Annotated in this window: 106 protein-coding genes, 1 tRNA gene and 9 pseudogenes (2 of these 116 only partly in view); 73 read left to right on the top strand and 43 right to left on the bottom strand. The window is 50.9% G+C overall.

The window, feature by feature from the left end:
* The 22 genes and pseudogenes from EL29_RS09585 to EL29_RS09485 all read left to right on the top strand — a co-directional run.
* Nucleotides 1-186, top strand: a pseudogene (locus EL29_RS09585) (glycohydrolase toxin TNT-related protein) (it extends 4,270 nt beyond the left edge of the window).
* Entirely contained in the window at nt 183-563 is a 381-nt protein-coding gene (locus tag EL29_RS09580; RefSeq protein WP_019106578.1) for a hypothetical protein, read from the top strand. The pseudogene EL29_RS09585 and the gene EL29_RS09580 overlap by 4 nt, the downstream one beginning before the upstream one ends.
* Before the next feature lie 869 nt (nt 564-1,432).
* Nucleotides 1,433-2,469: pseudogene (locus tag EL29_RS23300) on the top strand (RHS repeat domain-containing protein); the annotation flags it as partial.
* Between the two features lie 15 nt (nt 2,470-2,484).
* Nucleotides 2,485-2,691: a hypothetical protein gene (locus EL29_RS09570; protein ID WP_013026226.1), complete on the top strand. Its 207-nt coding sequence runs from the start codon at nt 2,485-2,487 to the stop codon at nt 2,689-2,691.
* A 547-nt stretch (nt 2,692-3,238) separates the two neighbouring features.
* A pseudogene (locus tag EL29_RS09565) lies at nt 3,239-3,523 on the top strand (RHS repeat-associated core domain-containing protein); the annotation flags it as partial.
* Nucleotides 3,524-3,856: 333 nt separating this feature from the next.
* Nucleotides 3,857-4,105, top strand: coding sequence for a hypothetical protein (locus EL29_RS09560; protein ID WP_015700035.1), 249 nt, complete (start codon nt 3,857-3,859; stop codon nt 4,103-4,105).
* 74 nt (nt 4,106-4,179) lie between these two features.
* Nucleotides 4,180-4,272 (top strand): annotated as a pseudogene (locus tag EL29_RS23430) (RHS domain-containing protein); the annotation flags it as partial.
* 86 nt (nt 4,273-4,358) lie between these two features.
* Nucleotides 4,359-4,451, top strand: a pseudogene (locus EL29_RS23425) (RHS repeat-associated core domain-containing protein); the annotation flags it as partial.
* Between the two features lie 198 nt (nt 4,452-4,649).
* Nucleotides 4,650-4,913, top strand: coding sequence for a hypothetical protein (locus tag EL29_RS09550; RefSeq protein WP_019106581.1), 264 nt, complete (start codon nt 4,650-4,652; stop codon nt 4,911-4,913).
* A gap of 43 nt (nt 4,914-4,956) precedes the next feature.
* Entirely contained in the window at nt 4,957-5,277 is a 321-nt protein-coding gene (locus EL29_RS09545; protein ID WP_019106582.1) for a hypothetical protein, read from the top strand.
* 635 nt (nt 5,278-5,912) lie between these two features.
* Entirely contained in the window at nt 5,913-6,374 is a 462-nt protein-coding gene (locus tag EL29_RS09540) for a PTS sugar transporter subunit IIA (RefSeq protein WP_013026224.1), read from the top strand.
* Nucleotides 6,371-6,694, top strand: a complete 324-nt coding sequence (locus tag EL29_RS09535) for a PTS fructose transporter subunit IIB (RefSeq protein ID WP_014593971.1) — start codon at nt 6,371-6,373, stop codon at nt 6,692-6,694. Before EL29_RS09540 ends, EL29_RS09535 begins: the two co-directional genes overlap by 4 nt.
* Before the next feature lie 13 nt (nt 6,695-6,707).
* Nucleotides 6,708-7,811 carry a PTS fructose transporter subunit IIC gene (locus EL29_RS09530; RefSeq protein ID WP_015700036.1) on the top strand — a complete coding sequence of 368 codons (1,104 nt, stop codon included), beginning with the start codon at nt 6,708-6,710 and terminating at the stop codon, nt 7,809-7,811.
* A gap of 25 nt (nt 7,812-7,836) precedes the next feature.
* Entirely contained in the window at nt 7,837-10,470 is a 2,634-nt protein-coding gene (mngB, locus tag EL29_RS09525) for a mannosylglycerate hydrolase (RefSeq protein ID WP_015700037.1), read from the top strand.
* 2 nt (nt 10,471-10,472) lie between these two features.
* On the top strand, nt 10,473-12,380 hold the full coding sequence (locus EL29_RS09520; RefSeq protein WP_019106584.1) for a BglG family transcription antiterminator: 1,908 nt from the start codon (nt 10,473-10,475) through the stop codon (nt 12,378-12,380).
* Nucleotides 12,381-12,422: 42 nt separating this feature from the next.
* Nucleotides 12,423-13,595: a carbohydrate porin gene (locus tag EL29_RS09515; protein WP_014593967.1), complete on the top strand. Its 1,173-nt coding sequence runs from the start codon at nt 12,423-12,425 to the stop codon at nt 13,593-13,595.
* A gap of 228 nt (nt 13,596-13,823) precedes the next feature.
* Complete coding sequence (locus tag EL29_RS09510; RefSeq protein ID WP_015700039.1) at nt 13,824-14,312, top strand: Hsp20 family protein; 489 nt, start codon at nt 13,824-13,826, stop codon at nt 14,310-14,312.
* Between the two features lie 79 nt (nt 14,313-14,391).
* Entirely contained in the window at nt 14,392-14,688 is a 297-nt protein-coding gene (locus tag EL29_RS09505; RefSeq protein WP_013026217.1) for a hypothetical protein, read from the top strand.
* A 252-nt stretch (nt 14,689-14,940) separates the two neighbouring features.
* Nucleotides 14,941-15,744, top strand: a complete 804-nt coding sequence (locus tag EL29_RS09500; protein WP_019106586.1) for an ABC transporter ATP-binding protein — start codon at nt 14,941-14,943, stop codon at nt 15,742-15,744.
* 31 nt (nt 15,745-15,775) lie between these two features.
* Complete coding sequence (locus EL29_RS09495; protein ID WP_181135625.1) at nt 15,776-16,708, top strand: ABC transporter substrate-binding protein; 933 nt, start codon at nt 15,776-15,778, stop codon at nt 16,706-16,708.
* Nucleotides 16,705-17,716 (top strand): annotated as a pseudogene (locus tag EL29_RS09490) (FecCD family ABC transporter permease). Before EL29_RS09495 ends, EL29_RS09490 begins: the two are co-directional and overlap by 4 nt.
* Before the next feature lie 162 nt (nt 17,717-17,878).
* On the top strand, nt 17,879-18,304 hold the full coding sequence (locus EL29_RS09485) for a pentapeptide repeat-containing protein (RefSeq protein ID WP_071988953.1): 426 nt from the start codon (nt 17,879-17,881) through the stop codon (nt 18,302-18,304).
* 296 nt (nt 18,305-18,600) lie between these two features.
* Here the strand turns inward: EL29_RS09485 and EL29_RS09480 are convergent, their stop codons facing one another.
* The gene (locus tag EL29_RS09480) at nt 18,601-19,839 is read right to left on the bottom strand and encodes an MFS transporter (protein WP_019106590.1); all 1,239 of its coding nucleotides are present in this window, start codon (nt 19,837-19,839) and stop codon (nt 18,601-18,603) included.
* A gap of 747 nt (nt 19,840-20,586) precedes the next feature.
* On the opposite strand from EL29_RS09480, the gene hemH reads away from it, so the two are divergent.
* The 5 genes and pseudogenes from hemH to EL29_RS09460 all read left to right on the top strand — a co-directional run bounded on the left by hemH (nt 20,587) and on the right by EL29_RS09460 (nt 23,193).
* The gene (gene hemH / locus EL29_RS09475) at nt 20,587-21,549 is read left to right on the top strand and encodes a ferrochelatase (RefSeq protein ID WP_019106591.1); all 963 of its coding nucleotides are present in this window, start codon (nt 20,587-20,589) and stop codon (nt 21,547-21,549) included.
* A gap of 252 nt (nt 21,550-21,801) precedes the next feature.
* Nucleotides 21,802-22,053 (top strand): annotated as a pseudogene (locus tag EL29_RS23075) (hypothetical protein); the annotation flags it as partial.
* A pseudogene (locus tag EL29_RS09470) lies at nt 22,050-22,255 on the top strand (helix-turn-helix domain-containing protein). The pseudogenes EL29_RS23075 and EL29_RS09470, both read left to right, overlap by 4 nt.
* A gap of 347 nt (nt 22,256-22,602) precedes the next feature.
* Nucleotides 22,603-22,860, top strand: a complete 258-nt coding sequence (locus tag EL29_RS09465; RefSeq protein ID WP_019106593.1) for an AbrB/MazE/SpoVT family DNA-binding domain-containing protein — start codon at nt 22,603-22,605, stop codon at nt 22,858-22,860.
* Nucleotides 22,861-23,193, top strand: coding sequence for a type II toxin-antitoxin system PemK/MazF family toxin (locus EL29_RS09460; protein ID WP_019106594.1), 333 nt, complete (start codon nt 22,861-22,863; stop codon nt 23,191-23,193).
* Nucleotides 23,194-23,265: 72 nt separating this feature from the next.
* Here EL29_RS09460 and EL29_RS09455 read toward each other — a convergent pair.
* From EL29_RS09455 to EL29_RS09445, 3 genes are all read right to left on the bottom strand, one after another.
* Nucleotides 23,266-23,341: transfer RNA gene (locus EL29_RS09455), tRNA-Asn, on the bottom strand.
* 112 nt (nt 23,342-23,453) lie between these two features.
* On the bottom strand, nt 23,454-24,221 hold the full coding sequence (gene mtfA / locus EL29_RS09450; RefSeq protein WP_227022858.1) for a DgsA anti-repressor MtfA: 768 nt from the start codon (nt 24,219-24,221) through the stop codon (nt 23,454-23,456).
* A gap of 171 nt (nt 24,222-24,392) precedes the next feature.
* Nucleotides 24,393-25,070, bottom strand: coding sequence for an ASCH domain-containing protein (locus EL29_RS09445; RefSeq protein WP_013026204.1), 678 nt, complete (start codon nt 25,068-25,070; stop codon nt 24,393-24,395).
* 611 nt (nt 25,071-25,681) lie between these two features.
* Between EL29_RS09445 and EL29_RS09440 the strand changes: the two genes are divergently transcribed.
* Both EL29_RS09440 and EL29_RS09435 read left to right on the top strand, forming a co-directional pair.
* Nucleotides 25,682-26,386, top strand: a complete 705-nt coding sequence (locus EL29_RS09440; RefSeq protein WP_019106595.1) for a phosphohydrolase — start codon at nt 25,682-25,684, stop codon at nt 26,384-26,386.
* A gap of 73 nt (nt 26,387-26,459) precedes the next feature.
* Nucleotides 26,460-26,714: an Arc family DNA-binding protein gene (locus EL29_RS09435; protein WP_013026202.1), complete on the top strand. Its 255-nt coding sequence runs from the start codon at nt 26,460-26,462 to the stop codon at nt 26,712-26,714.
* 78 nt (nt 26,715-26,792) lie between these two features.
* Here EL29_RS09435 and EL29_RS09430 read toward each other — a convergent pair whose 3' ends face one another.
* On the bottom strand, nt 26,793-28,409 hold the full coding sequence (locus tag EL29_RS09430; protein ID WP_013026201.1) for a methyl-accepting chemotaxis protein: 1,617 nt from the start codon (nt 28,407-28,409) through the stop codon (nt 26,793-26,795).
* A gap of 111 nt (nt 28,410-28,520) precedes the next feature.
* A complete protein-coding gene (gene dcm, locus EL29_RS09425) occupies nt 28,521-29,900 on the bottom strand; it encodes a DNA (cytosine-5-)-methyltransferase (protein WP_019106596.1) in 1,380 nt (459 codons plus the stop codon).
* Between the two features lie 237 nt (nt 29,901-30,137).
* Between dcm and EL29_RS09420 the strand changes: the two genes are divergently transcribed.
* The 5 genes from EL29_RS09420 to EL29_RS09405 all read left to right on the top strand — a co-directional run bounded on the left by EL29_RS09420 (nt 30,138) and on the right by EL29_RS09405 (nt 32,488).
* Nucleotides 30,138-30,617, top strand: coding sequence for a very short patch repair endonuclease (locus EL29_RS09420; RefSeq protein ID WP_013026198.1), 480 nt, complete (start codon nt 30,138-30,140; stop codon nt 30,615-30,617).
* 65 nt (nt 30,618-30,682) lie between these two features.
* Nucleotides 30,683-30,958: a hypothetical protein gene (locus tag EL29_RS09415; RefSeq protein ID WP_028715252.1), complete on the top strand. Its 276-nt coding sequence runs from the start codon at nt 30,683-30,685 to the stop codon at nt 30,956-30,958.
* Nucleotides 30,959-31,055: 97 nt separating this feature from the next.
* Nucleotides 31,056-31,958 (top strand): DUF808 domain-containing protein, encoded by a 903-nt coding sequence (locus EL29_RS09410; protein ID WP_013026196.1) that lies wholly within the window; start codon nt 31,056-31,058, stop codon nt 31,956-31,958.
* A gap of 44 nt (nt 31,959-32,002) precedes the next feature.
* Nucleotides 32,003-32,134 (top strand): hypothetical protein, encoded by a 132-nt coding sequence (locus EL29_RS23295; protein WP_014605559.1) that lies wholly within the window; start codon nt 32,003-32,005, stop codon nt 32,132-32,134.
* 171 nt (nt 32,135-32,305) lie between these two features.
* Nucleotides 32,306-32,488, top strand: a complete 183-nt coding sequence (locus tag EL29_RS09405; RefSeq protein ID WP_019106597.1) for a YodC family protein — start codon at nt 32,306-32,308, stop codon at nt 32,486-32,488.
* A gap of 83 nt (nt 32,489-32,571) precedes the next feature.
* Here the strand turns inward: EL29_RS09405 and EL29_RS09400 are convergent, their stop codons facing one another.
* The 3 genes from EL29_RS09400 to EL29_RS09390 all read right to left on the bottom strand — a co-directional run bounded on the left by EL29_RS09400 (nt 32,572) and on the right by EL29_RS09390 (nt 35,199).
* A complete protein-coding gene (locus EL29_RS09400) occupies nt 32,572-33,792 on the bottom strand; it encodes a glycosyltransferase family protein (protein WP_014593955.1) in 1,221 nt (406 codons plus the stop codon).
* 40 nt (nt 33,793-33,832) lie between these two features.
* Nucleotides 33,833-34,621, bottom strand: coding sequence for a mannosyl-3-phosphoglycerate phosphatase-related protein (locus tag EL29_RS09395; protein WP_014593954.1), 789 nt, complete (start codon nt 34,619-34,621; stop codon nt 33,833-33,835).
* Nucleotides 34,622-34,974: 353 nt separating this feature from the next.
* Nucleotides 34,975-35,199, bottom strand: a complete 225-nt coding sequence (locus EL29_RS09390) for a DUF2525 domain-containing protein (protein ID WP_013026191.1) — start codon at nt 35,197-35,199, stop codon at nt 34,975-34,977.
* A 309-nt stretch (nt 35,200-35,508) separates the two neighbouring features.
* Here EL29_RS09390 and EL29_RS09385 point away from each other — a divergent pair, with 309 nt between their 5' ends.
* A complete protein-coding gene (locus EL29_RS09385; RefSeq protein WP_014605562.1) occupies nt 35,509-35,667 on the top strand; it encodes a YqaE/Pmp3 family membrane protein in 159 nt (52 codons plus the stop codon).
* A 62-nt stretch (nt 35,668-35,729) separates the two neighbouring features.
* Nucleotides 35,730-35,924: a protein DsrB gene (gene dsrB, locus EL29_RS09380; protein ID WP_014593953.1), complete on the top strand. Its 195-nt coding sequence runs from the start codon at nt 35,730-35,732 to the stop codon at nt 35,922-35,924.
* 130 nt (nt 35,925-36,054) lie between these two features.
* Here the strand turns inward: dsrB and EL29_RS09375 are convergent, their stop codons facing one another.
* From EL29_RS09375 to fliF, 15 genes are all read right to left on the bottom strand, one after another.
* Entirely contained in the window at nt 36,055-37,761 is a 1,707-nt protein-coding gene (locus tag EL29_RS09375; protein ID WP_019106599.1) for a methyl-accepting chemotaxis protein, read from the bottom strand.
* Between the two features lie 139 nt (nt 37,762-37,900).
* Nucleotides 37,901-38,536, bottom strand: a complete 636-nt coding sequence (gene rcsA, locus EL29_RS09370) for a transcriptional regulator RcsA (protein WP_014593952.1) — start codon at nt 38,534-38,536, stop codon at nt 37,901-37,903.
* A gap of 628 nt (nt 38,537-39,164) precedes the next feature.
* Nucleotides 39,165-39,950 (bottom strand): flagellar biosynthetic protein FliR, encoded by a 786-nt coding sequence (gene fliR / locus EL29_RS09365; protein ID WP_014593951.1) that lies wholly within the window; start codon nt 39,948-39,950, stop codon nt 39,165-39,167.
* The gene (fliQ, locus tag EL29_RS09360) at nt 39,950-40,219 is read right to left on the bottom strand and encodes a flagellar biosynthesis protein FliQ (protein WP_014605563.1); all 270 of its coding nucleotides are present in this window, start codon (nt 40,217-40,219) and stop codon (nt 39,950-39,952) included. The genes fliR and fliQ overlap by 1 nt, the downstream gene beginning before the upstream one ends.
* Nucleotides 40,220-40,244: 25 nt before the next feature.
* Nucleotides 40,245-40,976: a flagellar type III secretion system pore protein FliP gene (gene fliP, locus EL29_RS09355; RefSeq protein ID WP_033765984.1), complete on the bottom strand. Its 732-nt coding sequence runs from the start codon at nt 40,974-40,976 to the stop codon at nt 40,245-40,247.
* Entirely contained in the window at nt 40,976-41,374 is a 399-nt protein-coding gene (gene fliO / locus EL29_RS09350; protein WP_014593949.1) for a flagellar biosynthetic protein FliO, read from the bottom strand. Before fliO ends, fliP begins: the two co-directional genes overlap by 1 nt.
* 1 nt (nt 41,375) lies before the next feature.
* Nucleotides 41,376-41,789 carry a flagellar motor switch protein FliN gene (gene fliN / locus EL29_RS09345; protein ID WP_013026182.1) on the bottom strand — a complete coding sequence of 138 codons (414 nt, stop codon included), beginning with the start codon at nt 41,787-41,789 and terminating at the stop codon, nt 41,376-41,378.
* Nucleotides 41,782-42,789, bottom strand: a complete 1,008-nt coding sequence (gene fliM, locus EL29_RS09340) for a flagellar motor switch protein FliM (RefSeq protein ID WP_013026181.1) — start codon at nt 42,787-42,789, stop codon at nt 41,782-41,784. The genes fliN and fliM overlap by 8 nt, the downstream gene beginning before the upstream one ends.
* A gap of 4 nt (nt 42,790-42,793) precedes the next feature.
* A complete protein-coding gene (gene fliL, locus EL29_RS09335; RefSeq protein ID WP_013026180.1) occupies nt 42,794-43,279 on the bottom strand; it encodes a flagellar basal body-associated protein FliL in 486 nt (161 codons plus the stop codon).
* A gap of 129 nt (nt 43,280-43,408) precedes the next feature.
* Nucleotides 43,409-44,677 (bottom strand): flagellar hook-length control protein FliK, encoded by a 1,269-nt coding sequence (locus EL29_RS09330; RefSeq protein ID WP_014605564.1) that lies wholly within the window; start codon nt 44,675-44,677, stop codon nt 43,409-43,411.
* Nucleotides 44,674-45,117: a flagellar export protein FliJ gene (gene fliJ / locus EL29_RS09325; protein ID WP_013026178.1), complete on the bottom strand. Its 444-nt coding sequence runs from the start codon at nt 45,115-45,117 to the stop codon at nt 44,674-44,676. Before fliJ ends, EL29_RS09330 begins: the two co-directional genes overlap by 4 nt.
* A gap of 28 nt (nt 45,118-45,145) precedes the next feature.
* Nucleotides 45,146-46,507 carry a flagellar protein export ATPase FliI gene (gene fliI / locus EL29_RS09320; protein ID WP_014593947.1) on the bottom strand — a complete coding sequence of 454 codons (1,362 nt, stop codon included), beginning with the start codon at nt 46,505-46,507 and terminating at the stop codon, nt 45,146-45,148.
* Nucleotides 46,507-47,205, bottom strand: a complete 699-nt coding sequence (gene fliH, locus EL29_RS09315; RefSeq protein ID WP_014593946.1) for a flagellar assembly protein FliH — start codon at nt 47,203-47,205, stop codon at nt 46,507-46,509. The genes fliI and fliH overlap by 1 nt, the downstream gene beginning before the upstream one ends.
* On the bottom strand, nt 47,198-48,190 hold the full coding sequence (gene fliG, locus EL29_RS09310) for a flagellar motor switch protein FliG (RefSeq protein ID WP_013026175.1): 993 nt from the start codon (nt 48,188-48,190) through the stop codon (nt 47,198-47,200). Before fliG ends, fliH begins: the two co-directional genes overlap by 8 nt.
* On the bottom strand, nt 48,187-49,905 hold the full coding sequence (gene fliF / locus EL29_RS09305) for a flagellar basal-body MS-ring/collar protein FliF (protein ID WP_014593944.1): 1,719 nt from the start codon (nt 49,903-49,905) through the stop codon (nt 48,187-48,189). Before fliF ends, fliG begins: the two co-directional genes overlap by 4 nt.
* 234 nt (nt 49,906-50,139) lie before the next feature.
* On the opposite strand from fliF, the gene fliE reads away from it, so the two are divergent.
* Nucleotides 50,140-50,451, top strand: a complete 312-nt coding sequence (gene fliE / locus EL29_RS09300; protein WP_013026173.1) for a flagellar hook-basal body complex protein FliE — start codon at nt 50,140-50,142, stop codon at nt 50,449-50,451.
* A gap of 964 nt (nt 50,452-51,415) precedes the next feature.
* On the top strand, nt 51,416-51,583 hold the full coding sequence (locus EL29_RS09295; protein ID WP_019106601.1) for a hypothetical protein: 168 nt from the start codon (nt 51,416-51,418) through the stop codon (nt 51,581-51,583).
* 291 nt (nt 51,584-51,874) lie between these two features.
* On the opposite strand, the gene EL29_RS09290 is transcribed toward EL29_RS09295, so the two are convergent.
* Nucleotides 51,875-52,075, bottom strand: a complete 201-nt coding sequence (locus tag EL29_RS09290; protein ID WP_013026171.1) for a hypothetical protein — start codon at nt 52,073-52,075, stop codon at nt 51,875-51,877.
* Between the two features lie 285 nt (nt 52,076-52,360).
* On the opposite strand from EL29_RS09290, the gene EL29_RS09285 reads away from it, so the two are divergent.
* Nucleotides 52,361-52,627, top strand: a complete 267-nt coding sequence (locus EL29_RS09285; protein WP_013026170.1) for a hypothetical protein — start codon at nt 52,361-52,363, stop codon at nt 52,625-52,627.
* A gap of 38 nt (nt 52,628-52,665) precedes the next feature.
* Here EL29_RS09285 and EL29_RS09280 read toward each other — a convergent pair whose 3' ends face one another.
* Nucleotides 52,666-52,905 carry a DinI-like family protein gene (locus EL29_RS09280; RefSeq protein WP_013026169.1) on the bottom strand — a complete coding sequence of 80 codons (240 nt, stop codon included), beginning with the start codon at nt 52,903-52,905 and terminating at the stop codon, nt 52,666-52,668.
* Nucleotides 52,906-53,080: 175 nt separating this feature from the next.
* On the opposite strand from EL29_RS09280, the gene iraP reads away from it, so the two are divergent.
* Nucleotides 53,081-53,377, top strand: coding sequence for an anti-adapter protein IraP (gene iraP / locus EL29_RS09275; RefSeq protein ID WP_014605567.1), 297 nt, complete (start codon nt 53,081-53,083; stop codon nt 53,375-53,377).
* A gap of 136 nt (nt 53,378-53,513) precedes the next feature.
* Here the strand turns inward: iraP and EL29_RS09270 are convergent, their stop codons facing one another.
* A complete protein-coding gene (locus tag EL29_RS09270) occupies nt 53,514-53,837 on the bottom strand; it encodes a DUF6388 family protein (protein WP_014605568.1) in 324 nt (107 codons plus the stop codon).
* 243 nt (nt 53,838-54,080) lie between these two features.
* Here EL29_RS09270 and yedD point away from each other — a divergent pair, with 243 nt between their 5' ends.
* Entirely contained in the window at nt 54,081-54,539 is a 459-nt protein-coding gene (gene yedD / locus EL29_RS09265) for a lipoprotein YedD (RefSeq protein WP_013026165.1), read from the top strand.
* An 82-nt stretch (nt 54,540-54,621) separates the two neighbouring features.
* Here yedD and amyA read toward each other — a convergent pair whose 3' ends face one another.
* From amyA to fliD, 4 genes are all read right to left on the bottom strand, one after another.
* Entirely contained in the window at nt 54,622-56,103 is a 1,482-nt protein-coding gene (gene amyA, locus EL29_RS09260) for an alpha-amylase (RefSeq protein WP_014593942.1), read from the bottom strand.
* A 104-nt stretch (nt 56,104-56,207) separates the two neighbouring features.
* Entirely contained in the window at nt 56,208-56,567 is a 360-nt protein-coding gene (gene fliT, locus EL29_RS09255; RefSeq protein WP_013026163.1) for a flagellar protein FliT, read from the bottom strand.
* On the bottom strand, nt 56,567-56,977 hold the full coding sequence (gene fliS, locus EL29_RS09250; protein WP_014605569.1) for a flagellar export chaperone FliS: 411 nt from the start codon (nt 56,975-56,977) through the stop codon (nt 56,567-56,569). Before fliS ends, fliT begins: the two co-directional genes overlap by 1 nt.
* 14 nt (nt 56,978-56,991) lie before the next feature.
* Nucleotides 56,992-58,389 (bottom strand): flagellar filament capping protein FliD, encoded by a 1,398-nt coding sequence (gene fliD, locus EL29_RS09245; protein ID WP_014593941.1) that lies wholly within the window; start codon nt 58,387-58,389, stop codon nt 56,992-56,994.
* Nucleotides 58,390-58,642: 253 nt separating this feature from the next.
* Between fliD and EL29_RS09240 the strand changes: the two genes are divergently transcribed.
* From EL29_RS09240 to EL29_RS09160, 17 genes are all read left to right on the top strand, one after another.
* Nucleotides 58,643-59,572 (top strand): flagellin N-terminal helical domain-containing protein, encoded by a 930-nt coding sequence (locus tag EL29_RS09240; protein ID WP_014593940.1) that lies wholly within the window; start codon nt 58,643-58,645, stop codon nt 59,570-59,572.
* A gap of 307 nt (nt 59,573-59,879) precedes the next feature.
* A complete protein-coding gene (locus tag EL29_RS09235) occupies nt 59,880-60,812 on the top strand; it encodes a flagellin N-terminal helical domain-containing protein (RefSeq protein ID WP_014593939.1) in 933 nt (310 codons plus the stop codon).
* A gap of 353 nt (nt 60,813-61,165) precedes the next feature.
* Nucleotides 61,166-62,098, top strand: coding sequence for a flagellin N-terminal helical domain-containing protein (locus tag EL29_RS09230; protein WP_014593939.1), 933 nt, complete (start codon nt 61,166-61,168; stop codon nt 62,096-62,098).
* Between the two features lie 864 nt (nt 62,099-62,962).
* Complete coding sequence (locus EL29_RS09225; protein WP_014593938.1) at nt 62,963-63,868, top strand: flagellin N-terminal helical domain-containing protein; 906 nt, start codon at nt 62,963-62,965, stop codon at nt 63,866-63,868.
* Nucleotides 63,869-64,057: 189 nt separating this feature from the next.
* Nucleotides 64,058-67,750: a glycosyltransferase gene (locus tag EL29_RS09220; protein WP_028715248.1), complete on the top strand. Its 3,693-nt coding sequence runs from the start codon at nt 64,058-64,060 to the stop codon at nt 67,748-67,750.
* Nucleotides 67,751-67,875: 125 nt separating this feature from the next.
* A complete protein-coding gene (locus EL29_RS09215) occupies nt 67,876-71,331 on the top strand; it encodes a glycosyltransferase family 2 protein (protein WP_235193308.1) in 3,456 nt (1,151 codons plus the stop codon).
* An 85-nt stretch (nt 71,332-71,416) separates the two neighbouring features.
* Nucleotides 71,417-72,562 carry a DegT/DnrJ/EryC1/StrS family aminotransferase gene (locus EL29_RS09210; protein ID WP_013026154.1) on the top strand — a complete coding sequence of 382 codons (1,146 nt, stop codon included), beginning with the start codon at nt 71,417-71,419 and terminating at the stop codon, nt 72,560-72,562.
* Between the two features lie 404 nt (nt 72,563-72,966).
* On the top strand, nt 72,967-73,617 hold the full coding sequence (locus EL29_RS09205) for an acetyltransferase (protein ID WP_019105013.1): 651 nt from the start codon (nt 72,967-72,969) through the stop codon (nt 73,615-73,617).
* A 26-nt stretch (nt 73,618-73,643) separates the two neighbouring features.
* Nucleotides 73,644-74,747 carry an FkbM family methyltransferase gene (locus EL29_RS09200; protein WP_014593935.1) on the top strand — a complete coding sequence of 368 codons (1,104 nt, stop codon included), beginning with the start codon at nt 73,644-73,646 and terminating at the stop codon, nt 74,745-74,747.
* A 34-nt stretch (nt 74,748-74,781) separates the two neighbouring features.
* Complete coding sequence (locus EL29_RS09195; RefSeq protein ID WP_013026151.1) at nt 74,782-75,018, top strand: acyl carrier protein; 237 nt, start codon at nt 74,782-74,784, stop codon at nt 75,016-75,018.
* An 8-nt stretch (nt 75,019-75,026) separates the two neighbouring features.
* Nucleotides 75,027-75,770, top strand: a complete 744-nt coding sequence (locus tag EL29_RS09190) for an SDR family NAD(P)-dependent oxidoreductase (protein WP_019105012.1) — start codon at nt 75,027-75,029, stop codon at nt 75,768-75,770.
* A gap of 10 nt (nt 75,771-75,780) precedes the next feature.
* Nucleotides 75,781-76,524: an SDR family NAD(P)-dependent oxidoreductase gene (locus tag EL29_RS09185; RefSeq protein ID WP_014593933.1), complete on the top strand. Its 744-nt coding sequence runs from the start codon at nt 75,781-75,783 to the stop codon at nt 76,522-76,524.
* Nucleotides 76,521-77,348 carry a transketolase gene (locus EL29_RS09180; protein WP_014593932.1) on the top strand — a complete coding sequence of 276 codons (828 nt, stop codon included), beginning with the start codon at nt 76,521-76,523 and terminating at the stop codon, nt 77,346-77,348. Before EL29_RS09185 ends, EL29_RS09180 begins: the two co-directional genes overlap by 4 nt.
* On the top strand, nt 77,342-78,307 hold the full coding sequence (locus EL29_RS09175; RefSeq protein WP_014593931.1) for a transketolase family protein: 966 nt from the start codon (nt 77,342-77,344) through the stop codon (nt 78,305-78,307). Before EL29_RS09180 ends, EL29_RS09175 begins: the two co-directional genes overlap by 7 nt.
* 4 nt (nt 78,308-78,311) lie before the next feature.
* Nucleotides 78,312-79,721 (top strand): AMP-binding protein, encoded by a 1,410-nt coding sequence (locus EL29_RS09170; RefSeq protein WP_013026148.1) that lies wholly within the window; start codon nt 78,312-78,314, stop codon nt 79,719-79,721.
* Nucleotides 79,705-80,784, top strand: coding sequence for a LuxE/PaaK family acyltransferase (locus EL29_RS09165; protein ID WP_013026147.1), 1,080 nt, complete (start codon nt 79,705-79,707; stop codon nt 80,782-80,784). The genes EL29_RS09170 and EL29_RS09165 overlap by 17 nt, the downstream gene beginning before the upstream one ends.
* Nucleotides 80,774-81,976: an acyl-CoA reductase gene (locus tag EL29_RS09160; RefSeq protein WP_019105011.1), complete on the top strand. Its 1,203-nt coding sequence runs from the start codon at nt 80,774-80,776 to the stop codon at nt 81,974-81,976. Before EL29_RS09165 ends, EL29_RS09160 begins: the two co-directional genes overlap by 11 nt.
* Nucleotides 81,977-82,235: 259 nt before the next feature.
* Here EL29_RS09160 and EL29_RS09155 read toward each other — a convergent pair whose 3' ends face one another.
* Genes EL29_RS09155 through rfbA form a run of 4 tightly spaced genes read right to left on the bottom strand, consistent with a single transcriptional unit; the run spans nt 82,236 to nt 85,358 of the window.
* Complete coding sequence (locus tag EL29_RS09155) at nt 82,236-83,078, bottom strand: WcbI family polysaccharide biosynthesis putative acetyltransferase (protein WP_014593929.1); 843 nt, start codon at nt 83,076-83,078, stop codon at nt 82,236-82,238.
* Between the two features lie 12 nt (nt 83,079-83,090).
* Nucleotides 83,091-83,957: a dTDP-4-dehydrorhamnose reductase gene (gene rfbD, locus EL29_RS09150; protein ID WP_019105010.1), complete on the bottom strand. Its 867-nt coding sequence runs from the start codon at nt 83,955-83,957 to the stop codon at nt 83,091-83,093.
* Nucleotides 83,957-84,490, bottom strand: a complete 534-nt coding sequence (gene rfbC / locus EL29_RS09145; protein ID WP_014593928.1) for a dTDP-4-dehydrorhamnose 3,5-epimerase — start codon at nt 84,488-84,490, stop codon at nt 83,957-83,959. The genes rfbD and rfbC overlap by 1 nt, the downstream gene beginning before the upstream one ends.
* Before the next feature lies 1 nt (nt 84,491).
* On the bottom strand, nt 84,492-85,358 hold the full coding sequence (gene rfbA, locus EL29_RS09140) for a glucose-1-phosphate thymidylyltransferase RfbA (protein WP_022623282.1): 867 nt from the start codon (nt 85,356-85,358) through the stop codon (nt 84,492-84,494).
* A 334-nt stretch (nt 85,359-85,692) separates the two neighbouring features.
* Between rfbA and EL29_RS09135 the strand changes: the two genes are divergently transcribed.
* The 8 genes from EL29_RS09135 (at nt 85,693) to EL29_RS09100 (ending at nt 92,939) form a co-directional block, all read left to right on the top strand.
* Nucleotides 85,693-86,661 carry an HNH endonuclease signature motif containing protein gene (locus EL29_RS09135; RefSeq protein WP_014593927.1) on the top strand — a complete coding sequence of 323 codons (969 nt, stop codon included), beginning with the start codon at nt 85,693-85,695 and terminating at the stop codon, nt 86,659-86,661.
* Nucleotides 86,662-86,804: 143 nt separating this feature from the next.
* Nucleotides 86,805-87,527, top strand: a complete 723-nt coding sequence (locus EL29_RS09130) for an RNA polymerase sigma factor FliA (protein WP_006118887.1) — start codon at nt 86,805-86,807, stop codon at nt 87,525-87,527.
* Between the two features lie 51 nt (nt 87,528-87,578).
* Entirely contained in the window at nt 87,579-88,082 is a 504-nt protein-coding gene (fliZ, locus tag EL29_RS09125; protein ID WP_013026139.1) for a flagella biosynthesis regulatory protein FliZ, read from the top strand.
* Nucleotides 88,083-88,285: 203 nt separating this feature from the next.
* Complete coding sequence (locus tag EL29_RS09120) at nt 88,286-89,272, top strand: D-cysteine desulfhydrase (RefSeq protein WP_028715246.1); 987 nt, start codon at nt 88,286-88,288, stop codon at nt 89,270-89,272.
* A gap of 133 nt (nt 89,273-89,405) precedes the next feature.
* Complete coding sequence (tcyJ, locus tag EL29_RS09115) at nt 89,406-90,206, top strand: cystine ABC transporter substrate-binding protein (RefSeq protein ID WP_014605583.1); 801 nt, start codon at nt 89,406-89,408, stop codon at nt 90,204-90,206.
* Nucleotides 90,206-90,874, top strand: coding sequence for a cystine ABC transporter permease (gene tcyL / locus EL29_RS09110; RefSeq protein WP_013026136.1), 669 nt, complete (start codon nt 90,206-90,208; stop codon nt 90,872-90,874). The genes tcyJ and tcyL overlap by 1 nt, the downstream gene beginning before the upstream one ends.
* A complete protein-coding gene (gene tcyN, locus EL29_RS09105; protein WP_013026135.1) occupies nt 90,871-91,623 on the top strand; it encodes an L-cystine ABC transporter ATP-binding protein TcyN in 753 nt (250 codons plus the stop codon). The genes tcyL and tcyN overlap by 4 nt, the downstream gene beginning before the upstream one ends.
* A 236-nt stretch (nt 91,624-91,859) precedes the next feature.
* On the top strand, nt 91,860-92,939 hold the full coding sequence (locus tag EL29_RS09100) for an acyltransferase family protein (protein WP_024471525.1): 1,080 nt from the start codon (nt 91,860-91,862) through the stop codon (nt 92,937-92,939).
* A gap of 184 nt (nt 92,940-93,123) precedes the next feature.
* Here the strand turns inward: EL29_RS09100 and EL29_RS09095 are convergent, their stop codons facing one another.
* On the bottom strand, nt 93,124-93,732 hold the full coding sequence (locus tag EL29_RS09095; RefSeq protein WP_013026133.1) for an NUDIX domain-containing protein: 609 nt from the start codon (nt 93,730-93,732) through the stop codon (nt 93,124-93,126).
* Nucleotides 93,733-94,656: 924 nt separating this feature from the next.
* On the opposite strand from EL29_RS09095, the gene EL29_RS09090 reads away from it, so the two are divergent.
* A complete protein-coding gene (locus EL29_RS09090) occupies nt 94,657-95,739 on the top strand; it encodes an acyltransferase family protein (protein WP_028715245.1) in 1,083 nt (360 codons plus the stop codon).
* Nucleotides 95,740-95,836: 97 nt separating this feature from the next.
* Here EL29_RS09090 and EL29_RS22970 read toward each other — a convergent pair.
* A pseudogene (locus EL29_RS22970) lies at nt 95,837-96,070 on the bottom strand (respiratory nitrate reductase subunit gamma); the annotation flags it as partial.
* Between the two features lie 74 nt (nt 96,071-96,144).
* Nucleotides 96,145-100,089: a trifunctional transcriptional regulator/proline dehydrogenase/L-glutamate gamma-semialdehyde dehydrogenase gene (gene putA / locus EL29_RS09080; protein ID WP_028715244.1), complete on the bottom strand. Its 3,945-nt coding sequence runs from the start codon at nt 100,087-100,089 to the stop codon at nt 96,145-96,147.
* A gap of 443 nt (nt 100,090-100,532) precedes the next feature.
* Here putA and putP point away from each other — a divergent pair, with 443 nt between their 5' ends.
* From putP to phoH, 5 genes are all read left to right on the top strand, one after another.
* Nucleotides 100,533-102,017: a sodium/proline symporter PutP gene (putP, locus tag EL29_RS09075; RefSeq protein ID WP_014593920.1), complete on the top strand. Its 1,485-nt coding sequence runs from the start codon at nt 100,533-100,535 to the stop codon at nt 102,015-102,017.
* A gap of 190 nt (nt 102,018-102,207) precedes the next feature.
* The gene (gene efeU / locus EL29_RS09070; protein WP_013026128.1) at nt 102,208-103,035 is read left to right on the top strand and encodes an iron uptake transporter permease EfeU; all 828 of its coding nucleotides are present in this window, start codon (nt 102,208-102,210) and stop codon (nt 103,033-103,035) included.
* Between the two features lie 49 nt (nt 103,036-103,084).
* The gene (gene efeO, locus EL29_RS09065) at nt 103,085-104,206 is read left to right on the top strand and encodes an iron uptake system protein EfeO (RefSeq protein WP_013026127.1); all 1,122 of its coding nucleotides are present in this window, start codon (nt 103,085-103,087) and stop codon (nt 104,204-104,206) included.
* Nucleotides 104,206-105,495, top strand: coding sequence for an iron uptake transporter deferrochelatase/peroxidase subunit (efeB, locus tag EL29_RS09060; RefSeq protein WP_028715243.1), 1,290 nt, complete (start codon nt 104,206-104,208; stop codon nt 105,493-105,495). The genes efeO and efeB overlap by 1 nt, the downstream gene beginning before the upstream one ends.
* A 577-nt stretch (nt 105,496-106,072) precedes the next feature.
* The gene (gene phoH, locus EL29_RS09055) at nt 106,073-106,861 is read left to right on the top strand and encodes a phosphate starvation-inducible protein PhoH (protein WP_013026125.1); all 789 of its coding nucleotides are present in this window, start codon (nt 106,073-106,075) and stop codon (nt 106,859-106,861) included.
* A gap of 68 nt (nt 106,862-106,929) precedes the next feature.
* On the opposite strand, the gene EL29_RS09050 is transcribed toward phoH, so the two are convergent.
* From EL29_RS09050 to ssuD, 5 genes are all read right to left on the bottom strand, one after another.
* Complete coding sequence (locus EL29_RS09050) at nt 106,930-108,132, bottom strand: acyl-CoA dehydrogenase family protein (protein ID WP_015700089.1); 1,203 nt, start codon at nt 108,130-108,132, stop codon at nt 106,930-106,932.
* On the bottom strand, nt 108,125-109,585 hold the full coding sequence (locus tag EL29_RS09045; protein ID WP_028715242.1) for an MFS transporter: 1,461 nt from the start codon (nt 109,583-109,585) through the stop codon (nt 108,125-108,127). Before EL29_RS09045 ends, EL29_RS09050 begins: the two co-directional genes overlap by 8 nt.
* Before the next feature lie 233 nt (nt 109,586-109,818).
* Nucleotides 109,819-111,228, bottom strand: coding sequence for an LLM class flavin-dependent oxidoreductase (locus EL29_RS09040; protein WP_013026122.1), 1,410 nt, complete (start codon nt 111,226-111,228; stop codon nt 109,819-109,821).
* 68 nt (nt 111,229-111,296) lie between these two features.
* Complete coding sequence (locus EL29_RS09035; protein WP_013026121.1) at nt 111,297-112,709, bottom strand: FAD/NAD(P)-binding protein; 1,413 nt, start codon at nt 112,707-112,709, stop codon at nt 111,297-111,299.
* A 15-nt stretch (nt 112,710-112,724) separates the two neighbouring features.
* The gene (gene ssuD, locus EL29_RS09030) at nt 112,725-113,897 is read right to left on the bottom strand and encodes an FMNH2-dependent alkanesulfonate monooxygenase (RefSeq protein WP_013026120.1); all 1,173 of its coding nucleotides are present in this window, start codon (nt 113,895-113,897) and stop codon (nt 112,725-112,727) included.
* A 278-nt stretch (nt 113,898-114,175) separates the two neighbouring features.
* On the opposite strand from ssuD, the gene EL29_RS09025 reads away from it, so the two are divergent.
* Nucleotides 114,176-115,343, top strand: partial view of an aliphatic sulfonate ABC transporter substrate-binding protein gene (locus EL29_RS09025; protein ID WP_028715241.1) — the 5' portion only. Its footprint extends 719 nt past the window's final position; only the first 1,168 of its 1,887 coding nucleotides appear in the window; it begins with the start codon at nt 114,176-114,178; the stop codon falls past the right edge of the window.

The following is a 115,343-nucleotide window of genomic DNA, read 5'->3' as shown; positions in this document are numbered from 1 at the left end:
GAGGGCAGGGCTTTACAATCGAGTACACTGGATAAACCTTATTCAATTTATGAGGTATTGAAGCCATTGCCGGTTGATACTGGACCAGCTATACCATGGTTTGGACAGCCAGGCTACGGAACGCAACATGAAACCTTTTTGAAAATTGATAAACTAATCGAGAAAGGCTATTTGAGGAAAGTATGAAAATAATTAATCATCAGAAAAAAAAGGTATTAATTCACGACGGGTTAGAAGATGCATTCCTTAAGAATGACAAGCTAATTTCTTGCCCTCGCTGTGATGGTATGGCTTATTATGGCTTGTACAATTCTACAGATTTAGATATGTATGATGAAAAGAAAATAAAAGCTATAGTTGGCAGTATTAAGGGGTTGGAGTTTGTTGGAGGCGAAATTCAAGAATATAGATATAAAAATAGCTCATTGAGAGTTTCAGAAACAAAATGTTCTAATGGGCATGATATTTTGGTTGTGTTTACTTACAAGGAGTTACAGCCTGCTCGTTATGGATCCTATCTTGTAGGGGTATTTGACAATAATACTTTCAATGAAGAGTGCTGATAATTATAGACATTGTCATTTTTAATGGGAATTTTTTTCTTTATGACGTTTTTAATGGAAGGCCTGGTGGATAAATCCAATTAGACACCCTGCTGATCCTAATAGTATTAGTAGGTGGTTTAAAATTATCAATAATTATCAATAATTATCAATAAAATCAATGCACTTGAATGGGTTGATAAGTTAAGTTTGAATGCGTGTTAAAAAAAGAAAAATAAAGTAAGTGCTGCGACCCAGAATAAGCACGTGCATACCTTGCTTATGAGTTACCTGGTAACTTTCGCAATTGTTAAGGAACGGCATAGATGAATAGAGATGGAGTGGCATATATCAATGAATTGAAAAATGATAATTCAGCTTATACATATCAAGATAATGAGCCTGGACATATACGAATTAAAATTATCTGCAGAGGCGAACGAATGTATCTTCAAGTGGAAGATAGAGCCACAATATGTGTAATCTCTGCTAGAGATTACACATTAAGTAAGAAAAGTTAAGTGAAATGGGACTCCGGCGATAAAATAAGTATTGATGAAGTCGATTTACTTTGTGAAAAAATAAAAAATATTATGCTAAATCATATTCATAAGAGTTGATTGTGGTTTAGTAACCCTATGTTTATACTTGATTTTTTCGTATTTTCGATATCTGTACTTTGTATATTGCGAATTGCAGTAGCGTTTTACTTTGTTACGATATCAGAAAAAATGCTCAGCAGCAGAGTATGGAAAAGTCTATAACGTTCAGTAAGCTTGTTTTAACTGCCTACCCAATCTATTTCTCTCATAATACCAAACCATATTTTATTAAATCATAATACTCATACAAAGCAAAATGCAGACGCGAGTTGCTACGCACGCGAAAGCTACGACCCGCTGGACAGACGCACCACCAAAATAAGTTGAACAGATGTTACAGGGTAAAGCCGTCGGGTAACGCCGTCACAACGCGCTTTGTCTGGGAAGGCTATCGTCTGCTGCAGGAGATACACGACGATACTCCACTTACCTATGTCTACAGCGACAGCCAGAGCTATGAGCCGCTGGCCCGTATTGATGGCGTGGAAAGCACGGAGATATTCTGGTTCCACTGCGCGGCAAACGGCGCGCCGGAACTGCTGACTGACGTCGAAGGGCAGAAAACCTGGGAAGGTGTGAACAGCCCATGGGGCAAATTGCTGTGCGAGTCTAACCAGCGAATTCCGGTGGTGGAGCAGAACCTGCGTATGCAGGGCCAGTATCTGGATCGTGAAACCGGGCTGCACTATAATTTGTTCCGTTATTATGATCCGGACAGCGGCCGGTTTACGCAGCATGACCCGATAGGTCTGGCTGGCGGGATAAACCTTTACCAGTATGCCCCGAATGCGCTGGGCTTGGGGTTGAGCTGTAAGAACAAATGGAATGATTTTGAACGGAAGACGAAAGGTGCATTCTCTACAAGGAAACAGGCTGGTCGAGCATACAATGCTACAAAAGGGATTGTTAAACCAGAAAAATTCCCTGATCCAGTCACTTACTTAGATTCTAATAAAATTAAAGCTCATCTAAGTCAGTTTGAAGGTGGAGTGTCAAAAATTGCGTGGGGTGTTAATCCAGAATATTCCGAAATTGGGCCGCCAGGTAGACATTTTGTTATGCCTAAGTCAGTCGCTGATGATGTGATCGGTAGATCAGGCGGTGATGTTCGCACAATTGAGAAATTGTTAGGATTGTCGAAAGGAGATCTAGGTGACGCACCTGTAAGAATTGAGATACCCAATCCAACTGGATTGCGGATGCCATCTGATAATGAGGCTGGAGCAAATAAATTTTGGCTTCCCGGAGGATATACATCGGGAAGGATTCCGGAAGCAGCTATAGATCCGACTCCCTTAAATCAAGCTATTATCAATAAAATTTAAAGTAAGGAGAATATAATGGGAAAGGCTATATTTAGTGGCTATGGCATGTTCATTACTCAAGAAGATGGCAAATACTATATCAATTATGACGCTGGTGGGATTACTAATAGAGATGTTAAATCTGAGATAAGCGAAGAAGAGTTTAATAAAGCAAAGTTAAGCGAACAAGATGCATATGAGGTAATAATAAGCACTCAAGTTAGAGATAAAATAAATTGTTGATATTGGGTTTATTAATCTGCACTTGCATTTCGTAGTCTTACACTCTGCCAAAGCATCTACTTTGGCGTTTTATCAAAATGACAATTTTAGTGCTAGTTTGGTATATTATTTTACTATGATGATAGCTCGGGGAGTTTTGCTTAAATCAGGGTTATTACCTTGAAAATAAAGTAGCAAGGTTTTTTATTTCTAGAGTTGTGACTCTTGAGGGCGCTAATTTAAAAGCTGGTTCCAGTCAAATTAAATGCCAAGAAGGTTTGGAGTCAAGGGCTGTTTGAAATTTAGGATTGGTAAATATTAGATATATCTAAACATAAGTATTCACAAGATAGTCTTTTTTATGATTATTGTTTCCAACTCTGGTTTATGCTTTATGGATATTTAAGGGGTATGCTTTCATCCTGTTTTCCCAATATTGCCGTACACAATGCTTCGCTAACATCGCCCGGCAGCGTCGCATGAAATAAACTATGCAGCTCTTCATTACTGTTTTCGCAGAACACCCATTCCGCGACTCTCGTCATACCATCCACTTTTCTCTCAAACCTTCCGCCCGCTGCAGAAAATACATGACGATACTCCGCTTACCTATGTCTACAGCGACAGCCAGAGCTATGAGCCTTTGGTCCGTATTGATGGCGTGGAAAGCCCGGAAATATTCTGGTTCCACTGCGCGGCTAACGGCACGCCAGAACTGCTGACCGACGCTGAAGGTCAAAAGACCAGGGAAGGTGTGAACAGCCCATGGGGCAAATTGCTGTGCGAGTCTAACCAGCGAATTCCGGTGGTGGAGCAGAACCTGCGTATGCAGGGCAAGTATCTGGACAGGGATTAATTTGCTTAAGCAAATTTGAATATCGCTTCAGTGATGGCCCCAAGGGATGAGGCACCGCAGGTGCCGATTTCAAGGAGTTTACATTTTATTTTTTGATATTAATCTACAAATCATAGAGTTATATCAGATTTAGGGGGGTGATACGTTGCAATTTTTTGGAAACGGCGTGCCACAAGTGCGTCATCCTCGAATGTTTGGTGATAGAGAGGGAGCCCCTCTTGACCATTCATCTAAGCCTCCCCCCAGAATATGGTGCTGGAGAAATCAAAAAATGCATGCTAATTCAAGTGTAATAGAGTTCGATAAAGTTGATATTTTATAGGGGAGAGAATGATAGATTTATTTTCCTATAATGAAGTTTTAGATTTTCTTGAGGTCTTTTTCCAAATAATGATTAAAGATGAAGAATATCGCGATAAGATGAAATTTATCATTGATGGGAGCCGCAAGAATAAAACAGTTTCAATTCGGGCCATTGACGTTTGTTTCATGAGTTATCGCAAGTTTACTGGCGATTATAGTCTTGCTACAGATGAAGAGATGGAAATCTGGAAACAGTTATTTAATATTTGGCAGTGAAACTTGAATTAATTAAATTTAATTTTAATTATGCATTGATTTTACGGTAGATATTATGACGAACTTAATAAAGGCAAAAAGTATGGGAAGGTGTTAAGAGCCCGTGGGGCAAATTGCTGTGCGAGTCTAACCAGCGAATTCCGGTGGTAGAGCAGAACCTGGGCATGTAGGGCAATTACCTAATTTTCTTAAGCAAATTTGAACATCGCTTTAGCGATAGCTCAAGGGGTGAGGCACCACAGGTGCCGAATTAACCGGGCTGTACTACAATCTGTTTGGCTGCTATGACCCGGACAGCGGCCGGTTTACCCAGCATGACCCGATAGGGCTGGCGGGTGGGATAAACCGTTCAAAAAAATTCGACATTAATAATAGCAGCGAGCTCAAATTTCTGGTTTATATGAGCATTAAGGTCTGTGGTTATTTGGCGGTTTATTATCAATAACAATGGAATGTTAAATTCTAAATGGCGATTAAGAAAGTCAGTAGAGAGTAGCGAATAAACTTCACAGTTGATGAGTATTAAAGAGGCACCAAAAACGCCATGAGTATAGATAAAACTAGTTTGAAAATATACGAAGCATTGATGTTTGCTTCTTATGTAGATGAAGCGAATGAAATAAAAAGTCTAATGGGTAAGGTATTGACATTAAGTAAAAGCGACTCTGAGAGGTTGAGCGCTATCGAAAGTTTACATTCACGTTGTCATCCAAAATGGTTGGGTGATTGTTATGTTAAAAATAATTCATATAACGAATGGATGGAGTTGATAGCAAAGTTTAAAAAGGAGTTATCTAAGCTTAAGTAAATATTGGTGAAAATAAGCTGGTTGAGATTATTTAAGGAGTGAAATGTTAAAGGCTATTGTTGTGACTATATTGGAAGATAAAATAGTTGTGATTAAATCAGTAGGTTGCGGTCATGACATTTCTATTTTATCGATGCGTAGTTATCTTGAGGCGGGGTGTTCTTACTGTGTTAATTTTAAAGATGGAAATGATAAGGTTACTGTATTGAAAAAACTTATTGAGATGGGCGCGTTGTTTTCATACGGACAGGGGTGGGCTCCATCTCAGGTTATGGATTACCTTAAGGAAAGAGGTGAAATTAATATGCCTTATAAGGAGATAGCCTGGAATGGCCCGGGAGATTTCGTAGTAAGGGAAAGGTAAGAATTCAGTTGCCAACTTTTTATAGCGCTACTTTAATTGAATTTTTTGAAGGGGTTTTTGAAATATCGTTTTTCCTAGAGGTTATTAGCGCACTTTCAAGTGGTGTGCGAAGAGGTTAATTGCAGGTGCTGTGGTTTTAATAGCTAAATAATTATGGATTTTCCGGTTGTATCAGGAAGTTAGAGTGTATGCTCTCTAATGATAATTTCAAGAAAGAATCTATAAAGTTGGTATTTAAGACTTCTTTATCTATAAAGGGTTTCAATCAATCTTGATTGTAAGTGCTACTTCAATTTTGTATTACCTTTCAGGGGGGCTACATAAGATTATTTAACATATAAAAAAATACCATTCCCTCTTGACATAATCACTCAGCTGACTTCTTTTATTCCCTCCAATCCCCTTTTCAAACATCCCTATTCTTTACCACCTTACAAACACCTCTAAAACCTGTCCTTATTCCTCCACGTGATCCATATCTCAAAGAAAGTTATTATTTAGACCTGCCTCCCATTTCTGGCCCGCTCTGCCGCAGACATCTTCCGCACCATGCCGGAAACCGCTTGTGTTTACATACCTTAGGTTTCCGTTAGGATTTTCATCAAGGTACGGAATAATCCGGCAAGAGGGAAAACATGCTTATTGATCGCGAAAGCATATTCTTAAATAAAGCATTTACCAGCAAAGACGAGGTCTTTGATTTTATTGCTTCGCACGCGGTTGCACAGGGATGGGCGCTGAGTGCAGATGACATTAAAACGGATCTCTGGCAGCGCGAGCATGAATATTCCACGGGTTTTGAAAGTCAAATCGCCATGCCTCATGCCAAAACGGACAACGTAATAAAAGCCGGCGTGATTTTTATTCGGCTGAATGACGCAATTGAATGGCAAAGTCTGGATGGCGAACCCATCAAAATAATCTTCGCACTTTTGGTACCAAAATCTGGCGCCAGTCTTCTGCATTTAAAAATCATTAACGCGCTGGCAAGCCAGATTGTTGATGATGATTTCAGGCGAGCCTTATTTACGCTCGAAAACAGGGATGCCCTGTTCCAGTTTATGGTGCAACGAATCCAGTTTAAGGAGGAAGCATGAATATCGTAGGCGTCACGTCCTGTATTGCGGGCTTAGCCCATACGCCAATGGCAGCCAAATCGCTTGAGAAAGAGGGAAGAAAGCTGGGCCATCAGGTGCATATCGAACAGCAAGGGGCGATGGGGATGATCGATAAATTAACCCCGCAACATATTGCTGAAGCGGACTTTGTGCTGATTGCCGCCGATCGCTCGATTGAAGAAGAAGAGCGCTTTGCCGGTAAGACAGTCATTAGGGTGAAAATCAGTCAGTGCGTCGGACATGCAGCCGAGGTCATTGCAAAATGCGTGGCGGCTGTCGAGGCGCGCCGTAACCCGTGATATTGGTGACACTATGAAAAAAACTATGGTCAATATCAAAAACCATTTAATGACAGGGATCTCTTTTGCGCTGCCCGTCATTATTGCCGGCTCGTTAGTCGTCGCCGTGGCCAAGATTATCGGCATCATCCTGGGTGAACCCAATCTGGACAGCTTTGCCCACAGTAGCGGGCTGGAAAAATGGCTGTATCTTGCCCAGGATATCGGCTTCAAAATCATTGGATTAATGAATTACGTATTAGGTGCTTACGTTGCCTATTCAATAGCCGAGAAAAAAGGGCTGGCGCCAGGTTTTGCGGCGGGGCTGATTGCCTCTGTTACCGGATCCGGTTTTCTGGGAGCGGTACTGGGCGGCTTACTGGCGGGTTATTCTGCGGAATGGGTATCACGAAAAATCCGCATCACCGGTTCTGCCGCTTCGTCCGTGCCCCTAATTATCCTGCCGTTTATTACCGTTGGGCTGCAGGTTGTCGTGATGCTGTTGCTGCTGGGCGATGTCCTGCACTGGCTCAACAGTTCGCTGATGGCCTGGGTGCAGCGCATGACCGAAGACGGCACCAATACCGTTGTGCTGGCGGCGGTACTGGGTGGGATGATCTGTTTTGACCTTGGCGGGCCGGTTAATAAAGCAGCATGGGGCACGGGAAATGTGTTGTTTATGAGTGGCGTTTATTTACCGGCTATTTTGGTCAATGTCGCGATTATTATTCCGCCATTAGGCTATGCCGCTGCCCGCTTTATCCGGCCACGTAACTTCAGTGAAACCCTAAAAGAAGCCGGTAATGGCTCGGTGATTATGGGCATTCTGGGAATATCCGAAGGGGCAATACCGTTTACGTTAAAAAATCCCGCGCGATTAATTCCGTTAAACATACTGGCGGGCGCTATGGGCTCAATGACGGTGGCGCTGTTTAAAGCCTATCCCATTATGCCGCCGTTGGGGGGCTTGTACGGTGGTTTTACCGTCGGGAATCCGTGGGCCTATTTTCTTGGCGCGCTGGTGGGCACCTTGGTGATCGCAATAGGCGCTAACGTTTTAGTGAATTTTAATGAGACGGATGCGAACAGCGAGAGCATCAATACTTCCCCAGACGATATTGAAATTAAATTCGACTAAAGCGGTTTTTAGTAAGGTTAATAATATGAAAAAGCGGACAGTTCATCTCTATACGCACACGCACTGGGATCAGGAGTGGTATTTTACGTCTTCACGCTCGCGGATTTACCTGTACAACCATATTAAAAATCTTATTCAGGTACTGGAAACCCATCCTGAGTTTCCCTGCTATTTATTAGACGCACAAAGCTCACTTATCGAAAGCTATCTTCAGTGGGCTCCTGAGGATCGAGCCAGACTCACGAAACTGATCGCCGATGAACGTTTGCTGACGGGGCCGTGGTTTACCCAAACGGATCAGTTGGTGATTCATCAGGAGTCTGTTGTCAGGAATTTGTTTTACGGTATGGAAGTGGCTCAACGCCATGGCAACGTAATGAAGCTAGGCTATGTTCCGGACTGTTTTGGCCAGGGCGGCAATATGCCGCAACTCTATCGCCAGTTCGGTATCCATCATGCCTTATTCTGGCGCGGCATTGCCGATAATACGCTGCACGAAACAGAATTTTTCTGGCAGGGTGATAACGGTGACCGGGTTTTTGCCCTGCAGATGCCGTGGGGTTATCACTACGGCGGCTTGCTGGATGAAACGCCTGAAACCATGAAAGCCTTTCTTGATGAGAAGATGGCTGCAATAGAAGCGCGCAGTCATCGCCAGCACCTGCTGTTTCCTCATGGCTTCGACCAGGCTCCCGTGCGCCGCAATTTGCCAGAATTAGTCGAGCAGTTTAATGCCCGTGATGATAGTCGCGAGTACCTCATCAGCAATCCGCTGACTGTCGTTAAGATGCTGGAACAGGAAGCCGGTACAGAGGCTCGAACGCTAAAGGGTGAACTGACCGAAGCTAAGCATTCGCGCGTGCACAAAACGATCTTCTCCTGTCGTGCCGACCTGAAACTGTTAAACAATGAAGTTGAATCGCTGCTGGTGAATACGCTTGAGCCTGTGCTGGCGATAAGTCAGAGCTTGGGCAATGCCTATCCCAAACATATTGTCGCAACGATATGGAAACTGATGTTTTACAACGCCGCCCATGACAGCATCGGCGGATGTAACAGCGATGATACCAATCAGGATGTCTTCTTCCGCTATAAAGAAGCCAAAGGGCTGGCGCAGAATTTACTGGAGTTACATACCCGACTGATCACACAGCGCATTCCGCGCCAGCATGATTTTACCTTCACCGTATTCAATCCACTGCCGTGGAGTGTTGCTCCAGACATAACCTTTGAGGCCTGGCTGCCGGGGCTGCCGTTTACCTTGCGTGACGGCAACGACAAAGCAATCCCCTGTGTTATCGAGTCTGAAGAAGATCTGACGCAATACGTACTTAATCAGACGATTCGCCTCGATCCGGGTAAAGCCTGGCATAAACCTGAACAAGTCTGCCGTACGCGTCTGACCGTTAAAAGCCCGGTATTACCGGCACTGGGCTATGACCGCTGGTACATTGATTTCAGCGAGGATAACGCCGCGAGGCCAGCGCTGAGCCAGGAGACAACGGCTGAAAATGACGTTTACCATATTCAGGCGGAAGCCGATGGCCTGTTAACCATTACCGATAAACGGAGCGGTAAACGCTATCCGCGGCAAATGCTGTTTGTGGAAAACGGTGATGATGGGGATTCATACAATTATTCGCCGCCTCGGGCCGACTGGATGATTACGTCTGAGGGCGCCATGACGACCGTTCAGAAACAAAAGAGTACCGTCAGTAAGGGCCTGATACTTCGCTACGCGCTCAAGGTCCCGGCTGATTTAGCCGAAAGGGCGGCAGGCACTGCCACGACAACCCTGAACCTCAAGGTAAAAGTTGTTCTGCAGAATGACGATCTTATTCGCTTTAATGTGGAAGTGGATAACAACGTTCTGAGTCATCGTCTTTGTGTGCACTTTGCCACTGATATTGCGGCCCGGGTTTCCTGTGCCGATCAGCTGTTTGGCGCGGTAACCCGACAGGTGCAACTTGGCAAGGCGCTGCAGTGCTGGGAAGAAGAGCGCTGGCAGGAAAAACCGATCTCGATTGAACCGATGCAAAGCTACGTCAATCTCCACGATGAGCAGCACGGCTTTACGCTGCACACCAATGGTGTGCGTGAATACGAAATCGTCGGGGATGATTTCAATACGCTCTCGCTGACGCTGTTCCGCACATTTGGCTTTATGGGTAAAGAAAATCTGCTTTATCGGCCGGGCCGCGCGTCCGGTGAAAGTATCGTAGAAACGCCTGATGCCCAGCTGTTGAAAACTATGACCTTCTCATTTGGCTGGCGAACTTACCGCGGCACATTCGATGAGGCCCAACATGCGCGCGTGTCGAAAACCTGGCTGACCGAGTTTCCCGTTTATCAGGACAGCGACTTCCTGAACGGACGACTGCGTTTTTGTCTGAATGACGAGGTGCGGGATTATCCCGAAACTTACAGCGCGCTAAACCTGCCAGCAACACACCGCGATGCCCTGGTCAGTGCGGTGAAATGTGCGGAAGACCACAGCGGAATCATCGTCAGATTTTATAATCCCCATCTGGAAACCGATGTCGTGATTCCGCCTCTGCAGGACGCGCGCTGCGTAATGCTCGATGAGATGACGCCCATGCAGGCACGGCAGACGCTCAAGCCTAACGACGTGCAGACGGTGCTGATTAAACGGATATAACCATGAGACTGTTCACCAGCAAACGGGTCAGGGACATCTTCATGACACTCGCGCAGGGCGATATCACCCAGGCCGCCCTGGCAAAAGAGATGAAGGTGTCAACAAGAACCATCCGTACTGACCTCAAAGAAGTGGGTGACATCGTCAGCCAGTCTGGTAACCGTCTTATCTATTCGCGAAAAAACGGCTTCTCATTACAGATTAGCGAGCCTGAGGCTCTGCAGGTTTTACTCAATCAGTGCCAGCGGCCATGGAATGAAACACGTTCGGGGGCACAACGTCGCGCTGCCATGCTGGAGGCACTGCTATTTGATGAGCAGGGCGTGAGGCTTGCTGAGCGGGAAGCCGAGTGGTTTATCAGTATCTACAGCTTAAGAAATGATATTACGTTGCTGAAGCGTCACGTCTCTCTCTATCAATTGCGTATTGTGTCGGAGGGTGAGGACATCGTTACGCTTAAAGGCAGCGAAATTGCCTTTCGGCGTTGCATCTACGACCACCGACTGCGCCTGACTCAGGCCACTGACGATGACAGTTATGTCGGCCCGGTTACGGCATACCCGGACTGCAAAAACGCATTGAGCCACTGCCTTGCAGAGAAAAGGATCGCGATAAGTGACGCGAATCTTCGCTTTTTAAGCCTGATCACAGGGATTGCGCAAGAGAGGATGGCGCGAGGCAAATGGCTACGGGATTTTGAATTTTGCGATGCGGAACCTGGCTGGAAAACGCTGGCTGAAGCCGTACTCCAGTCTTTATGCGCTAACCCGGCGATGCCGTTTTCGCAAAGTGAAATTGACTTCATGGCCATGAATCTTGTCGCCTTTTGTACCACAACCTCCAGCCACAATCTGGTCTCTGAACAATACTCTGTTGAACGCACGATAATGAATCACTTCCTGAGCTACGTGAGTACATCGTGGTTTATTCATGTGAATTATGACGCGCTGTCCCAGGCGACGCTGCTAAGCCATATCAGAGCCATGCGCATTCGCGTCAACAACGCGATTACCATTGTTAATCCTTTACTGGAACAAATAAAACGCCACTATCCGTTAATGTATGAATTAACGCTTAGTGCATTCAGCGAACTGGATCAGTTCTTCAAGGCGACCGTCAGTGCCGATGAAATCGGTTATCTGGTCATGCATATTGGCGCCATTCTGGAAGACAGTATCAGCCATCAGAGTGGTCAGGGGATGCGGGCGCTGGTGGTTAGCGATCAGGGGATGGCCTCGACGCGAGTCGTCTGTCAAAAAATCCTTAGCATGTACCCGGGGTTAGATATCGTCAGGCAGATCTCCGTTGAGCAATATAGTCTGCTGCCTGAGGTTGACGAAGATATTGTCATCAGCCTGGTCAATATCGTTGAGAAGAATAAACGTATTATTTTATTGCCCCCGTTTCCAGAGAGAGGGCAGCTCGAAAATATAAAATATTATTTGGTGTCTGAAACACAGCCTGTCAACGCGATGCTAACGTATTTTTCTGCTGATAATTTTTTTGTATTAAATGCGGGAGATTATACCCGTTCATCATTAATTACGTTTCTTTGCGACAGGTTAACCGCGCAAGGGCGGGTTAACGATCATTTCTTATCGTCGGTATTAGATCGTGAAGCGCGGGCGTCAACGCTGCTGGATGATAAAATCGCCATCCCGCATCCGTTAGGGCCTGTTGCGGTACGCACCGCAGTCTCTGTCGCCATCTTTCCCGAGGGCATTGAGTGGGATAGCGGTAAACAGGTAAAACTTGTTTTTATGTTGGCCATCAGTGAGGACCAGTTCATTGACAGTATGCTGATATATGACTTCCTCACCAATATTCTGGATGACGATATTATAGAAAAAATAAGTCAGTGTAAAAATTATAACGAATTTATTACAGCCTCAAAAAAGTACTTCCTTTAAGAAATTTATTCACTCAGGGTTATTTAGCATAAGGAGTTGGTTATGAAATACCGGCATTATGTCTGGGGACTGGTTTTTATCTCTTCCGCTTCATTTTCCTCGATAACGTTTGATACAGAACAAGGCGCGCTGAAACTCTATGGTGATGTTGAGTTCAATCTCGATGGTGCAAGCAGAACGGGCCAAATTACCTCATTAAAAACCCGTGCTGATAAAAACTGGAAGGCAGGAGAAGCGGAACGCTGGGACGTCAATGGCCGAATTTTAATCGGGCTGGACGGTTACCGAAGCATGGCGGATCAATCCTTTGCAGGCTTTACCGTGCAACCGCTTGCCGATCTCTCTGGCGGACTTGAATTAGACGACGCGGCTTTCTTCTTTGGTCAGGAAAAAGACTGGAAAGTGCAAGTAGGCCGCTATGAAGCCTTCGATATGTTTCCGCTCAATCAGGACACGCTTATCGAATATTCCGGCAACACGGCCAACGATCTCTACGAAGATGGCTATGGCTATATCTACATGATGAAAGAGGCGCGCGGACGGGGATCGGCGGGGGCTATTCAGCTAAGTAAAACATGGCAACGTTTTTATTTTGAATTAAATGCCATGGCGAATGACGGCACGAGGTTGTTCCAGAATGGGGAATACCATGGGAATACACTGGAGCATAAAAAGAATGTTATTTATTTGCGCCCGGTTATCGCCTGGCGCCATAGCGACGTCACGGCGGCTGTCGGCATGGAAAGCAACGTGGTGAACAATGCCTATGGTTATACCGATAACCGGGGGCAGTTTAAGGATCAGTCTAAGCGCAATGGATATGGCGCCACGCTGAGCTGGGACGGGCAACGTGCGAATCCAGATTCAGGGGCGGTCATCAATCTCAGCACGGCCTATATGGATGCGACGGAAGAACAAAACTTCAGTGCTGGGCTGAATGGACTATGGCGCGACTTTCAGCTTGGCTATATCTACGCGCGTAACGATGTGAAAGCCTTTACGATGCAGTATATCAGCGGGGCCAGCCTGAGTGACTTCATCTTAGGCAAGTATGATATCCATACCATCCACTCCTCTTACCGTTTTCGCAATGTCATGAAGATGCAAAATTTCGATATTTACCTTGGCGCTTACTGGTCGCAGATTAATGCCGAACGGCACAGTGGCGATAACGAACGTTACGGGGCACGCGTCCGGTTTAAATACCATTTCTGATAGGCAATAAGCCGCTCCCGGTTGAGATGACATGGCATGTTTACAGGGCGCGGCGCGTCACTCAACATCGTCAAAAAGGCACCAGGTTCTGGCCTGCCAGCTGCCAAAAAAATTTCATTTTCATCCCTTGAAATCATCCAAAAAGATCCTATAAATTTTGTGAGCAACGGGGAGGGTCCCCACTCAGATGAGCTTTTGAATGAACGATTAATTCAGGAGGTTATCACCATGGCATTACGTAATTTTCCACTGTTTCCTTCTGTTGCAGATTCTGTATTCTCAGACCGGTTCAACCGTATCGATCGGCTTTTCAGCCAGTTGACCGGTGATGCGCCCGTGTCGGTTTCACCCTCTTATGACCTCAGACAAACGGATAATGAGCACTATGAGCTCACCGTCAGTGTCCCCGGCTGGCAAGAACACGAGCTGGAGATCGAGGTGGCGGGCGGTCGCCTGACGGTTACCGGCCAAAAAGAGGTGGTTACAGATAAAGAGGCGGACAAAGAAGGCCAGAACAGCGGCTGGCTGCATCGGGGCATCAGTCGTTCAGACTTCCGTCTGAGCTACAGCGTGCCTGAACATATGAAAGTCACCACCGCACGGCTTCAGGATGGACTGCTGCGTGTCGGTTTGCATCATGAGGTGCCAGAAAGCGAGAAACCTCGCCGCATTCCGATTGAACACCGCACCTCAGAGGCGATTGAACATCAGGCTTAATGGCAGTTTGACCCGACAGCGGGGAGCGTGAACAGCGCTCTCCGCACTATGTTATCAAGCGGAGAATCAGGAGGCTGTTATGAGAGTCATCAGCGTGCCCGAAGATCGTAGCCTGTATCCTAAACTGGTCGGCGAGACCGTCATGGCTGCCAAACTGCAGCTGGGCAGGACCCGCTTGTCGGTGAATTACAATAAAGTGCCAGGCGGAATTCTGCCTGTGCTGGTGGTGGATTTTTACAACGAGAAGGGCAAGCTCTACACCCTGCGCTACAACCTGCCACCGGATACCCCAGAGCGTACCGATCGCCGGGTATCGTTGCTGATGCGCTTGATTGAGAAAGAGGCCAACGAGGAAAAGTTGGCTGAGGCAGTGTAACCGCTCAGGACAGCGGTAAACGTGAGGAAGTCGTTATGTTGAATACATTGATGCTGCATAGCGCTCTGGGGGCAGGCATGTTAGCGATGACGGCCAGCCTGTTGCATAACCGATTTAAATAGCCTGTTCCGTCATTCGTTATCCCTGTCGTTAAGTGCCGCGTCGTCGGCACTTTTTTTCATGTTACCTGGGCGCTTGTTATTTCACTCTGCCATTGTTATGTTATAACGTAACATAAATGAATAGGGTGATATGATGCAGCCAGAGACATTATATGCCAGTGAATCGATATTGCGGGTGAACATTGGGGCGCTGCACAAACCCGATGGCGGCTGCCTGCTCAATGACATCACATTCGGCATCGGGACAGGGGAGCGCCTGGCGATTATTGGGCCGAACGGCAGCGGCAAAACCTCATTGCTGCGGGCGATGAGCCGTGAGCTGGCGGTACAGAAGGATGAGATAACGCTAAACGGTCGCTGCATCAAAACTTACACACGGCAGGAGTTAGCCACATGTATCGCCGTCATGGCGCAAAACGACGTGCCTGACCTGAGGCTGGCGGTTGAGGATTACGTTGCACTGGGTCGTCTTCCTCATGTGCGCGCCTGTCCACATTCTGTCAATCAGCGCGTTGTCAGTGAGGCGCTAGAGGAAACAGGGCTGGCGGCGTTACGGCGACGTTCACTAGATGCGTTATCAGGCGGTGAACGGCAAAGAGCGGCCCTGGCGCGCGTTCTGGCCCAAAAGCCACAGCTGATTCTGCTGGATGAACCGACCAATCATCTTGATCCCCTTGGACGACATGCGCTGCTGACGTTAATCAAAAACAAAGGCATCACGGCCGTGGCGGTCTTGCACGATTTATCACTGATAGATACGTTTGCCGACCGCGTGCTGATTCTGTCACAGGGGGAGCAGGTAGTATGTGATGCGCCTGCTCGCGCCCTGTCATCCCGCTATCTCCGGCCGGTATTCGGTTTAAACAGTTTTACCGTAGCGCATCCCGCGAACGGGAGTCATTTACGCATTTTCGAGGTGCCAGACTGTGCCTGATTCGTTGTTAAGGCTCTGCTGCGCGGCATGGCTGGCGAGCATTCCTGTTGGACAAACCCTCGCGGCCGATTTCCCGGTCACCATTGAGAGCTGCGGTCAGCCGGTTACCTTTAATGCACCGCCTGAGCGGGCGGTCATTAACGACCTCAATATGTCAGAAATGGCCTTTGCGCTTCATTTGCAGGATCGCATCGTCGGGCTGACGGGCATCAGTGGCTGGTACAAGATGACACCGGAATTTAAGCAGGAGATGGGGGCCATTCCTGAGCTGGCGCCTAAGTATCCCTCTCTGGAAACGCTGGTGGCGGTGAATCCTGACTTCTTTTTTGCCGGCTGGAATTATGGCATGAAGGTGGGCGGCGACGTGACGCCAGCCTCGTTAAGTCAGTACGGCATTAAGACGCTGGTGCTGAGTGAAAGCTGCGTTTTTACCCAAAAAGAAAAGCATAAAGCCAGCATGGATCTGCTTTATCACGATGAGCTGACGTTAGGTAAAATCTTTGGCAAACAGGCTGAGGCGCAGGCTTTAGTTAATCACTGGAAGGAGCGCCTGAGAATGATTCCTCAACGGCCCAGCGCGGTCCGGCCGTTAAAGGTCTTTGTCTACGACTCCGGGGAAGATAAGCCGTTTACTAGCGGAAAATATGCCATGCCAACCGCCATCATTGAAGCCGCCGGCGGAACCAATGCGCTGGAGGGGCTGGATATCAGTTGGGGCACCACGTCATGGGAAAGTGTGGCGGCAACCGAACCTGATTTCATTATCTTACTGGATTATCAAACCGGCGGCGGGGCGGATGCCCTTCGGCATTTCCTGGAAAGTCATCCGCTGATGAAACTCACGCCAGCCGTCAAACATCATCGTTATCTGAAGCTGCAGTATGCTGAGCTGACGCCAGGCCCGGCTAATATTGCCGCGGTGGAGAAACTGGCGCGCGCCCTGTATTCAGGAACCGCGCCGTGAATGCTACACCTTACCGTTTTTATTGCATCTTGTGCTTTTGCGTCCTTCTGCTGGCAGTGCTGATGTTAATCAGCGTTGCCAAAGGCACGGTCGCGTTATCCCTGACGCAGGTGTTGGGCGCACTGGAACTGATCGCCATGCCTCAGTCTGAAATGATCAGCCGGATTGTGATCGATCTCCGCCTGCCGCGCACGTTGCTTGCAGCCTTGACCGGTGCCGGGCTGGCGATGGTGGGAGCGCTGCTGCAAACCACCACCCGCAACGATCTGGCCGATCCTTTTCTTTTTGGTCTCTCTTCCGGTGCTTCGGCAGGTGCGGTGCTGGTCATCACCCGTTTTGGTAACGGGTTAGGTGAGCTGACCTTGCCGGTTGCCGCCTTTGCGGGCGGGCTCTGTTCTGCCGCTGCGGTCATGTTGCTTTTCTACTTCAAAAAACTGCGCAGCCCAGCACACCTGATCATCTGTGGGCTGGCTGTGTCTTTTCTGTTTGGCGCGCTCACCAGCTATTTTATTTTCTCGGGCGATCAGCGAGCGGCCAGTTCGGTGATGTTCTGGTCGCTGGGTGGCCTGGGGCTGGCCAGCTGGCAGAATCTGCCTGTTGCGCTTGCCGGTGTTGTTCTGCTGAGTGGCTTTGCTCTGATGCGTCATCCGCTCGCTGGACGGTCTGCTGGCGGGCGAACAAACGGCGCTGTCGCTGGGGATTAACGTCAGTCGTTTGCGGATTGAAGTCTTTCTTTGTTGCGCGCTGACGACCTCAATGCTGGTCGCCCTAACCGGGGTGATTGGTTTTGTCGGCCTGATGGTACCGCACCTGTGTCGACCGGTCACAGGGGTAAAGCACCGTCTGCTGTTACCGCTGTGTGGCCTGGGCGGCGCGGTTTTGCTTTGTGGCGGGGATATCATCAGCCGCACGCTGCTGGCACCGCAGGAGCTGCCGATCGGGATTATTACGGCAGGCATCGGGGGGATTTTTGTGATTCTGCTGCTGACCCGTGCATCGAATACCTGAAGCAAAACGAGGCCAGTTCAGCCCGGAACATACGGATGCTCACCGCCTGTCACTAAGTAGCAAAATTTCACTCTTCTCTCAGGTGTGACAATTGGTCCCTTTACGGTATTAAATGAATTAAAGGCTGTGAACCTCTTCGAATCAAAGATAACGAATACTGATATGTCTTATTCGAAAGTATCAGGAAGTATTAATAATAGTATTCTGACAAATGTAGACTTTGAAAACGCGTGTTTAGATAGCGCTCTTTTATGCAAAGCAGAAATAAAAAGATGCAATTTTTCAAAAAGTAAACCAGTAATCAATGTGGATGATGCAGTGTGTGAAGCGAGTCATTTTGTCAAAGCAAAGTTTGTGGCTGGATCCTCCGGAATTGAGTACGGTGGTCGTCGCGTAAGATTTGTAGACTGTGACTTTACCGGCACTGTTTTTGATCGAGTTGAGTTTAGAGCAACGAAATATATTAATTGCACCTTTACTGATGCGAAATTAAAAAAATGTGACTTTCGTGGAGTTAAGTTTGAGGGTGGTATTTTACCAATAATAACCCAGTTTGATAATATGGATATACCTTCTCAGTTTATTTGATTTCGCAAATAAAGCCGAGAAAGAGAACTCAGCCTTACTCGGTTTTATTATTCAGTGTGGTTGGATCCTTTGAATATACCTGCACTTAATCTACTTAATCTACTTAATCATCTGCTTAGTAAAATTAAAATACTCGCGCACTTCGTTGTTATCTGTCACTACGCAGTGTATCTGCTAATATTTTAGCCGTACTTGCGGTTGGGCTATAGCGATAAAGCCTGCAGCATTCAATGTTGCAGCCAGGCTTTGCCAGTCAATAAGCGCATCTCTCAGTGCTGCAGCCTTCAACATCGCAATTACTCCACCGTTTCATTCTCAAGCTTCTGCCTTTTGCGCAGATTCGGAAACAGCGTCATCCAGAGCCCGACCACCACCAGCGTCCCGATGCCGCCAATCACCGCGGCAGGCACCGCGCCCATCCATGCCGCGAGCAGCCCAGATTCAAACTCACCCAACTGGTTTGAGGTATTGATAAAGATGGCGTTAACCGCATTGACGCGGCCGCGCATCGTATCCGGTGTATCCAGTTGAACCAGCGCGCCGCGAATTACCATGCTCACCATATCGAAACCGCCCAGCGCCGCCAGCGCCAGCAGTGAAAGCCACAGTTTGGTGGAAAGGGCAAACAGCAGCGTCGCCAGGCCAAAACCCGCAACGGAGCCAAACATAATCATGCCGACGTGCTTTTCCAGCTTGTTGCGGCTCAGCCAGACGCCGACCAACAGCGCCCCTACCGACGGCGCACCCCGCAACAGGCCAAGGCCCCATGGCCCGGTGTGCAGAATATCCTGGGCGAAGATAGGGAGCAGTGCGGTAGCACCGCCCAGTAGCACGGCAAACAGGTCGAGCGATATCACGCCGAGCACGTCTTTGCGTTCGCGAATAAAGCGCACGCCCATAAACATGTTCGACAGGGTCATCGGCATACGTTCCTGAGGAGGACGTTCGTAACGTAGGCGACTGACTAAGATTAGCGACAGCAAATAAAAGAGCGCTGAAACCCCGTAAACAACCTCGGGACCGGCCACGTAAAGCAGTCCGCCTAACGTCGGCCCGACAATCACCGCGGCCTGACCGCCGACGGAACTGGCCGCCATGGCGCGCGCCAGAATCGATGGCGGGACCAGCGCAGGTAGCATTGAGGTAATAGCAGGCCACTCAAGTGCTTTAGCCAGGGCAATCAGGAAGACCAAACCCCAAATTTCAATCTTATCTGCCCAGTGCATTAGCGTCAGCGCCACCAGGGCGAGCAGCGCGGCCCATTCAATGAGTTGCCCAATCACCACGATACGACGACGGTCGAATTGATCTGCCAGATGCCCTGCGGGCAAGGCTAACAGCACCGAAGGCAGAAACTGCATCAGGCCAATCATGCCCAGTGCCATGGCGCTGTGGGTAATCGCATAGATTTGCCAGCTGACGGCCACGGAAAACATCTGAAAGCCAAACGAAGAACAGGTACGGGCCAGCCAGAAGGCCACAAATGACCTGTGTTGCAGCAACGCATCTTCGCCTGTAGAAACCCCTTTATGCATAATGATTCCTGTCCAGGACCGCCTGTTGGCGAAAGTGGTTGCATCAGTCTGATTCATGACCGTATTCGGTCTTATTTTGTCCTGGCTGAAGCACAGTGAGTGTGCTGCATGATCCGACTCGCTCGCCAGACCTTTCTGAACTTAAGCGGAATCGGGCAGCACGAGCATAGACGTCTAAATATTAGCATGCTCAATATTCACTTTGATAAACCGAAATATCGACAAGATGTGATAGTTCCCCCTGAATAGTCAGGGGATTATCCGATCGTCTTGTCATCAGTTATGGCGATAAAAAGCACGAACCGGCCTGGAGGGCGACAGGACTTATCAGAGCTATTGGTCGTTTGCCAGCAGGGCGATGGTAAGATACGACCCACTGTTTTTGACTCCTCAGATAACGCAGAGTTAAAAACTAAAAGGGGCGGTGTTGCTGCGCGTGGTGGTATTCACTGCCTGAAAATGTATTGAAGCGCGGCGAGCCAGATTTACTTTTTTGCAAACTGTCAGGTGCGCTTGCGTGTTTTCATTGATGGTCTGTACCGACAGCCCGGGGCATATGGCCGTGTCGGAGACAGCAAAGGGCGTTGAACGTTGACTCAGCGGTCGGTGCCGATCCGAAGGGTGAGTTAACCCGGTTTTCGTTTCGCCTCCGCACACGCCAGCGGCAAGGGCGGAGGTGATGATGTCCTTGAGTGTGCTACAGTGTTCAGGCACTTTTTTTCCATGGGTTTTCAGAGGTCCCAGCTAATGACGAATAAACAGGGTGTTTTAATTGTTAACCTTGGAACACCAAAAGAACCCACAACTGCTGCGGTTAAAACGTTTTTATCTAAATTTTTGCACGACTACAGAGTGGTCGATTTACCCAGGATCCTGTGGTGTCCAATCCTGCATGGCGTGATTATTCCGCTGCGCGCCAAACGCGTGGCCAAACTGTACTCCTCTATCTGGATGGACGAAGGTTCACCGCTGATGGTTTACAGCGTTCGCCAGGCTCGCGCACTTGAAGCGCTGACGGGCATGCCTGTCGAGTTAGGAATGAGCTATGGCGAGCCCAGCATTGGCGGCGCCATTGACAGACTGCTGGCGAAAGGTGTCGATAAAATTATTGTCATCCCGTTGTATCCACAGTTTTCCTCGTCCACCGTCTCTTCCGTCTGGGACAGCGTCAGCCGTCACCTGCAGACGATGAAAAACCGTTACACGCCGGCGATCAACTTCATAAACGATTATGCCGATCATCCTGCCTACATCGAGGCGTTAAAAGCCTCTGTGCTGGAATCATTCGAGGCCAATGGCGTGCCGGATACGCTACTGGTCTCCTACCATGGCATACCGGTCAGGTTTTCTAACGAAGGGGATAAGTACCAGGATCGCTGTGCGTTGACCACCAAATTGCTCACCGAAGCCCTTAACATGCCATCGTTGAAGATTGTGATGACCTTCCAGTCACGATTTGGCAGAGAGCCCTGGTTAACGCCGTACACCGATGAAACCATCAAAAATCTTCCTGCGGAAGGCGTAAAAAGCCTGCAGGTGATTAGCCCGGGTTTTGCGGCAGACTGCCTGGAAACGCTGGAAGAACTGGATGAGCAGAACAGAGAAATCTTCATGCATGCAGGGGGAACGTCCTTTACCTATATCCCTGCGCTCAACGATAAGCCTGTTCATATTGAGATGCTGCAACAGCTGGCAGAGGGCGCGAAATAGCCTCCGGCGCGTGCTGACATAAGCCCTCCGGCTCATAACGCCAGCCGTGACGGGGCCAGAATGTGTGCATTCTGGCCCCGTTTTTTAGACGCGCAATGCTGACCGGATGCAGGCCGCCGGTTCGCACCGGAAATGCAGTGCTGGACGGTTCGTAACAAACCAGAACTTGAGTTTAGTGCGTAACGTTTCTACCGGTATTTTTTGTATAAGTGTTTTATAACGCGTGGCAAAACCTTCGATGGTTTTTTGTAACTGGTTGAAAGCCTGACCGTTGACACTCTCCCTGCGACCACTCCCCGTTTCGAGCCTTAATGTACGGAGCTTTGTCGTTACTGCCTTGCTATCACGCAAACTCTGTCGGGGCTGGGATTTGCCTCTGAAACGGAGAAGCACCTTAGCTGCCTGCTGTATGAACTGATCAACTATTTCGCTGCCGAAATGGAAGCCCCGCGCTGGCTCCGCACAGCCGACGGCGTGAAGTTTATCGGCGAGGTGACGGCATGACACAACAGGACTGGCATCCCGCCGACATTATTGCGGCCCTGAAAAACGGGAAACGTCGCTGGCGGCGGTTTCCCGTCAGGCAGGGCTAGCGTCCTCCACACTGGCTAATGCGCTTACCCGCCGCTGGCCCAAAGGCGAAAGATTGATTGCTGAAACGTTAGACGTCGAGCCTGAAAAAATCTGGCCTTCGCGCTATCGCTGATGTTCCTCCGGCGCAGCCCGGATACGGAAGCTGCGCCGCATTTCGTTTATCTGATCCGTCATAATCCTTTGAACCGCAAAAACAGTTTTCTATTATCGGCCTTCTTACCACGAACTAAGTTCCTGACTGCACGAAGTGCTTCATGATCTGAAAGAAGCACCTGATGTATCAGGATGGTCGCCGTTTTACCGGCAATGCCGCCTTTGAAAACTGCCGGATCTGTCCTCTGATGGATTAAGGTTTTCTTCACGCTTTATTACGTTAAGGAAATCACAATGAATTTGATGAATAATTGTGCATCGCCTGCCGCAAATGTTATATTAAAATATAATATTCGGAGGTGCTCTATGTATACCACTCGTCTGAAAAAGGTTGGCGGATCTGTCATGCTGGCGGTCCCTCCCGCCGTGCTGAAAACGCTGGGGCTGTCGACGGACAGCGAAGTGGGCATGACCATTGATAGTGGCTGCCTCATAATTGAACCTCAAAAACGTCCCCGCTATTCACTCGAAGAACTACTGGCGCAGTGCGATCCGCACGCTGAAATAAGCGAAGAGGGTCGGGAATGGATTGATGCGCCTACGGTGGGCAAGGAGCTCCTGTAGATGGACAGAGGGGAAATCTGGCTCGTTTCACTAGATCCGAATGCCGGGCATGAACAAAGCGGAAGGCGTCCAGTACTGATTGTTTCTCCGGCGTCCTTTAATCAGTTTACGCGGCTACCTGTGGTTGTTCCCGTGACCAACGGCGGAAACTTTGCCCGCGCAGCGGGGTTTACTGTTTCACTGGATGGCGCAGGAACGAAAACAACGGGGGTAATTCGTTGTGACCAGCCCAGAACCATTGATATGGAAGCCCGGAACGGCAAATATCTTGAACGAATACCTGAAGTTATTGTGAATGAAGTGGTGGCCAGACTGGAGGCCATTCTGAGCTGAGATTTTAGATGTAAAAGGTAAACGCAGAAAAGCAAAAAACCTGCTCAGTTTCCTAAGCAGGCTTCTTAAATCTGGCTCCTCTGACTGGACTCGAACCAGTGACATACGGATTAACAGTCCGCCGTTCTACCGACTGAACTACAGAGGAATCGTGTGAACGAGGCGAATAGTAACGAGGTCGCCTCAAGGTGTCAACTGTAAAAAAGCGTTTAGCATTCAACTGGCTAGCTTTAATGCAAAGCGTTCGCGAAGTAAACAAATCACCGATCAGTCATCTGGATTCTGCTTAACGGATCCTGCTGGTAAAATTGCTGGAGATGCCCATACATCGCGGGAAAGCGTTCAGCTAACAGAACCGGCGCGGTAAAAAAATACTCGGATAACACCGCGAAGCATTCCGCAGGATCGCTGGCGGCATAAGGATCGATACTGGCGGCCTGTTCCCCGACCAGCTCAACCTCATTTTCAACCTCAGCCATGGCCTCACGCAGGTCTTTTTCCCACTGGGCGACGCCACGCAGAGGAATCAGTGGAACGCCGCTGGTGTAGCCGCTACCGCGGGCATCCAGCTTGTGTGCCACTTCATGAATGACCAGGTTATACCCTGACAGATCGAAGGAATCCTGAATATCCAGCCAGTTAAGGATCACCGGGCCCTGCGTCCAGCTCTGGCCCGCATGAACGGCAGGCGCGTGATGCACAAGGCCGTTTTCATCCTGCCACTCATCCGCCACATTAAAGGGCTCAGGATAGATGAGCACTTCATGAAAGCCATCCAGCCAGTCGAGACCCAGTTTCAACACGGGTAAGCAGAACAGCAGGGCAATACGCACGCTACGCAGCGCATCAAGTTGGCAGCCTTCAAGCGGAACCAGCTTTTTTTGCTGCAGAAAGCGCTGGGCCAGTTCTGTCAGCGACTGCTGTTCATCCTGTGTGAGAAGGGTAAAGATGGGCTGTGCCAGACCGGCCTGCCAGGGCAATTCGGTGACGGCGGTATCGCTATGCGTTTTCCATGGCCATTTTAACATCGTAAGTTCCGCACTGAATGCTGCTGTCGCAGAATCCTGAGAGACCAGACAGGAAAATGCCAGCATCGAAACGTCATGCTGGCATTGTCGGGCTTCAGGGATGAAGACGGTATATTCAACCCGTTAGCGAGGAGATTGTCTGTGATTTAGCCCGCAAAGCGCAGGCTAAATTTACTCACGCCCGGCGCGCTCAAACTCAATGACCCACACCCACGGGTTTACCTGCCAGCTGGTTGCACCGTACTGTTTCTGCCATGCCTTGCGATAGGCTTCTTTTGGCATTTCTGAATTCACATTCATGGTGAAAAAGTTATTCAGAAAGTGCGAGTCGGTTTGGACCCCTTCAGCCATGATGTCATCTTCACTGATATCCTGAATCTGCTCCACACGCACATCGGTAATGAGCAGATTGATACGGCTGGCCCAGCGCGGCATATGAATGGCCGTCTGCCAGCCAAACTGCTCGTCATCCGGGCCGCTCAGCGTATGCTGACCCAGTTCATTGCTGTCAGCACGGTACTGGCAAAATTCCGGCGTGCGGAACGGTACGGGATCGCGCTCGTAATCCGCCAGGGCATCCTGCGGCACAATCGGCCCACGCCAGGTTTCGCGCACCCAAAGCACGTCGCCCGGCATACCGTACGGGCAGTGATAGCGAATGTCATTCATCGACATCATTTTATCGCCATGCAGGTGGTTAGCCTGAACGTCAAAAGCATGAACCCCTTCGTGGTGATCCTGCCCCGGGCCAAAAGCCTGCGTTTTCATTATGCGCCGGGTTTGCGTTTGTTGGCCAACTAACAGGGCACGAACCCGCTGTTCGGAAAAAAGAATCGGCCGCTCTTTCATGGATTACCTCTTTTTATTAGTAGAACCCGGTTACTGCTAAAACAACAAGGGCATCTAAATGGTGGCAATATCATAAAAACTATAAATCATTACCCTTAACAATTTGCCGTCTCATAGTCATCTGAGCATTGGTGATTTTTGTCCCGAAAAACGGGGGCGGATAAAAAATCAACAATGCTGTTGTCAATGCGCGTTCCGGGACATCTGATAGTGAGAATACAGTACGTTATATCGGCAAAAATAGGAACCTTTTCAGATTTATCTGTGTGTAACTTTTGCCGATTTTAATGATAAGTGCGAACAGGTTATGTCATGTTTTTTGTTACTCCCCGAGAAAATGCCTATCATTAATCATTACATTTATTAAACTAATTAACCTGCCCGCAATTAAATCAGTCAAGGCTGAAAAAGCAGCAAACTGACGTTTTAATTACGGCAAAATGCTATAAAAATGATCAGCGTCGCATTTTTTTTCGAAATTATCCTGGGGCAAGGGCGATATTCCTCTGCTGTGTAAAGAAAATGTCATTAGCCATTCGCTATGATGGTCGGGCCTGAGCGCGTAATTCATCGTCAGTCAGGACGGACGTCAACCCAACAGGAAAGAGAATATGTCACTTACGCTTTGGCAGGCTCGCTATGAGACCTGGTTTGAAAACAACTGGATTCATGATGATGGCGCGCACGATATCGCACATTTACGCCGCGTATGGATGAGCGCTCAACGCATTATGGCCGGCACCCAGGCCGATCCGCTGGTGGTCCTGACCGCGTGTTATTTTCACGATGTGGTGAATTTACCGAAAAACCACCCTGAGCGTCACAAGGCATCCACCTATGCCGCCAGTGAAACGCAGCGCATTTTACAACAGGATTTCATCGATTTTCCTGAGGAATTGATGGAGCAGGTCATGCATGCGGTACAGGCGCACAGCTTCAGTGCCGCCATTACGCCAAAAACGCTGGAGGCAAAAATTGTGCAGGATGCCGACAGGCTGGAATCGCTCGGTGCTATCGGTCTGGCGCGGGTGTTTTATACGGCAGGTTCCATGAATCGCCCCTTGTTTAACAGCGAGGATCCGCTCGGTAAAGATCGGGAACTCAATGATGTTAAGTGGACGCTGGATCACTTTCAGACCAAGCTACTGCGGTTGCCAGAAACCATGCAAACCGAAGCAGGGCGCAGGCTGGCAGAACACAATGCGGACTTTCTGGTGCACTATATGGCCAAGCTGTGTGCGGAACTGCAAGGCAACTTAGTCAGTCTGGATGAGTCAGTACTCCACGGCTTTAGCCCTATACACGCTGAATATTAAATTTTTATGACAGTATAGGAATCGATACAGTCATCCGGTAGCGTGGCAGTAATAACAATAAAGGAGTGATGAAATGACCGAAACTGTTAATTTAACGATTAAAATTGATCCTGCACTGAAAGAACACATCAAACAGTTGGCGCTTGAAAATCAGGTGTCAATGAGTCAGGAAATCGTGCAACGGCTTCAGTCCAGCCTCAATGCGCCTGCTCAGCCTGTCATTGACAGCCAGAATACAGAGGAAGACACATCGGATGCATTAAGCTCCAGCGAAATCAAGCAGCTGCGCACGCTGCTAAAGAAGCAGAGCAAGAAAAAGAAATCGTAAAATTCGGTGTTTGTCCCCGCAAAACGATCAAAAGCCGCCTTTAACACTGGCGGCTTTTTTACATCCAAAGCTTAACGGCTACAGGGTGATACGGAACTGCTGCACGCTTTCGGCCAGGCGCGCGGCCTGCTGCTGTAGCGTATCGACCGTGCGGCCCTGGCGGGCGGTGAGGCTTTCGTTCGTCTGAAGCTGTTTATCCAGCGCCACCACTTCTGCAGCAATGCCCGTCACGCGGCGGCTTTGTGCGGTGGCGTTTTCCTGCAGCTCTTGCAACTGTGTCACAACGGCGCTGACCGACTGGCTTATCTGGTTAAACAGCGCCTCAAGCGATTTCACCTTATTGAAGCCCTCTGAAATGTGCAGTTGCGTATGATTAACGAGACCGTTGATCTGCTGCGCCGATTCGCCACTCTTGTTTGACAGGTTGCCCATCTCTTTCGCGACCACGCCAAAACTTCGTCCATACACGCCCGCATGAGCGGATTCGATGGCGGCATTGAGCGCCAGCAAACGCGTTTGCAGTGACAGGCCGTCCAGCATCTCAACGATACCCGCGATTTCGCCGGAGGAGGCGACGATATGGCGCATCTGAACCTCCATCTCATCCACCTGAAGCGTACATTGCTGCATCAGATCGTCGGCGAAATGCGCCTGTTCAGAGGCCTGCTGAGAAAACAGGGTGCTGTTTTCGACTTCTTCAGACACGCGATGCAGGCGCTGGGAAATATGGCTAAAGCTGCTGTTTTGCGCTTGATACTGTTCGCTGACCTGCTCATTAGTATGCTGCATTTCACGCGTACCTTCGGCCACGCTTGCCGCAATCGTGTTAATTTCAGCCACGATGGTGCGCAGCCCCTGGCGCATCTCCGCCACTGCGTTGAAGAGTCTGGACGTTTCCAGCGATTGCAAACGCGGTGGAACCGGGCAGTTGATTAAATCACCGGTTGCGATGTCCTGTAACTGTCGACTGGCCAGACGTAAGGGGACGATCACACCACGCAGCAGCAATATGCCGCCGGTCAGCAGCAGGACAAACAGCAGTCCTGTCACCATTAGCGCCAGGTTGCGGCTTTCCATGAGTGTCTGAAGGGTCAGGCTGTTAACCGCAGTGAGCTGTTTATTGGTCTGCGTAATCTCGTTAAACCAGGCGCTATTGAACTGCTGCTGGTAAGCCTGCATCGGTACCATAAAGAAGGCGTCAATGTTATTCCCCTCCAGACCTTTTAGCTGCTCCTCCAGTCCCTGTTTCAGCAACGTAAAGCCCTGCTGCAGTTCGCCGCCGGGTGCGGCGTGATAGCGAGCAAAAAGCTGTTCAGCATGAAGCAAAGACGATTTGGCTGTTTCTGCCAGACTTTTCCAGCTGTCAACCGATCCACTTTTCTGATCTTCCATTAAATACAGCCCGGCGCGGTGGCTGTTATCACTGGCCGTAAGCAGCTCGACGCGTGCGCGGTCCAGCAAGGCCAGCCGGTCACGCATGGCGCTGGCCTGGGTGAGGTTGACTTTGTTCTGGCTCACCTGAGCGGTCAGCAGAACAATCCCGATGGACTGCAGCAAACAAAACAGCACCACGAACAAAATAAAGTTCCCGCGCAGGCTGGTTAGCCAGGTGGGGATCGCCGGAAACCTAAAGCGGGAACGTCTTTTCAGCACGTGCCGCGACAACAAAGTGAGAGGTGACATCATTCTACCCATCCATTGAAAAAGCAGCAGTATTCTGGGCTTGCATGACGGCGTTGTGACAATCCCGCCGGACGGCAGGAAAAGAGAGGAATTGTTGCGCCTAAGCGCAACTTTTAGCGGAAATTATGCGTTCAACTGGCGGATATAGGGCGAAAGCAACTGTGCCACGGCGGCAAACACCGGTACCACCACCGAATTGCCAAACTGTTTATAGGCCTGCGTATCGGATACCGGGATGCGGAAGGGATGGCTGTCTGCACTATCAAATCCCATCAGTCGCGCGCATTCTCGCGGCGTTAACCGACGGGGGCGCCGCGCCATATTGGCGGCATCAAGAAAATCGGCTTCCCCTTTTTCCCGATCCCAACCGCGATCGATTAAAATTTCTGAGCCATCTTTATAGTATCGGGCTGACAGGGTGCGCACGCAGCAATGCACATTGTGTGGATCATTCAGGCCAAAGCCGAACCCGTTACCCCGTGCTTTATGCTTCTTAGCGTACTGGTAGAGGTAACGCCACAATACGGGCGACAGGATGTATTTGTCGTCGGGCTGCGGCTCCAGCAGGCTCTGTAGGCTGGGCACCTGGGCGGGGAAAAATTGGCGAATGTCGCGCAGGCTAAACTGCGCTGAGCCAGCAATATCCCGCCGGATGCCGACCAGAACGATACGTTCACGATGCTGCGGCAAAAAAAAGCGTGCATCAATCACCTTCGGATCGGGCGCGCCAGCCTGGGCATCCGCCACGTCATAGCCCAGCTCGTCCAGGGTTTCCATAATCACCGCAAACGTCCGGCCTTTATCATGGCTTTTGAGATTCTTCACGTTTTCCAGGACGAAGAATGGCGGTTTCTTTGCCGCCAGAATGCGGGCGACGTCAAAAAACAGTGTGCCCTGCGCCTGACATTCAAAGCCATGAGCCCGGCCCAGCGCATTTTTTTTACTGACGCCCGCCAGAGAAAAGGGCTGGCAGGGAAAGCCCGCCAGCAGCACCTGATGGTCGGGAATGGCCGCATCAATCGACTGATAGATCGCCTGTTCGTCAGTAAGGCCGGCTGGCTGCGTGACCTGGCGAATATCCCTATTAAAGTGGTGCTCTGCCGGATCGCTGTAGTGATTCGCCCGATAGGTGCGAATCGCCTCTTTATTCCACTCACTGGTAAATACACATTTACCGCCGATGCGCTCGAAGCCACGTCGAATACCGCCGATGCCGGCAAACAGATCGATAAAGCGGAAATCGGGAGAATCATAATGGGCAGGACGTGCAGGCAACAAATCCTGCAACAGCGACAGTTCTGCGGCGGCCAGCGAGGGTAACGCGCGCTTGCCCTGACGAATAGCGTTCAGCAGTGGCGGCGTCCAGTGCGGAAAGCCTGCCTGATGCAAACGTGCGACAACGTCCTTAACGGAATAGATCGACAGCACCTGTTGTAACATGTTCAGTTCATCGGAATGCAGAACAGCAGGGAGAAGAGGTTCAGCGGTTGCGACAGCGTGCATGCAAATATCCTTAACAGTGAAGCGCGTATGCTAACACTCCTTGCCCGAGGAGGAAATCTGCGGGCGCAGGTCAGAATAGTGTTTCAGTGTGCGCCAGCGTCAAAAAGGCACAATTGCCCGGGTCAGATCTAAACGGCGCGGTCTGGCGGTGAAAATATTTTCTCTGCTTTTATCTGGCCGACTTTCACTTTTCAGGGTGACGACTAAAGTTGAATAAGTCGCTATTAAGGAGGTGCTATGGCCGACGTTCACTCCAGCGAAACGCGCAGTAAAAATATGCGCGCAATTCGTCAACAGGACACTGCCATAGAGCAGCGAATCGCCTTGCTGCTCAAAGATCGTGGATTCAGCTATCGGGTACAGGACAAAAACCTGCCAGGCCGCCCTGACTTTGTCGTGACCTCGCATCAGGCGATTATCTTTGTGCATGGCTGCTTCTGGCACCGCCACCACTGTTATTTGTTTAAGATCCCCGCCACGCGCACCGAGTTCTGGACGGGCAAAATAAACAGTAATGTAGAACGGGATCGGCGTTATGTCCGGCAGCTGCGGGAGAATGGCTGGAAGGTGCTGATTATCTGGGAATGCGCGCTACGCGGTAAACTCAAACTGGACGATGAAGCCCTGCTTGAACGTCTCGAAGAGTGGCTGCTGGCGATGAATGACAGCGCTGAAATCGATCATCAGGGAATTCATCATTACCGAGAGGATGAATGATCCCACCTTGCTAATCAGTAACATAAAATGTTAGATAGACGCTTTTCCGTGACCGGGAGCCCGCAATGAGCAGCATAAAACTGACGGTTAAACGCCTGTATCAGATTCGTGATGAGCGCATGGTGAATACCAAAGCGACCGCCAGAATCTATGCTGGGGAAACGCTGGTGGCCACGGAAGAGATAACCGGCATGACGGAAAGCCCGGTCAGTAAATATCTGCACATGGATGGACTCGCAGGACAAGCGGTGCGCGTCGAATGGGATTGTGAGGGCATCGCTGATATGAACGTGACAGAAATTGAACGATGCCCATGTTGTCAACATAACGAACCGGAATAGGCACGACGGGCTGCACTGTCACGCGCTTCGTCGAGGATGACGCGTTGCGGCTGATGCAGACATAACCCGTTGCCGATGACCGAATAAGGGAAATACTTTGGCAGGAACCAGTTTATTAACGTTGCTCGATGATATCGCCACGCTGCTGGACGATATCTCGGTAATGGGAAAAGTCGCCGCGAAGAAGACGGCAGGCGTGCTGGGTGACGATTTGTCACTGAATGCGCAGCAGGTGAGTGGCGTGAAAGCCAATCGCGAACTGCCGGTCGTATGGGGCGTAGCCAAAGGCTCGTTCCTCAACAAACTGATACTCGTGCCGCTGGCATTGATTATCTCTACGTTTGCCCCCTGGCTGATTACGCCACTGTTAATGATTGGCGGTGCGTACCTCTGTTATGAAGGGGTGGAAAAGGTCCTGCACAGTCTGCAGCATGATAAACAGCAGAACTCGCCAGAGGCGCGTCAGCAACGCCTGGATAAGCTGTCAAAACAGGACCCGCGCGATTTCGAAAAGAAAAAGATCAAAGGCGCAGTGCGCACCGATTTTATTCTGTCGGCTGAAATCGTGGCCATTACCCTCGGTATCGTCTCCGAAGCGCCCTTGCTGAATCAGGTGCTGATCCTGTCAGGTATTGCGATTCTGGTCACGATTGGCGTATACGGCATTGTCGCCGGCATCGTTAAAATCGATGATTTAGGGTTCTGGCTACGTGATAAATCGTCACGCGTGGCCCAGGCGCTGGGCGCAGTATTACTGGCCGCAGCCCCCGTATTGATGAAAGTGTTGACCGTTGTCGGTACGCTGGCCATGTTCCTGGTCGGGGGCGGCATTATCGTCCACGGCCTGACGCCGTTGCATCATCTGATTGAAAATGCGATCGCACCCTTCAGCGGCCTGGTTGCTGGCCTGCTGAGCAACGGCGCAAACCTGGTGATTGGTTTTATCATTGGGTCGATCGTGCTGTTAGTGGTTAACCTTATTGCCAAACTGCGTGAGTAATCGGTATAAAAGCGCATTCTTTAACGCGTTCAGGGGAGAAAACGATGAGCGATGACATGTTTGAATTTGATATTGATGCTCAGTTAGAGCAGGCCGAAGCGAAGGCAGAAAAAAAGGCGGGCGAAGTGCCAGAAGACCTGATTGATGATGCCGATTGTGAAGGCTGCAAAATCTAATCCACTCAGCGCCCCAGGCGGATAATTCTTATCCGCCTGATTTGTTTTCGACATATCTCTCTACGTTATTCTGAATTCGCCATTTTTATGCGCGTCTTAACAGCAGCAACTCTTTTACCATGCTATAAAGAAATGGTTTCAATGACAGTCATTTCTCAAAGAGGGCGCAACATGGTTTTTGCAATCAGTGATGAAGTACAGCATAAGGAAGGCGGGCAAACGATGGTGGTGACCGGACATGCCAGCGGCATGGTTGAATGTCGATGGTACGATGGTTATGCGGTCAGGAATGAGGCTTTTCGCACCGATGAGCTCAGCCATTCCAGCGAATCGCAGCCCCAGTTTACTTCCTGATTTCTGTCAGTCAGGCCGTAAACGACGGCGGCCTGACTGGATTTATCACACTCTCCATCCTCACTGGCGCGATGCCTGCAGCGTTATACGTTGCCGTCGTTGTCCTCTTCTACCGCTTTATAAATACGCTGCAGGATATCCGGAAAAGCCGACTGAACCCGACTCCAGCTGGGAATAAACGGCTTGTCGTTCGGGCGCTCGATAAAGGACTGACCGGCATCCAGAATCGACTGGGTGAACATTTCGACGGCCGCTTCTTCAACATGCTGGTCGAATTTCAGGCCGTTCATTGCCGCCTCATGGTTATAGATTTCCATCATATCCAGCGCATTACGGTAATAGGTCGCTTTCAGTACCCGGAATGAGTCACTGGTCAGCGGCACGCCCATGGTTGCCAGCTTACGCAGCAGCGACTGGACAATATCGTTGCTCATGCGCTTAAGGCCACCGGTGCCATCATCTTCTGCCAGCGGCTGATGCTTGTGATCATAGTGATCTGCAATCTCGACCTGACACGACTGGCGCGTGGTGTAGTTACGGTAAATTTCAGAGAGCACGCCAATTTCCAGTCCCCAGTCGCCGGGGATTTTAATGCCGTTGAGCACGTGCGTGCGCATCGCAAACTCGCCCGAGAGCGGATAACGGAAGCTGGAAAGGTAATCAAGGTATTCGGAGTGGCCATAGACTTTTTGTAACGAGCGCAGCAGCGGGCCTACCAGCAGGCGGCCCACGCGGCCATTGAGTTTACCGTCAGCGACGCGTGCGTAAAACCCTTTGCAGAATTCATACTGAAAAGCGGGGTTAGCCAGCGGATAAAGCAGGCGTGCCAGCATGCCGCGTTCGTAGGTGACAATATCGCAGTCGTGCAGTGCAACACAGCTGGTGCGATCCGAGGCCAGCGTATAACCGGTACAAAACCACACGTTGCGTCCTTTGCCCGGATGGGTGGGCGACAACCCCTCTTTATCCAGTTCCGCGTCAATGGCTTTGAGTCTGGGGCCGTCATTCCACAGGATGCGGTGCCGTTGCGGCAGTCGGGAAAAAAACTCGCGGGCATGCAGAAACTGGTCACGGTCAGCCCGATCTAACCCGATAACGATTTCATCCAGATAGGGGACCTTAGCCAGTTCATCAACAATTTTTGTCAACGCCGGACCTTCCAGCTCGGAAAAGAGGGAAGGCAGGATCAATCCCATTTTGCGCTTACGGGCAAAACGCACCATTTCTTTTTCCAGCGACTCAACGCTGCGGTGCGTAAGATTATGAAAGTTAGTAATTACGCCATTCTGAAAGAAATCACTCATTGCATCATCCTTATGGTTTTGCGAGAGGAACAACAGCCTTTCATGGCTGAGTCAAAAAATGGTCCAGCCCTTCACGCCAGCCTTCAGGGCCGTGATGTGTCGTGCGGAATACGTTGGCATCCTCCGCGCGCTGTAAGGTAACCGGTGTTTTACTGAAGCCTTTGATCACCACGGCATAGTCAACCGCATCCAGCATCGGGGCATCGTTCGGGCCATCGCCCAGGCCAAGGGTGGTAACGCCTTCCCGGTCGGTGTGAGACAGCAGCCAGCGCAAGGCTTCTCCTTTGCCGCTTCTGGCAGGCATGACATGCCAGAAGCGGCCGCCCTGCGTCAGGGAAAGATGATAGTCGGCCAGTGCCTTGCGAAAGCGGTCAAAGGCCTCATCGGTATCCCGCCAGACAATCACCTCTGAAGCATCACGCTGACGGGCGAGGGCGGCATCCGCTTCACTCAGGCCGGTCATGGCGGAAACATCGACATCGCTGAAGTCATGGAAGCCGGTAAAGCGAAACTGCTGTTGTAACGCTGCCAGCACCCGGCAGATTGCGGCATAGTTCATCTTGTCGTCCGGAATGCGCACGCTTTTACTCTCGTTGAGGTACAGCACGGCGCCGTTTTCAGCAATAAAGGCGGTGCCGGCAATACCGAGCTTACGCTGCAGTGGCAGAATCTCAGCGGCGGTTTTGCTGGAGCAAATAATTAAGGGAATGGCGTGCGCGTTGAGTGTATCAAGCCAGTCTGCTGCGGCATCCCAGTTATAGTCGTGGTGGTCAAGCAGCGATCCATCGAGGTCGGTCACTATCATTAGCGATTCATTCAGATTCGGCATCCTGATCTCCTTCACTCCAGTTCGACATTAGTTTTAGTGTAGTTGAGTCTACAGCAGGCTTAGCATTGCGCACCGCAACCCCTATAACCAGGAGGATTCCTAAAACCCGAAGGATAAAATCGGCGATGCCGTCATTTCGTGCAGCGAATATCGCTGAAATAACAAGGCTCAGGGTGAAAGTGGTCAGTTTGAGTTAGGGCGAAATGAGTGAAACGCGCACGGGAAAGGCTTGTTTTGGCGAACGGGAAGCGTACTCTGAACGAGTAATATGAATTCCCTGGTGTAACGAATTGACTGCTTACCTGGCTCGCGCCGGGTATTTTTTTGCGCCGAATTCAGTGCGGCTGCGCTGCCTATCGGTTTATCTCTGTATAACGACAATCATGAATATCCATTTCACACTGCTCCGCAGGTTCACGGCACAGCCCTGGCCGAGGGGCATCCGCCCCCGTCACTGACTGCGAGTGTGGGGAAAAGTAGTCCTGCAGTTCACCGGTGCTACCGGGTTCAATAGCCTGCAGCAGGGCGTCCATTTCTTTATCCCGCTCATGCTTTTCGGCTGGGTGGGGAAGCGACATCGCAAACCTCCATCGGCTGGATTGGGTAATAAATATACAATTTAGCGGAAAATGAGAGGGCGGGACAGAAAAAAAAAGCCCGCGCTGCGCGGGCAAATGATCCTTGTTACTTTGGGTGTGTTGTATTTCCTGGGGAGGAAAGCAACGAAAAAAAGTTTACCTGCTGTTCCTGTTAAACGTCTCGCAGTGAAGTGTCAGGAAACTGAAAATGCGTATTACTCAGATTTACCTGACTTTCTCAGTAATCTGCTAAAAAGTGACTATATTTGATAACAAAACGGTTTTTTATCAATACCTAAAGGAATGGTTATGGACTTACTTCGAATTCTAATCGCAATCTTACTCCCCCCACTTGGTGTTTTTATGCAGGTAGGTTTTGGGGGAGCATTCTGGCTTAACATCCTGCTGACCCTGTGTGGATACATTCCAGGCATCATTCACGCCGTGTGGGTCATCGCGCGTCGCTAACGCCTGCATTACCCAGGCTCTTCGATTAAACTGTTAACAGGAATGTATCGGGAGAGTGGTAAATGAAGGTAGACGATCGCGTCAGTGTGAAAACGGATGGTGGGCCCCGTCGTACAGGCACCATCCTGGCTGTTGAGCCATTTAGTGAAGGCACCATGTTTCTGGTGGCCCTGGAAGATTACCCGCAGGGCATCTGGTTCTTTAACGAGAGCGGTCATCAGGACGGTGTGTTTGTCGAGCCTTATCCTGCCGACTGACCTTGATATTTAACTGCCAGACCATCACAAAATCGCCCTCTGGCCTGTTCGGCTCAGAGGGCGAGTGTTACTGACAGCGCCGTCAGGCAACGCGCTTCAGCGACGTCGCTGACTCACCGGTCTGCTTTGGCTAAAACGTTTCCCAGTTCTCATTGCCGCTTGTGGCGGCAGCGGGGCGCAAGACAGGCGCAGGCGCCTTAGGTGCGCTATCGGACTGATGAACAGGTTTTGCTGCTGGCGTATCCTGCAAACGGAAAGCCGCAACCGCCTTGGTCAACTTACCAGCCTGATCTTCCAGAGAGGCAGCCGCAGCCGAGGCTTCCTCAACCAGTGAGGCGTTTTGCTGCGTCACGTTATCCATCTCTGTAACGGCCTGGCTGACCTGCTGGATACCGCGGCTTTGTTCGTCGGACGCGGCGGCAATTTCCGACATGATATCGGTCACGCGACGCACGGCCTCAACAATTTCGCTCATGGTCGTCCCGGCTTCACCTACCTGTTGTGAACCGCTGCTGACTAACTTCACTGATTCAGCAATCAGCGATTCAATTTCTTTTGCCGCCTGCGCACTGCGCTGAGCCAGGTTACGGACTTCGCTGGCGACCACGGCAAAACCGCGGCCCTGTTCGCCCGCGCGGGCAGCCTCGACGGCGGCATTCAGCGCCAGAATGTTCGTCTGGAAGGCAATACTGTTGATCACGTTAGTGATCTCAGCAATTTTCTTCGAACTACCGGAAATATCGTTCATGGTTTTCACCACGCCGCTTACCATATCGCCGCCGCTGCGCGCCTTGCCGGACGCATCTGCTGCCAGTTGGCTGGCGTGATGGGCGTTATCTGCGTTCTGTTTCACCGTCGCGGTGAGCTGTTCCATGCTGGCCGCAGTCTGCTCAAGCGCGGCTGCCTGTTGCTCGGTACGCGATGACAGGTCGGTGTTACCCGCAGAAATCTCACTTGATCCCTGGTAAATGGCGATAGCCCCTTCGCGGACGGTACCTACCGTTTTGATTAGCGACTGCTGCATACGTTGCAGGTTGTCGAGCAACAGACCTATTTCGTTACGGCCGTGCGGGACAGTGGGTGCCGTTAAATCCCCTTGAGCAATACGTTCTATGTGCGCCACTGAATTGCGCAGTGGGTTAATGACGACACGACGTAAAAACACAAAGGTGAGCAGCACCAGCACAAGAGCGGCAACAAACGCGGAGCCCATTGCGATAAATCCAATCCGTGACTGCTCTGCCGCCTGATCGTTGATCTGAGCGGAGCGAACATCACGAAGCTTAATCGCCTCCACCAGAACGGCTTTATAGGCGTTATCCAGTTTGCGTGTCGTATCGGTTTCCTGAGCAATAATGCTTTCGAAGCTGCCCTGTTTACCCGATTCGATCATCGGCATCAAACCCTTCGTCACATACTCTTTGAAACGCGCCTGTAACTGCTCATCCAGCTTGATGTCTTCTGGTGTTTTGTTTTTACGATTCAGATAGATTTTAAGGCCGGCTTCAGCCTGTTTGATACGATCGGCCGTAGCCGCAAGATTAGCGTTGAATTCATCCATCTCACCGATACGCGCGGCGGCGCCTGCCTGAATGATATTCAAACGGGCAGAGCGCATATGCGATGAGCTGTCGATAAGCCCGTTTCTAACCTGGATCTCATCGGTAGCATCTTTAAGAGACTGATTACTGAGAATAAGAAAGTAGCTTGAGATAGCAATACAGAGTGCGAACAGAAACAATATCCCGCCGAATATTAAACTAAACAGAGGAACGAGGCGGATGTTTTGCCAAAGACTAAGTTTGGAATGCCCTTCATTAACCAGCGTTGTGTTCATTTCCTTGCTCTCTTAGGAGGTTATTCTGTTGAACAAAACATCGGCAAAAGAAGAGAAAGGTTTACACCCGAAAGTGAGATCTGGATCGCTAATCCATAAAAAAACCGGCCTTTTGGGCCAGTTCTTAGAGGGGAGGAGGTTACCTTACGTTGACATAGATACCGGACGTCACGTTATCGGTTAAACGCACCACATGATAGATCACTTGCTTGTTATGCGTTTTAATTTTTCGCTTTATATTGCCTTTATGCGAAGAAACGGTTTTCGCTTTGATTTGCATTTTATCTGATATCTGGATGGTATCATGGCCTGACATCCACATTTTCAGCATATTTGACTCTGTCTGGCTTAGCGTAAGAGGGTGGACATCAAGACCCGAAGAAATACGCGGCGACATATTGAGTTTTTTCTGCAAATAAGTACTTAACAATGAATCCAGCGTCGAAGGCTTAATTGCTTTGGATGTAATAATCAAATTTTTCCGAACATACAAATATTCTTCAAAATGAATATTACTAATGGCCATAAAAATAAAAAACAATGTTTCGGGATGCTGGTTAATAACGCTGCGAATGCGCTCGCTGGAGTCGGTTTCATGAATGAAACAGTCTTCGTTAATAAAGACGACGCCAGGTTTTAACTGCTCACATCTTTGCTGTAATTGCTCAATGTCAGATACAGAAGTAATATTTTTCTTCTTAACTCCCTTAGAAGACATATAATCTGATAATCCCAGGCGTGTGTAGTTGCAGGAATCCATAATAATCGTTGGCATGTTAGCGACCCTCACCAATTTGTTATCCGTTTAAATCAACGATGAATTACGCGTTGCGGTACGAGAAGATTTCCAAAGCGCTTTTTTTTATTCTGCTGATGCAGCGTGGCAATGGGCAATAGCCCATAAAAGTCCTCTTCCCTGACCCGGTCTGCAAAAAATTTGTGTTGCTCTGACCTCACACCTGACCTGATATCAACATGATAAGTCGATACAAAGTCGGACTGAGCGAAATGCAGTTTTTTGGGAGCGCTGTCACTATCGCTGAAAACCCAGAGTTTTCTGATAGGACAAATCTTAAAAACATTTATTTCACGAAAGTGTGAAGTCGGTTAGCGAGTTGACAATGCCGGAAAAAACATTTTCTGACAAGAAAAATCACATAAAAATTTTTCTTTAGTAATTTCAACGCATTGCCGATTTTGTCACCAAAACAATCTTGTTGATGACTCGGTTAACCGCCTGACTAAAATACGCGAAGCGCGGTTTAATAAGAATAATTTTAAGACTTTCCGCACGTTTATCAGAATATCCTTAGTTGATTTCTGGGAAATGTGGTTTGAAAAATGTGCGGATAGTTATGCGTTTCTTAAGTATCAAATCAGGATAATAGTTAGATACTTAATGTTCAGACAGGGGACAGTTCTGTCAGGAACTGGGCCAGAAGATCGAATATTTCGCCGAACAGGTGCTCGCAGAAGGGGGCAAGGAGAGGCATCAGCAGGCTGATGGTCAGAATGCCTACTGATAAGGTAATCGGGAAGCCGATCGCGAAGATTGATAACTGTGGTGAAAGACGGTTTAACAAACCCAGGACCATATTTATCGTGAGTAGCAAAACGATCAACGGCAGCGCTAACATCATGCCATTAAGGAAAATCATGCTGCCGGATTTCACCAAAGCCATAAAGGCATTTGCCTGAAGAGGCTCGCCGCCGATAGGCAACGTATGAAAACTGTCCGACAGCAGGGAAATAAGCCACAGGTGACCGTTGAAAGTCAAAAATAAAAGCATCGCCAGCATGTCGAGAAAGCGCGCAAGAACGGGCATATTCAGTCGACTGGCGGGATCGAAAAAGGTGGCGAAAGACAGACCCATCTGCAATCCAATCAGTTCACCGGCGGTACGAACCGCGGCAAAGGCGAACTGCATGGTAAAACCAATGGCAATCCCAATCAGCATCTGCTGAATCAGCAGCATAAAGCCGGCAGGTGAAAACAGCGTCACGTTCACCGGGGGTAAATTTGGGATCAGTATCCAGGTGATCATGGCGGCAAGACCAATCTTCACGCGTTTACTCACCGCTTTTTCACTCAGTACCGGCGCGGTAGCAAGCAGTGCCAGAATACGCACCAGTGGCCAGAAAAACTGACTGACCCAGTGTACGAGTTGGCTACTGTCGAGAGTGATCATCAGCCGATGATATAAGGCAGATTAGAAAAGACGGTGCGGATGTAATCCAACAGCACGTTCAGCATCCAGGGGCCGGCAATGATACCCGTGGTGGCCACTGCAATAATTTTTGGAATGAAAGACAGCGTTTGTTCGTTAATCTGGGTCGCTGCTTGCAGCAAACTCACCAGTAAACCGCTGACCAGCGCGGCCAGAAGCATAGGGGCAGCCAGCAGCAGGGCAACGCGCATGGCTTCCTGTCCCATTACCATTACCGATTCAGGTGTCATGAATTTCTCCTGTGCAATAGAGAGGTCAGGAATAGAAACTTTGCGCCAGCGAGCCAACCAGCAATTGCCAGCCGTCCACCAGAACAAACAACATTAATTTGAACGGCAGCGCAATTGTTGCCGGGGGAACCATCATCATCCCGAGTGCCATTAACACGCTGGCAACCACCAGGTCGATAATTAAAAAAGGAATAAATACGGTAAAGCCAATCTGGAATGCGGTTTTTAATTCACTGGTCACGTAAGCCGGCAACAGAATACGCATAGGTACGGCTTCCGGACCCGCAATCGGCGCTGTATTTGCCAGGCGGGCAAATAACGCTAAGTCAGCCTCACGGGTTTGCCGCAGCATAAACTCCCGCAGCGGCTGTGCGCCTTTATCGATCGCCACATCCATGCTGATTTTATCCTGGCTAAATGGCAGGTAGGCATCCTGATAAATTTTATCGAAGGTCGGTGCCATAATAAAAAACGTTAAAAATAAGGTCAGGCCAAGTAATACCTGGTTAGGCGGCGCGGAAGGCGTGCCCAGCGCATTACGTAGCAGGCCGAAAACAATAATGATGCGGGTAAAGCTGGTCATCATTAACAGAATGGCTGGCAGGAATGTTAACGAAGTAATAAAAACCAGCGTTTGTACCGGCAGTGACCAGCTTTGGCCACCGTTAGCTAATGGCTGACTAACCAGGCCCGGCAACTGGGCATGGGCAACCGGTGCCAGCAACAGCAGCGGCAGAAGAGGGAGCAGTCGACGCATCATGGATTTTTTCCGGGACGTTTAACCAGATTTTGTAATAGCTGACGAAAATCCTGCGGCGCAGCTTTTACCGGTGCGGTTTCATCAGGTGCACCTGGCGGCAACGTATGCAGGTGAGTAATTTGTTGAGCTGTCACGCCCAGCACCAAACGCGCATCCGGCGTATCAACAATCACAACGCGTTCGCGCTGGCCGACCTGCACACTGGCCGTGAGTGTCAGCTCACGGCTGCCCACTTTCTTAGGGGCAAAACCCATGCGGCGTGCCAGCCAGGCACATGCCAGAATCAACAGAATAATGACGACCAATACGCCACTGACCTGGGTCAATACTGAACCTGCCGAAATGGGCGGTGCCTGAGGTGTGGCAGGTTGCAGCGTATGATTCTGGTTATTCATCTTAACGGCTCAGACGACGCATACGCTCTGACGGCGTAATGATATCGGTGATGCGAACGCCATATTTATCGTTGACCACGACGACTTCACCCTGTGCGATCAAATAACCGTTGATCAGGATGTCCAGCGGTTCACCCGCCAGCCCATCCAGGGAAACAACGGAGCCCTGCGTCAGACGCAGCAGTTCTTTAATGGTCATTTTGGTGCGGCCAAGCTCGACGGTGAGCTTCACCGGGATATCCATAATCAGGTCGATATCCTGCAACGAACCTGACGCATTACTCGTTTCAAAGCTTTTAAAAACGTCATCACTCTGTGAGGCAGTCGTAGCGGAGCCAACCTGCTCATTCATTGCTTCAGCCCACAGATCGTCCGCAGAGATAGTATCATCGGACGGTTTCTTGCTGTCAGTCATGGGGCTGTTCCTCGTTAAGCGAATTCAAAATCGGGTTAATCAAATGTTCAACACGCAGGGCATACTGGCCGTTAAGCGTGCCATACTGACTGGTTAAAACGGGCACACCGTCCACATGGGCAATAATGCGCTCTGGCTTTTCAATCGGCAGGACATCACCGGGTTTCAGCTGTAAAACGCGCGACAGGCGCAGCGACGTTTCGGCGAAATGGGCAATCAGTTCCAGCTCAGAGTGCTGAACCTGCTTCACCAGATTGTCGCGCCAGTGTGTATCTTCTGACCGCGAGTTTTCCAGCGGTGGATTCACCAGCATTTCACGCAGCGGTTCAATCATCGAAAACGGAATACAGATGTTGAACTCACCCACAAGGTTACCGATTTCAACCTGGAAAGGCGTATTCACAACAATATCGTTAGGTGATGTGGTGATGTTGGTGAATTTCACCTGCATTTCCGAACGCACATACTCCACATCCAACGGATAAATGGCTTTCCACGCATCGCTGTATCCGTCAAGCGCCAGCTTCAGCATGCGGCGAATGACACGTTGCTCGGTATGGGTAAACTCCCGTCCTTCAACTTTAGTCGGAAAGCGGCCATCACCGCCAAAAAGGTTATCGACCGCAATAAACACCAGGCTTGGCGAAAACACGACTAATGCCGTACCGCGCAGGGGCTTCAGATGGATCAGGTTCAGGTTGGTTGGCACCGGCAGATTGCGTGCAAACTCATGGTAAGGCTGAATCTTGATCGCGCCTACGCTGATATCCGGGCTACGACGCAGCAGGTTAAACAGCGCCATACGGAAACTACGGGCAAAACGCTCGTTAATAATTTCCAGCGCCTGCAGACGCTCGCGCACCACGCGACGCTGGGTATTCGGATCATAAGGGCGAATATCGCCCTCAGGTCCGTTTTGTTTCTTTTCTTCTTCCGCGCTGCCGCTGTCGCCGTTAAGTAGCGCGTCAATTTCAGCCTGGGAGAGAATGCTGTCGCCCATTGATTCACCTCAAAATGAAGGCAGTAAACAGTACGTCGTCTACGACCTGCGGAGGTTGACCTTTTACCAGTGGTGGTGCCAGCGCCTGTTTGATTTGATCAACAAGCGCTTGCTTTCCTTGCTCCGTCGCCAGTGCAGCTGCGTTCTGACGAGACAGCAGCAGTAACAGACGACTGCGAACCTCAGGCAGGTAGTCACTCATCCGACGACGCGTTTCTTCATCCGGCAGACGTAGCGTAAAGCCTACGTACAGTACGCGGTCTGGGTCGTTGTCGGGATTGACCAGGTTAACCGTAAATGTATCAAGTGCAAAAAAGACCGGGGCGGGAGGCGGTTCAACTTTCGCGACCTCCGGCTTATCACCCTCATGTTTATTCATCATTCGCCAGACTGCATAGCCTGCCACGCTGCAAGCGGCCAGCGCGACAATCAGTAACACTGGTATTAAAAGTTTTCGTTTGCGGCCTTTGGCTTTCGCGTTATCAGACATTTTTGCAGTAACTTCCTGTGAATTATGGGCAAGCCTCTCGGCTTGCCTGAACAGATTATCGCGTGTCTTAAGTCAAACAATGGCAAGAAAAGACACGGGTTTTACGCTTACCTTCAGCGTTTGTCGCTGTCAGGCAAATGTGTCGACTGCGCCTTTGCCGGTTAACCGGGCCTGAAGAGACTGCGGTACGGCAATGGGTGTAATGTCGCTATCACTGTCCTGGGTGAGGGAGAAGCTGCCGTGCTGTCCGTCGCGACGCGCCTCCTGTTGCTGCTGGAAGCTCTGTCCCTGCGAGAAACTCTCACTGCTTACCTGACTCTCACCCAGGTTAATCCCGCTTTCCGCCAGGGCATGACGCAACTGGGGAAGCGCAGCTTCCAGCGCGGCCCTGACATGGCTATGGCTGGAAACCATATTTAACTGTGCCTGATCGTTATTCAGTTTCAGGCTGATCTGAATCGCCCCCAGGTCTTCAGGATGCAATCGCAGCTCTGCATTCTGCTGGCCATTACGGCTGAACATCACAATTTGCTGCCCCAGTGCCTGCTGCCATTCGTTGCTGCCCAGGTGGGCATTCAGCGTCGGCGTTGACGGTGAGTTCATCGTCGCTGAGGCGCCAGATGACTGCAGCAAGCTACTGGTACTGCTCACCGGCGCGCTGAGAATGGCCTGGTTATCGCTGGCTGCCGCTAACGGACGATCGTCCTGCTTACTGACGCTGCTCAGTATCTGCTGAAAACTGCCGTCGGTGGTCAGAGCCGCAGGCGTCACCGCGGTGTTATGACTTGTCGCGGCGGTTGGGCCGGTCACGCTCTGGCTAACCAGACTGGCTTTATTGGCCAGGTTGCCGTCCTGCACCTTCGTGTTTTGGCTCTCTTTGCCATCACCTGTTAGTGCCGTAGTGACCGCCTGCGTCAGCGCTGACAGCGCTGAACGGGGCGCATCCCCTTGCAAATCCGCACCACGGTTCGCTGCGTTGTCTTTCACCGCCTGCTGCAGTCCCGTCGCGGGTAGCATGGCAAAGAGCGCCTGTATATTCTGCATGTCGCTATTGTTAAGGGCGGTGGCTGTCAGCTCATCTTTATCATCGGCTGATTTTGTGCCGGCTTTAATCTTTTCCGGTGTAAACAACGCACTAAGCGCAGTCGGCGTTTCCAGCGAAGAGAGTAATGCATTCAACGAGGTGGCCGTTTTATGCTCCGTCTCTGTTGTGACATTTTTATCTGTAGCCGCAGGGGTTTTACCGTGCAGCTTCGCCAGGGAAAGCAGCTGATTTCCCAGGGCGGTGATAAAGTCCTGTGGCAGCGTCTCACCACTGCTTAACAGGTCTGTGGTGCCTGATGTGTCAGCAGTGCCGATGGCTTTCGTCGTCAACGCGGTGTTTGGCAGCGTAATCATTCGCCTTTCCTCAGTGCGGCCCGTTGGGCAAATTCATCCATCCGTTTCTGGTCGAGACGGTTTTCTTGTCGTAATGCATTTTCCTCTGCCCGGGTGATCAGAGTTTGATAGGCGTTCAGGCGCTGCTGTTTCTCACGCCAGTTGACCAGCGCCTGTTCCAGCCGTTGGTTCCATTGCTGTAGCTGGCTGCGGTGTTGCTCAATCGCCTTCTCCAGCGTCTGGATAAACTGGTGATAGTTGGTCCAGCGATTGCTGGCAATTCCGCTGGACATGTCACTGTTCAGCTTATTGCGGTACTCGTCCTGGTAATCGAGCAACATGGAGAGCTGCTCGTTAGCCGCCTGCTGACCCCGGCGCATATCGCCCAACAACACGGCGGCGCGCTCCAGGTCCTGCTCCGCTAAATCGCGAAGCGTGTCAATAGCATTGGCTGTTTTCATTACGATGTCCTCGTATCAAACGCGCTGACTAGCCAAACAAGGCGTGCAAATGCAGGCAGGCGTCGTCGTACTCACTGCGTTCAAAAATGCCTTGTTGCAGGAAGGCTTCCATCTGCGGGTAAAGCTGAATAGCTTTGTCCAGCATGGGATCGCTGCCTGCGGCATAGGCGCCGACGCTGACCAGGTCACGGTTGCGCTGAAAACTTGAAAGCAACTGCTTGAACTGGCGTACGCGTGCATAGTGATTTTCATCAATCAGTGATGTCATGGCACGACTGATTGACGCTTCAATATCAATAGCCGGATAGTGTCCGGCCTCCGCGAGGCGACGTGACAACACGATGTGTCCGTCGAGGATTGCGCGGGCAGAGTCTGCAATCGGATCCTGCTGGTCGTCGCCTTCGGTCAGAACGGTATAAAAAGCCGTAATGGAGCCGCCGCCATCGATACCGTTACCGGCGCGCTCAACCAGGGCCGGGAGCTTAGCGAAAACAGACGGTGGATAACCTTTAGTGGCCGGTGGCTCACCGATTGCCAGGGCAATCTCACGCTGGGCCATGGCGTAACGCGTCAGGGAGTCCATGATTAACAGGACGTGCTTACCGCGATCGCGGAAGTCTTCTGCAATACGTGTGGCATAGGCTGCGCCCTGAAGACGCAACAGCGGGGAGACATCGGCCGGCGCCGCAATCACCACGGAACGGGCACGGCCTTCCGCGCCTAAAATGTTTTCAATAAAGTCTTTAACTTCACGACCACGCTCACCGATTAACCCGACAACGATCACATCGGCCTGGGTGTAACGCGCCATCATGCCGAGCAGCACGCTTTTACCCACGCCTGAACCGGCAAACAGGCCCATACGTTGACCACGGCCAACGGTGAGCAGGGCGTTGATAGCCCGAACGCCCGTATCCAGGACATCAGTGATGGGCGTGCGCTGTAAGGGGTTAAACGGCGGAGTATTTAGTGCCGCACGGTAGCCAGTTTCCGGTGACGGTAAGCCATCGAGCGGCCTTCCGCTGCCGTCAAGGACACGGCCCAGCAGTTGTGGTCCGAGTAAAAGCTGCTTTCCGGCCTGCGGGTTTTCACCGGTAGCCCGGGCATAAACGCGCGCCCCCGGCAGAATGCCGTCCACTTCTTCCAGCGGCATCATCAGCAGTTTCTGACCGTTGAAACCGACGACTTCACTTTCGATTTCGCTGATGCTCTTACCGTCGTTGCGCTCAATCACACAGGTTGAACCCAGGGGCAGCTGCAGGCCGGTCGCCTCCAGTACCAGGCCGGTGGCACGGGTCAAACGCCCATAACGACGAATCGGTTGTACCTGAGAAATACGACTCTCAAAGGCATCAAGCGAGCCAAGCCAGCGGTTCAGACGTGTGGTCATTAAAATTCTCCCGGCGCCGCCAGGCGACACAGTTCCTGCCAGCGAGTGGCGACGCTGGCGTCGAGATCGCCATCTTCGGCGCTGAGCTTGCAGCCGCCAGGGTGCAACGTGTTATCTGCCAGTAAACGCCAGCCGTGAAGATCGAGCGTCGGACCTAAGGTTTGTTCGATTCTCAGCAGATCGTCCGGATGAACGCGCAGTTGAGGTTTACCGCTAAACATCGGCTCCTGCTGAAGCAGGCCCTGGATCTGCCGAAGCAGGGCGCTGCCATCCACCGTTGTTGCCTGCCCAATGACTGAGCGCGCGGCTTCCAGCGCCAGCTGCATCAGACGGGCGGCGATCACGCTGTCCAAAGATTCCAGCGTGTTCTGGAATTCGGTGACCAACTGCTGCATGCGTGCCTGTAAAGGCGCCTGCTGCTGCTGTGCATCGGCCAGACCTTGCTGAAAACCCGCGTCGTAACCGGCCTTCTGGCCTTCAGCAAACCCCTGCAGATGACCTTCGCTATAGCCTTGCCCGTGCGCCTCTTTACGCAACTGCTGCTGCATATGTTCAAACTGCTGCTGTTGCTCATCTTCTTCAGATTCAAAGATGGTAACCTCGGCTGGCTCTGCTGACATGGCAACGGGCTCTTCTGGACGCCCCAGCTCAACCGGCTGCCACAGCTGCCATGGACGGGCAGAAAATGCATCAGACATAGGTTTCCTCGCCACCACCGATTACCATCTCGCCGGACTCTGCCAGGCGACGAACCACCAGCAGGATCGCTTTCTGTTCGTTCTCGACCGCAGACATACGCACCGGGCCACGGTTGGCAAGATCGTCGCGCAGAATATCTGCTGCACGTGCCGACATGTTTTTGAGGAACTTCTCGCGCAGAGGCTGCTCTGCACCTTTCAGGGCGATCAGCAACTGCTCGGACTCCACTTCCTGCAACAGACGCTGGATACTGCGATCGTCCACTTCCACCAGATTTTCGAACAGGAACATCTCGTCGATGATTTTCTGTGCCAGCTCGCCGTCGAAGTCGCGAACCGCTTCGATGACCGCTTCTTCCTGCTGCGTTTTCATCAGGTTGATGATTTCTGCCGCCGTTCTTACGCCGCCCATCTTCGCGCGCTTGAGGTTGGTGCCGTCGAGCAGGCTGTTCAGCACTTCGGTCAGTTCTGCCAGTGCGGCAGGCTGTACGCCACCAAAGGTCGCAATACGCAGCATGACGTCATGACGCAGGCGTTCATCAAACAGCGCCAGGATATCTGCAGCCTGACCGCGTTTGAGGTGTACCAGAATGGTCGCGATAATCTGGGGATGCTCGTCGCGAATAAGGTCGGCAGCCGCCTGCGGCTCCATGAAGTTGAGCGTTTCCATCCCGCTGGTGGTATCACGGGTTTCAAGGATATCTTCCAGCAGGCTTGAAGCACGTTCTTCACCCAGCGCACGGGTCAACACGGAGCGCAGGTAGTCGTTGGAGTTCAGGCTCAGCGCCGCGAACTGCTCGGCATCGGCTTCGAACTCTCGCAGCACTTCAGTCAGCTGCTTATGGGATACCTGACGCATGCTGGCCATTGCCGAGCTCAAATGCTGCACTTCGCGTTGGTTCAGATGCTTAAACACTTCCGCCGCGCGTTCTTCGCCAATGGTCATCATCAGAATGGCGCTTTTTTCAGTACCGGTCAGACTCATAGTTCGTTACCCATCCATTCACGAATAACCAGCGCCACGACGCGCGGATCGTTTTCAGACATGTCGCGGATACGCTGGCTCATGACTTCAGCGCTCATGCGGTTATTAGTTTTGCGTTCCTGCTCCATCTCATCTTTGCTGAGCTGGACGCTGTAAGCTTCCTGATCGTTTTGCTGTGCAGCACGGGCAGCCATCGCTTCTGCAGCCGCTTTCTCAGCTTCTTTCTTACGCAGTACGTGTGGACGAACCGTTTTGCGGTACAGGATGAAGGCAACCAGTGCCACCAGCAGCCACTTACCTGCACTTATCAGCTGGTCAAAGAAGGACTGCTGTTGCCAGAAGGGCAGTTCGCTGACAGTAGGTTCGGTGGTATTGAACTGCGAGTTCACCACGTTGACGCTGTCACCACGTTGTTGTGAATAGCCCATGGCTTCACGCGTCAGGTCTTCAATCTGCTTCAGCTGCTGCTCGTTAAGTGCAAGCGCTTTGCCTTTATCATCTTCGCGATAGTTCACCACCACGGCGACGGACAGACGCTGCACATCTCCCACATTCATTTTGGTATGGCGAATGGTGCGATCCAGCTCATAGTTCACTGTGTCATCGCGGCGAGAGTTGGTTGGCACGCTGCTGGCCGAGGCGGTACTGGTACGCTGGCCATTCGCGGCATTGTTCTGGCCATTCGCATTCTGCCCGTTGGCCGCGTTGGTGTTCGGCGCATTGACCGGCGCAGTATTCGCGGGCGCTGGCTGATTAGACAGCGCGCCAGGCACGCCGCCAGGATAAGGGCTGCCAGACTGCTCGCTGGTGCTTGTCTGCTGTGAGCGGATTGACGCATTTTTGGGGTCGCCATTTGGCTGATACTTCTCGTCTGTCTGCTCGCTGGTATCAAAGTTAATCTGCGCGGTAACCTGTGCATGCACGTTGCCCTGGCCCAGAATCGGATTCAGGATAGCTTCAATGCGTTGCTGATAACGGGCTTCCACTTCGGCAGCATATTTAAGTTGTGCGTCATTCAGGTCACGACCCACCGCATCAGAACGCGTTAACAGATGACCGCTCTGATCCACGACGGTGACGTTGCCCGGAGGTAAACCCGCCACGCTGCTGGAAACCATGTGGGTAATCGCCTGAATCTGACCCTCGTCCAGTGCGCGACCCGGTTGCAGCGTTAAGGTTACGGACGCAGAAGGGGCCTTTTGCTCACGCACAAACAGAGTAGGTTTAGGCATGGCCAGATGCACGCGTGCGGTTTTAACCGGTCCCAGTGATTCGATGGTACGTGCCAGCTCGCCTTCGAGGGCGCGCTGGTAGTTAACCTGCTCACTGAACTGGCTGATACCGAACTTCTCTTTATCCAGCAGCTCAAAGCCGACGTTGCCACCCTTAGGCAGGCCCTGTTCAGCCAGACGCAGACGCAGTTCATGCACTTTGTCTTCAGGGACCATCAATGCGCCACCGTTATCGGCAAAACGATAAGGTACATTCATCTGCGTCAACTGCGTGACAATGGCGCCGCCATCCTCGTTTGAGAGATTGCTGAACAGCACGCTGTAGTTAGGTGTCTTGGCCCAAAGGACCAATGCAAACACCACTGCAATAGCAGCGGCGGCGGCGACGATTAAAGGTATGCGTGGATTAGCACGCAGGCGAGCGAGAAGGTCACCGAAGCCTTTCTTGTCTTGATCTTGTGTGGCGGCTGCACTCGCATTCATGACCGATTCCTGCCTGACGTAATTGACCGGGTTAGTTGTGATGGCAAAACAGACTCCCTGACCTGCATAAATAAAATTTCCACTTCAATGCCTGGCATTATTTGATGAAACGCAAAATTCGATGGGTGAATAAGCCACGGTTTTTAGCGCCATTTAGGGGCTTTGTCTTATTGACAATGTGTTAACTTCTCCGCACATCAAAAATCTTCATCTCTTTTCAGTGAGGTAACAGCCATGTCAGTGCAGGCAATCGAGGGTGTTTTACAGCAGTTACAGATGACGTCGCTCCAGGCCAACAACAAGAGTAACGACGTCACCAGCCATATCGACTTCGGTGCGACCATGAAGGCCGCGCTGGATAAAATCAGCGAAACGCAGACTTCTGCACGCACCCAGGCGCAGGATTTCGAAATGGGTAAGCCCGGGATCGCGCTGAATGATGTGATGGTCGATCTGCAAAAATCATCCATCTCAATGCAGATGGGAATTCAGGTCAGGAACAAGCTGGTTTCGGCTTATACCGACATCATGAATATGCAGGTGTAGTCACGTCACTGACGGGGGAATATCAGGTTCGTGCAAGGTGGACTTTGGGTTGTGGTAGAGCCAGGGCAGAGTGCGTGTTTGTGATAGGGCATCCAGCGCTGCTTTTTCTTATCCTTATTCCTTATCCACGCCGTCATACACCTGATAACCCCTCAGTGAAGGAGTTTGCCGCGGCTGACTGGCCAACAAATTCAAAAGTGTAAAGCGATAAAAACAGACTGACCGACCCCTATACTGGCCACTAAGCCGGTTAACTCACGTCTGACAACCCGCCAAACGTACGCCTTAAAATTTATTGCCTCCGTAAGAAATAACCTTTATTTACATCACCCGTGTTATCGCAAAAAAAAGAATTTTTATCCTGACTGGAATTAACGCGCCTGAGTGAAAATAATTATCCTTCACAGGGTTTTGTTTAACTTTCATTTAAGTTACAAGCTATTTTTCAAGAGTGTCGCCGCGGTGTCTCGAACAGCAATATAAGGTTTGCTTCAGTTTTAATCCGATGGCATCGCTGAGAACAGAAAGATATTTTTCGATAATAAATAAGAAGGGTCGCGGCGGTACGAATGAAAAATGGCTTGGTTTATTTAAACTCCTTTCGATAAAAACGCCGTGTTAATGTGGGTGGCGGTATAGAGGTAAGGCTGTGAACATGTTGCCGCATCCCGCGGTGAAGGCACCTCTGGCAGGGCGTGATCAGCAAGCCAGACACGGCCTGTCAGCATAAAGTGAGAATGAGCAGGTTTATAAGAAATAATATCTGATTAAAAGATTTAACTTTATAAAAAAAGTGCTCCGCGTTAATGTAATATCCTTGTTCACCCATCCTTTGGTTAAAATGAAATACTTAATTCAAACTCTGCTCGCTAACTCAAATAGCGGGGAGCAGATTAAATATGAGATTTATTCTGACGTTCAAGGCTCTGACTCTTTAAGCAAGATCCCTGAAGGCACATGCAGGGTGATTTCATATAAGCTGGTCAAGGGCTCTATTCAGTTACTGGATGACGATCTGGATTTGCAGGCGTTATTTGATGCTAACCGACCGGCGCAGGGCGTGTTTTATCCAGATGGGCCTCACCGGGTTAATCTTGAAATGTTGGTGGACTACCTTCATAAACAATCCTGAGTGACGGCGAGCCGTATTTACTTAAAAAGGCGTGATGGCATGCTAACGGGATGTAAACACATCGTTGCGCTGTTTTTTGGCTTTGCAATCTAAATTGCATGCCTCACTCTTCGTGCATTTCCTGGCGATAAGGATTACGTCAGGCGAAGTTAAAAATGATACAGGTCTGTTACTGCAGGGACGATACGGATGTAAATACAGGGTATTCGATGACGTGCTTTTTAATGATGAGGCATTGATTGAGCAGGTAAAAGCATGCCCCGGCGCGGAACATGCTCGCGATAAAACCACTCAGGACGCTTTAAAAGGGTCTTTTTTATCATCCTGACTGTCATCATTTTTTCTCGGGACTTCCCCGTGATCTTTAGGTGCATCCTTAGCGGGATGATCGTCTTCCTCATAGGCATTGCCTGCATTAGGTGCCGCTTCGGGTAAACCTTTGCTGACATCGCCCTCATGTTTACGCTGTTCGTTACTGTGATGTGTATGCATGCTTCGCTCCTTTTTGAGTCTGTTAAGTCTAGTCCAGCTAAACCAGACCGTCACAATTCCCCTCAATCAGTGGGGCTCGCTCAAAAATGGGCACCCTTACTGATAGCGACTAAGCTTACGCATTGACGCTTTGCTTTCATGGTGCTTACTCATCCTACCGTTTTCCGCTCATGTCACTCACGCTAGTGAGTTCCGATTATTCCTAATGCAAAGTCGCTATATTGTTCTACCTTTAAATCTCCAGGCGACATTTTCATTGGATAAACAACCATAAGGAAACACAGCATGACTGATTCAATCGAAACCAAAAGCAAAACAGATTATCTGCGTGACGTGGCATCTCAGCTGAAAGAAATGCGTCACTATGCACAGACGAACACTGAGACGCTTTCTGCACATTGGTTAGCCTTTGACGCCGGCGAGTATAAAGATGAAGGAAACGCAGCCCGCATTGACGCGCTGCTGAACAAACAGGGTACGTTACTGGAAGATCTGGAGACGGCCATTCAGGATATCGAAATCGAAATTAACCACAGCGAGCAGGAGAGTTAAGCGATCTCCCGCTGACTGAGGCGGTGGCGGTTAACGGATTAATCAGCCACCAGCCAGAATTCTGCTTCATCAAACATCTCTTCCACGAGGCGCGCTATTGTCGCCTTCTCGTTCTTACTGAGATCGGTCTCTATCGCATTCCGCTCCATAGGCTTGACCTTAACCTCGATGTCAGGGAACACGCGATGCACCCGTTTCTCTAATTCTGCTAAAATCATCTCACGCGCTCCTGGCAGGCCCGCGACATTACGTTTATCGTAAATTAACTCTACAAACATGTTAACAATCCCTTAAGGGCAAAATCGCCTCGCCATTTTACTGTAAATAAAAACAGTATCAAGCTGATGTTTATCTTAATTCGTTTTTTCCGCGTCGCGTAGAAAAGCACCGTCATCTGGTTTACTCTGAGTGCGTTCACAACACTAAGTGCGCTCACTCACCAGGAGAAGTGCAATGCGACAATTGGTTATAGATATTCTGCTCAAACTAGCAAAAATGGATGTCGACGCTAAGGAACTGACTGCGCAGATAGAAGCACAGTCATTGTTGGTGGCAGCTTTATTGGTCCAGGCGAAACAAGATAACGCATTAACCATCTCCGAAACGGTTCAGGATGCGATAGTGACGGCTTCACGTTCATCATCTGAATTTATGCAGTCGGATATTGATTTACTGCTTACTCACATTAACCGGCTGCTGGCCGTCGCTAAGTATGTTGAAGTGAGAGGCAAAATGGCGCAGGAAGAGTAATGGCAAACGCTGGCGATAAGTGCGTTGTCTGTCGCCAGCGACGCCGGAAAAAAGGAGAGGCTCAGCGAACCCATCCTGATGGTTAACAGGGAGATGACATCAGCGGTATTTTCATTGTCCCGCTAAGACCTGCTCACTACAGTTCATTTTTAATACAGAATTCTTCCCAGCTCATTCCCAGTGATTCCGCATGCGATCTGAGATAACGTTCTATGGCCTCGGCAGCGACGGCTTTATCCGGCTCAGCCAGCTGGATCGAGAAAATCATACCATCAAGGTTCTTCTGGCGTAAAAAAGCCGCGTAGATGCGTTCAGCATGCCATTCACGTAGTTCACGCAGTGACATATTGGCGGCGCGGGCATCGCTCTCGGTGAGTTCGTCTAATGCTGCCTGGAAATCCGCGTGGGCGGTAAAAAACAGGGCGCGAGCCTCGGCGTAATAAGCTTCTGGAGTTTTCATTGCAGGTTTCCTGATAGGTAGTGCAGGGCGACAGTGTAGCCTGTTGCGTCTGGCTTGTCAGGCTAAGCGGTGCAGGATGAAAAACGGTCAGTTCGCGGTACTGATATTGATAAATGTTGCCCGTGCGCGATGAAAGCGTCAGAAAATGCAGTTTTACGCTTAGGGCAGCATTCAGATAGCTTGCGCACCTTACCGTAAAAATTATAACGTAGCCGCCATTGACCGGATTTTAGGGATTAAAAAATGAAAAACTGGATGCTGATTGCCACTCTGGCGCTGAGTGGCTGCGCACAAATCAATAGTTATGAGAGTGCGGTGCAAACGCCTGCTCCGGCAAATTTGCAGGGTAACTGGCAGACAGTAGGGCCACAAAGCGATCTGATTAGCGATAAGGCGATTGCCAGTCTGATCGTCAATGCCGATGGCAGCACTCTGGATTGCCGCCAGTGGCAGCGTGTCATTGCAAAACCAGGCAAGCTGACCCAACTCAATGGCGATTATGTCAATGTGACGCGTCAGGTGCGGGTGATGACGCTGGACGTCGATAACGGTGAGCTGGAATACGATGGTCTTACCCTGCGCAAGGTCGAAAAGCCGACCGTTGAATGCCAGAAAGCAGAGCAGGAAGTGGCAAAACAGCCTAATGCCGACGTTATTCAAAATATCGAGCCTGAAATTATGCGGCCGGCATTAGCAAAATAATTGGCTGAATGCGGTCCAGAGACCGCACTCAGCATAGTCACACGGGTGAATCAGTCAATCTGGTGGCGTTGGCAACCTCTGTTTATGCTTCAACAACCCAGACGCTCACGCTGCCACCATTACAGCTAAACAGCGCGCTGCCATTATCATCGGTGGTAATGGTCTCTGACTTATGCCCAAGATAGTCACGCCACACTTTTCCGGCATAGCCTTCACCCATCGCAATGTGTTTTTCTCCCGCCTCACCGTTTGACATGATCACCACGCAACCGGGCTTTTCCGCCGTGCCGCTTCGGCTAAAGGCTACACAGTTTGGATGATCGAAATAATCGGTTTGTGCGCCCCAGCCAAATAGCTGGCGGGCTCGGATCAGACCTTCGAGTTCGGGAATAACGGGCATATCGACCTGGTGAACGTCGCCATCACCGCCCTCATCCTGATAGCTGGCACCGAAAAGATCGGGATAGAACACTGTCGGTACACCTTGCTCACGTAACAGAATAAGCGCGTAAGCGAGCGGTTTAAACCAGGCTTCAACAGGGGCTTCCAGCGACTGTAACGGTTGCGTATCGTGGTTTGCGACGATGGTTACGGCATGCCAGGGATCGGCCAGAACCAGTGAGTTATCAAAGATTTTGCTCAAGTCGTAGGCGCTGCCCGCTTTGGAGGCCTGATGAAAGTTCATATGCAGGGGTGCATCAAAGAGCATCGTTTTGCCGTCAACCTGGTGGATATATTCCTGCAGTTTGTCGGTTTCAAAAGACCAGTATTCCGCCACGATAAATAAAGGTTCGTTGGCGACTTCCTGAACGTGGTCGATCCACGCTTTATAAAACCACGCCGGGATATGTTTTACGGCATCCAGTCGGAATCCGGTGCAGGGCACCTGTTCCATCACCCAGCGCGCCCAGTATTTAAGCTCTTCGCTCACAGCATTATTACGGAAGTCAATATTGGCACCCATCAGGTAATCGAAATTACCGAGCTCGCTGTCTACCTGGTCGTTCCAGCCCTCTGCGGTGTAATCGTTGATGATCTTAAAAACGCCATTTTCATCGGGGTTTTCAATATGATCGACACCGCTGAAACATTTATAGTCCCAGATGAATTTAGAATACTGTCCTGCCCGGGCAGGGAAGTTAAATCGTGTCCAGGCTTCACACTCTATAACATCAGGGTATATTTCATCGCGATTATCGGGATTAACCCGATTGACCCGAATCTGCTCTTTTTCGTCAGCGCCCATTTTATGGTTCACCACAACATCCAGCAGTACGCCGATATCGTGACTGCGTAACGCATTTACCGCATCCAGTAATTGCTGTTTATCACCGTATTTTGTGGCTTTACTGCCTTTTTGTTCGAACTCGCCTAAATCGAACAAATCATAGCTGTCATAACCCACCGAATAGCCACCGGATTCACCCTTATAACAGGGGGGGAGCCATACCATGTTGATGCCTATATCATTGAGCAGTGAGGCTTTTTCCGTAACTTCCGGCCACAGTTTGCTGCCATCGGGATAATACCAGTGGAAAAACTGCAATAGGGTTGGGTTGTGCATGACGCGTTTCCAGTCAGAGGAGAGGGAACTGGAAGTATGGGATAAGAGTGGAGAAATTACGCGGGTGAATTAAAAATATAGTTTCCACCCGCTAAAGCCGGGCTTTACTGCTCTTTAGGATAAAGAATATTGCCTGCCATATTACCGTAAGAGGTCATAATGTTCTGTTGCTGCGTTGACGTCGTGACCAGAGAGCGCAGCTCTTGCATGCGCTCACCTAATAAGGTTTTCAGCGTAGTTTCGTTATTGAGAATTTGCTCAAGTACGGGGCGAATCTGTGCCCGTTGTAACGCCGAAAGCACACCGGCATCGTTATCACGAGCCACACGCTCGACGCTGCTAACATAGGTGGATTCACAACTCAGTAATGCCTCCCATTGCCCTTGTCTGGCATTTTCCAGCATAGCATTACTGAGCGTGAGTAATTCCTGATACTCTTTTAGCAGCGCGAGTGGGTGACTCATTAAAACGTATCCTGCTGTGGCTGATAGTTAGGACCAATCTGTTTCCAGGCATCGGCGATGTTATTCAGCAAGCCTTCGACTTCTGCAATGGCTTCAACGTCATTATTGAGGTTGGCCTGTAACAAACGGCGGGTCATATATTCATACAGGTTATCAAGGTTGGCAGAAATCTCACCGCCTACTTCATGATTCAGGCCTGCACGTAAGCCATTAGTGATGATATTAATGGCTTTAGATAAGGCGTTTCCTTTACCCGGGATATCGCCTTGCTCAATTAAGATAGCTGCTTTTTTCATGGCGCTCAGCGCGCCATCAAACAGCATCACAACCAGCTGGTGCGGGCTGGCGCTTAACACCGCGCTCTCCACGCCGACCTGGGCATAGGCCTGGGTACCGGACTTAGCGTACATGCTTACCACTCCTGTTATAGTTTAGCGAACTGCTGGGTCAGATAGTTGCCGGTCTGCGTCATAGAGCTGACGAGCGTTGACAGGCTGGTGAACTGCGTTTTATAACGCGCCATCGTTGCAGCGATTTGGCTGTTCACATTGTCATATTGATCCGACAGCTTTTTCAGTGACGTATTAATGCCGTTGGTGGCATTTTGTACCTGTCCGTCGCTGGCCAGAATTTGTGTCAGCTTGTTATTGGTTTGGGTTGCAAAACCGGTGGTTTTACCGTCACCCGTCAAAAAGTTCAGAACATCTGTCGGCTGATTGGTCAGGGCGTTATTCAGCTTGGTGCTGTCTACGGTCAGCTTGCCGTTGACATCCTGCGTGATGCCGAGCTGTGACAGGGTGGTCAGGCTGCCGCCAGACTGTGCGCTGGATAACTGACTGCGCAGGCTGGTCTGAATATTACGCAGCGTGTTATCCCCTAACAAATCCCCATTGCCCGTACTCTGCGACTCACCCGCTTTAACGGCAGTGTATTTCGTTTGATTACCGATCGTGGTCTGCAGCGAATTGTACGCATCAACGTAGGCCTGAATCGCCGCGGTCATGGGCTGATTATCCGTGGCCACCGTTAAGGTTTCTGGCGTATTTGCTGCGGTGGTTTTCGTCAGGTTGAGCGTGACGCCTTCGGGGGCATCAGTAATGGTATTGCTGCTGCGTGTGATCGACACGCCGTTAATCTTTAACTGTGCATCTTTTGCGGCAACCTGTTCGGTCATCGCGTTACTGCTGCCGCCCTGACTGTAATTAATATACTGCGACAGACTGCCATCATTTGAGCTTACCGTCATGGCATTCGCCGTGCCGCTGTCACGCGCAGTCAGGGACAGATAATAGGTATTATCATCGGCTTTAATGATGCTCGCGTTGACGCTGCCTTGCTGCTTATTAATCGCATCGCGAATATCAGCCAGGCTGGTTTGATCCTTGGTCAGTGTCACGGTTAGCGGTGATTTTTGACCGGACTGCGAGATGGTAATGGTGCGTGAAGCCAGGCTCTGATCGCCCAGATCGGTATCTTTACTGGTGGCAGCTTTAGACAGCAGGGACTGAGAAGAGGCCAACTGGCTCACTTCTACAGAATAGTTACCTGCGGAGGCTTTACTCGCCAGCGTGGCAGTAAACGCGGTGTTTGTGCTGGTCACTTTAGTGGCGGCAATAGTCGATGCATTTTGCAATGCCGCAGCAGCAGTCTGGAATTTTGACAGGCCTGTTTTCACCACGCCCCAGGCGGTAAGCTGGGCATTGTAAGAGGACTGTTGCTTAGTAATTGGCGTCAGCTTAGTCTGTTCAGCTGTTTCCAGACTCGTGTACAGAGTATTGAGATCGAGGTTAGTACCAGCACCGAGTGAACTTATACTTGCCATGGGTTAATCCTTTACGGGTTATACGCTAAGTAGATTGGGTATCGGCAGCGAGTGGCAAAAGATTAGCCTGTTTTTGATAAATTTAATGCGCCAATAAAGGACGCTTCTTTAATTGTCTTCGCGGGTTTGCCTGCCAGAAAATTCCTGAAATTTTTCCCTAAAGGTTGCTCAGAGGCTGACGATAATCAGGTTGTCGGTGAGCAAACCGAATTCAGACGCCTTAATCTGGCTCAATTTTTAAAGGAAAAACATCATGGCAGTGATTAACACTAACACCCTGTCTCTGGTTACTCAGAACAACCTGAGCAAATCTCAGTCTTCACTGGGTACTGCGATTGAGCGCCTGTCTTCCGGCCTGCGCATCAACAGCGCGAAAGACGATGCAGCCGGTGAAGCGATCGCTAACCGCTTTACGTCTAACATCAACGGCCTGACCGTTGCTGCCCGCAACGCCAACGACGGTATCTCTCTGTCGCAGACCGCTGAAGGCGCGCTGACCGAAGTCAACAACAACCTGCAGCGCGTACGTGACCTGACCGTTCAGGCGCAGAACAGCTCTAACTCAGCGTCTGACATCGACTCGATTCAGGCTGAAGTTAACCAGCGTATGCAGGAAATCGACCGCGTCACCAAGCAGACCGACTTCAACGGCATCAAAGTACTGAACACCGGTTCAGGCAGCAGCACCTACAACTTCCAGGTTGGCGCCAAAGACGGTGAAACTATCGGTATCACCATCAGCGCAAGCGACGGTTTTGACCTGGCCGCTGCCGGTCAGTCTGGTACTACTCAGAACACCAGCGTGACGACTGGCCAGACCGTAAACGGTAACGCGCGTACCACTTCAGCGATCGGTTTCGACGTGCTGAAAGGTGCCGTCACCGGTGGTACTGGTGGTACTGCAGCAGGCACCACGCCGCTGGCCGACATTGATAAAGCGATCAAAGCGGTCGACAACCAGCGCAGCCTGCTGGGTGCGTCTCAGAACCGTTTTGAGTCCACCATCAGCAACCTGAACAACACCGTAACCAACCTGACCGCGGCCCGCAGCCGTATCCAGGATGCGGATTACGCAACGGAAGTGTCGAACATGTCCCGCGCGCAGATCCTGCAGCAGGCCGGTTCTTCTGTACTGGCCCAGGCCAACCAGGTTCCACAGACCATGCTGTCTCTGCTGCGTTAATCGCCGCAAAACCTGTATTAATAAAAACGCCCTCAGCAATGAGGGCGTTTTTTTTATTGCCGCGGCAGGTTGATCACAACCTCAACGGATTTAGGCGCGCGGTAAGGTATTGAACAGCGTTTTGAGGCTCTTTTTGTACGAAGCGATGTCCGCTTTAGCAGCACAGGCTTAGGTTTTTACGGCAAAGTAATAAAAAAACGACACGAAGAATTAAAGTTTCAACCAGAGCGGGCGATAACAATATTGAAGGCGACAAAGCCGCAGGCCAAATACCTGACCCTGACTTTCTTATTAAAGGACATTCATCATGGCAGTCATTAATACCAATACCCTGTCTCTGGTTACTCAGAACAACCTGAGCAAATCTCAGTCTTCACTGGGTACTGCGATTGAGCGTCTGTCTTCCGGCCTGCGTATTAACAGCGCAAAAGACGATGCAGCCGGCGAAGCGATCGCTAACCGCTTCAGCTCTAACATCAACGGCCTGACCGTTGCTGCCCGCAACGCCAACGACGGTATCTCTCTGTCGCAGACCGCTGAAGGCGCGCTGACCGAAGTCAACAACAACCTGCAGCGCGTACGTGACCTGACCGTTCAGGCACAGAACAGCTCTAACTCAGCGTCTGACATCGACTCGATTCAGGCTGAAGTTAACCAGCGTATGCAGGAAATCGACCGCGTCACCAAGCAGACCGACTTCAACGGCATCAAAGTGCTGAACACCGGTTCAGGCAGCAGCACCTACAACTTCCAGGTTGGCGCGAAAGACGGTGAAACCATCGGTATCACCATCAGCGCAAGCGACGGTTTTGACCTGGCCTCAGCCGGTCAGACTGGTACCACCCAGAACACCCGCGCAATGACCACGGGCGACACTGTAAACGGCAACGCGCGTACCACTTCAGCGATCGGTTTCGACGTGCTGAAAGGTGCCGTCACCGGTGGTACCGGTGGTGCAGCAGCAGGCACCACGCCGCTGGCCGACATTGATAAAGCGATCAAAGCGGTCGACAACCAGCGCAGCCTGCTGGGTGCGTCTCAGAACCGTTTTGAGTCCACCATCAGCAACCTGAACAACACCGTAACCAACCTGACCGCGGCCCGCAGCCGTATCCAGGATGCGGATTATGCAACGGAAGTGTCGAACATGTCCCGCGCGCAGATCCTGCAGCAGGCTGGTTCTTCTGTACTGGCCCAGGCCAACCAGGTTCCACAGACCATGCTGTCTCTGCTGCGTTAATCGCCGCAAAACCTGTATTAACAAAAACGCCTTCAGTTATGAAGGCGTTTTTCATTTGTGTCATATAAATATTCTTCTCAAACGTGTTTGCTCCCGTTTTGCTTTTCCCTCATCCATTGCTTTTTGTGTCGGACATTCATAGCCCAATGCGAAACAGCGCAATGGCCTTTATGTTGCTGATGAGGTTATTCAGCTACGCCTGAGATTCCATCTGAACAGGTTTTCCAACAGACGATTAAAAAAAACCGTGTCCTGCGTAAAGTTTTGCTCATGACGGGCGATAACAATATTGAAGGTGATGAAGCCGCAGGCCGAATCCAAACCCTGTAATTTTTATATAAAGGATAATTATTATGGCAGTTATTAATACCAATACCCTGTCTCTGGTTACTCAGAACAACCTGAGCAAATCTCAGTCTTCACTGGGTACTGCGATTGAGCGCCTGTCTTCCGGCCTGCGCATCAACAGCGCAAAAGACGATGCAGCCGGCGAAGCGATCGCTAACCGCTTCAGCTCTAACATCAACGGCCTGACCGTCGCTGCCCGCAACGCCAACGACGGTATCTCTCTGTCGCAGACCGCTGAAGGCGCGCTGACCGAAGTCAACAACAACCTGCAGCGCGTACGTGACCTGACCGTTCAGGCGCAGAACAGCTCTAACTCAGCGTCTGACATCGACTCGATTCAGGCTGAAGTTAACCAGCGTATGCAGGAAATCGACCGCGTCACCAAGCAGACCGACTTCAACGGCATCAAAGTGCTGAACACCGGTTCAGGCAGCAGCACCTACAACTTCCAGGTTGGCGCCAAAGACGGTGAAACCATCGGTATCACCATCAGCGCAAGCGACGGTTTTGACCTGGCCTCAGCCGGTCAGACTGGTACCACCCAGAACACCCGCGCAATGACCACGGGCGACACTGTAAACGGCAACGCGCGTACCACTTCAGCGATCGGTTTCGACGTACTGAAAGGTGCCGTTACCGGTGGTACTGGTGGTGCAGCAGCAGGCACCACGCCGCTGGCCGACATTGATAAAGCGATCAAAGCGGTCGACAACCAGCGCAGCCTGCTGGGTGCGTCTCAGAACCGTTTTGAGTCCACCATCAGCAACCTGAACAACACCGTAACCAACCTGACCGCGGCCCGCAGCCGTATCCAGGATGCGGATTACGCAACGGAAGTGTCGAACATGTCCCGCGCGCAGATCCTGCAGCAGGCCGGATCTTCTGTACTGGCCCAGGCCAACCAGGTTCCACAGACCATGCTGTCTCTGCTGCGTTAATCGCCGCAAAACCTGTATTAATAAAAACGCCCTCAGTGATGAGGGCGTTTTTTTATTGCCTGAAAACATGATGTCTTCATGGCTGTGGGTGAAAAAGTGAAACGCTTGCTTGAATGTTAGAGGGATTCATACGGCATTTCACGTCGGTGAGTCTCTGGCAGGTCAGCTCACAGCGTTGAGTATCGAACGCTGACGTAAGGGAATAGACAGAAATATGCTGCGTTGAGGGCCTGGGCTAAAACAGGTGCATATCCTGATGCTGATTCGTTCCTGAAAGTGGTTCTGGCAGGCACGGCTATGACATCTTGCGTTATATCCGTTCATGTTCAGGCCGACTGGCTTTTAAAAGGGAAGCGGTTTGACATGAGATGATGAATAGTAATTATTAACGCAATGTTATTATCACGCCTTTCTGGGAATGGATTATTGAAGATGGAATGCTGAAACAGGTTGCCCGAACAGGCACTGAGATATCACGATGTTTCTTTATTGCAGAAATAACATTTTGTCTCGGTGGTGGCATCATATTAAAGCGGAGACACTTTTCAATAAAACCAGTAAGTGAAAGGTTTTAATACGGAATAAATAGGCGAAAAAATATAACCGCCTATTTAATAACGTTTTTTAATACAGGGGAAAGTGAGCAGGGGAGCGCCTGCTGCCAGGAATACGGTAAGTTTACGCTTCAGTACGTCCCGACCTTGACCTGGGAAGCCTTTTGTAAACAAATTTCAGTTGTCCTCTTTGGTAAAAAAAAAGACTAAAGCATAAAGTTTTAAGCTAGGAGGGCGATAACAATATTGAAGGCGATGAAGCCGCAGGCCAAATCCGAACCCTATAATTCTTTTATGAAGGATAATTATTATGGCAGTTATTAATACCAATACCCTGTCTCTGGTTACGCAGAATAACCTGACCAAATCTCAGTCATCACTGGGTACTGCGATTGAGCGCCTGTCTTCCGGCCTGCGCATCAACAGTGCAAAAGATGACGCAGCGGGTCAGGCGATTGCCAACCGCTTCAGCTCTAACATCAACGGCCTGACCGTTGCTGCCCGCAACGCCAACGACGGTATCTCTCTGTCGCAGACCGCTGAAGGCGCGCTGACCGAAGTCAACAACAACCTGCAGCGCGTACGTGACCTGACCGTTCAGGCGCAGAACAGCTCTAACTCAGCGTCTGACATCGACTCGATTCAGGCTGAAGTTAACCAGCGTATGGAAGAGATCAACCGCGTTACCAAGCAGACCGACTTCAACGGCATCAAAGTGCTGAACACCGGTTCAGGCAGCAGCACCTACAACTTCCAGGTTGGCGCCAAAGACGGTGAAACCATCGGTATCACCATCAGCGCAAGTAACGGTTTCAACCTGTTCAATACCTCTGGTGCGACGTCTCAGACTACAGGTCAGACTATCAATGGCAACGCCCGTACTACCGCTGCAGAAGGCTTTGACGTACTGAGCGGTACCGTAACAAGCGGTGGCAGCACTGATGGTGCGCCGCTGGCCGATATTGATGCTGCCATTAAAGCAGTCGATAACCAGCGCAGCCTGCTGGGTGCGTCTCAGAACCGTTTTGAGTCCACCATCAGCAACCTGAACAACACCGTAACCAACCTGACCGCGGCCCGCAGCCGTATCCAGGATGCGGATTACGCAACGGAAGTGTCGAACATGTCCCGCGCGCAGATCCTGCAGCAGGCTGGTTCTTCTGTACTGGCCCAGGCCAACCAGGTTCCACAGACCATGCTGTCTCTGCTGCGTTAATCGCCGCAAAACCTGTATTAATAAAAACGCCCTCATTTCTGAGGGCGTTTTTTTGCTTAATCGCTTTAATTAGCCCGGTTTACTGTAGCTAATGTCCCGCTAAGTTAGTCGCTTACACTTCTACAATAGTCTGATATGGGTGATCTATGTGCGTGCAGATTTTGCTGATGCACAACCAGAGGATATCAGATGAGCAGGCTTTTAATTAGCATCGACAGATTCGAGCACTTTTCCATTCACGTTAATGAAGCGCTCGATATCATTGATGTTTTTTTGTCCTTAGGATGGCAGGTTGACGTCGTTACCAGTACGTACGGTAAGACGGTGTCATTTGAACTGGAAAGGCTCAGACAGAATCCAGACTTTCGCATCATCAGCGAAAAGCTGGGCACTTTGGCCGATGAGTATGGGCTTATCCTGGTTTACAAAGGTTTTTTTAGCCAGAAACTCCTGTCTTCTGTTGGGTTATTTTCCAGAACCGCGCCCGTTATTTTCCGGCATTTTTACGACTATCACGATGTTTATATGCCATGGGGCGTTGAGCTTGAGAATCAGCTTGCTTCACTCTCTCTCAGCCTGTCGCCGGCGATCTCTGAGCGATTACTCCAGAACGGCCTTCTACCCGGTCAGGTAGAGGTTTTACCCTATACTTTCTCCCCTGCATTCAATGCATTCGGGCAGCGTAGGATTCGCACAGAATTGAAAAAGGTGCTTTATTTTGCGCCTGATATTTCTGCCGAAATGTATGAACTGCAGCAGCAGCTCAAAGCACAAGCAATCAGCCTGGAATGGTTCGATTGCAGCCAGCCTGTTAGCCGTATTGAGCCTGAGTGGCTCAATAATTATGATGCCGTTATCGGTAGTGATGAGATTGTGGCGAAATCACTCATCCTCGGTATTCCTGTGTTTCTCGCCTCTACAAATTATGTTGAAGGCTATTTAGGCGAGCATAATTTTAGTGAGTTCGATAAATCACATTTTACTGTCGTTAACCTGCAGTTTTGTCCTGATGCGGATGAATGGATTGAATTACTCAAACGTGGCTTCAAGGATGCACTGCAGTGGACGCTTGCAAATGAAGACCGCTTCCGGAATCAGTGGGACCTGTCTTGTGCCATCGACAAAATCATTAGCCTGCCACTTGTAGCCAAAAAATGGTCCATGGATGAACGCGCGCATCACGCTTTGCGTTTCCATAGCCAGTCAGTGTTGTCATGGGTAGACAAAAACTATTCTATAGAGCAGTGGCTTAAAGAGAGGCGTATTACGGACGCCCGTCGGGCAGCATTACTCTCGTTTATTGGAGCCGTTCCAGAAAGTGGTCACATCGGCGTCGTCATCGTTAATGAAAAAGGCAACGCAGCTGACTGCAAACGTTCTCTGGCTGCGGTCAGGGAGCAAACACTGCCGCCCTCGACAATAAGCTTATTAAGCGATGATGATGTCGTTTTAGATGAAGGAACTTTTGCGCGATGTGAAAAGGGCTGGCTGGCTGAACTTAACCACTTGCTCAAAGACACAAGCGCGCCTTCCGCATTTATTGTTGTCATGGCGGGAGATGAGCTTTTACCGGATGCCTTGTTGCTCATGGCTGAACACCGTTTGCGCTATCCGGATACCGCCTTCTGGTATTGCGATGAGAGCTTTAACGATGAAAACAATGAACCCGGCGTCATACTGCGACCCGCGCCTAATATCGATCTGTTAAGAAGCACGCCTTACGTGGGCCGCACGCTGATGTTTGACAAACATAAGGCGCAGGCAGCAGGGGGGATCACCGATGAAATGAATCCCCTCGGACTTTATCAACTGCTTTGGCAATGCATTGAACAGCAAGGGCCGGGTGCACTTGGTCATCTGTCAGAAGTGGTGGTAAAGAGCAGTAAAGATAACGGCCGCTGGTTCGAGGAAAGCCATTACAGCGCAGCCTATCAGGACGTTGTTAAAGCACATTTACAACGTTTAGGGATTACGGCATCACTTGACGCCGGGATGAATCTGGGCACGATGCGGGTGCGTTATCACTGGGATGCTAAACCGCTGGTTTCAATTATTATTCCCACCCGCGACCACGCCGCCTTATTACGCACCTGTATTGATACGTTGATGGAGAAAACGCGCTATCCCTATTATGAATTGCTGATTGTTGATAACCAGTCAGTGGACGAACAGGCGTGTGCATTTCTTAACGATCTTGAAAAATTAAATATCGAACAAATCAAGGTCCTACGCTACGACGCGCCGTTCAACTTTGCAGCCATAAATAATCGTGCTGCGGAACAGGCACGAGGCGACATACTGCTGTTTCTCAATAACGACTGCCAAATTACCCATCCGGACTGGCTTGATGCACTGCTCGAACATGCCTTGCGTCCGGAAATTGCCTTGGCGGGCGCTCGTCTGGAGTATCAGGATGGCCGGATACAGCATGGCGGCTTTCTGCTCGGCGTACAGAATGGTGTAGACAGCCCCTGGGATGGTGTTGATGGTGAAGCCAGAGGCTTCCAGCGTTATCTGCAAACTGAGCACAATCTCGCCGCGGTAAGCGCATCTTGCATGATGGTTCGCAAATCGGTCTTTTTTAGTCTGGGTGGATTTGCTGAACAAGAGTATCCCCTGTATTTCGCGGATGTTGATCTGGGCTTACGCGCTTTACAGCAAGGTTACCTGAACGTCTGGACACCATGGTCGCGCGTTCGTCATATGGGCGGAGCAACCCGACTGATGACGGAAAAATTCCATGTGCAGGAAAGACCTTTTCTTCACGATTACAGCAAGCTTCGCAGCCAATGGCGATCGATGCTCTTGCGGGATCCCAGCAATAATCAACAAATGCAGCGGGCAGGTAAAGCGTTCACGCTTGGCGCAGGAACGGCGCGTTTCCAGCAGCCGTTACCGGGGCGCCCCTTGCCGGTTGTGTTAGCGCATCACGTTGACTGGCAGGGATGTGGCAATCACCGTATCGTCCAGCCATTTAAAGCGCTGGAAAGTAATCTGCTGTTAGAAGGCGGTATGACCCAGCAGATTCCCGGCGTCATGGAAGTGGCGCTTCTGCAACCAGACATCATTTTGCTGGAGTCATTAAGTGGAAGCCGCTTCCCTTCAATTATGAAGCAGTATCGGGACGTCAGCGACGCGAAGATCGTGGTGGAATATGATGATTTCCTGCTGAACGTGCCGTTAAAAAATGGCAACCGCAACCACTTTCCCCAGCAGATCGTCAAAAATCTTCGCAAAGTGATGGAGTCCGCAGACTGGGTTGTCGTTTCCACGGCGCCACTGGCTGAGGCTTACAGCCGCTTTCACGCCGATATACGGATCGCGCAAAACCGACTGGCGGAAGCACAGTGGGGGCACTTATTGAGTCAACGTGGTGTCGGGCGTAAGGTGCGTATCGGCTGGGCAGGCGGCAGCACGCACACGGGCGATCTGCAAATTTTATTGCCAATTATCAAGGAGCTGGAAGATAAGGTTGAATGGGTGTTCATGGGGATGAAGCCCCGGGGCGTTCACTGCGAATTCCATCCAGGCGTGCCTTTTGAGATGTATCCAGAAAAACTCGCCAGCCTCAACCTGGATCTGGCGCTGGTTCCTCTTGAAATCAACCAGTTTAATGAATGCAAAAGTAACCTTAGGCTGCTGGAGATTGGCACCTGCGGCGTGCCCATTATCGCGACCAGTATCGAGCCTTATCGCTGTGGATTGCCTGTGACCCTGGTTGAAAACCGGTTTAAAGACTGGATGGGCGCTATCCGCTCGCACTTAGGCGACATGGAGGCCACTTATCATCTGGGCGATCAACTTCGCGCGGCGGTCCATCAGGACTGGTATCTGCGAGAGCATGGACTGAATGAATGGCAAAAGGGTTGGTTAACGCAGTAGCGTTTTAACATCCGAATAAACAGGCACCGCGTTATCGCCAATGACAGAGTCAGCAAGCGTCATTGTGCTTTAGGTGCCTTCAATATCGTTAACAGTGTTACCGCGCCGTACAGGTTGAAACCAGAATGGATAAATTTACCTACCCTTACTTGTTATTGTCCCCTGATTATCGTGAATCTTCACTGGGTATTCAGGTCATGCATCGACTCTGTCATATGATAAATGAGCAAGGCGGTAAAGCCTGGATGGTGAACTGTGAAGTTAATCCTGAATGGAATACGCCGCGCCTGGACGAAAAACAATGGAATGATATTCAGAATAGTGGCCAACCCTGGATAGCCGTTTATCCAGAAGTTACCTCCGGAAATCCGTTATCTGCCCCAGTTAGTGTTCGTTATATGCTGAACAGGGAAGGGATCATCATGAAAAACAGGCTGGAAGCCGGCCCAGACGATCTTTTTTTCTGGTATCGCAGTGAATTTGCAGAGAAAGCCGTTAATCCTGAAATTCTGTGTCTTGAAGCTTACGATCTTGATGTGTTCCGTGACGATAATCCGCATAAAGATTTGCACGTTCTTTATTTGAATCGCATCCCGAAATCGGCTGTTAATTTCAGCCAGCTTCCAGCAGACATACAGATTTTGTCAATGGAAAATCCGCTCACCCTGCCGGAACTTGCACAGTTACTAAAACGGACCAACGTTCTCTACTCTTATGAGTCGTCTGGAACCTGTGCGCTGGCGATTTTGTGCGGAAGCCCTGTTGTAGCACTGAGGGCTGCAGGCTATGAGCACCTTGCTATCAATACGATCACGATACGTGATAATGATGGTGCTGGTATCACGCTAGAAAACTCAGCGGAAGGGATTGCCCGTGCGCGTCAAACCCTCGGCAAAATGCGGGAAAATATATTGGCGCGCCGGGAGACGGGGCAGCGTCAGTTTGAGCGTTTCGTCGCATTGACGCAACAGCAGGCCGCGCAAAAGGATGCAGAAAAACAGCAACACAGTTTGACCCACTGGTTACAGCATCGCAGCGTGCCGCAAACATTATGGCCGGCAACACCTGAGAACATCCCCCGCTTACTGATTGTTATACAGCAGCATGAGGGCGGTGACATACAGCAAACACTTAATACTTTGCTGCCTCAATTTGAACACGCTATTGGCAGTCAGATAGTGATAGTTTCCTCTGATTCAGCTAATACTAAACCGAACTCGCCCTTAAATTATTGCCCTCCTGAACGTTTACTGTCCGTCGTTAACAGCCTGGCAGAGCAAAACGCATTTGACTGGGTTCAGTTCATTCCCGCGGGATGTGATTACAGTGCTCAGGGTATAAGACTGGCTATTGATGCATTACAGGATATCCATCATCTGGCCCTGGTCTATGCCGACGAAGCGATTAAAGAAGTCAATGGTGTGCTGAGCCCGCACTTTAAACCTGCTTTCAATCTGGATCTTTTTTTAAGCGCCCCACATCTCTATTTGCAACGCGGCTTCTTTCATCGTGAAGCCCTTATGGCCATTGGCGGTCTGGACACCGACTATCAGCGTTGTTTTGAACTTGATGCGATTTTAAAGCTACTCATTCGGTTTGATATTGGCGCTATCGGACATTTATCGGATGTCATAGCGCTGATACCGAAAGAGGTCTGCACTGCTACTGCGTCTCAAGAGCAACAGCAACTGCTTCAGCGTTACCTTTTGCAGAGAGGATTTGATCAGGGAAGTGCTACTGCTCAGCCAGGCAAACCGTGGCAGATACAATATGGTAGGAACATCACGCTCTCACTGTCAGTGATTTTGGTAGCGGGAGATAATTTGCCCGCTCTCCAGCGCTGCTTCACTACACTTTATCAGCAAATGCCAACCCAGGCATTTGAGATGCGCGTTGTCGTTCAACCGCACACGTCTGATGAGATTCGAGCCTGGCTCGACTGGCTGGTAAAAAACAATACGGCCGTAATCCACATTGTTGAAAGCCATGAAAGGTCAGACATGATGGCGATTAACAGGGCGAGTCAGCATGCAACGAGTGAATACCTGCTCTTGCTCAATGCCAATACCGCCTTCGTCAGCAGTACCTGGTTTACGGGACTGGTAAACCACGCTCTTCGTCCAGAAGTCGGTTGCGTGGCGCCACAACTGATCAATTTTGATAATCAGATAGTCTGTGCGGGTTATCTTTTAGGGATAAATGGCCTTGCTTTTCCGATGGGATATGGTGAGAACTGGGGCCGTGCAGGTAACCTTTCGCGGCTGCTCAGCGATTGCGATTATTCGGCACTGAGTAAAGATTGTTTACTGATCCGCAACAGCCTGTGGCAACAAACTGGCGGATTTGACACACAGTTTACTCAGCCCTTGTTAGCCAGTCTTGACTTAGGGCTGCGCATTCGCGAAACCGGGCATCTATCGATCTGTACGCCTTACAGTGTGGTAGCAAAAGATCATGTCATCACAGGCTATCCGTCCGAGTGTTTGCCTCAACCTTCATCAGAACTCACTCTTTTTTACCAACGCTGGTTGGCGGTTATTGCCCAGGATCCCGTTTACAGCCTTGGGTACAGCTTGAGTCAACGGCTCTTTCAGCCAGATACAACGTTGAGTGCCAGCTGGAATCCGTTGCATCACCACGGCGTACCTAATGTGGTCTTGATTGTCGGTGGGCAACAAGATGCTACTGTGCAACGTCTGATTTTAACGCTGGAAATGCTTGCGTCAGCGTGCGCACTTCATTTATTACTGCTTGAACGTGTTCCAACGGCACCTGAGTTGTACAGATTAAAGCCCGATGTGCTGCTGATCGCGGGAGAAGTGAATAACGATCTTTGCCAGTGCGTAAAACAGTTCAAACAGCATAGCGCCTGCCAGATAAGCTATGCCCTCAGTGATGACATCAACAGATTTAATCTCAAAATTCTATTTGAAAATGAACTCATCAGCACCTGGCTGACGTCAAGTAGCGCTTATGTCAATTGGCTCAAAAAGCGGCATAAAATGGCCGTTATTCTGCCTAATATTCTTTCAGAGCAATGTCATGATAGAGAAAACCAGCAACATAGCGCAAAACCGCGTGTGCTTTGTATCACCCATTATCTGGAAGAAAAAGATTGCCAGCTGCTTGATGCTGCGATTGTAAGTTATTCAGACCAACTTGACTGGATAATACTGGGCGACTCGCCCAAGGCGTGGTTGCCCTATATTGCTGAAACACATCGTTATTTTGATGAGCGTCGTCTGGTTAAGCAACTGGCATCGCTTTCGATTGATTTCGCTGTCGTACCGCGAAGTAGCATTGATGAAAACCGTTTTAAAGATAATTTTTGCCTGATGCAGTTAGCCGCGTGCTCAATTCCAGCTGTAAGCAGTGATGTGCCTTCTTTAGCGTGTTCACTACCGGGCTGGAAAGTTAAAAACAATGCAGATGCCTGGAAAAAGGCGATTCATTTGCGATGTGAGGCGCCAGACGAAACCATACAGACTGCAAGCCAGTTACAGGCCTCACTTTCTGCGCTTATCGACAGCGAGGACGCTAAAGCGTGCTGGTTTAAAGCATTAGGGTTGAGCAAAAAATAACGGATAACAAGAACCTGTGCCACAGCGGTAAGTCAGCGAGGCGGGTTCTTTATATGAAGCAAAATTAACAGCGGGTGCTTACAGTATGCAAAATAATGGCCAATCGAAAAATGTACTCGTAACAAGCCCGCTTTTGCCGCCGCTTGAAGAGTTTTTACCCTATCTGGAACAAATTTGGCAGAGCAAACAGCTAACGAATGGGGGGCCTTACCATCAGGAGTTAGAAAAAGCGCTCGCCGAGTATCTGGGTGTTGAACATATTTGCCTGTTTGCTAACGGTACACTTGCGCTGGTCACCGCCTTACAGGCGTTACGTGTGACGGGGGAAGTGATTACGACACCCTATTCGTTTGTTGCGACATCACACTCGCTTTTGTGGAACGGCATTAAGCCCATTTTTGTCGATATTGATCCTGTCACCTGCAACATGGACCCGGCAAAAATTGAGGCCGCCATTACACCTAATACCAGTGCGATTCTTCCCGTTCACTGCTATGGCATTCCTTGCGATGTAGAAGGTATTCAGCGTATCGCGGACAATTATGGCTTGAAGGTGATCTACGATGCTGCTCACTGTTTTGGCGTTAAGCAGGATGGAGTAAGCGTTCTGAATCATGGTGATTTATCTATCCTTAGTTTCCATGCCACTAAAGTATTTAACACATTTGAAGGTGGGGCGATCGTTTGCCCTAATGCAAGTGTTAAACGCCGCATCGATTTTCTTAAAAATTTCGGTTTCGCTGACGAAACTACGGTAGTGGCTCCGGGTATAAACGGCAAAATGAATGAAGTTCAGGCCGCATTTGGGTTGTTACAGCTCAAGCATCTTGATAATGCATTTGCTCGTCGGGCTGATGTTTACGAAAAATATGTCGCGGCATTGGGTTCGGTGGAAGGGCTGTCGTTCAGTCATCTTCCGCAAGGATTAACATGGAACTACTCATACTGTGCCGTGTTTATCGACGAGCAGTATTTTCCAATGAGCCGCGATGCGCTGTATCAATTATTTAAGCAACAAGATATTTATGTTCGTCGCTATTTCTACCCACTCATTTCAGAATTTCCAATGTATAAAAGTTATGCTTCATCACATCCTGGCAATCTGCCTGAGGCAACGCGCCTGTCTCATCAGGTGCTTTGTTTGCCGATACATCCGAGCCTCAGTGTCGACGATCAAAACAAAATTATTGAGATCATCCTGTCTGTTAGCCAGATGAAAACGGTGGCCTGATTCAGCAGCAGTTATGGATGTTAATAAATAAACATGCCAGAGGTGCGCGTATCTGGCATGTTTGTCTCCTTTACCCCAACTGAGCAACAGGGCCGGCTGGAGATTAGATACCTACGTCCAGACTATTTTTAAAGGGGACAGACAGAACGTTGACCCTCTTTCTCACATGCCAGATGCGACAGCACAACACCATTTTCTGAGCAGCACGATCATTCTGTTCAGCATCACAGCACTCTTTCCCCAGCCTTGTCAGCAAAGCCATGCATTGAGTACCTGCTTTTCACTGCCTCCTGAATTATTCAATGTCTTAATTAACGACAGAAAACGTACGGTATTCCCAGCCAGAAACTTGAATCTGGTCTGGTAAATTAGTGCTATTCAGTTTGAGTTAGGTAAAGCAGACAGTGAAATTAGCGATCTATGGTGCGGGTGGACTGGGAAGAGAAGTCTTACTTCTTGCTCAGCAGATTGAAAAACAGGCTCATCGTTGGGATGGTCTGATTTTCATTGATGATATTTCGCCCAATCGTGATGTTAAAGGTATCCCGGTTGTTAGTTTTGACCAGGCGCTGACGCAGCACATTGAAGTGGTTATTGCGGTGGGCGAGCCGTCACTCCGTGCGCAACTCGCTGATAAAACTGCCTCTCATCACCTGGCACTTGCCACGCTTATTCATCCCGATGTTACCGTTACCGAATGTACCCGCGTTGGGCCTGGTTGTGTGCTCGCAAAAGGCGTTTATCTTTCCTGTGATGTGACGCTTGGCAGTAACGTTTATATGCAACCTAACGCCAGCGTGGGGCACGACGCTCAGGTGGGCGATCACGTTGTGATATCTACGTTTGTTACGACTGGTGGCAATGTCGTGATCGGCGATCGCGTATTTATTGGCATGAGTGCGGTCTTACAGCAGAAAATTACTGTAGGCAATGACGCTATTATCGGTATGGGTGCCGTCGTCTTTAACGATATCCGTGAAGAAGGTATTGCGTTGGGGAATCCAGCTCGGGTGATGCGCAATAATGATGAAAAGCGGGTTTTTAAATCACTGTGAACTGCGCTACAGACTCTGAGGTAAGAATGAATTTTTTGTCAGAAATTACAGAACGAGAACACTATTTTTTATCTGCTATCGCGCGGTTCCGCAAAAATGGCCTTCCTGTTGTGCTTTGCGGTAATGGGTATGTCGCCAATGTTTTTAAGAAATTTTTAGATAAGCAGGGTGTGAGTTTATATTGCTCAGCGCTAACGCTTGAGTATATGCCTAACGAAAAACATGAACACATTGAAGTCCGCGCTATTGAAGAGCTGGTTGACCTACCCCAGCGATTTAATTATATAATTGGTTTTCAGACCTGTACTGATTTTTTGATAGAAAAGCTACAAAAAAATGCTGAAGAATTGATAATTTGTGATCCTTCTTCAATCGAAATGTTCAGTGCAGGCATGATTGATTACGATTTTTGTTTTGATAATCGTGACAGCCTTCAGGCTTTATACGACTCGTTCGGTGATGATTTTTCACGGAAAACATTTACAGCTTACCTTAATCAAAGAATTTGCGGTCAGGTTGGTCATCTGCTCCCTTATCATAGCGATAATGCTTACTTTAATGATGAACTCGTGACACTTGGGAACGATGAGATTTTTGTTGACTGCGGTGCTTATGATGGCGATACAGTCCTTTCGTTTGTAAAGAATTTACGCGAACTCAACCTTGCACCAGCGAGAAAAATTTATGCATTTGAACCTGACTCAAAAAACTTTAAGAAATTGGTGAGCAATACTAATCATCTGTCAAATGTTTCGTGTATTCATTCTGGCGTGTGGTCGAAGAATGACGAACTGAGTTTTAATGAAAGTGGTGACCAGAATTCAGGGATTGTTGAAGGGGGCAGTCATCATAAAATTTCAGTCTCGAGTATTGACCGTGTTGTAAATGATGAACCTGTTACATTTATAAAGATGGATATTGAGGGTGCTGAACAGCAAGCGCTTAAAGGTGCCGAGGCCACGATTTTAAAGCATAAACCATTACTTGCACTTAGCTTTTATCATCGGCTGGACGACTTGTTTATTATCCCGTCCTACATTAAAGCTTTGCATGACGACTATCGTTTTTGTTTGCGTTGGCATCACCGTAAATATGCATATGACCTTGTTCTTTACGCCTTGCCATATTAACAAAGTACGCTAAAAAGATAATGAGAGAAATACTATGTCTAATATCGAACGTTACAATGCTATTTTTGTAGAAACCTTTGAAGTCGATGCATCCATCCTGCCGGATTACAAATATCAGGATACACCATCCTGGGATTCCGTTGGGCACATGAGCATGATCGCCGCACTCGAAGATACCTTCGATATCATGCTGGATACCGAAGATATTATTGCCTTCTCTTCCTGGTCTGAAGGCAAAGAAATCCTGAAAAAATACGACGTAGAATTATAGGAGTTATTATGCTTCTTGCTGGAAAATGGGCAGTCATAACGGGATGTCTGCAAGGTATCGGCAAGGCAACGCTTGCGACGTTCGCCGCGTCAGGCGCATCAGTTTTTGCCTGTTGCCAGCATGAAGATCCTGATTTCATGTTTTTCATCAAGCAGTTAATGGATGAAAACGACGTTGAGATTGTCCCTGTTTATTTTGATTTACTGAGTGATGAGTCGGTTAAGGCCGCGGCACAACAGATTCAGAAAGCCAAAAAGCCTGTTGAAATATTAATTAATATTGCCGGTGCTAATTTTGATGCGCTTTTTCCCATGATGACGAACGAGCAACTTCATAAAACATTTAGCATCAATTTGTTTTCTCAGCTTGTGTTTACCCAATACATCACGCGTCTGATGCTGCGTAATAAAAAAGGCAGCATCGTTAATATTTCCAGCATTTCAGCACTTGATGGAAATGTCGGCCAGTTGGCGTATTCCGCTTCAAAAGCGGCGTGGTTAGCAGCAACGAAAACACTCTCGGCGGAGCTTGGTCCACAGGGTATAAGAGTGAATGCCATTGCGCCGGGCGTCATCAGCACGCAAATGACGTCAACATTACCGACAGAGGTCATGGCGCGTCAGATGGCCCGCTGCGAATTAAAACGTCCCGGACTGCCTGACGAAGTTGCCAATACATTGCTATGGCTTGCATCCGATAATGCAAGCTATGTAACAGGACAGGTCATTCGTGTCGACGGCGGAATGGGTTGAGGGCACTAGCATGTTGATGAAAAATAAAACGGTATTAATTACCGGCTGCCGTCGCGGTATGGGACGTGCAATGGTTGAAATTTTTGCGGCCAATGGCGCAGACATTTATGCGCATGCCAGAGCAGAAACGGCTGAGTTTCTGGCTGACATGGCGCAATTAGCCGAGAAGTATCAGGTGAACATATGGCCATTATGTTTTGATATGACAGACCATGTCGCAATGAAGCTAGCTGTAAAGCGGCTGATTGCTGATAAATGCTGCCTGGATGCCGTGATTAACAATGCCGGTATTACCCATAACAGCCTTTTTCAAATGACAACTGAAGCACAGTTACGCCAGCAGTTTGAAGTTAACTTCTTTGCGGTGTATTTGTTCAGCCAGTTTATGGTCAAGCTGATGATGCGCCATAAAAAAGGCAGTCTGGTGAATATCGCGTCTACGGCCGGGGAAGATGGCAACCCAGGCAAGTCAGCCTATGGCGCCTCTAAAGCGGCATTGATCGCGATGACAAAATCTGTGGCCGCCGAATTGGGTGAGCATGGCATTCGCGCGAATGCTATCGCGCCCGGTATCACCGATACCGACATGCTGCTAACCATGCCCGAACATATCGTTGAAGCAGCACGTCAAAGCACCGATTTACGCCGGCAAGGGTTGCCTGCCGAAATCGCTGAAACGGCGTTGTTCCTCGCTTCCGATTTATCCAGCTATATCACCGGGCAAACGCTTCGCGTTGATGGCGGTCTGAAATGAATATGTCCATCCAGCAGCTAAAAAAAACCGCGACGGCTACCCGCATTACTATTCTTAAAGCCGCGTATCAGGCACCAAGTGATGGCGTACATATTTCCCCAGCGCTGTCTATGACGGACGTGCTCACCGTGCTGTTTAGCACTGTTATGCGCTATCAACCCGATCGAATCACAGATAAACAACGCGACACCTTTATTTTGAGTAAAGGCCATGCCGCACTTGGGCTCTATGCCACTTTGCACCATCATAAAATCATTACTGAACAGCAGCTGAATAGCTTTGAAATCAATGGTTCCGTGTTACAGGTCCATCCTACCCGGCATGCAGCCTTTGGTATTGATTTTTCAGCCGGCAGCCTGGCGCAGGGAATGAGTTTTGCTATAGGTTTGGCGTTAAGTCGTCGCTTGCAACAGCAGCCGTGGCAGACGTTCGTCGTCGTGGGGGATGGTGAGTGCAATGAAGGGGCGATTTGGGAAGGCGCTTTCATGGCTGCACAGCAAAAGCTGGATAATCTGACGGTCGTTGTTGATCAAAATGGCCTGCAGTCAGATGGATTCACTGCGGATATTATGCGAATGAACCTTCCTGCCTTGTGGTCCGCCTGCGGCTGGCAAACGCTGGAATGTGATGGTCATGATTATCAGGCGCTTATTGATGCTTTTAATGCTCCTCATGAAGGTAAGCCCAAAGTGATTATTGCCCGAACACTGAAGGGTAAGGGCGTTTCATTTATGGAAAATAATAAAGACTTTCATCGCAACCGTTTAAATGAGCAACAAATGCAGCAGGCATTAAGCGAACTTGAACAGGAGGCACCATGCTGAACATTAAACCCGTCTCAGTGCGTTCATGGGCCATGCTAGGTTCCCGCGGTACCTTTGGTCTTGCTCTGCTTGAACTGGCAGCCGACCATCCTAAAATCGTCGCATTATCAGGCGATCTCTGCAAATCGTCTGGGCTTGATCGTTTTGCAAATACCTATCCTGACCGTTTCTTTAATGCCGGCATCGCTGAGCAAAATATGGTTGGTGTGGCGGGTGGACTTGCTGCGGGTGGATACGTACCTTTTGTCACCTCATTTGCGAACTTCCTGACTTTTCGTGCCGCTGAACAAGTGCGACTGAATCTTGGCTACATGGAAGAGAATGTCAAACTGGTCGGACTGGCCTCAGGCCTGGCGACAGGTATGTTCGGAGCCACGCATCATGGTATAGAAGATCTGGCGGCTCTACGCGCTGTCTCAAATATCACCATTCTGTCACCTGCTGACTGTACTGCAACCGCGAAAATGACGGAAGCCGCTTTGCACCATCCGGGCCCTGTCTATCTCCGACTGACCGGCAATATGCGTGCACCTATTGTTTATAAAGAAAATTTTGACCTGAAGATTGGGCGCGCCATTACCTTAAAAATGGGTGATGAGGTAGCGCTGGTTGCCACGGGCACGATGGTGAGTGTTGCCTTGCAGGTTGCAGATGAACTGCAAGCGAAAGGGATTAATACGGCCGTTATTGACATGCATACCATCAAGCCGTTGGATACTGAAACACTTGATCATTTATTGAATAACAAGCTTGTTGTTACCCTTGAAGAGCACAGTGAAATTGGCGGTTTAGGCAGTGCCGTTGCTGAATATTTCGCACCTAAAAGCACGAAACCCGCTCAACTTATTATCGGTATACCGCAGGGTTATCCACATGCAGGGGATTACAACTGGATGCTTGAGCAGGCCGGACTGACGGCAGCACAGATCACTGACCGTATTCAGACGGAACTGAGGTAAGCCAATGTCTTTCTGGCGTATTGAACAACATGATCCCCGGCAACTCGCTGTGATTGACGATAGCGGTTTACGCTGGCGTTACGCTGAGCTGTTAACGGAAGTGACGCAAATGGAAGGCAGACTTAAGTCTGGACTGCTGATATTCATTCTGTGTCGGAATACCACTGCAACGCTTATTGGCTATCTGGCTTGTCTGCGATGTGGGGCGGTTCCTTTACTGCTTGATGCGGACCTGGATAGCACGCATCTTGCTGAGTTGATTACCACTTACCGGCCGGCGTTTCTTTGGGCTCCCACTGGTCAAGTTCAGGGTGAAAGCCATTATCAAACGCTGGATTATCAGCTCACTGCGACAGGTAAGGCCCCTCAGCAATTACATCCTCAACTCGCCCTGTTGGTTACGACCTCAGGCTCAACAGGAAGCCCTAAACTGGTTCGTCTGAGTCAGCAAAACCTGCAAAGCAACGCCACCAGTATCAGTGAATACCTGGCACTGGATGAAACTGAAAAGCCTCTGGTCCATTTGCCGCTCAATTACGTATTTGGTTTATCTGTTGTTAATAGTCATTTACTGGTGGGAGCGACGCTGATACTGACGCGCTATGGTCTTATGCAGCGTGAGTTTTGGCAGCAGATGGCGTCTGAAAACGTGACTTCTTTGTCAGGGGTTCCCTATACGTTTGAAATGCTGCATCGCTTGCGCTTTTCGCGTATGTCGTTTCCTGCCTTACGCACGCTGACTCAGGCAGGTGGTAAGCTTTCAACTGCGATGCATCAATTTTTTGCCGATTATGCACAGCAGCACAGTAAAAAGTTTGTCGTGATGTATGGCGCGGCAGAAGCGACAGCGCGTATGGCATGGTTGCCTGCTGAGCTTGCACAGTCAAAATGTGGCTCAATTGGTCTTGCCATCCCGGGAGGGAAATTAACACTTCATCGCGAAGATGGGAGTCTGATTACCACTATGGGTGAACAAGGTGAGCTTTATTACCATGGCGATAATGTGATGATGGGATATGCTTCGGACGGAGACGACCTTCACCGAGGTGATGATCTCAACGGGCTGTTAATCACAGGTGATATTGCCACCCAGCACGCGGATGGTTGCTTTTATATTGTGGGGCGAAAAAAACGGTTCCTGAAAATATTTGGTAATCGCGTTGGCTTAGATGAGATGGAGCAGCTCCTCAAAACGCATTTTATTGGACTTGATTGCGCCTGCGTGGGACGTGACGATCAACTTACCGTTTTCATTACCCAACCCGATTTGGCAGATGAAGTAAAACGTTTTGCCTCACAGGTGACAAAACTTCATACCTCTGCCTTCAAAATCAATGTCGTCGACACCCTGGTAAAAACATCCTCAGGTAAAACCCATTACGAGAGGCTCATGGCTGATGAAACCGGGATTTGAAGAGGGATTTATCCCTGCGCCGTTTTCATTACCCAAAGCGGAGAAAAAGGCGTTACTCTTTAAGCGACTGCATGAACTAAGCGTCCATCATCAACGAGATTGTCTGGCCTATCAGCGCATCCTGGCCGCGCAGCAGTGCGATCTCGCATCATTATCTGAACCCGATGCTTTGCCTTTTTTACCCGTTTCACTCTTCAAACAACTTACTCTGAGTAGCGTGCCAGAGGACCATATCGTTAAAACGATGACCTCTTCTGGAACCAGTGGCCAGCAAGTATCACGCATCTATCTCGATAAAAGCACGGCGGCACTTCAACAGAAGGTGTTGATAAAGATTGTCAGTGATTTCATTGGCGCCGCCCGTTTACCGATGCTGATAATTGACTCACCTGCTGTGATGAAAGATCGCGCCATGTTCTCGGCTCGAGGGGCCGGCATTCTGGGGTTTTCCATGTTTGGAGCAGACAGGGCCTACGCGCTGGATGAAGAGATGAATCTCAATCACGATGTGCTGGCTACCTTTCTGCAGAAGCATGCCGGTAAGCCGTTGTTGCTGTTTGGCTTCACGTTTATGATCTGGCAGCATTTTTATAAAGCGCTTGAGGCCTGCGCTGGCCGTTATGATTTATCTCAGGCCACACTTATACACGGTGGGGGATGGAAAAAGCTACAGGCCCAGGCCATTTCTGCGTCCGCGTTTGCGCAGCGCTTAAATTCAGTGTGCGGCATTACCCGCGTTAGTGACTATTACGGCATGGTTGAGCAAACAGGCTGTATCTATATGCAGTGTGAATACGGTCATCTTCATGCCAGCCTTTTTTCCGACGTTATTATTCGCGATCCGCAGGATTTTTCAGTGTGTCCTGTTGGGCAGGCAGGCATTATTCAGGTTCTGTCTGCGCTGCCCGAGTCCTACCCGGGACACTCTTTGCTTACGGAAGATGAAGGCATTTTGCTGGGCGAGGATGATTGTTCCTGTGGTCGTATGGGGAAATATTTTCAGGTATTAGGGCGTCTTAAAAATGCTGAGATCAGAGGATGCAGTGATACCTATGGCGGATAAATTCGAACAGGTCACATTCCTGATTGGCGATGCCCAGCGGTTGGCAATGCTTAATAAAGTGCCGGCCTATAAGCCATTCGCGCCAGAAATTATGGGGTTTATTGACACCTTCTCTCAATATCTTTTTCAGTTACCGGACGTTAAGCAATGGAGTGATGTCGCAAGCCTGGCATTCTGGTGTCGACCGGCCTCGCTACGTCAAATGCAATCCCGCTATGCCGGCCTTGAGCACCGGTTAGGCAGAGGGGCGGCATTTCACATCGCGCCGGCGAATGTTGCAGTGAATTTTGCTTATTCACTGCTTGTGGGCTTACTGGCGGGAAACGCCAATGTCGTTCGTCTACCAGGTAAAGATTTTGTCCAGATTTCGATGATCTGCACGGCCCTCAGGCAGGCGCTAAATGACCATCCCCATATTGCCCCCTATATCGTGCTGGTGCGCTACGATAAACAGAAAGACGTGAATGATGCGCTTTCACTGCTCTGTCAGACAAGGTTAATTTGGGGAGGGGATAATACGATAGCGATGCTGCGTCAGTCCCCTTTAGGCCCAAGAGCGCTGGACATCACTTTCGCCAATCGACACTCGTTTTGTGTTATTGGAGCTCAGGGGTATCTTGATGCTGTCAATAAAGAACGCATTGCTAGTGATTTTTACAATGACACATTACACAGCGATCAAAATGCCTGCTCTTCACCTGGATTAGTCGTCTGGCTGGGTGAGAATGCAGAGATTCGCGAGCAAGCTCAACGTATATTCTGGAAACATTTTGACCGAATAGTACAAGAGCGATACACATTGCAAGCGGCGAGTGCAGTTCAGAAGTTGACGCAATTCTGCCTGCTCAGCGCGCAAGTTGACGGGGTAAAACGCTACCCGTTGAGCCATAATCGGTTGATGCGTGTTGAGCTTCCTGCGTTGTCTTCAGAAAGTTTATCTCACAGCGGGACGTGCGGCTATTTTCTTGAATATCAAATTAACACGTTGTGCGAGATTTTACCGTTGTGTAGCGGGACCTGCCAGACGCTGTCATATTATGGAATGGAATCTGCAGCACTGGCTGAATTTATCATGGCGTACAGGCCAGCAGGCGTAGATCGCCTTGTCGAAATAGGTCAGGCTCTTCAATTCACCTTGCAGTGGGATGGCTTTGATTTAATCTATATGCTTACACGCATTGTTAATGTTTGAATCTTTTATATTGTGGGTTCATTCATAACGTACGTAGCCAGATGACAAGACTGCGCGGGTTGTATGATAAAAAGGTGCTAATAAAGCACCTTTTATATTATTAACAATGGCGTGTTGTAGTTACCCATATTTTTTGAATCTGTTGTTACTCAGAGGGCGATTATTCAATTCGCCCCAGGGCAGATATTCTTATGCAATGGCCTGTAGTGTGCAACACGCGAACTACGCTAAAACATTATCGAATCAGGGCAAGCCGTAATTAAATATTCTGGAATTCAGCCTGTAATCCCTGGTAATAGGCAGACTTCAGCAAAGATTTTTTCAATATCTCATCGTTTTGGGAAGAGAAAAATGAGTAGTTGATTTTACCCGCCAGAGAAAGTCCTGTGTCGCGCATCATCAGATAACTCTGGTCACCACTTCCAATCTCAGGGGCATAATAATTATTGAGTAAATCGTTACCATTGAGATCAAAGTTTTTATTTTCTTTGAAAAGATCATAAAAGATAGCACTCAAAAAAACGCTCAGATGCTTATTGTTTGGATGACTAACGGTACTATAGCACTGCTTATTTTTAAGCATTGATTCCTGATAAAAGTGGGAATAGTCAAATGCGACTTTCTCTTCCTGAAAAAGTTTGTGATAACGCTTTGCGTCTTCAATGACCATATTATGCTGCTTCTGATTATCATAACTCACTTTATGATATTGAGAAACTGCATCCCCGTGCTGATGGCCTGTTAAATAAAGATGCAGGAAGCGATAATCTACATAGACCATTAACTCCGGGACAGGCGCAGGAAAATAACCTAGTTGAGGGGTGGATACACGGGACTCCATCGTCGGCAGAATACGGATGTCGAAATACGCTGCCAGCTTATCAGTTGAAAGCATCCCCCAGCGTTCTGAGTGATACTGCATATAGATATGATCACAACTTTCAAGTTCATGCATAAGATTGATAACATCCCGTTGCGCATCAAGCTTATAAATGGGCGTATTTACCACCTGCTTAATGGCACCGCGATGAAGATCAGAATAATTACTTAGCAACTGGCCGACAATTTCAAGTTGGCAGTTGCCAATGGTGGCGACTTTCATTGGCTTTAATCCTTACAAAATGCTGGCATATGAAAAAGGAGTTGACTGAGGTTTTAAACAGGTTATCAGTTGCTCCTGCCAGTCGGATGCAGTTATTCCTGCAGAGGTAATATGTTCTGTGTTCAATATACTCCGTGCGGGCCGCGTTGCTGCGGAAGGATATTGTGAACTGGTTATTCCGCGTACGTTAACCTCTTTTTCTGCCGCAACAAAGATGGCTTGAGCAAATTCACACCAGCTCACCGCAATATCGCCACAGTAATGATAAATACCCATATTTTCTGGCGAACCAGCAAGGTGAATCATCGCCTCCGCTAAATCACCCGCGTAGGTCGGACAGCCATACTGATCGTTCACCACATGTAACTCGGAACGCGTCTGCGCCAGACGAAGCATGGTACTGACGAAGTTATTGCCATACTCGCTGAACATCCATGAGGTTCTAATCACAATGGCTTCTGGCAATACCTCAAACACACGCTTTTCACCTTCCCACTTGCTTAAGCCATAGAAATTAATCGGGCAGGGCGGATCATTTTCGCTATAAGTCGTTTTCTTTAACCCATCAAAAACATAGTCAGTCGATATATGAATCAGGCGTGCGTTGACCAGTTTTGCTGCTTGTGCCAGATTTTCAGGACCAATCGCATTCACCTTCAGCGCGCGGGTACGATCGGTTTCTGCTTTATCGACGGCCGTGTAGGCCGCAGCATTCATGATGACATCAGGTTTGAATTTTTTGACGACGCGCATAACCGCACAGCGGTCAGTAATATCCAGCTCTGCCGAACCACACGCCAGCGTGATCCAGTCGGCGGGAAAACGATCCAGCAAGCAACGCCCTAATTGGCCATAAGCCCCTGTAAGTAAAACGCGCATTACACCAACTCCTGCAGTGATAGTCCTTGTTGATCTTTTACCGACAATATCGGCTGTTCTACAGGCCATTGAATTGCAACATCAGGGTCATTCCACATCAGGCAGGCTTCATCCTTAGGGTTGTAATATTGAGTACATTTGTATTCAAAGTCAGCGACGTCCGAAAGGACGACAAAACCGTGCGCGAGTCCGGGGGGAATCCACAGCTGCGTTTTATTTTCTTCAGAAAGCAGAATACTCTCCCACTGACCAAAGGTCGGAGAACCGGGACGGATGTCGACTGCAACATCGAATACTTCGCCCCGCACGACGCGCACCAGCTTGCCCTGGGGCTCTGTTTTCTGAAAATGTAAGCCGCGTAATACATGTCGGCCTGAGCGCGAATAGTTGTCTTGCACAAATTCGAGGTGGGTTTCAAGTAACTCCTGATAGCGACGTTTTTCAAACGTTTCCAGGAAAAAACCACGATCGTCACCATAAACCGCTGGCTGGATGATTTTAACATCGGCAATTTTAGTGGCTTTGACCTTCACGCTATTCCTCCACCAACATTTTTAAATACTGGCCATACTGCGTTTTCCCAAGATATTGGGCGCGTTTTAACAGGGCTTTGTGATCTGTCCAGCCTTTACGCCAGGCAATTTCCTCAAGACAGGCAATTTTAAAGCCCTGACGCTTTTCAATGGTGTGGATGAAGTGTGACGCTTCAAGCAAGCTTTCATGCGTGCCGGTATCCAGCCAGGCAAAACCACGGCCCAGTATTTCGACGTTTAATAATCCATCGTCGAGGTACATTTGGTTTAGCGTAGTGATTTCCAGTTCGCCGCGTTCAGAAGGGCGAACCTGTCGGGCCATGGCGCTCACATTGCTGTCGTAAAAATACAGGCCCGTCACCGCATAGTTTGATTTTGGCGTTGTGGGCTTTTCTTCAATAGAAAGTGCACGGAATTGTTTGTCAAATTCGACAACACCAAAACGCTCAGGGTCCATTACCTGATAACCAAATACGGTGGCACCAAGCTCACGAGTAACAACATCTTCTAGCTTTTTACCGAAGCTTTGACCAAAGAAAATGTTATCGCCCAACACGAGTGCGCAGCGTTCTCCAGCGATAAACGACTCACCAATAATAAAGGCCTGCGCCAGACCGTCTGGCGATGGCTGCACAGCATACTGAAGATTGACGCCAAAATGTGAGCCATCACCGAGTAAGCGTTGAAACCCTGCGAGGTCTTCTGGAGTGGTAATGACCAGGATATCTCTAATCCCTGCGAGCATAAGCACCGAGAGCGGGTAATAGATCATGGGCTTATCGTAGACGGGGAGTAACTGTTTGGAGACGCCGCAGGTTACAGGATGTAATCGAGAACCTGTTCCACCAGCCAGCACTATGCCTTTCATCATTCACTTCCTCTATACCCGATCTGCATCTGCAGAGTGATGGTGAAAGAATACGAGTGTGCAAGTGAAATTAATGGCAAGAATAACCGATAAAAAAGCAGGTAAAGTAAAGGATAAGAACGCCGCGCGCCCCTGAACAGAGAGGGAGATAAAATAAACAGGCGTGTTTTGTGTTGCACTAATGCAAATGTTGCAGAGCAAAACGAACGGATTTTGGTCTGGGCCGTAAACAATAAAAAAGTGAACTCAGCGTTACAGTTCATCTCCGCTATGCCGATAATTCCCTTCAGAATGGCTCTAATTTTGATATTAATTTTCATGTTCTGGGGTGGTTATGCGCTTTAACTATGACCTGCTACCGGGCGAACGTCTCTCATTTGAAGAGATCGCCCTACGTTATGCACAACAATACCCTGATGAGAAAGAACTGACCGCGCGTGCGTTGCTGAGTCCTTCAACCAGCTATCGGACGTTAAAAATTCGCGCTGTCTTTGCTCAGGAAGAGAGTAACAGTCCGCTGGAAGACCTGTTGTTCATTGCCAACGATAACGAACGAAAAAATTATCTGCGCCGTTTTGAGCACTATCTGAAACAGCAGCAGCCTTTTCACTATTTTCGTCGGGGACACGAGGATAAAGAGAACAACCGGTGGAAAGTGATTGGGCAGAGCTACGTCTATGCGATGGTCGATCCGCACTCCGCTCAGGCGCAAAACCTGATCAACAGCCGGGGCTATAAGCTGGTTCTGATGCGCGAGGACGAAGAGGATGCCTGGTGGCAGCTGTTCAACGTTCAGTCTAATCCTTGCTTTCCACAGTCACGCCGTATCCAGTTTATTGTGGTACTAAGCACGCCTGAGCACAGAACGCCCGCTGCAGTTATGCCTGGTACGGAAGTCGGGCGGCGGGTGAAAGCCAAAGTGTTGCAGAAGGCCAGCCAGTCAGAGTTTATGGCGGCGGTTAAGGCGCGCTATGGGGCCTGTATCATTACCGGAACCAGCCTTCTCGATCAGCATCAATGGCCCTGGGTCGAAGCCTGCCATATCGATACGCGCGAAAACGAAGAGGGATTTCTCGCAGACAATAGCGTGGATAATGGGCTGTTCCTGCGCAGCGACTTACAGCGGCTTTTCATCAACAGAATGATTAGTATCGATGGTGATTCCGGGCAGGTCCGTTTTCACACGGATGATAAAACACGTGAAAGCATTAGCCCGTTTTATCAGGAGATGGAAGGCCGGGTTTGCGCGCTATGGGAAAACGTCCCCGTAGCCACACGGCAGCGTTTGCTGACATTACGTTAGCCTTCCTGTTCAGAGCGGAGACTTCCGCTCTGAAACATCACAAATTTGAAATAACCTCGGTTTATCCCGCCTATTCTGCCAATCAAAAGCCCTACAGAATTGCATAATCATGCCGATAACTTCATTAACGCAGGGTAGTCAACGTGAACGATCTCTATACCGCCGAAGGCGTGATGGACAAACATTCGCTCTGGCAGCGCTACGTACCACTGGTACGTCATGAAGCACTGCGCTTGCAGGTCCGCCTGCCAGCCAGTGTTGAACTTGACGATCTGCTTCAAGCCGGGGGCATTGGTCTGTTGAATGCGGTGGAGCGCTATGACGCACTCCAGGGTACCGCCTTTACCACGTATGCAGTACAGCGCATCCGTGGAGCCATGCTTGATGAGCTTCGCAGCAGGGACTGGGCACCACGTAGCGTCAGACGAAATGCTCGCGAGGTTGCGGGAGCCATGCATCAGGTTGAACAGATGCTGGGCCGCGCTGCCTCTGAGCAGGAAGTCGCGCAACAGTTGAATGTTTCGATAGAAGAGTACCGGCAGATTCTGTTGGATACCAACAACAGCCAACTCTTTTCGTACGACGAGTATCGGGAAGAACACGGTGACAGTGCGGAACTGGTGACGGAAGGGCACGAAGAGGCCAATCCACTTCATCAGTTGATGGAAGGGAGTCTGCGTGAACGCGTCATTGAAGCGATCGAGGCCTTGCCCGAACGCGAAAAGATGGTGCTGACACTGTACTACCAGGAAGAACTGAATCTGAAAGAGATTGGCGCGGTTCTTGACGTGGGGGAATCCCGAGTCAGCCAACTGCACAGTCAGGCGATAAAACGCTTGCGTGCCCGACTTACGGGAGCGCGCTAGAAGGCTCAGTTCCTGGCGATCTATAAATAATAAGAAATCGGGGACTCAACAGTGGGAGCCAAAACCAAAGCCAGACCTTTAAGTCGTTATCTTAAAGACTACAAACACAGCCAAACCAATTGTTCACACTGTGGCAAAGTTTTAGATCGTATGGCGCTGGTCTTCCGAGGTCAGATCATCAATAAAGAGGCCATCGCACGCATGGACCAAATGATTGATGAGCCGCTTTGGCTAAAACTTCAGCCTGAATTAACGGCGCTTTGCCGTTTTTGCAGCGATATTTTTTGTAATACACATCCTAACTACTTTGACATTATGGCGTTTAAACAATATCTGTTCGAACAGACGGAAATGAGCCCGAGCACGATTCGTGAATACGTGGTTCGCTTACGTCGGCTTGACGATATGCTGAAAGCCAGAAACTTTCCGGCTGAAAAACTGACAGGCAATAGCTGGCATCAATGCCTGGAAGAAGACTTACCTGATGCTGGCAATAATAATTATCGTATTGCGCTGCGAAAGTACGACCAGTTTTTAGGCTGGCAGCAACGTTAAGGGACACAGTGAAATGTCAGAGAGCGTTGCCACTGACATGATGTCTCCCACCCCCATTTTTCCCACTTCGCGGGGGAAAATGGGGATGTTGCGCTGCAGCAGGCTGACCTCTCTTTTCCCCCGCATTTGAATTCAGGATGATCCTTTCCGCATCTTCTGTAACACTGTAAAGATCACTGCCTTGTGCCCAACGGGAGGCCGCATTGTCCTTACATCTTATCCATCAGTTTCCTCGTATCGAACTTCTGGGCGCGCCCACGCCGCTGGAATATCTGCCCCGTTTATCTGACTATCTTGGTCGTGACATCTTTATCAAACGTGATGACGTGACACCGCTGGCTATGGGCGGTAACAAGCTGCGCAAGCTGGAGTTTTTAGCCGCGGATGCCCTTCGTGAAGGCGCTGACGTGCTGCTGACCGCCGGCGCCATTCAGTCTAACCATGTGCGTCAAACGGCGGCCGTTGCAGCCAAACTCGGCCTGAAATGTGTGGCCTTGCTGGAGAACCCGATAGCAACGCACAGTGAAAACTACCTGACCAATGGCAACCGCCTGATGCTGGATCTCATGGATGTCGAGGTGGTGATGGTCGATGCGCTGACCCAACCTGCCGTGCAACTGGCGGAACAGGCGGAGCGGCTTGAAGCGCAGGGCTTCCGGCCTTACATTCTGCCGGTGGGCGGTTCGAATGCGCTGGGGGCGCTGGGCTATGTGGAATGTGCCCAGGAGATTGCTCATCAGAGCGAAGGGGGGGTGGATTTTGCGGCAGTCCTGGTTGCATCAGGCAGTGCCGGAACGCATGCCGGTCTGGCGGTTGGGCTGGAACAGCTGCTGCCGGAAACTGAGCTGGTTGGCGTAACCGTATCGCGTAACGTCGCTGAGCAACGGCCTAAGGTTGACGCACTACGCCAGGCCCTGGCAACGCAGTTAGCCGTAGAGGCGAAGGCACCGGTCACGCTATGGGATGACTATTTTGCTCCGCGCTACGGCCAGCCGAATGAAGAAGGCATGGAGGCGATCAAACTGCTTGCGCGTCTTGAAGGGATTTTTCTCGATCCTGTTTATACTGGTAAAGCCATGGCGGGCCTGATCGATGGTATCAACCAGAATCGTTTTCGCCGGGAAGGGCCGCTGTTGTTTGTGCATACAGGCGGCGCGCCCGCGTTATTTGCTTATCACCCTTCGGTCTGAGACGCAGCGCAAAAAAGGGTTATAATTCAGCCGTTATTTTAACGCCTTAGGTAAAATAACGCCCATAATGACAGAGCGGCAGGCCGTGATGCGCCGCTCAACAGCTCACTTACAAATAATAAACGGGGTAAACATGGCTTTCTCACAGATTCGTCGCCAGGTGGTGACGGGAATGATGGCGGTTGCGCTGGTGGCAGGCTTCAGCGTTAAAACGTTTGCGGCAGACGATTTACTGGCGCAGGTTAAAAGCAAAGGCGAGCTGCGCGTCGGTCTGGAAGGCACCTATCCTCCTTTCAGTTTTCAGGATGAAAAGGGCAAGCTGACGGGCTTTGAAGTGGAGTTTGCTCAGGATCTGGCCAAACACATGGGGGTTAAAGCCGTCCTGAAGCCAACCAAGTGGGATGGCATGTTAGCGGCGCTGGATTCGAAACGCATCGATGTGGTCATCAATCAGGTGACGATCTCCGATGAGCGTAAAAAGAAATATGATTTCTCTACGCCGTATACGATTTCTGGCGTGCAGGCGCTGACGCTGAAGAAAAACGCGGGCAGCATCACTAAGCCAGAAGACCTCGCAGGGAAGAAAGTCGGTGTGGGCCTGGGGACCAACTACGAGCAGTGGCTGCGCGCGAACGTAAAAGGTGTGGATATCCGCACTTATGATGATGACCCAACCAAATATCAGGATCTGCGTTCTGGTCGCGTTGACGCGATTCTGGTGGATCGCCTGGCTGCTCTGGATCTGGTGAAGAAAACGGGCGATACCATGGCGGTAGCCGGTCCGGCATTCTCGCGTCTGGAAGCGGGCGTTGCGCTGCGTAAGGGCAACGAAGATTTACTGAAGGCGATCGATCAGGCCATTGCGGAAATGCAGAAAGACGGCACCCTTAAAAAGCTGTCAGAAAAATGGTTTGGCGCGGACGTTACTAAATAATGCAGGAAAGTTTACAACTGGTGCTGGACTCAGCACCCTTTCTTCTTAAGGGCGCGCTGTTCACGCTGCAGCTCAGTATTGGCGGTATGTTTTTCGGGCTGATACTGGGCTTTTTGCTGGCCCTGATGCGCCTGTCCCGCTTCTGGCCCGTGAACTGGCTGGCGCGTATCTACGTGTCCATCTTTCGTGGCACGCCGCTTATCGCCCAGCTGTTTATGATCTACTACGGTCTGCCGCAGTTTGGCATTGAGCTGGATCCCATTCCCTCGGCGATGATTGGGCTGTCGCTTAACATGGCGGCCTATGCCTCAGAATCGCTGCGCGGCGCGATTGCGGCCATCGAGCGCGGCCAGTGGGAAGCGGCGGCCAGTATCGGCATGACGCCGTGGCAAACGCTGCGTCGGGTTGTTTTACCGCAGGCCGCCCGTACCGCACTCCCGCCTTTGGGTAACAGCTTTATCAGTCTGGTAAAAGATACTTCGCTGGCTGCCACGATCCAGGTTCCGGAATTGTTTCGTCAGGCGCAGCTGATTACCTCACGCACGTTGGAGGTGTTCACCATGTATCTGGCGGCTTCGCTGATCTATTGGGTGATGGCAACCGTACTGTCAGCATTGCAGAACCGACTGGAAGCGCACGTTAATCGTCAGGATCAGGAGGCGAAATGAGTGCTATTGAAGTTCGCCAGTTGGTGAAAAAGTTTAACGGACAAACGGTACTGCACGGCATCGATCTTGATGTCGCCCCGGGCGAAATCGTCGCGATAATCGGCCCCAGTGGCTCAGGTAAAACCACGCTGTTGCGCAGCATCAACCTCCTTGAGGTCCCGGATGCTGGCCGCATTAAAGTGGGTGATATCACCATTGACGCCAGCCTGGGCATGAACAGACAGAAAGAGCGGGTGCGGCTGTTGCGTCAGCAGGTGGGTTTTGTCTTTCAAAACTTCAATTTATTTCCGCATCGTTCGGTGCTGGAAAATATTATTGAAGGTCCGGTGATTGTGAAGCGGGAAGCGAAAGCGGACGCGGTTGCCCGCGCGCGCAGCCTGCTTGAAAAAGTTGGACTCAATGGCAAGGAAGACAGCTACCCACGGCGCCTGTCCGGTGGTCAGCAGCAGCGTGTCGCCATTGCCCGCGCGTTGGCGATGCAGCCAGAAGTCATTTTGTTTGATGAACCGACCTCTGCGCTGGATCCGGAACTGGTGGGTGAAGTACTGAACACCATTCGCGCACTGGCTCAGGAAAAACGCACCATGGTTATCGTGACGCACGAAATGAGCTTTGCCCGCGACGTCGCCGACCGCGCCATTTTTATGGATCAGGGCCGTGTTGTTGAACAGGGCCCTGCTAAGGCACTCTTCAGCGATCCTCAGGAGCCGCGTACCCGGCAGTTTCTGAATAAATTTCTTAATCAATAAACCCGGTGCCGCCAGAAGTTGGCGGCGCTTATTGCGCTGTCTCCCACCTTTATTCTTCTCAGTTTCTTCCGAAAATTTACATTTTGCATAGATTTAATTAACTGATTTTAAAGGTGATTTGTCATCATCTCGCGTCCTGAGGTAACAGATTGTAACTTTTAAGAGCCGCCTGATTGAGACTTCCCGCTAAATATTAATAATTCTTCACAAATTCATTGCACGATCGGGAAGACATAATGAACCAACCCAGGAAGGAAATCCTCTGGATCAATACCCTAAAAGGGGGATGCATTTTACTTGTGGTACTGCATCACTCCATCATTACAACCTTCGCGCCAGCGCTTCATCATTTGACAGCCGGTATCGTACCGGCTCATGCGTGGGTGGCGTTTAATACCTGGCTTTCCCCCTTACGGATGCCGGCATTTTTCTTTGTATCCGGCCTGCTGGCCAGTAACTCGGTGATCAATAAACGCTGGAAAGCGGTCTTCACTAAAAAGTTCAGCAACATCGTTTACCTGTATCTGCTGTGGGGCGTAATCCAGTGGCTGAGTATCCACTACATTTCAACCCACCTGGGCGAGCGGCTGTCCAGCAGCAAAAACGCCGCCTATGCGGATTCGCCAATGGAGTTTATTAAACTGCTGATGCTGTCGATGACCAGCCTGTGGTACCTGTATGCTCTGGCGGGGTTTTTTCTGGTCACTAAACTTTTCCATCGGCAGAAGATGCTGCTGGTGGCTGCGGCAATAGCGGCAAACTACGCCGCGCAGTTTAGCCTGATCCCCGGATGGGGCCCGGCCAGCGTGGCACAGAACTATCTCTATTTCTTACTGGGCGTATTTTTTAGCGCAACGTTAATCGAACTGAGCGGTTTAAAAGGTCGTCACTGGCTCTGGTTGGGCGCAATCGCGGCGATCGGCATTGCCCATCATCTGGGCGGCATATATAAAAACCCGTTCTACAGCCTGCTGACCATCGTCTTTGGTATTGTGCTGTGCCGTTTTCTTAATGCGCATTTCAATATGGCGTGGCTGAACTATATAGGGCGTAACACGCTGCAGATTTATGTTTTGCACCGTATCTTTATCGAACTGGTGGGGCTGAGCGCCATCTCACTGGCGCTGCACTACGGCTGGTTTGGCAACGCGGGTTTTAGCTGGGCATGGGCGTTGCTGATGCCGTTAACCGGAGTGGCAGTCTGCACGATCCTGTCTTTGATGGTCTGGTCGCTGCTGAACCGGGGGCCGGGACGGATGCTGTTTATTCATCCACGTTTAATCAGTAAACGGCAGCCAGAAACCCAAGCCTCATGATCCTGACGTACCGGGCCAGCATGCTGGCCCGTTTCGTATCCTTTCTCTGGCGGGCACCGCAGGGAGTAAGCATTTCTCCCCGGTTAGCCTGTTCCTGTCGCGTCAGCTGACAGGGCGAGAAGCATCAGTCGCCTCTGGTCGGGGAAGGGACACTTCATGTTGAGGCTGCTCTTTGCGTGCCGTGTTATGCCGGGAGACAAATGCCTTTGATGACCAGGTGCTGAATCAGAATAATGGTTTTCGCGTCAATGATGATGCCGGCATCAATCATCGCAAGCGCCTCTTGAATCGGCACCTCAATGACTTTGATATCTTCACCTTCAGCAGCAAGGCCTCCGCCCTCGTTAATCCGCATTTCGCGGGTAAAAGGGGCGATGAAAAAGTGCAGACGCTCAGTGACGGAACCCGGGCTCATGAATATCTCGCCAATCTTAGTGACCTCATTCAGCTTATATCCGGTCTCTTCTTCGGCTTCACTTCTTATTGCCTGAATCGGGTCCCGCTCATCAAGCAAACCGGCGCAGGCTTCAATCAGTTCATAGTGATGACCGATCAAAAACGCAGGCAGCCGGAACTGGCTGGTAAGGATGACCGTTCTGTCATCGCGGTTGTAGAGCAGAATAGTCGCACCGTGGCCGCGATCGTAAGCTTCACGCGTGAAACGCTGTTCTGTCCCATCGGAACGGACATAGGTCATATCGTATTTGGTCAGGGTGCCCCAGTCGTTTGCCAGTATCTGCTGGTTGTTAACGGTCGCGGTGGTGGAAACGGGCGTATAATGCGCATGCTTCATATTGAGATTCCATTGGTAAGTAAGTCTGGAAGAGCCATTCAGACACAGCGTGCCGAGTGGACATTAAAAAAATCACCCCTAAACCTAAACCTAAACCTAAAAATGCACTTTTCACCTGTCAGCGATATTTCCGAAAGGAACACCTAAGCGAATAACGTTTAGCGGTGTTTTATCCACGCCCTGTCTTTTTTAAGGTGATATTCGAACCTGAAATAAAGATACAGGCAATAATGCAGGGAAAAATTTAGCCGAAAAGGGCATAAACGAACGATTTTACCTGGCTGAATAAGCCACTCGCGCTAATCAAATACACACAGTAACGTTACCTGTACTTAAGATGAGTCACCTGAGCTAACATAAAGCCAGAAATAAGGTTAAGCAAGCGTTGAGTGTGAAAATTCGCCGGGACGTCATCGTGCGGTGAGGCATCGCGCGATGAAACGTTTATCTGTTGCCGCAACGATAAAGTCATGGCACTGCTGGGGCAGGATACGCGCGGCCTTGGGGCCTTTGCGGCAGGATGCCTGCATAGCGCGGCACGGCTTTTGCAGCGCGCGTTCACGCAACAGCGTAGGGCCAGGGAATAAAATACCTCGCCTGTCCTGCGCGACCCAGGCCAACTGATTTAATAACTGACCTGATTATTAACGGGCAGCAACACCTGGATATTTCTTATTTATTCAGATAAGAACACCTTATTTATTCCGTCGTCTGACAACAATTCCCTGCGTTGAAATTAAATCCGGGATAAATGTCAGAAAACATCCTGTATTGTAAAGTACGGTTTTAAACCCTTCCGGGAGGGGGACTTTAAGACTTTCGCTACATTCAGGAGTGCGAGCATAGGGAATACTTTTCGTATAACGATAACGTCGGCAGTTCGAATAACTTGTTTGTACATGACACAGCGACGGAAAAAGCCTGATGACGAAAAATGAAGAAAAAGATATTGCATGGATTAATACCCTAAAGGGAATCTGTATCCTGCTGGTCGTCCTGTATCACACGGTGTTACCCGGTTTTGAAAGTCGGGTGAAAGATCTGGCCGCAGGTGAATGGGTGGCAGAGATGTGGGTGCAGTTTAATACGTTATTATCGCCGCTGCGCATGCCCGCGTTTTTCTTTGTGTCGGGTTTACTGGCCAGAAATGCCATCATTGATCGCCCCTGGAAACGTATCGCGACCAGCCGGATGACAAATCTGTTTTATCTCTATCTGCTGTGGGGAGCCATTCAGTGGGGGGCCATCACGGGCATTTCAACGGAAATTACCGGGCAGCGTATTTCACAAAATATCAATGCGGCCTATGCGGGAACCTTTTCTGAGTTCCTGACGCTGACGTTTCTGGCGATGAGCACCTCATGGTATTTATATGCCCTGGGGATCTACTTTCTTCTTGCCAAACTTTTTCAACGTTACAACCTGCCTTTATTGCTTATGGCCGCAGTGCTTAATTATCTGGCGGTTGAAAAAATCATTCCCTACTGGGGCCCGCAGAGTCTGGCGCAGTATTTTGTTTTCTTCATGCTCGGCACGTTCTGGTGTTCGCAGATATTGCGTTTAAGCGAGTGGCGAAGGCAAAACGGACTGCCGTGGTTGTTACTGCTGCTGCTGCTGGCGGGCCTGCCCGCTCTGTTCGATTTCGACAGAAGCCTCTTCTTATCTGTTCTTGCCATCCTCATCAGCGTAGCGGCCTGTCGCGGGTTAAATCAGGTCAGTAGCATGGCGTGGCTCAACTGGATTGGCCGTCACACCTTGCCTATTTACGTCCTGCATCGCATCTTTATTGAGTATTTCGGCATGACGGCCATTTTGTTTGCGCAGCGCCACCAGCTCTTTGCGCTGGCATGGTTTTCGTGGCTGTGGGCCTGCCTCTATCCGCTGGTCATTGTCGCCCTCTGCTCACTGGCGTCCGTTGCCGTCTGGTCGCTGACAAATCATGGCGTCGGGCGCGCGTTGTTTCGCTTCCCGACGCTGATAAAACGGCCTGTGTACCCGGCGGCGTAACCGGGGCAGGTGGCGCAGGATGCGGGAACAGAAAAAGGCGTGGTGTAAAAAGCGCAATGAAGCCGGCCGCTGATAGCGGGCCGGATTGCGGTCAGGCTTAGTTACGCGCGCGCATCACCTGATAGCGGCGCGTGAAATACTCGACCGGCGCGCTCCAGATGTGCACAAGGCGGGTAAACGGAAACACCAGAAAAATCGTCACTCCCAGAATCAGGTGAATACGATCAATCCCTTCCACCCCGTCAAGCCAGCGTCAGACGTTGCTCCGCAACGTGATCACCGCCTGTGCCCAGCCGACCTGTTTCATCATGCCAGGGCCATCCATATATCGCCCAACGCTCAGCGCAAAAAAAAGGTTCATGCCCGGGCATGAACCTTTAACGTAAGCGATCGGTCTGAAGGACGTTACCCGATTGTCATCAGGCTGGCATTGCCGCCCGCGGCTGCGGTGTTAACGCTGAGCGAACGTTCAATCAGCAGACGTTCCAGCAGCAGATTAGTTTCGCCGCGCGCAAAACCCTGCACCGACACGATGGCACCTTCGCGCGCCGCAACCTGTTCGCACAGGTTGCGGAGCTGGTCGGCATCACCGTGATAGATAACAGCGTCAAAATGCGCAGACAGGGGATCGTTGGAGAGCGTAATGCGGCTTTTCACCGTCGCCGGTAAGTTGCCCAGCAGTGCGCGGTGCAGCTCATCGTCCTGCCACAGTGCCTGGCTGCCTACGCTGGTGACCGCCGCCAGTTGAATCAGAGCATCCTGCTCGTTATCCGCCAGACAGAGTACCTGCTCACGCGGCAGCAACAGGAAGGTATTGCGTTCGCCTGTTGGTCCGGGCAGCAGGCGTACCGTGCCTGCCTGAGCCAGCTCGGCATAATGCTGGCACAGTGAAGACAGCTGAGGCTTATCTTTTGCCCACTCGCTCAATGCCTGATGCGCTGCCAGCAGCAGCTGACGCTGGGCATGGTCGGCCGGGCGCTCAGCATCCTGACGGGCGAGGGTGGTGCTGAGTGCGTTGTCCGGGCGATTCGCCAGCAGGCGATACAGATAAAGCGGGCCCCCCGCTTTCGGACCGGTACCGGATAACCCCTCGCCGCCGAATGGTTGCACGCCCACCACCGCGCCAACCATGTTGCGGTTAACGTACAGATTGCCCACTTTGGCCGCTGCGGTGACCTGCATGATGGTTTCGTCAATGCGGGTATGGACGCCTAACGTCAGCCCATAGCCCGAGGCGTTAATCTGTTCGATCAACTGCGGCAGGCCACTGCGGGTGAAGCGCACAACGTGCAACACCGGACCAAATACCTCTTGCGTCAGATCGCTAACCTTATCCAGTTCAATCAGCGTCGGTTTCACAAAGGTTCCGGTTGCCCACTCTTTGCTGTCCTGTGGATGATCCTGCGCCGTTTGAAACACCTTAAAGCCTTTATTGCGCATGGCCTGAATATGGCGCTCAATGTTGGCTTTGGCCTCTTTATCGATCACCGGGCCGATATCGGTGGACAGGCGCTCCGGATTGCCCATACGGCACTCCGCCATCGCGCCACGCAGCATTTTCAACGTATGTTCCGCGACGTCCTCCTGAACGCACAGCAGACGCAGCGCAGAGCAGCGTTGACCCGCGCTGTCAAAGGCCGAGGCGACGATATCGATCACCACCTGTTCTGTCAGGGCGGATGAATCGACAATCATGGCATTCATGCCGCCGGTTTCAGCAATCAGCGGAGTGGGGCGGCCTTGGGGATCCAGCCGGCCTGCCAGATTACGTTGTAACAGGGTGGCGACCGCCGTGGAGCCGGTGAACATCACGCCACGAATGCGTTCGTCTCCGGTGAGCTGTGCGCCCACGGTTTCACCGAGGCCCGGCAGCAGTTGCACGACGCCAGCCGGGACACCGGCACTCAGTAAGATCTCAACGGCCTGCGCGGCAATCAGCGGCGTCTGCTCGGCAGGCTTCGCCAGCACGCTGTTTCCGGCCGCCAGCGCGGCTGCGACCTGACCGGTAAAAATGGCCAGCGGAAAGTTCCACGGGCTGATACAGACCACAGGTCCCAGTGGGCGGTGCGTTTCGTTGTCAAAATCAAGGCGGACGATGCCAGCGTAGTAATAGAGGAAGTCCACGGCCTCACGCACTTCGGCAATGGCGTTGCTGTAGGTTTTACCGGCTTCGCGCACCAGAATGCCCAGCAACTGCTGTAGCTGACCTTCCATTAACTGTGCTGCACGCTCAAGGATGGCCGCGCGCTCCTGAGGCGGAGTGGCAAACCAGATAGGACCGGCATTGACCGCCGCCTCAATGGCCTGGGAAACCTCCTGTTCTGAGGCATGGCGAACGGTACCGACGACGTCCGACGGCGCGGCCGGATTCACCACATTCTGGCTTTCTCCGCTACCAGCAGGGCCGTCAATAAGCGGTTGTGCCAGATAAGGCTCACTCGCGCCGCTCAGCAGAGCACTGGACAGGGAAGCAAGGCGGTGCTCGTTAGCCATATCCAGACCCGCAGAGTTAACCCGGTCGCTGCCATATAAGTCTCGCGGCAGCGGGATCTTTGGATGTGGCAGGCCCAGGGTGCCTTCGCTGGCACCCAGTTTTTCAATTTCACTCACCGGATCGGCGACCAGCTCGTCTATCGGCATGGACGTGTCGGCAATACGGTTAACAAAGGAGGTATTCGCACCGTTTTCCAGTAGGCGACGCACCAGGTAAGCCAGCAGGGTTTCATGTGTACCTACGGGGGCATAGATACGGCAGGGACGATTGAGCTTGCCGTCTGCCACTTTGCCTACCACCTGATCGTAGAGCGGTTCACCCATGCCATGCAGGCACTGGAACTCATACTGTCCGGGATAATAGTTATTGCCCGCCAGTTGATAGATCGCGGCCAGCGTGTGCGCGTTATGTGTGGCAAACTGCGGATAGATTAGATTGGGCACTGCCAGCAGTTTACGGGCGCAGGCCAGATAAGAAATGTCGGTGTACACCTTACGGGTATAAACCGGATAGCCTTCCAGCCCTTCCACCTGGGCGCGTTTGATCTCGCTGTCCCAGTAAGCGCCTTTCACCAGGCGAATCATGAGACGACGACGGCTGCGTTGGGCCAGATCTGTCAGCTCATCAATCACAAACGGGCAACGCTTCATATAAGCCTGAATCACGAAACCTATGCCGTTCCAGCCTTCAAGCTCGGGTTCAAAACACAACCGCTCCAGCATATCGAGAGACAGCTCTAAACGATCGGCCTCTTCCGCATCAATGTTAATGCCGATGTCGTAAGAGCGGGCTAACAGGGTCAGCGACTTCAGAATTGGATACAGCTCATCCATCACCCGATCATACTGCGCGCGGCTGTAGCGCGGATGGAGTGCGGACAGCTTGATAGAAATGCCCGGGCCTTCATAGATGCCCCGACCGTTTGAGGCTTTACCAATGGCGTGAATCGCCTGCTGATAAGAAACCAGATAGGCTTTGGCATCGCTGGCCGTCAGGGCGGCTTCACCCAGCATATCGTAGGAGTAACGGAAGCCTTTTTCTTCAAGCTTGCGGGCGTTGGCCAGGGCTTCGGCGATGGTTTCACCGGTCACGAACTGTTCGCCCATCAGGCGCATCGCCATATCCACGCCTTTCCGGATGAGCGGCTCGCCGCTCTTGCCAATAATTCGGTTGAGCGAGCGCGACAGGTTGACTTCATTGTGCGTTGAGACCAGACGGCCCGTAAACAGTAATCCCCACGTCGCGGCGTTCACAAACAGTGACGGGCTGCGGCCAAGATGTGACTGCCAGTTACCGTTGCTGATCTTGTCGCGGATCAGCGCATCGCGGGTGGGCTTATCCGGGATACGCAACAAAGCCTCGGCCAGGCACATTAATGCCACACCTTCCTGAGAGGAGAGTGAAAACTCCTGCAGCAGGCTTTGCACCATGCCGGCACGGCCGGTCGCCCCTTTTTGGTGCCTCAGCTTGTCGGCCAGCTGGTGCGCCAGCTGCTGCGTTTTTTCTGCCAGGGCGGCGGGAAGGCGCGCTTGCTCAAGCAACATGGGAACAGCATCAGTTTCAGGACGGCGCCAGGCGGCTGTCACCGCAGAGCGGGCGACCGACTGCGGCAAAATGTTTTCGGCGAATTCAAGGAAGGGCTGAACCATCTCTTCCGGGGCAAGCTCATCGGACGCTGAGTCGTTAAGCTGCAGGGGGATCTCATCCACCGTTTCACCCGCATCTAACTGGGTCAGATAATTAAAGATCGCCTGTTTGATCAGCCAGTGTGGCGTGCGATCGAGTTTCTGCGCCGCCAGTTTAATACGGTTGCGGGTGGCTTCATCCAGCTTCACCCCCATGGTTGTTGTTCCCATGATTTTCTCTTCCTTAAAACGGTTTTGACCAGAGCATGGGCTGCACTATTACCCATGTTGCAACTTTGTGCAACCAGGTTAAATGTGACCTCGGTTGCACACTTTGAAACCCCTTTTTTAATTAACATTTAAAAGCGGCACAAATCTTGCTGCAAAAAACTCGCCAAAGTTGCAACCTCATTCAATTTAAAGGGTGAAATCATTGCAAAGGTGCAACTTTATTGTGAGCGGGCGCAACCTGTGAGCATTAAAAAGGGATTGAGAGGTGAAACTGATGTGACGGATGTGTTAAATGCATTGTGTGCGCCGTGCCTTTACGGCAGGATACCGCGCCTTAAGGGAAATCGCTTTCTCTTGATGCGGTAACAGCCTGACGCCTTCACGTTCCGAGGGGGGCAGGAAAAAGATTTCTCTCAAGAGATCGGATAATAACGGAGAAACAAATGACAGTAAGTACGCCAATGTTGGTGACCTTTTTAATTTATATCCTTGGGATGGTGCTTATCGGTTTTATTGCCTGGCGCTCAACGAAAAACTTCGACGACTATATTCTGGGCGGACGCAGCCTGGGCAGTGTCGTGACTGCGCTGTCCGCTGGAGCCTCCGATATGAGTGGATGGTTGCTAATGGGATTGCCGGGTGCCATTTTTCTCTCCGGTATCTCTGAAAGCTGGATCGCCATTGGCCTGATTATTGGTGCATGGTTTAACTGGAAGATTGTCGCGGGGCGCTTACGGGTTCAGACGGAACATCATGATAACGCCCTGACGCTGCCTGACTTCTTTACCAGCCGCTTTGAAGATCGCAGCAAAATCTTGCGGGTCATTTCTGCCGTGGTGATTCTGGTGTTTTTCACTATCTACTGCGCATCAGGCGTGGTAGCGGGCGCGCGTCTGTTTGAAAGCACCTTTGGTATGGATTACTCCACCGCCCTCTGGGCCGGTGCCGCCGCCACCATTCTGTATACCCTGGTGGGCGGATTCCTGGCGGTGAGCTGGACGGATACCGTTCAGGCCAGCCTGATGATCTTCGCGCTGATCCTGACGCCAGTCATCGTGGTTATCGCCGTGGGTGGCTGGAGCGATTCGATGGCGGTGATTGAGGCCAAAAATGCTGAAAACGTGGATATGTTCAAAGGCCTGAATTTCGTGGCCGTGCTGTCACTGCTGGGCTGGGGACTGGGCTATTTCGGTCAGCCTCATATCCTGGCACGTTTTATGGCGGCGGATTCACATCGTTCCATTCGTACCGCGCGCCGTATCGGCATGGCGTGGATGATTCTCTGTCTGGCGGGCGCGGTGGCCGTGGGCTTCTTTGGGATCGCCTATTTCCACAATAATCCTTCTCTGGCTGCGGGCGTTTCACAGAATGGAGAGCGCGTCTTTATTGAGCTGGCACGTATTCTGTTTAATCCGTGGATTGCCGGTATTTTACTGTCTGCCATTCTGGCGGCGGTCATGTCCACGCTCAGCTGCCAGCTGCTGGTCTGCTCCAGTGCGCTGACGGAAGATTTGTACAAAGGCTTTTTACGCAAGAATGCCAGCCAGAAAGAACTGGTTTGGGTAGGGCGCCTCATGGTGCTGCTGGTAGCGTTAGTGGCCATCGCGCTGGCGTCGAATCCCGAAAACCGGGTGTTAGGTCTGGTCAGCTATGCATGGGCCGGTTTTGGCGCGGCATTTGGACCGGTAGTCCTGTTTGGCGTGTGCTGGAAACGCATGAACCGCAACGGTGCGCTGGCGGGAATGATTGTCGGTGCGGTCACGGTACTGGTATGGAAACAGTATGGCTGGCTCGGCCTGTATGAAATCATTCCGGGCTTTATTTTTGCCAGTATCGCCATTGTGGTCTTCAGCCTGGCAGGCCGGGAACCTTCTGCAGCTGCCATTGAACGCTTTGATGCTGCCGAGGCAGAATTCCAGACTAAATAAGGCGTGAACGTGTTGAAAAGCCTGCCCTGTAAAGGGCGGGCTTTTTTTTGACCTGCGTCTGGCACAGACAGTTACGAAATTATTTCACGGAGGAACTTGTTTTTTTCTGAGTGGTAATGATAATCGGTATCGTTCGTTTTTACGTAAATTTACGTCCCATTTACGCTGCTTAACATTCAAGAGGTCGGCGATGTTTGTTCCCTTTCTCATCATGCTGCGTGAAGGCCTGGAGGCAGCGCTCATCGTGAGCCTTATTGCCAGCTACCTGAAAAGGACGCAGCGCACACAATGGTTCCCTGCCATGTGGGCGGGCGTGTTTATTGCCGCTGCGCTTTGCCTTGCGCTGGGCATCGTCATTAACCAGACCACAGGGGAGTTTCCTCAGAAGCAGCAAGAGCTTTTTGAAGGCATTGTTGCGGTGGTCGCGGTCGTCATCCTGACCTCAATGGTGTTCTGGATGCGCCGGGTGGCGCGCAATATCAAGCTGGAACTGGAGCAGGCGGTCGATCAGGCTTTACAGAAATCAGCCGGGGGCGGCCTGGCCCTGGTCCTGATGGTGTTTCTTGCCGTCGCCCGGGAAGGGCTGGAGTCAGTGTTCTTTTTACTGGCCGCCTTCACTCAGGACGTCGGTTATGCGCCGCCGCTGGGTGCCGTGCTTGGCCTGGCGACGGCCGTTGTGCTGGGCATGTTGATCTACTGGGGCGGGGTTCGTCTGAATATGGCGCACTTTTTCCGCTGGACCAGCCTTTTTATTCTTCTGGTGGCCGCGGGGCTGGCAGCTGGCGCTATCCGTGCCTTTCATGAAGCCGGGCTGTGGAACCATTTTCAGCAGGTGGCGTTCGATATGAGTAACACCTTATCGACCCATTCACTGTTTGGCACGCTGCTTGAAGGCATTCTGGGTTATCAGGAAGCCCCCAGCGTAAGTGAAGTGGCCGTCTGGCTGCTTTATTTGATTCCGGCATTATTACTGTTTGTTATGCCTGCACGTGCTGGAACCTCAGCCGCTGCGCGCTAACGCGTTTACCAGGCGCGTCAGGCGCGCCTCTGACTGAATAGGGAAAAATATGAAGAAGCGTTTTCGTCGTCACGCGGTGCTGGCTTCGCTGCTGGCGGTTTCCGGCTCCACACTGGCTGCAGCCATTCCACAGGTTAGCGTGAGTGTCACGGACAAGCAGTGTGAACCGATGTCACTGACGGTTCAGGCGGGCAAGACTCAGTTTCTGATCAAAAACAACAGCCAAAAGGCGCTGGAATGGGAAATCCTGAAAGGGGTGATGGTGGTTGAGGAGCGCGAAAATATTGCGCCCGGCTTCAGTCAAAAACTGACCGCCAACCTTGAAGCGGGCGAATATGAAATGACCTGCGGCCTGCTGACGAATCCGAAAGGCAAGCTGATTGTCCAGGGCGGCGCGGGCAAAAACGTGCAGAAAGGTAAAACAGAACTGATGCAGCTGGCGGGGCCAATCAACGCCTACAAAGCCTACGTGACGGACGAAGTCAACCAGCTGGTGGCGGGAACCCAGGCCTTTACGGATGCGGTGAAAGCCGGAGATATCGAAAAAGCCAAAGCGCTGTTTGCCCCCACGCGCCAGCATTACGAACGTATAGAGCCGATAGCTGAGCTGTTCTCCGATCTGGATGGTCGCATTGACGCCCGTGAAGATGATTATGAGAAAAAGGCTGAAGACCCGAAATTCACCGGTTTTCACCGGCTTGAGAAAGCGTTGTTTGCCGATAATAGCACCAAAGATATGGCGGGCTATGCCGAGCAGTTAAACAACGACGTGCGCGATTTGCAGAAACGCGTTAGCGAGCTGGCGTTCCCCCCGGCCAAGGTCGTAGGCGGCGCCGCAGGGCTGATCGAAGAAGTGGCTTCCAGTAAAATCTCCGGCGAAGAAGATCGTTACAGCCGTACCGACCTGTGGGATTTCCGGGCGAACGTGGATGGCGCGCAAAAAATTGTCGAGCTGTTGCGCCCAGTCCTGAAGCAGGCAAATCCAGCGCTTCTGGCAAAAGTGGATGCCAATTTCGCGAAAGTTGACGCGATTCTGGATAAATACCGCAGCGGTCAGGGTTATGAATCGTATGAAAAACTGACGCCAGCCGATCGAACCGCGCTGAAAGGGCCGATTACTGCCCTGGCGGAAGATCTTTCTCTGCTGCGTGGCACCTTAGGCCTGGATTGATGATGGATAAGGATAAGGCGTTAAGCCAGCCATCGCGCCGCCGTTTATTGAAAGGACTGGGGATGCTGGGCGGCGCGGCGGCCGTCAGCGGTGGGTGTCCGTTTCATGCCGCGGCCGCCGAAAACCCGGACAGCTTTTCGCCCGGTACGGTAACGCCGAACGCGCGTCAGCAAGTGCAGCCCTTTTATGGCGTGCATCAATCCGGCATTACGACGCCACAGCAGGCGTCAATGATGCTGGTGGCGTTCGATGTGCTGACCCGCGATAAGCAGGAACTGCAGCGTTTGTTCAAACTGCTTACGCAGCGCATCGCGTTTCTGACCCGGGGCGGGATGGCGCCCGCGGTGACCAACCCACAGCTGCCGCCGCTGGATTCAGGCATTCTGGGGGCCGAGATTGCCCCGGACAACCTGACGATGACGGTTTCCGTCGGTCATTCCCTGTTTGATTCGCGCTTTGGTCTGGCGGCGCTTAAGCCGGCTAAACTGCAGGCCATGAGCCGTTTCCCTAACGACTCTCTGGATGCAAATCAGTGCCACGGCGATCTGCTGTTGCAAATCTGTGCTAACACGCAGGACACGGTGATTCATGCACTCCGTGATGTGGTGAAACATACGCCCGATTTGCTCGGCATTCGCTGGCGACGGGAAGGTTTTATTTCCGATCATGCCGCGCGCAGCGCGGGAAAAGAAACGCCCATTAATCTGCTGGGTTTTAAAGACGGTACGGCCAATCCCGATACGCATAACATGGCGTTGATGGATAAGCTGCTGTGGGTAACGGAAGAGCAGGCGGAACCCGCGTGGGCCCGTCACGGCAGTTATCAGGCAGTAAGGTTGATCCGTTTTCATGTGGAAATGTGGGATCGCACGCCATTGGGTGAGCAACAAACGATCTTTGGTCGCGAGAAATTAAGCGGCGCACCACTGGGCATGAAAAACGAGCACGACGTGCCGGATTATCGCCAGGATCCTGATGGCGATGTCATTGCGTTGGATGCGCATATTCGGCTGGCGAACCCGCGCACGCCTGCGACCGAAAGCAGCCTGATGCTGCGCCGGGGCTACAGTTATTCGGCGGGTATTTCAGCGTCAGGCCAGTTGGAAATGGGCTTGTTGTTTGTTTGTTATCAACATGATTTAGAATTGGGTTTTCTGACCGTACAAAACCGTCTGAATGGTGAAGCGCTGGAAGAGTATATACGTCCCTTTGGCGGCGGATACTTTTTTGTATTACCCGGCGTTATCAATGAAAATCATTATTTGGGCCAGTCCTTACTTGAAAGCTGATTAAATTTTAATCACGGCATTCTGTGCCTGACCGCCCAGCGTGCCGTATTTCTGTCTCAGGTTTTTTATCCTCCGCCTGTTTTTTCGCGCTCCGTTTTAAACCGTTGATGCTGCATTGAAAAATAAACTAACTCTCTGTAATACTTGCGTAATTTAATTTAAGTAAGGTTGGCGTTAACGCATGGTTGAATATTTATTTTTCAATAAAGTGAAAATACTGTTGCAAAATACCAATAAGATGGTTCACTTTACTATGAAAGCGTAATCGGGCGTGTTGATGTCTCACACTGGAGTTCGCGCATGGATAGATGTTTTTACAGCCGTTCAGCAGTAAAAAATATCGCATTTACCCGTGAGGAGGTTTCTTCCTCAACCGCTTTTACACCGCAATGTGTTTTCTCTTTTCAACCTCACTCCTTTTTTACCGGTATACGGCCTGGCTGTTTTGCTGCCGGATATCAATCGTCATGGCCTGTCACGGCTCTAAAGGAAGCCAACTGAAACCTCTAAAGCGTTCACGTAATCGCATCGGGCTTGTTGCCTGAGCGGGAAATGAAACCAACTGTAAGGTGCCACTATGGGAAGACAGAAAGCAGTGATCAAAGCGCGTCGAGAAGCAAGACGAGTGCTTCGCAATGACTCCCGCAGTCATCGTCAGCGTGAAGAAGAATCGGTCACTTCGCTGGTGCAAATGGGTGGGCTGGACTCGATTGGCATGGCGCGCGATGTGCGCGATCGTGCTCCGATTGAAGCCCGCAATGAAGCTCAGGCGCACTATCTCAACGCCATAGAATCAAAACAGCTTATCTTCGCTACCGGCGAGGCAGGCTGCGGCAAAACCTGGATTAGTGCTGCGAAAGCGGCAGAGGCCCTGATTCATAAGGATATCGACAGGATTATCGTTACGCGCCCGGTGCTGCAGGCGGATGAAGATCTGGGATTCCTTCCCGGGGATATCTCAGAAAAATTCGCCCCGTATTTCCGCCCGGTTTACGACATTCTGGTTAAACGTCTTGGCGCATCCTTTATGCAATATTGTCTGCGTCCCGAAATTGGCAAAGTTGAAATCGCGCCCTTTGCTTATATGCGCGGTCGTACCTTTGAAAATGCAGTGGTGATTCTCGATGAAGCGCAGAACGTTACCGCTGCGCAAATGAAAATGTTTCTGACCCGCCTTGGCGAAAACGTCACGGTGATTGTTAACGGCGATATAACCCAGTGCGATTTGCCCGCTGGGGTGCCTTCTGGTCTCGCGGACGCGCTGGCGCGTTTTGAAGAGGACGAGATGGTGGGCATTGTCCGTTTTGGCAAAGAGGATTGCGTGCGTTCCGCGCTGTGTCAGCGCACTTTGCATGCTTACAGCTAGCGTTCGATTGAGTCATGTAGCGACCAAAACCCGGCTTCGGCCGGGTTTTTTATCTCCGTGATGGGGCGCTATTCGCCGCTGCCGATTTGCCAGATAAAGGTAGGATCGCGCCCGTTGACTTCCCAGTCGCCCACGTTACGGCTTTTATAGATCACCGGATTGTGCGAGCCAATCGTTCGGGCATTGCGCCAGTGACGGTCCAGCGCTTTACTCACTCGCGTATCTGACGCGCCAAGCGCGTTAAACAGCTCACTGGCCGCACGCGTCACCCAATCCACGGCCACGACCTGCGCCTTCGCAGCCTCCACTTCTGCCTGGACGTTGGCGGCATGAATCTGCGTTTCATCTTGTCCCTGAACGTGCGTATCAAAAGCCTGTTGCAGCGCGTGCGTGGCCCGCTGCACGGCGGCATCGGTTGCCCATATCCAACTGCTGATCTGTCCCACCACCTGTAAGACCTGCACGTCCTGGCTGACCTGACGGGCATTACCGTGGCTGTAGATTCGTTTTCGGTTTGCTACGCCCTGTGACACGTCCCGCACGATAGCCCTGCCTATCCCGGCCAGCGTCGCCAGTAAGACATGCTGATAGAAGGCGGTTTGATATCGGAAGCGCTCGCTGAAATCATAGACATGGGCAGGTTCCACAACGGCCTGATGAAAACGCGTGGTTCCGCTACCGGTAAGACGTTGACCAAATCCGTCCCAGTCATCCTCTCGCACTACCGCATCCTGATGTGTACTGACCACCGCAATGACATCGCGCTGGTTGTCCGTACGCTTAGCGTAAACATCAATCCAGTCGGCATACAGCGTGCCGGTGCTGTAAAATTTTTCGCCCTCAAGCCGCCAGCCGTTGGCGGCGGGCGACACCTGCGTATTCACGTCTCCTAATCGAACGCTGCCTGTTTCACTCCAGCCGCTCCCGACAATATCACCGTCGATAAACCGATTAAACCAGCGCTGGCGCGCCTCACTGTCGGGCTGGTTAAGACGATCCTCGACAAAGGCCATGTGCGCGCGCAGCGCCTGAGGCAGGTTAGAATCCGCTTCTGCCAGCTCGGTCAGTAAGCGGAACAGTTGTGGCAGCGAGGCACCCAATCCGCCGTTTGCTTGTGGAATACGCAGCGTGCCAAAACCCGCCGCCTTCAGCCAGCGAACCGGCTCGTGAAGCAGGGTACGATTCCGTTCGCGATCGGCAGCGCCTTCGGCGATGCGGGCAAAGATGGGGCGGAAACGCGCCGCCAGTGAGGTGTAATCGGGCTCAGACATGGTGTTCTCCGTGTGTTGACTGGTCATCGATATCGTGACGAGTGGGTTCAAACCGGACGACTAACAGGAAAATGATGGGAATAAGGGCGGCCAGTGACACGATCCAGAATATATTGGTGCCATAAGCCGCCTGCAATATGGGCAGAATGAACAGCGCCAGCGCGCTCCCGATGCCTGAGACGGAACGACTAAAACCGACGCCGGTGGCCCGAATGTGCGTGGGATAGGAGAGGGCGGGATAGATCATTAACTGCGCTCCTGGCCCAAAGCCCTCAGCAAACAACCACAGCCCCAGCAGTAAAATGGCAAATACGACGCCGTAGGTTGCAACAGGATGGCCAATCAGAGCCAGTGAGATCAGCGCAATAAACTGCAGGGCAAATCCGGCAATCGCAACATGGCGTGACGGAAATCGCCAGGCCAGACGCATGCCAAGCAGGCCGCCGGTAAAGGCGAACAGCGCGTTAAGTCCTAGCGAGGCGGAGATCGTTTCAAAGACGCCCGCCCCCAGAAACTGCGCCAGGATAGAGGGCAGGAAAAAGGCGATCGCCGTATATTCGAATGAAATACAGGCGTTCATCACCGCCGCCACAACGGTGCGCTCCCGGTAAGGTTTTTGAAACAAGACGCGAAAACTGACCGCCTGGGCGACGGGTTTGGCCGCCGGCTCAGCGCGCTTATCTTCGTGCGCGTGAATGCCGTACGAATCGCGCAGGATTCGCGCTGCGCCGCTTAAATCCCCCTGGTTTGCGGCCCACAGCGGAGACTCATTCATAAACCTGCTGCGCACAGCAATGATGAGCAGGGCAGGCACTGCGCCAAACAGCAATGAAGCGCGCCACAGCCAGTCGAGGTGCTCTGCAGGCAGCAGAAAGTAAAGGCCAAAAATAATCAGAAAGCACACCGAAGACGCGGCATACCACATGGGGCACCAGGCGGCGAGCCGCGACGCTTTATTCCCCTTTCCGGAGAATTTCGAAAATTCGGCCAGATAGGCCATCGCGACAGGCAAATCGATGCCCACACCAACGCCCATCAAAAAGCGCGCGCCAATCAGTACCCAGACGTTCGGCGCCAGGCCGGCCGCAATAGCGGACACCACAAAAAAAAGCATGTCCGCCATAAAGACGGAATAGCGGCCATATTTATCCGTCAGCCAGCCCCCGACCAGATTACCGACAATGGTGCCAATCATAATGGATGAGGTGACCAGTCCGGTTAATGTGGGCGTTAAGCTGAATGTTTTCACGACATCATCAATGCCGTAAGACAGGGTGGTCAGGTCGTAGGCATCCAGAAATACGCCGCCTAACGCCAGAAACACGATCCAGCGTGCGTAGCTGTTTTTCTCACTTTGCGTATTAATCAACTTTGCAACGTCGCTGACGGAGCGAATGGGCGTTGAGTGAGGTAAGGGGATCGCGGCATCGTCATCGATATTTAATGTGCTCATTTTATCCTCGTTATTGTCTGTACAGGTGACGCCTTTATATGCAGGAATCGCGATGTAAACAAACAACAAAAAGTGATAACTATTACTTTAATTTCAATAAGTTAATTTGATTTTTGTAGATAAGGGAAATACCGGGTGCGCTGTGACGCATCCGGTAAAATTAGCGGGCAAGGGGACGTGATGTCAGTCTGCTCAGCGGCAGACGGGCTATCCGAACAGATCGTTAAATCCCCTCATGATGCCTCCGCAGGCACAACCCGGCCTGATACCGAGGTTGTGCGTCGATATCCTGCGCCGGGATGAGGATGCTCAAGGCGGGCGCCCTTAGCAAACAGCTTCTCTCTCAGCGTACCGGGTTGGTAATCCTGTTTATAAACGCCACGTTTTTGCAGTTCCGGCACCAGCAGATCGACGACATCAGCAAAGGTTTCATGCGTGAGGGCATAGGCCAGATTAAAGCCATCCACGTCCGTCTCCTCCACCCAGCTTTGCAGTTCATCGGCAACGGTTTCTGTGCTGCCCACCAGCAGGGGGCCAAAGCCGCCAATGCCCACCCAGTCGGCCATGTTTTGCACCGTCCATTCACGCTGCGGATCGGCTGTGGAGAAGCTCTCTACAACAGACTGAATGGCATCGGTATGCAGATGCTTAAAAACCTGATCGGGTTGGTACTGACTGAAATCGATGCCGGTCCAGCCGGAGATCAGCGCCAGTGCGCCTTCATGGCTGACATAGCGTTTGTAATCCTGCCACTTGGCCTGGGCCGCTTTATCGGTTTCCCCCACAATGACCGTTTGCATATTGAAAATCAGAATACTGCGCGGATCGCGACCGGCCTCCTCTGCACGACGACGTATATCAGCCACGGTTTTCTTCAACAGCACTTTAGACGGCGCGGCAACAAATACGCACTCGGCGTGTTGTGCGGCGAAGGCTTTACCGCGGCTGGATGCGCCTGCCTGATACAGCACAGGCGTGCGCTGGGGCGAAGGCTCACACAGATGAATGCCCGGTACCTGGAAAAACGTTCCCTGATGATTAATGGGATGCACCTTATTGGGATCGCTGAAAATATGACGCTGGCGATCGCGTATCACGGCATCATCCTCCCAACTGCCTTCCAGCAGCTTGTATACCACCTGCAGATATTCGTCGGCGTAGTCATAACGCGCATCGTGGCTGGTTTGGCTGACCTGTCCCAGATTGCGGGCTCCGCTTTCCAGATAGGAGGTAACGATATTCCAGCCGATCCGACCTTTGGTCAGATGATCCAGCGTCGACATGCGCCGGGCAAACGGATAGGGATGCTCAAAAGAGAGTGATGCGGTCAGGCCAAAACCGAGGTGCTTTGTCACCATCGCCATCGGCGTAATCAGAGCCAGCGGGTCATTGACCGGTACCTGGGCGGCACTGCGAAGAGCAGCATCATTATTCCCGTTGAAAACATCGTAAATCCCCAAGACGTCGGCGATAAACAGGCCGTCGAACTTACCGCGTTCCAACAGGACCGCCAAATCTGTCCAGTATTCCAGATCTTTGTATTGCCACGAGCGGTCGCGAGGGTGCGCCCACAGGCCAGGTGACTGGTGACCCACACAGTTCATATCAAACGCATTAAGGCGGATTTCACGTTGTTTAGGCATAGCAAACTCCTGAGCGGATGCGGCACTGTCGGGCCGCCCACTTCGTTGGGATGAAAAAGGGGGGTAAATTAATTAGTCAGAGAAAGGGGACATCGCTCATGACGCGTGTCATCAGTGAGGTTGAGCAACTGGCGTGCGACGGCCTCAGCATGTGTGGCAACCTGCGGCAGGCCCATTAATTCACCAAAACGTCCGCGCGCCGCAGGCCCGACCACATACAGATGAGGATTCGCCTGGCCCTTGGGGTTTAGCGTCTGTGACCGGGCATTGACATGAATTCCCAGCGCCAGCGGATCGGACTGAATAACGCCATCCTGAGCCAGCTGGTTGAGTAACGCATCGCGCTCAATCAACGCGCCATGCGCAGGACCGGTGGTGACGATGATCTTGTCCACCTCCAGCGCCTGTACGCCGCCGAAACGCGGCTGCAGGCTGAGCCTGACGGCAGAGGGCAACGCCGCCGCCGCGGTCAGTCGTGCGGCGAGCACGCGGAGTGTGCCGCTGCGTTGGTGGTGCTTTAACACCTGCCCAACCTGGGGGGCAATCCGATAACGGTGAACGTCCCACCATGGCCGCAGATGCCGCAGGAAACGCCGTTGTTCATCCAGCGACAGGCTTTGCCAAATCGCCTGACCGTTGTGACGGACCTCATCGAACACCACCTGCCACGGGATGTGCCTGGCCGCCGCCTGGCGAATTTCCTGTCTGATCCGGCGTAGCCAGGCGCGAACACCCAGAGGTTTGCTGAAATCAATACCAAGATGCCAGCTGAAATTGTCCTCAGTGAGGCTGGAACGCGGAAGCTGACCGCGTCGGGAAAAGACGGTGACTGGCCCGCGATGTCCCTGACGGTCCAGGGTCGCAACCATGTCTGACATGGTTAAGCCGGTACCCACAATGGCAACCCGGTCGTCAGGCGCAATCTGTGACAGGGCACCTTCCCGCCAGGGATCGGCAATCAGTGCCGGGTGAGGTGCCAGCGAGGCCAGGGCTGAGGGAAGTTGAGGCGCGGGATGGCTGATGGCCAGTACCACGATATCAGCATCGAGATGTGCGCCGGATGCGGTGCTGACCGTACCTTGTCGCAGCGCAACGGCGCGGTCCTGCACATGCAACAGCTCAACAGGGGAATGCTGTTTTACTGCACTAAACTGTTCACTGACCCACTGGCCAAACTGCCTACGCTGCGGAAAAACCGTGCCGTCGTGCCATTCAGCCGCCGCATCCCTGGCAAATGCGGCAGAGGCACGGAACCAGCGCTCAAAGCTGCCTTCCTCGTCGCCGGCGAGTTGCATACGCGAGGCGGGGACGTTGGTGCGATGCGCCGGATCGGTGGTCGAGTAAGCTACGCCCTGGGCCAGCTGCGCGCGGGGTTCGATGACCGTGACGCGCAGGCCCGGGCCGCCCAGACGACCAAGATGAACGGCCAGCGCCGTTCCGCTGAATCCTCCACCCACAATGACAATATGCTGCTCGGACATACACTGCCTCTCTGATTAGCTTGCACTGGCCTGTTTTTCGGGACGACGGTCGCCTCCGATGGTTTCGCCAAAAGGACCGGTATTAACCGTGCGCTGTTTATTTCCCGCAGGGGTTGAAAGCGGCAACAGCGGCATCAGCAAATCGGCAACCCGGTGTGCTTCTTCGAGATGCGGATAACCGGACAGAATAAAGTTATCAATGCCCAGCGCCTGGTATTCCCGAATCCGTTCCGCGACCTGCTGCGGATTTCCCACCAACGCGGTACCCGCGCCGCCGCGTACCAGACCGACGCCAGCCCATAAGTTGGGACCGATGCGCAGTCCATCACGCGAGCCACCGTGGAGTGCGCTCATGCGAGCCTGTCCGGTCGAATCCATTCTGGCAAAGATTTTCTGGGCGGCGGCGATGGTGTCTTCATCCAGATGTGCGATCAGCTTATCCGCCGCGGCCCAGGCTTCTTCCTCGGTTTCCCGCACGATGACGTGCAGACGAATACCGTAGGAAAGCGTCCTGCCGCGTTCCTCTGCGCGCTTCCGCACCCCTTCAAGTTTAGCGGCAACCTGCGCTAAGGGTTCGCCCCAGGTCAGATAGGTATCAACCTGACGGGCTGCAACGTCAACCGCTTCATCGGATGAGCCACCGAAATAAAGCGGTGGACCTTCGGCCTGTACCGGTGGAAAGAGGATCTCAGCCCCTTCCACGTGAATATGTTCCCCGTGATAGTCCACTTTCTCTCCTTTAAGCAGGCGGGAATAGACATCAAGAAACTCACGGGTGACCTGATAACGTTCAGCGTGGCTGAGAAAAATGCCGTCGCCCTTGTTTTCAACCGGATCGCCGCCGGTCACCACATTGATCAGCAAACGTCCTTCAGACAGACGATCCAGCGTAGCCGCCATGCGCGCCGCCAGGCTGGGTGGCTGCAATCCCGGCCGGACGGCTACCAGATAGCGAAGCTGTTTAGTAATCGGCACCAGCGCAGAGGCTACCAGCCAGGCATCTTCGCAGCTTTTTCCAGTGGGAATTAAAACGCCATAGAAACCCAGATTATCGGCGGCAAGGGCTACCTGTTGCAGATAGGGCAGGTCTACCGCTCTGCCGCCCTGGGTGGTTCCCAAATAACGCCCGTCACCATGTGTCGGTAAGAACCAAAAAAGATTGATGTTTTTTTCAGCGGTATCAGGCATTAGCAGATTCCTTTATAACGATATTTGAAATTGGCAATTAGAAAATTCATTTTCAGTTATATAGCTCTAAGCAGGATACGTGCCAACAGGTTAAGTGTTTTTTATTTATTAATATCAATAAGATAGGTTTTTATTGCGGCGGCGGCGGCTGCTGCAAATGCAGCAATATGTGAAGGATACTGCTGTATTTGCAGCAAATCACGCTGGGCAGCGGCTCGTTTCTGGCCGCAACAAGGGATATCTTTAGCGCTCTCTCACTCACTCAGCAGGAACGCGCTATGCAACACGCTGGCCCCGATTTAATTGACCCTGCTTCCCTGGCGTTCAGGCATATTCTGGATCAGCTGGCGCCCACGGACGCGACCGTATTAATCATTGGTGAAACCGGCACTGGCAAAGAGGTGATGGCGCGCTATCTGCATCATCACAGCCCGCGCCGCCATGCGCCCTTTATGGCAGTGAACTGCGGTGCGCTAACGGAGAGCCTGGCAGAATCAGAACTCTTTGGTCATGAGAAGGGGGCATTTACCGGCGCGACCGACCGTCATCGTGGCTGGTTTGAGGCCGCGCAGGGCGGGACGTTACTGCTGGATGAAATCGGCGAGCTGAGCCTGCCCCTTCAGGTCAAACTGCTTCGCGTACTGCAGGAAAGGGAAATTACCCGCGTGGGATCTTCTCGCGCAGTAAAGGTTGACGTCCGGGTAATTGCCGCGACGAACCGCGATCTGACGACTGCGATAGCCGAGCGGCGGTTTCGCGAGGATCTCTACTACCGGCTAAACGTCGCCAGCGTTGCCTTGCCGCCGCTGCGCCAGCGGTGTGAGGATATCCCGGTTCTGGCTAACTATTTTCTGCAAAGCTATGCGCGCCGACTGGGGCGACCGCAGCTGCGCCTAAGCGACGAGGCAATGGAAACGCTCAAGGCCCATTCCTGGCCAGGGAATATACGGGAACTGGAAAATACATTACACAACGCGGTGCTGCTCAGTGAAACACCGCAGGTAGAACCACAACAGCTGCGGCTGGGCACGGTGACGGGCACGGGGCGGGTACAAAAGCAGGATGCGCTTGATGATTTTATTCGCCAGCAGATCCAGTGCAGTGACACGCCACTTTATCCCCGCGTCATTGAGGCACTGGTGAGAAATGCCTATGAACTAAGCCAGGGCAACCAGTTACAGGCCGCGGCGTTGCTGGGGATTAGCCGTAACAGCCTGCGTACGCATCTTGGCCATTACGGCATCATCAAGCCGCGTCGCAGCCTGACTTCAACCCTTCGCACCGCGTCAACAACGGGCGCGCAGGAGCGCGAGTTGCGCATTGGTTATCAAAAGTTTGGCAACCTTGGCATCCTCAAAGCGCGCCAGCAGCTTGAACAGCAGCTGGCCGGGCAAAACGTCAGCATCCTGTGGAGCGAATTTCCCGCCGGGCCTCAGCTGCTGCACG

The sequence above is a fragment of the Pantoea ananatis LMG 2665 genome, assembly GCF_000710035.2.
Lineage (GTDB): Bacteria > Pseudomonadota > Gammaproteobacteria > Enterobacterales > Enterobacteriaceae > Pantoea > Pantoea ananatis.
This window is presented reverse-complemented; position numbering and strand designations above follow the sequence as displayed.

Coding starts and splice junctions, on each gene's coding strand:
- EL29_RS09050 (WP_015700089.1), bottom strand. CDS start 108,132: ATGTCTGAGCCCGATTACACCTCACTGGCGGCGCGTTTCCGCCCCATC.
- EL29_RS09290 (WP_013026171.1), bottom strand. CDS start 52,075: ATGCATACACATCACAGTAACGAACAGCGTAAACATGAGGGCGATGTC.
- tcyL (WP_013026136.1), top strand. CDS start 90,206: ATGCAGGAAAGTTTACAACTGGTGCTGGACTCAGCACCCTTTCTTCTT.
- EL29_RS09215 (WP_235193308.1), top strand. CDS start 67,876: ATGGATAAATTTACCTACCCTTACTTGTTATTGTCCCCTGATTATCGT.
- EL29_RS09095 (WP_013026133.1), bottom strand. CDS start 93,732: ATGAAGCATGCGCATTATACGCCCGTTTCCACCACCGCGACCGTTAAC.
- EL29_RS09270 (WP_014605568.1), bottom strand. CDS start 53,837: ATGAAAACTCCAGAAGCTTATTACGCCGAGGCTCGCGCCCTGTTTTTT.
- putA (WP_028715244.1), bottom strand. CDS start 100,089: ATGGGAACAACAACCATGGGGGTGAAGCTGGATGAAGCCACCCGCAAC.
- rfbA (WP_022623282.1), bottom strand. CDS start 85,358: ATGAAAGGCATAGTGCTGGCTGGTGGAACAGGTTCTCGATTACATCCT.
- fliS (WP_014605569.1), bottom strand. CDS start 56,977: ATGTACGCTAAGTCCGGTACCCAGGCCTATGCCCAGGTCGGCGTGGAG.
- EL29_RS09420 (WP_013026198.1), top strand. CDS start 30,138: ATGGCCGACGTTCACTCCAGCGAAACGCGCAGTAAAAATATGCGCGCA.
- fliM (WP_013026181.1), bottom strand. CDS start 42,789: ATGGGCGACAGCATTCTCTCCCAGGCTGAAATTGACGCGCTACTTAAC.
- EL29_RS09395 (WP_014593954.1), bottom strand. CDS start 34,621: ATGCCGAATCTGAATGAATCGCTAATGATAGTGACCGACCTCGATGGA.
- EL29_RS09200 (WP_014593935.1), top strand. CDS start 73,644: ATGAATTTTTTGTCAGAAATTACAGAACGAGAACACTATTTTTTATCT.
- efeB (WP_028715243.1), top strand. CDS start 104,206: ATGATGGATAAGGATAAGGCGTTAAGCCAGCCATCGCGCCGCCGTTTA.
- fliH (WP_014593946.1), bottom strand. CDS start 47,205: ATGTCTGATGCATTTTCTGCCCGTCCATGGCAGCTGTGGCAGCCGGTT.
- EL29_RS09160 (WP_019105011.1), top strand. CDS start 80,774: ATGGCGGATAAATTCGAACAGGTCACATTCCTGATTGGCGATGCCCAG.
- EL29_RS09170 (WP_013026148.1), top strand. CDS start 78,312: ATGTCTTTCTGGCGTATTGAACAACATGATCCCCGGCAACTCGCTGTG.
- EL29_RS09045 (WP_028715242.1), bottom strand. CDS start 109,585: ATGAGCACATTAAATATCGATGACGATGCCGCGATCCCCTTACCTCAC.
- amyA (WP_014593942.1), bottom strand. CDS start 56,103: ATGCACAACCCAACCCTATTGCAGTTTTTCCACTGGTATTATCCCGAT.
- mtfA (WP_227022858.1), bottom strand. CDS start 24,221: ATGTTAAAATGGCCATGGAAAACGCATAGCGATACCGCCGTCACCGAA.
- EL29_RS09280 (WP_013026169.1), bottom strand. CDS start 52,905: ATGTTTGTAGAGTTAATTTACGATAAACGTAATGTCGCGGGCCTGCCA.
- EL29_RS09520 (WP_019106584.1), top strand. CDS start 10,473: ATGAGACTGTTCACCAGCAAACGGGTCAGGGACATCTTCATGACACTC.
- EL29_RS09480 (WP_019106590.1), bottom strand. CDS start 19,839: ATGCATAAAGGGGTTTCTACAGGCGAAGATGCGTTGCTGCAACACAGG.
- fliF (WP_014593944.1), bottom strand. CDS start 49,905: ATGAATGCGAGTGCAGCCGCCACACAAGATCAAGACAAGAAAGGCTTC.
- EL29_RS09330 (WP_014605564.1), bottom strand. CDS start 44,677: ATGATTACGCTGCCAAACACCGCGTTGACGACGAAAGCCATCGGCACT.
- rcsA (WP_014593952.1), bottom strand. CDS start 38,536: ATGCCAACGATTATTATGGATTCCTGCAACTACACACGCCTGGGATTA.
- fliI (WP_014593947.1), bottom strand. CDS start 46,507: ATGACCACACGTCTGAACCGCTGGCTTGGCTCGCTTGATGCCTTTGAG.
- EL29_RS09190 (WP_019105012.1), top strand. CDS start 75,027: ATGCTTCTTGCTGGAAAATGGGCAGTCATAACGGGATGTCTGCAAGGT.
- efeO (WP_013026127.1), top strand. CDS start 103,085: ATGAAGAAGCGTTTTCGTCGTCACGCGGTGCTGGCTTCGCTGCTGGCG.
- tcyJ (WP_014605583.1), top strand. CDS start 89,406: ATGGCTTTCTCACAGATTCGTCGCCAGGTGGTGACGGGAATGATGGCG.
- EL29_RS09560 (WP_015700035.1), top strand. CDS start 3,857: ATGATAGATTTATTTTCCTATAATGAAGTTTTAGATTTTCTTGAGGTC.
- fliJ (WP_013026178.1), bottom strand. CDS start 45,117: ATGAAAACAGCCAATGCTATTGACACGCTTCGCGATTTAGCGGAGCAG.
- dsrB (WP_014593953.1), top strand. CDS start 35,730: ATGAAGGTAGACGATCGCGTCAGTGTGAAAACGGATGGTGGGCCCCGT.
- fliL (WP_013026180.1), bottom strand. CDS start 43,279: ATGTCTGATAACGCGAAAGCCAAAGGCCGCAAACGAAAACTTTTAATA.
- fliG (WP_013026175.1), bottom strand. CDS start 48,190: ATGAGTCTGACCGGTACTGAAAAAAGCGCCATTCTGATGATGACCATT.
- EL29_RS09530 (WP_015700036.1), top strand. CDS start 6,708: ATGAAAAAAACTATGGTCAATATCAAAAACCATTTAATGACAGGGATC.
- fliT (WP_013026163.1), bottom strand. CDS start 56,567: ATGAGTCACCCACTCGCGCTGCTAAAAGAGTATCAGGAATTACTCACG.
- ssuD (WP_013026120.1), bottom strand. CDS start 113,897: ATGCCTGATACCGCTGAAAAAAACATCAATCTTTTTTGGTTCTTACCG.
- EL29_RS09515 (WP_014593967.1), top strand. CDS start 12,423: ATGAAATACCGGCATTATGTCTGGGGACTGGTTTTTATCTCTTCCGCT.
- iraP (WP_014605567.1), top strand. CDS start 53,081: ATGCGACAATTGGTTATAGATATTCTGCTCAAACTAGCAAAAATGGAT.
- EL29_RS09550 (WP_019106581.1), top strand. CDS start 4,650: ATGAGTATAGATAAAACTAGTTTGAAAATATACGAAGCATTGATGTTT.
- EL29_RS09195 (WP_013026151.1), top strand. CDS start 74,782: ATGTCTAATATCGAACGTTACAATGCTATTTTTGTAGAAACCTTTGAA.
- fliE (WP_013026173.1), top strand. CDS start 50,140: ATGTCAGTGCAGGCAATCGAGGGTGTTTTACAGCAGTTACAGATGACG.
- dcm (WP_019106596.1), bottom strand. CDS start 29,900: ATGCACGCTGTCGCAACCGCTGAACCTCTTCTCCCTGCTGTTCTGCAT.
- hemH (WP_019106591.1), top strand. CDS start 20,587: ATGACGAATAAACAGGGTGTTTTAATTGTTAACCTTGGAACACCAAAA.
- EL29_RS09400 (WP_014593955.1), bottom strand. CDS start 33,792: ATGAGTGATTTCTTTCAGAATGGCGTAATTACTAACTTTCATAATCTT.
- fliP (WP_033765984.1), bottom strand. CDS start 40,976: ATGCGTCGACTGCTCCCTCTTCTGCCGCTGCTGTTGCTGGCACCGGTT.
- EL29_RS09430 (WP_013026201.1), bottom strand. CDS start 28,409: ATGGGTAGAATGATGTCACCTCTCACTTTGTTGTCGCGGCACGTGCTG.
- rfbD (WP_019105010.1), bottom strand. CDS start 83,957: ATGCGCGTTTTACTTACAGGGGCTTATGGCCAATTAGGGCGTTGCTTG.
- EL29_RS09285 (WP_013026170.1), top strand. CDS start 52,361: ATGACTGATTCAATCGAAACCAAAAGCAAAACAGATTATCTGCGTGAC.
- EL29_RS09580 (WP_019106578.1), top strand. CDS start 183: ATGAAAATAATTAATCATCAGAAAAAAAAGGTATTAATTCACGACGGG.
- EL29_RS09180 (WP_014593932.1), top strand. CDS start 76,521: ATGAATATGTCCATCCAGCAGCTAAAAAAAACCGCGACGGCTACCCGC.
- EL29_RS09405 (WP_019106597.1), top strand. CDS start 32,306: ATGGTTTTTGCAATCAGTGATGAAGTACAGCATAAGGAAGGCGGGCAA.
- EL29_RS09155 (WP_014593929.1), bottom strand. CDS start 83,078: ATGAAAGTCGCCACCATTGGCAACTGCCAACTTGAAATTGTCGGCCAG.
- EL29_RS09415 (WP_028715252.1), top strand. CDS start 30,683: ATGAGCAGCATAAAACTGACGGTTAAACGCCTGTATCAGATTCGTGAT.
- EL29_RS09375 (WP_019106599.1), bottom strand. CDS start 37,761: ATGAACACAACGCTGGTTAATGAAGGGCATTCCAAACTTAGTCTTTGG.
- EL29_RS09220 (WP_028715248.1), top strand. CDS start 64,058: ATGAGCAGGCTTTTAATTAGCATCGACAGATTCGAGCACTTTTCCATT.
- putP (WP_014593920.1), top strand. CDS start 100,533: ATGACAGTAAGTACGCCAATGTTGGTGACCTTTTTAATTTATATCCTT.
- EL29_RS09225 (WP_014593938.1), top strand. CDS start 62,963: ATGGCAGTTATTAATACCAATACCCTGTCTCTGGTTACGCAGAATAAC.
- EL29_RS09535 (WP_014593971.1), top strand. CDS start 6,371: ATGAATATCGTAGGCGTCACGTCCTGTATTGCGGGCTTAGCCCATACG.
- EL29_RS09460 (WP_019106594.1), top strand. CDS start 22,861: ATGGACAGAGGGGAAATCTGGCTCGTTTCACTAGATCCGAATGCCGGG.
- EL29_RS09510 (WP_015700039.1), top strand. CDS start 13,824: ATGGCATTACGTAATTTTCCACTGTTTCCTTCTGTTGCAGATTCTGTA.
- EL29_RS09570 (WP_013026226.1), top strand. CDS start 2,485: ATGGGAAAGGCTATATTTAGTGGCTATGGCATGTTCATTACTCAAGAA.
- EL29_RS09435 (WP_013026202.1), top strand. CDS start 26,460: ATGACCGAAACTGTTAATTTAACGATTAAAATTGATCCTGCACTGAAA.
- EL29_RS09135 (WP_014593927.1), top strand. CDS start 85,693: ATGCGCTTTAACTATGACCTGCTACCGGGCGAACGTCTCTCATTTGAA.
- EL29_RS09100 (WP_024471525.1), top strand. CDS start 91,860: ATGAACCAACCCAGGAAGGAAATCCTCTGGATCAATACCCTAAAAGGG.
- efeU (WP_013026128.1), top strand. CDS start 102,208: ATGTTTGTTCCCTTTCTCATCATGCTGCGTGAAGGCCTGGAGGCAGCG.
- fliO (WP_014593949.1), bottom strand. CDS start 41,374: ATGAATAACCAGAATCATACGCTGCAACCTGCCACACCTCAGGCACCG.
- fliN (WP_013026182.1), bottom strand. CDS start 41,789: ATGACTGACAGCAAGAAACCGTCCGATGATACTATCTCTGCGGACGAT.
- fliR (WP_014593951.1), bottom strand. CDS start 39,950: ATGATCACTCTCGACAGTAGCCAACTCGTACACTGGGTCAGTCAGTTT.
- mngB (WP_015700037.1), top strand. CDS start 7,837: ATGAAAAAGCGGACAGTTCATCTCTATACGCACACGCACTGGGATCAG.
- EL29_RS09240 (WP_014593940.1), top strand. CDS start 58,643: ATGGCAGTGATTAACACTAACACCCTGTCTCTGGTTACTCAGAACAAC.
- EL29_RS09540 (WP_013026224.1), top strand. CDS start 5,913: ATGCTTATTGATCGCGAAAGCATATTCTTAAATAAAGCATTTACCAGC.
- EL29_RS09485 (WP_071988953.1), top strand. CDS start 17,879: ATGTCTTATTCGAAAGTATCAGGAAGTATTAATAATAGTATTCTGACA.
- EL29_RS23295 (WP_014605559.1), top strand. CDS start 32,003: ATGAGCGATGACATGTTTGAATTTGATATTGATGCTCAGTTAGAGCAG.
- tcyN (WP_013026135.1), top strand. CDS start 90,871: ATGAGTGCTATTGAAGTTCGCCAGTTGGTGAAAAAGTTTAACGGACAA.
- EL29_RS09385 (WP_014605562.1), top strand. CDS start 35,509: ATGGACTTACTTCGAATTCTAATCGCAATCTTACTCCCCCCACTTGGT.
- fliQ (WP_014605563.1), bottom strand. CDS start 40,219: ATGACACCTGAATCGGTAATGGTAATGGGACAGGAAGCCATGCGCGTT.
- yedD (WP_013026165.1), top strand. CDS start 54,081: ATGAAAAACTGGATGCTGATTGCCACTCTGGCGCTGAGTGGCTGCGCA.
- fliD (WP_014593941.1), bottom strand. CDS start 58,389: ATGGCAAGTATAAGTTCACTCGGTGCTGGTACTAACCTCGATCTCAAT.
- EL29_RS09040 (WP_013026122.1), bottom strand. CDS start 111,228: ATGCCTAAACAACGTGAAATCCGCCTTAATGCGTTTGATATGAACTGT.
- EL29_RS09505 (WP_013026217.1), top strand. CDS start 14,392: ATGAGAGTCATCAGCGTGCCCGAAGATCGTAGCCTGTATCCTAAACTG.
- EL29_RS09235 (WP_014593939.1), top strand. CDS start 59,880: ATGGCAGTCATTAATACCAATACCCTGTCTCTGGTTACTCAGAACAAC.
- EL29_RS09175 (WP_014593931.1), top strand. CDS start 77,342: ATGCTGAACATTAAACCCGTCTCAGTGCGTTCATGGGCCATGCTAGGT.
- EL29_RS09090 (WP_028715245.1), top strand. CDS start 94,657: ATGACGAAAAATGAAGAAAAAGATATTGCATGGATTAATACCCTAAAG.
- phoH (WP_013026125.1), top strand. CDS start 106,073: ATGGGAAGACAGAAAGCAGTGATCAAAGCGCGTCGAGAAGCAAGACGA.
- EL29_RS09500 (WP_019106586.1), top strand. CDS start 14,941: ATGATGCAGCCAGAGACATTATATGCCAGTGAATCGATATTGCGGGTG.
- EL29_RS09185 (WP_014593933.1), top strand. CDS start 75,781: ATGTTGATGAAAAATAAAACGGTATTAATTACCGGCTGCCGTCGCGGT.
- EL29_RS09035 (WP_013026121.1), bottom strand. CDS start 112,709: ATGTCCGAGCAGCATATTGTCATTGTGGGTGGAGGATTCAGCGGAACG.
- EL29_RS09440 (WP_019106595.1), top strand. CDS start 25,682: ATGTCACTTACGCTTTGGCAGGCTCGCTATGAGACCTGGTTTGAAAAC.
- EL29_RS09230 (WP_014593939.1), top strand. CDS start 61,166: ATGGCAGTTATTAATACCAATACCCTGTCTCTGGTTACTCAGAACAAC.
- EL29_RS09210 (WP_013026154.1), top strand. CDS start 71,417: ATGCAAAATAATGGCCAATCGAAAAATGTACTCGTAACAAGCCCGCTT.
- EL29_RS09390 (WP_013026191.1), bottom strand. CDS start 35,199: ATGTCGCTTCCCCACCCAGCCGAAAAGCATGAGCGGGATAAAGAAATG.
- EL29_RS09165 (WP_013026147.1), top strand. CDS start 79,705: ATGAAACCGGGATTTGAAGAGGGATTTATCCCTGCGCCGTTTTCATTA.
- EL29_RS09545 (WP_019106582.1), top strand. CDS start 4,957: ATGTTAAAGGCTATTGTTGTGACTATATTGGAAGATAAAATAGTTGTG.
- EL29_RS09465 (WP_019106593.1), top strand. CDS start 22,603: ATGTATACCACTCGTCTGAAAAAGGTTGGCGGATCTGTCATGCTGGCG.
- EL29_RS09445 (WP_013026204.1), bottom strand. CDS start 25,070: ATGAAAGAGCGGCCGATTCTTTTTTCCGAACAGCGGGTTCGTGCCCTG.